The following is a 113661-nucleotide window of genomic DNA, read 5'->3' as shown; positions in this document are numbered from 1 at the left end:
GTTGGAAGTTCATGCTCGTGTCCTCTCGTATGGTTGTCGTCGGAGCGTCGTATTACGCGGTGGCTTGCACGACTGGACGTGCGTTGCCCTGTGCAAACACGCGAATGGCGCGCGGGCGCACCACCAGCGTTTCACCCTCACGGAAGCCCTCGGCGCGGAAGCGCTCGATGGGCAGGGAAACCTCGATGATGTCGTCGGTGTCTTCGCGCTCCAGCTCCAGCTGCGCGATGGCGCCCAGCGTGAGCGCACGGCGCAGCGTCACGGGAATACCCTCGGCGCCGGGCGCATAGCGCTCCAGGTCGATCTCATGCGGACGCACGAACGCGACAGCCTGATCAGCGCGCGACGAATCCACACCGCCCGACGGCACGGCAATCGACGAATCGCCCACGTGCAGCACGCTGCCGCCCTCGCCTTCTTCCAAGCGGCCATGGAACAGATTCACGTTGCCGAGGAAGCCGTAGACGAACGGCGTGGCCGGCGTGTTGTAGACCGCATCGGGGCTGCCGACCTGCTCTACTTGGCCGCGGTTCATCAGCACCACGTTGTCGGCCACCTCCAGCGCCTCTTCCTGATCGTGCGTGACGAACAGGCTGGTGACATGCAGATCGTCATGCAGGCGGCGCAGCCAGCGACGCAGCTCCTTGCGCACCTTGGCATCCAACGCGCCGAACGGCTCGTCGAGCAGCAGCACGCGCGGCTCCACGGCCAACGCACGCGCCAGGGCAATACGCTGGCGCTGACCACCCGACAGTTGCGGCGGGTAGCGATCGGCCAGCCAGTCGAGCTGCACGAGTTCCAGCAGCTCTTTCACCTTGGCGCGGATCTGCGCTTCGCTCGGCCGCTGCGCACGCGGTTTCACGCGCAGGCCGAACGCCACGTTCTCGAACACCGTCATGTGCTTGAACAGGGCGTAGTGCTGGAACACGAAGCCGACCTGGCGCTCGCGCACGTGCTGATCCGATGCATCTTCACCATTCAGATGAATGCTGCCCGAATCCGCATGCTCCAGTCCCGCGATGATGCGCAGCAGCGTGGTCTTGCCGCAGCCCGACGGACCCAGCAGCGCGGTCAGTTCTCCTTGCTTGAAATCGAGCGAGACATCGTTGAGGGCGATGAAATTGCCGAAGCGCTTGGTGATGTGTTGAACCTGGATGCTCATGCTGCGCTCCCTTCGAGCGGAGATTGCACGGAGACGTGCGAGTTCGAAATCGATGTGGGTTGCTGCGCAACGCGTGCGCCCGGGCCTTCACCCACGCCGGCATCCGCGTCAGCCAGCTCGCGGCGGCTGCGCCATTCAACCAGCGTCTTGAGCGCCAGCGTCACGAGCGCCAGCAGCGTCAGCAGCGAGGCCACGGCAAACGCGGCCGCGAAGTTGTATTCGTTGTAGAGAATTTCGACATGCAGCGGCATCGTGTTGGTCAGCCCGCGAATGTGGCCCGACACCACCGACACCGCGCCAAACTCACCCATCGCCCGCGCATTGCAGAGGATCACGCCGTACAGCAGGCCCCACTTGATGTTGGGCAGCGTCACGCGGAAGAACGTCTGCCAACCCGATGCGCCCAGCACGATGGCTGCCTCTTCCTCTTCGCTGCCCTGCGCTTGCATCAATGGAATCAGCTCACGTGCCACGAACGGGAATGTGACGAAGATGGTGGCCAGCACAATGCCCGGCACAGCAAAGATGACCTTGAAGTCGTGGTCCGACAAATACGGCCCGAACCAGCCCTGCGCACCGAACAGCAGCACGTAGATCAGACCCGCAATCACGGGCGACACCGAGAACGGCAAGTCGATCAGCGTGAGCAGCAGGTTCTTGCCACGAAACTCGAACTTGGCAATCGCCCATGCCGCCGCCACGCCAAACACCACGTTGAGCGGCACGGCAATCACCGCGACGGTCAGCGTCAGGTAGATCGCCGACAGTGCATCGGGTTCGATCAGCGCTTCGAGATAGACATCCACGCCCTTCTTGAACGCTTCGTAGAACACGCTGGCTAGCGGCACGAACAGGAACAGCGCGAGGAACACAAACGACACGAGGATCAGCGTCGCACGCACCCAGGCGGATTCGGCGGTGGCACCACGGCGGCCAGCCACTGGTGCCGGGCCTCGTTGACGGGAAACAGTACCGGCCATATCAGGCTCCTGCCGCGCTGGCGGTCAAGGTTTCGGGAGCACGCTCGATGGTGTCATTGCGATTGCCCCGGCGGCGCGTCCAGGCTTGCAGCAAGTTGATCACCAGCAGCAACGTGAACGAGATGCCGAGCATGACGACGGCGATGGCCGTGGCGCCCGCATAGTCAAACTGTTCGAGCTTGGAATAGATCATCAGCGGCGTGATCTCGGAGATCATCGGCATGTTGCCGGCGATGAAGATGACCGAGCCGTATTCCCCCGTGGCACGCGCAAAGGCCAGTGCAAAGCCGGTCAGCAGCGCAGGCAGCAAGGTCGGCAGAATCACGCGGGTAAAGGTCTGCCAGCGCGTGGCGCCCAGGCTGGCAGCGGCCTCTTCCAGCTCGGTCTCCAGGTCTTCGAGCACCGGCTGCACCGTGCGCACGACAAACGGCAGACCGATGAAGGTGAGCGCCACCACGATGCCCAGCGGCGTGAATGCCACCTTCAGCCCCAGCGGCTCCAGGCGCGAGCCGATCCAGCCATTCGGCGCATACAGCGCGGTGAGCGCAATGCCGGCCACGGCGGTTGGCAGCGCAAACGGCAGATCCACCAGCGCATCAATCAGCCGCTTGCCCGGAAAGCGATAGCGCACCAGCACCCACGCCAGGATCAACCCGAACACCAGGTTGACCACCGCTGCAATCAACGACGCGCCGAAGGTCAGCTTGTACGACGCCACCACGCGCGGCGCAGTGACCGTGGTCCAGAACGCGTCCCACGTCATGGTGAACGTCTTGAGAACGGTCGCCGACAGCGGGATCAGGACGATCAGCGCGAGGTACAGCAGCGAAAAGCCCAGCGCCAACCCGAAACCGGGGAGCACGTTGGCGGGCTTACGCCGCTTGGAGGGGGACAACGCAGAAGACAGGCTCATCAGCGCAACCGATAAAAATGGCCGCAGAGCGAAAAACACTGCGGCCGATATGCAGATGAACCAATTGTGGCGAACTGTTCTTATGACGAAAACGAATATTTACGCATGTGTATCATCGTTTTAGATATAAGGGGTGCTCGGTAAGACATCCCATTGCGCTTGCCAGTCTGCGCCGTCGCGGGTGGTGTCTTGCGCACTTGCACGACCGATCAGGCGATCGAGCAATGCGAGGCCGGTATCCCATTCGCCGAGGTTGGAGTCAGCATTGATGTGGCCTGCCTCCCCCGCGTCGACCAGTTCGACGCCCCAGCGCGAGCCCCAGTCGACGGCGTAGCAATGCGGCATCCAGGGGTCATTGCGGCTGGCAACGAGTACAGCAGGAAACGGCAAGGTGCGCTGCGGCAGCAGATCGCGCACGCCAAACTTGTCCGGATCGGCCGGCGCGACGAGCAGGATGCCCGCCACCGAATCGCGCGCCTCGGGTGCCTGGGTGGCCCAATGGAGCGACGCCAGGCAACCGAAACTGTGCGCGACAAGAATCACGCGACGCTTCTGCCGAGACGCTGCACGCTCGGCCAGCGCCATGCGCACCGTTTCACCCACGCGCGCAGACCAACGCGGCAGCTCGGGGGTCGACCAATCCGTCTGTTCGACACGGTGCCACGCTGGAAAGCGCGCCTCCCAACGGGTCTGCCAGTGCCCGGGGCCGCTGCCATGTAGACCTGGCACGGTGACGATCGTCACATCTGCCGGCCAGCGCCAATCGCGCGCCGCGCGTTTGTCCGGCGAGGTATCGGGCGAAGTTGCCAATGCACTGCGAGCCATGAAACCGTCCTTGGGGTCGCCTGCCGGGTGACCCGGCGAGGCAGCCACTCATTCAATGAGAGAGAAACCTGCGCATTGCTGCTGCACCAGCGGTGCCTGCGCCATCGGTGCACGCGTTGGCGCTGCCATCACCAGCGGTTCGGGGGCTGCCACGGGTTCAGGTTCGGGCTCGGCACCCGGCAGCACGCTCCCTTGCACGTGGGTAATGCCGGCAGCACGCGCCAGCTCCAGATCGCTCGGGCGCTCGCAGCGGCGCAGTGTCAACGTGACACCCAGTTCGCGTGCTGAATCGGCCAGCGACGCCACATGCCGCGTCACCCAATCGCGCCGCGCATCGAGCTTCAGATACGCCGGCTTGGCATGCACCAGCAACGCGCCGGCTTCTGCCGGATCCGATGCCTGCACCGCCACGGCAAAGCCGTTGCGCCGATAGTTGTTCACCACGAACAGCAGCAGGCCCAGATCGTCATTGGCCGTGGACGGCACCTGGATGACGAACTGCTCCGGTGACAGGCCCAGCGCCACCACCGCGCGGTGGAACGCCTTGCCGTGGTCGGCCGCCACTGCCGCCAACAGGCGGCCGTGCACGTTGACGACCAGCCGCCGCGCATCGGTGCGGGCAAAGTAGTTGAGCGTATGCACCAGCCGGCACAGGCGATCGAGTTCCACCAGCGTGCTGTCGTCCGACGCCAGCGAGAACAGCTTCCACGGGTTCAGGCCCAGATCGCCGCCGCGCGTCCACGTGCGCATGAGCGCTTCGTGGCCGGCGAGCGCCAGCGTGCCGTCGGCGGCAAGCTGCCAGACCGGTTCAAACAGGCTGGTGAGCGAGCTGTGGAAGAACTGGCCCTGCACGCGGCCGCTGGCGTCGCGCCACAGTTGGCGGTCCGGCGTCGGGGCATCGGCCAAGGTGCCGAGAAATTGTGCGAGTGCGGTGGTGTGCATGAGACTCATGGGATGGGGCTCCTTGTGTGGGTCGCCGTCTCCTCCCCCAAGAGCCTGTTCGGCCCTTAAACGGGAGTGCGAAGCTATCCAAAAAGTCGCAGGGCAAGGCGTGGCGAGCGCGGTGTGGCCTGCCACATAAGCGAGCCACAACGCGGCCATGCGGCTTTTTGGATAGCTTCCCGGAGGGTTCGTCTCAAAAAGGCCCGCGTGGGGTGTTGCGGCCCTTGCCCTTAGAGGACTAAGGACGGCGGCCCGCGCCTACCACGCAAACCTTTTTGAGACGAACGCATCTCCCGTTTAAGGGCCGAACAGGCTCTTACAGTTTGGCGATCGAGACTTCTGTCGCCTTCACCAGCGCAACCACTTCACTGCCGATCTTGAGGCCGAGGCTATCGACCGAGCGCGTGGTGATGACCGAAGTGACGATGCCGGCCGGGGTCTCCACGTCGATCTCCGAGAGCACGTCGCCCCGAATGATCTCTTTGATCTGCCCGCGAAATTGATTGCGTACGTTGATCGCTTGAATACTCATGATGATGATCCTTATTAGGTGACAACGGCACTGCGTGCCAATGAATGTTTTCAGGAGAACGGGTTTCGCTTGCTTACACGGCCCAGCGCACGGCGGTGGCCGACACATCCAGGGGTGATGCCCACACCGTGTGCGAACGCACATCGGTCACTTCATTCGGATCGATCTTGCGCTGCATCACGCGGTTAAGGATCGCCTCTTCCAGGCGTGCAAACGCAGGCGAACCCCGGTGGCGCGGACGCGGCAGATCGATGCGTTCATCCAGCGCGATGCGGCCGTCTTCGATCAGCACCACGCGGTCGGCCAGCGCCACAGCCTCGGCCACATCGTGCGTGACCAGCACGGCAGTAAAGCCCAGGCGCTGCCACAGGCCTTCGATCAGGTTCTGCATGTCGATGCGGGTGAGCGCATCGAGCGCGCCCAGCGGCTCGTCCAACAGCAGCAGGCGTGGGCGGTGCACCAATGCACGGGCCAGCGCCACACGCTGACGTTGGCCCCCAGACAGGCGCGCCGGCCACTCACCTGCCCGCTCGGCCAGGCCCACTTGCGCGAGCACTTCGGCGGCCTGTGCGCGCTGCGTTTTCGGCAGGCCCAGCGCCACGTTGTCGAGCACCTTCTTCCACGGCAACAGGCGGGCGTCCTGGAACATCACGCGCGCATCGTCGTGCAAACCGCCTTCGGTTTCACCATCGCGGCGCAGGTGGCCACCATCAACGTCTTCCAGTCCGGCAATCAGCCGCAGCAGCGTGCTCTTGCCGCAGCCGCTGCGTCCGACGATGACAACAAACTCGCCCGGCGTGATTTCCAGGTCGATGCCGTGCAGCACCTCACGATCGCCATAGCGTTTGACGACTTGCTCGATATGCAGCGCCGTGCCGTGGTGTTCCACACGCTCCAATTCCGCCTGTTCAGTCGCGTTGCTTTGCATGGGTTTCTCCAATTCAGCTCAGGCGACCACTTGATAGCCGGGGTGCCAGCGCAGCCAGAAGCGCTCCAGCGCACGCGACAACAGATCAGCCAGCTTGCCCAGCAGCGCGTAGAGCAGGATGCCGAGCAGCACCACATCGGTCTGCAGGAACTCGCGCGCATTCATCGTCATGTAGCCAATGCCGGCTTGTGCGGAGACCGTCTCAGCGACGATCAACGTCACCCACATCAGCCCCAGCGAGAACCGTACGCCCACCAGGATCTGCGGCAGCGCACCGGGCAGGATCACCTCGCGATACAGCTGCGCACGCGACAGGCCATAGCTGCGCGCCATCTCCACCAGCGCCGGGTCTACCGAGCGAATGCCGTGATACGTGTTCAGGTAGATCGGGAAGAACACGCCCAGCGACACCAGAAACAACTTCGCCGATTCATCAATACCGAACCACAGAATGACCAGCGGAATCAGCGCCAGCACGGGGATGTTGCGGATCATCTGCAAGGTCGTGTCGAGCAGCGTCTCAGCCGTGCGGAACGTGCCGGTCAGCAGCCCCAGCGCCAGCCCGAGCGAGCCGCCGATCGCAAAGCCCAGCAGCGCGCGCCACGTGCTCACGGCCACGTGCGTCCACAACTCGCCCGAGCGTGCGAGCGCAATGGCAGATTTGGCCACGTCCAGCGGCGCCGGCAGGATGCGGTTCGACAGCCAGCCCCATTGCGCCGACGCTTGCCACAGCACCAGCAGCACCAGCGGCACGATCCACGGCGTCAGACGCTGACGCGCCGCACGCAGGAAGGTGTTCTGTTTTGATGCCATGCTTCTGCCCCTTCAGCTTGCCGCCACGCGCGGCACGATGCCGGTGGCGATCACCTCGCCAAACGGCCCGTTGAGCACGTTGCCCGGCAGCTTGTCACGCACCGAGCGCGGCAGCAGCGGGAACACCAGCTCGGCAAAGCGGTACGCCTCTTCCAGATGCGGATAGCCGGAGAGCACGAACGTATCGATGCCCAGATCGGCGTATTCCTTTATGCGTGCGGCCACGGTTTGCGGATCGCCCACCAGCGCCGTGCCTGCGCCGCCACGCACCAGGCCAACGCCGGCCCACAGGTTCGGGCTGATTTCCAGATCGGCGCGGCTGCGCTTGGCACCGCCTGCGTGCAGGGCAGCCATGCGCTGCTGGCCGGCCGAGTCCATCTTGCGGAACGCCTCCTGCGCGCGAGCAACGGTGTCGTCATCCAGCTTGCTGATGAGCTTGTCGGCTGCTGCCCACGCTTCCTCTTCCGTCTCGCGCACGATCACGTGCAGGCGGATGCCGAAGCGCACCGTGCGGCCGTGCTTGGCGGCACGCTTGCGCACGTCGGCCAGCTTCTCGGCCACAGCCGCAGGCGGCTCGCCCCAGGTGAGATACGTGTCGACCTGCTCGGCCGCCAGCTCATGCGCGGCTTCCGACGAGCCGCCGAAGTACACCGGCGGATGCGGCTTCTGCACCGGCGGATACAGCACCTTTGCGCCCTTCACGCTGAGGTGCTTGCCGGTGTAGTCCAGCGCCGCGCCTTCGTGGCTGGCAGCCAGCGTCTCGCGCCAGATGCGGATGAATTCTTCCGAGGCTTCGTAGCGTTCCGCGTGATTGAGGAACAGACCATCGCCTTCCAACTCAGCCGGGTCGCCACCAGTCACAAGATTCACCAGCAGGCGACCTTGCGAGAGGCGGTCATACGTAGCGGCCATGCGCGCGGCCAATGTCGGCGCCATCAACCCGGGGCGCACGGCCACCAGAAAGCGCAGGCGTTTGGTGACCGGAATCAGGCTGGCGGCAACGATCCACGGGTCTTCGCACGAGCGGCCGGTGGGGATCAGTACGCCCTCGTAGCCGAGCGTGTCGGCGGCCACGGCCACCTGCTGCAGATAGGTGTGATCCACCTGGCGAGCGCCCTCGGCCGTGCCAAGGTAGCGGCTGTCGCCGTGGGTGGGGATGAACCAGAAGACTTGCATGACGGCTCCTTGGAATGTGTTCTGCTCAGTGCAGCTCAGTTATGCGCGAGCGATAGCGAGTTGTGCCGGCGTCGGATGCCAGACGATGTCCACCGGCTTGACCGCACGCGGAATCAGCCCGAGCCCGTGGAAGGCATCGGCCACGCGCTGCTGCTCGGCAATCGCCTCGGGCGTGACCGGGCGCACCGGCGATGGCGGTCGGCGCGAGAGGAACAGATGCACAGTCGCCAGCGACAGGCCAGAGAAATCGGCAATGCGTTGTGCCGCTTCCTTGCGGTTTTCCTGGACGAGACGGTCCGCACGCGAGAGCTCGGCAAAGATCGCAGCCAGCGTGTCGCCGTGTCGCTCGGTAAAGGCCGTCGGCGCAAAGTAGAACGAGTTGTTGGACGACAGCCCGCGCCCCGTGGCCAGCACGCGCGGCTTGATGGCGAGTTCGGTGGCCGCGTAGTACGGGTCCCAGATGCCCCAGGCGTCGACCGCGCCGCGCTCGAAGGCGGCGCGGGCGTCGGCAGGCGTCAGGTACACGGGTTGGATGTCGGCAAACGTCAGCCCGCCCTGCTGCAAGCCGCGCACGATCAGGAAATGCGCGCTGGAGCCCTTCTGCAGCGCCACACGCTTGCCCTTCAGATCTGCCAGCGTCTTGAGCGACGAGCCCTGCTGCACGAGGATGGCCGAGCTGTCCGGCTTGGGCGGCTCCACGCCTACGTAGCGCAAGTCCTTGCCAGCCGCCTGCGCAAACACGGGCGGCGTATCGCCGGTAATGGCCAGATCCAGGCTGCCGGCAGACAGCGCTTCCAGCTGTTGCGGCCCGGCCGGAAACTCCAGCCAGCTCACCTTGGTGTCGGGAAAGCGCTGCTCCAGCGCGCGGTTTTCCTTGACGATGACGAGGTTGACCGCGCTCTTCTGGAAGCCAATGCGCAACTGTGCGGGCGGCGTGATCTTCGGCAGGCCTGCGGGTGCGCTCGTGGCATTTGCAGCGTGGACCACCGGGCCGAGCGCAGCCAGCGATGCGCCCGCGGCAGAGGCTGTCAGCAAGCGGCGGCGTTGAATATCAATGGTCATGGCGATCAACGTGCAGCTTGTTGCGTGGCGGGCTGCGCGTTCGGATTCCAGGCGGAATCCGCCACCTTCACCGGACGTGGGATCAGCTTGAGCGTGTGGAAGGTGTCGGCAATGCGTTGCTGATCGGCCAGTGCTTCTGCACCGACCGGCTGGATTCCGTAAGCAATGCGCGAAACCGAACGGGCCACTACAGCGGGCTCCAGGCCCAGTTGCGGACCGAGAATGGTCGTCACATCCTTCGGGTTGGCAGCCGCCCACGTGTCGGTCTTCTTCAGCTCGTCGAGCACGATGTTCAGCACGTCGGGCCGCGCGGCCGCATAGCCCTTCGATGCCAGGAAGTACTGCGAGTTGTTGACTACGCCCGTGCCATCAGCCAGCACGCGTGCGCCGAGTTGATGCTCCGCCGCGGCAAAGAACGGGTCCCAGATCACCCACGCATCGATGGCGCCACGCTCGAAGGCGGCACGTGCGTCGGCGGGCGTCAGGTAGACGGGCTGGATGTCGCTGTAAGGCACGTTGGCCTTCTCCAGCAGCTTGACCAGCAGGTAGTGCACGTTCGAGCCCTTGTTGAAGGCAACGCGCTTGCCTTTCAGATCCGTCACGCTCTTGAGCGGCGAATTCTTCGGCACGATGATCGCCTCGCCTGCCGGTGCGGGCGGCTGGTTGCCAACGTAGACGAGATGCGCGCCGGCAGCCAGCGCGAAAATCGTCGGTGCTTCACCGGTGGTACCGAAGTCGATGGCCCCCACGTTCAGGCCTTCAAGCAACTGCGGGCCGGCGGGAAACTCGGTCCACTTCACCTCAATGCCTTGCGACGCGAGGCGCTTTTCCAGCGTGCCGCGTGCCTTGAGCACAGTCAGCGTGCCGTACTTCTGATAGCCGATGCGGAGCTGCTTTGCAGCGGTTGGGGGCGGCGTATCGCTATTGGCAAACGCGGCCGGTGCACCCAACGTGGCGAGCAGCGTGGCGGCAATGGTCAGGGTCCTGCGCAGGGGCGAGTGGGCTTTCATGATTCAGTCGATCCGGGATGTAAGGGCGGCACGATCCGCGCGCAGGCGCTGCGCGGCATGACAACAACGAGAAAGCGTCGGGGATGCGTCGGAGATGCAAGCGGTGCGCTCAGCGCACCCGCTGTGGCATCAAGCCAGACATCGCATTCGTTCTGCGCCAGCAGTCTGGAACGTGGCGCGCACCGCGCTGCGGCTGGAGACGATCACCTGCGCGACGGCGGGATGCCGTGCCAACGCAAGCGCCTGGTGTACGCGCTCCACACCGTCATCGAGACGCTGTTGCAGCGATGGGTCCACTGTCAGGCCATCGTCTTCCACGACGATCTGCGAATCGACGGCGAAGATGCCGGGCAGGATCGAGCGCGCGGCGAGTGCCGTCAGCACCGGGCGCAGCGCATAGTCGATCGCCAGCGTGTGGGCGAGGCTGCCACCGGTGGCGATCGGCAGCACGACCTTGTCGCGCAGCCCGCTCTGCGGCAGCAGATCGAGAAACGTTTTGAGCAGGCCGCTGTAGGCGGCCTTGTAGACCGGCGTGGCTAGAATCACCACCCCAGCCGCTTCCACCCGCGCCACCGCATTGGCGATGGCGGGGTTGGACACCTGCGCGCCCAGCAGCGCATCGGCTGGGAGGCTGCGCAGGTCCAGGTGGTCCGCCGTCTCCCCGGCGCGTTCGAGCTGCGCACGTACATGGCCCAGCAGGCGCGCGGACTTCGATTGCGCCGAAGGGCTGCCGGAGATGGTCAGGATGCTCATGATGCGGATCGCCTGGAGTCGTTACGCGTTGTCGTTGCGCGTTCTGTGGGCCTTACTTGCCCGGTTGATAGAGCTGGTCGAACTGGCCACCATCGGCAAAGTGCGTCTTCTGCGCCTTCTGCCAGCCGCCGAACGTGTCGTCGATGGTCACCAGCTTCACCTTCGGGAATTCGCTCTCGTGCTTCTTGGCCACGGCCGGGTCGGTCGGGCGATAGAAGTTCTTCGCGCCAATCTCCTGGCCCTGCGGCGTGTACAGGAACTTGAGGTACGCCTCCGCAGCCTTGCGCGTGCCCTTCTTGTCGGCCACCTTGTCGACCACCGCTACCGGCGGTTCGGCCAGGATGGAGATGGTCGGCACCACCACGTCAAACTTGTCCTTGCCTTCCACGCGCGAGGCCAGCAACGCTTCGTCTTCCCACGCGATCAGCACATCGCCAATCCCGCGTTCCGTGAAGGTGGTCGTGGCGCCGCGTGCGCCCGAATCCAGCACCGGCACGTTCTTGTAGAGCTTCTGCACGAAGTCCTTGGCCGTTGCGTCCGAGCCACCCGGTTGCTTGAGCGCATAGGCCCAGGCGGCCAGGTAGTTCCAGCGTGCGCCGCCCGAGGTCTTCGGGTTGGGCGTGATCACGGCAATGCCCGGCTTGACGAGGTCGTTCCAGTCCTTGATGCCCTTCGGGTTGCCCTTGCGCACCAGGAAGACGATGGTGGAGGTGTACGGCGAAGCGTTGTTCGGCAGGCGCTTCTGCCAGTCCTTGGCGGTCAGGCCCTTGTCGGCAATCGCGTCGATGTCGTAGCCGAGGGCCAGGGTCACCACGTCGGCATCCAGCCCGTCGATGACCGAGCGGGCCTGCTTGCCCGAACCGCCGTGCGAGGCACGCAGGGTGATGTCCTCACCCGTTTCGGCCTTCCACTTCTTGGCGAATTCGGTGTTGATCTCTTTGTACAGCTCGCGCGTCGGGTCGTACGACACATTCAGCAGCGTCGTTGCCGCGTGCGCACCTACGGTTCCCCCCGCCACGATGGCAGCCGCGATGGCATTGAACACAAACTTGCGAATCATCTTGCTGGCTCCAGTTCTTGCGTTTTATTGATTTCGGATAGCAGCAAGACTACCGAGCGCCCCTTCTACGGGGAACGAATGGTTTCAGTGAATGTTCATCGTTTTTTGCATAAGAAGACCGCCCAGGCGAAACACGACAGCCCGCGTCGGCACTCAGAGCGAGAACGTGCCCAGGGCATTGCGCACCTTATCCAGTGTTGCCTGGCTTACACTCCGGGCCCGCGCCGTGCCCTCGCGTAGCACGTCGAGCACGTAGCCTCGATCACGGGCAAGCGCCTCCCGCCGCGTACGGATGGGCGCAATCCGCGCCTGCAGGATGTCTTCCAGGCGCCGTTTCAGCACCATGTCCCCCAGCCCGCCCGCACGGTACGCTGCCTTCAGGCGCTCCACCTCGTCACGGTCAGCATCAAATGCGTCGAGATAAGTGAAGACGACATTGCCCTCGACCTTGCCCGGGTCGGCCACGCGCAGGTGGTCGGGATCGGTGTACATGCGTTTGACGGCATCCCGAATGGCATCCGGCGATGCAGACAGTGGAATCGCGTTGTTCTGCGACTTGCTCATCTTCGCCTTGCCGTCCACGCCAGGCAGGCGGCCGGTAGGCGGAATCAGGGCTTGCGCCTCCGGCAGCACCTCGGCAGAGGCCAGCCGGTTGATGCGCCGGGCGATTTCATTGGTCTGCTCGATCAGCGGTGCCTGGTCTTCCCCCACCGGCACGATCGTCGCCTCGAATGCGGTGATGTCCGCCGCCTGGGATACGGGATAGCAAAGGAAACCGGCGGGAATGTCTCGCCCGAAGCCGCGCGCCTGGATCTCTTCCTTGATGGTCGGATTGCGCTCCAGCCGGGCAACGGTCACGAGATTCAGGTACAGCAGGGTTAGCTCGGCCAGCGCCGGCAGGCCCGACTGCAGGGCGATCGTGCTCTTGGCCGGGTCAATGCCGACCGCCAGATAGTCGAGCACCACCTCCAGCACGTTGCGGCGTACCTTGTCGACGTCGTGCGCGTTGTCGGTCAGGGCTTGCGTGTCGGCCACCAGCACGAACTGGCGATGCGTTTCCTGAAGTTGAAGACGAGTCTGCAACGACCCGACGTAATGCCCGAGGTGCAGCGGCCCGGTCGGCCGGTCACCGGTCAGTACGTTTTGCGCGTGGGGTGAGGTTGTGTTGCTGTTGTGCATGATGGTTTTCCTTGGAAAAACCGCCACAGCACGGGCAAACGGTGTTCATGACGCCATGTCAGCCGAGCTGCGGCGGCCATGGTCATGAAAAAAGACGTGACGATGCCGCTCCTTCAGGAGCGCCACCAAATATTGGACGTGAACGGGATCGGCAGGATCAGAGGCATCCACAAATCATGCCATGGGCGCGCTGCAGGCAACAAGAATCGGCATCCGCAATGCCATCCTGCGTGATTCGGCAGAAAAAGCACCCTACGAGGTTGCCCGCTCGTAGGGTGAGGATCATCAATCGCTACCGCGTGGTTTAGCTGCTGGATGCAGACGGATCGTCACGGTTCCACCAGCCGCCGCCCAGCGCCTGCAGCAGTGCCACCGAATCAGTGAAGCGATCCGCGCGGGCCTGCGCAACCGTCACCAAAGCCTGCTGATACGCCTGCTGGGCCTGGAGTACAGCAGGTGAGCCGACCATGCCGGTGGCCCGTTGGCGTTGTGCCATGTCCAGGCTCTTGCGTGCGGCCAGCTCGGCCTTGTGCGCGCTCTGCAGGGAGCGCGCATCGGCTTGGATGGCGTGCAGCGTATCCGCCACGCTCTGGAACGCCGTCAGTACGGTGCTGCGGTATTGCGCGGCCGCCTGGTCGTAGAGGGCCTCTGCGGCACGTTGTTGGTGCATCAGGCGGCCACCATGAAACAGCGGCACAGCCAAGCCGGCTGAGAGATTCCACAAGCCCGTACCGCTGGAGAACAGCATGCGCAGCAACTCCTCCGAGCTGCCGACGTTGCCAGTCAAGGTGACGCTCGGCAGGCGTGCTGCAATCGCGACGCCAATGTCAGCGCTGGCCGCGTGCAGTTGCGCCTGCGCCGCCCGAATGTCGGGCCGCTGCTCAACCAGTTGTGACGGCAGGCTCAGCGGCAGTTCAGCCGGCAGATGCAATGCGTCCAACTCGAACCGCTGTGTGATCTCGTCGCTCGGGTAGCGGCCAGCCAGCACGGCGATGAGGTTGCGCTGCTGCGCTAGTTGCTTCTCAAGCGGGGGCAAGCTGGCCTCCATCTGCGCGAGCGCGGCTTCCTGCGCGGCCACATCGGCGCCGCCCAGCAGCCCTGCGCGCTGTTGCTTGCGGGTCGCATCCAGCAACTGCTCGGCCACTCTCACAGCCTCCTGTGTCGCCTTGACCTGCGCACGCAGCGCGGCTTCCTGGATGGCCGCGTTGACCACGCTGGAGGTGAGCGTCAGGTAGGCGGCTTCGTACTCGAAGCGCACCGACTCCGTCTGGGCTGCGGTCGACTCCACCTGCCGCCGGACCCCGCCGAACACATCGGGCATGTAAGACACCACCAGTTGCGACGTATGCAGCGAATAGAGATCGGCATTGGACTTGAGCGGGCTGGCGATCGCCTTGGCATTCCGTGTGCGTGACGAGTTGTGCGAACCATCCAGCGTCGGGAAGAAGTCGGCCCGCTGCGCCGCCAGGTTTTCCTGGGCAGCGCGCAGTGCGGCCTTGGCCGACTGCAGGTCGGGGTTGGCCTTGACGGCCTCTTCCACCAGCGCGTTCAGCGCGTCGGAGCCGAACAGCGTCCACCACTTGGCCGAGACGGCCTGCCCCTGGTTCAGGCGCTGGGACTGCCCGTCTTGCGTTGGTGTCGCTACAGTGGGGGTGGGCTGGTTGGCCGTGTATCCGGGCACATCCGGAGCCGCCGGGCGCTTGAAGTCCGGCCCCACGGCACAACCCGCGGCAGTCACCGACAGCAATACGCTAGCGGCAATACGTGTCATGCGACGCATTACGATTCCCCTTCCGTTGCAACATAGGCGACTGGACCTTCCGGACGCTGGCGTCGGGCCGCTCGTGCCTCAACCCGTTCTTCAACCAGGTAATACAGCGCGGGCAGCAGCACCAGCGTGAGCACCGTCGCGCTCACCAGGCCGCCCACTACCACGGTGGCCAGCGGCCGCTGCACGTCGCTGCCAAGGCCATGTGCCAGCGCCGCCGGAATCAAACCCAGCGCGGCCACGGTTGCCGTCATCAGCACCGGGCGCATGCGCTCGCGCGCACCACACACCACAGCATCCTTCAGGCCGATGCCTGGCTGCCGTCGCCAACGGTTCAGGTTGGAAATCATGATGATGGCGTTGAGCACTGCCACCCCGAACAGGGCGATAAAGCCCACGGCCGACGACACATTCAGCGTCATACCGCGCAGGTGCAGCGCAACCAGCCCGCCCAGCGTGGCCAACGGCACCGCGCACAGGATCAACGCCGGCTGGCGCAGGTTCTTGAACTCGGCAAACAGCAGCACGAACATCAGCGCCAGCACCATCGGCAGAATCAGCGCCAGGCGAGCTTGCGCACGCTGCTGGTTCTCAAACTGGCCGCCCCACGCAATCTGGTTGCGCGTGTGGTCGTACTGGATCTCCTGATCGATGCGCTGTTTGGCTTCATCCAGGAACGAGGCCAGATCACGCCCGCGCAGGTTCAGACGCACGGTCAGGTGGCGCTTGTTCATCTCCCGCGTGATGGTGGTTTCGCCCTCGGCAAAACCGACCTTGGCGATCTGCGCCAGGGCAATGTGTGCACCGTTGGCGGTGGTCAGCGTCAGGTTGCCGATGGCCTCGGGGTTATTGCGTGAGGTGCCGACAAAGCGCGCCGCCACGTCGTAGCTGCGGTCCTCCACAAACACCTTCGTGACCGGGCTGCCGCCGATGCCGGTCTGGATGAGGTCCATCACATCGGCAATGTTGATGCCCAGGCGGGCCGCCGCTGCGCGATCCACATCGATGCGCACCTGCGGCAACGGCGGTTCCTGGTCGATGATCACGTCCTGCGCACCGGGCACGGTCTTGAGCAGGCGCTCGATCGACGTGGTCAACTGCCGGGTCTGCGCAAAGTCGTTGCCATACACCTTGACCACCAGATCGCTGTGCGCACCGGCCAGCTTGTCGAGCACGCCATCAATCATCGGTTGCGAAAAGCCCACCTGAATGCCGGGCAACTGTTGGAAGCGCTCGGCCATCTTGGCGATCAACTCCTGCTTGTCGCGGCCGGTCTTCCATTCGCTGTACGGATGCAACGTCACCGCGCTTTCAATGTGCGATGGCGAGAACGGGTCCGTCCCTTCGTCATTTCGGCCAACCTGCGTGACGATGTGCTCAACCTCCGGAAATTCCAGCGCAGCCTCGCGCAGCTTGCCGGCCATCTCCGATGCCTTGTCCAGCGAGATTCCGGGCGGCAACGTCACCTGCAGCCAGATCGAGCCCTCATCCAGATACGGCAGGAAATCCCGCCCGATGGACGCGCCCAGGATCACCACCCCCGCCAGTGTGGCGACAGCCAGGCCAATCATGGCGCGCGACTTGCCGACCACCCGGTTGAGCAAACCCTCATAACGCGGCGTCAGCCATTGCAGCACCGGGTTGTGGAACACCTTGGCCGGTTTGCGGTAGGCCCAATACGCCAGGCCAGGCACCAGCAACAGCGCCACCAGCAACGCGCCAAACAACGCAAACCCCACCGCAAACGCCATCGGCGAGAACAGCTTGTACTCAATGCGCTGGAAGGCAAACAGCGGCAGGTAGGCCACGATGATGACCACCATGCCGAAGAAGATCGGGCGCGTGACCTGACGCGCGGCGGCCATGATGTCGGCGCCATCCAGCTCGCGCCCTTCCTCTTCTTCCCGCTTGCGCAGGATGTTTTCCATCATCACGATCGCACCGTCGACGATGATGCCGAAATCGATTGCGCCCAGCGACAGCAGGTTGGCCGGAATCTTGAAGTGGTGCATCAGGATGAAGGCCGCCAACAGCGAGAACGGAATCGTCACCGCCACAATGAGCGCCGCACGCGGGCTGCCCAGGAACAGCAGCAACACCAGCGACACCAGCACCATGCCCTCGATCAGCGTCTTGCCGACGGTGTGGACGGTGGCCTCCACCAGCTTGCTGCGGTCGATATACGCCACCACCTTCACGTCCTTCGGCAGGATGTGCTCGTTGAGGTCGCGCACGGCCTCGTGCACCCCCTGCATGACAACCGATGGGTTCTGGCCGCGCAGCAGCAGCGTGATGCCCTGGATGGTGTCGGGATTGCCATCCCGGCCGAGAATGCCGTTGCGCTCGTGGTTACCAAGGACGACCTGACCGATGTCATTGATCAACACCGGCACACCGCCCTTCTGGCTCACGACAACGTTGCCGAGATCCTCCAGGTTGCGGATCAACCCGACACCGCGCACCACCAGCCCCTGCTCGCCGCGCTGCATGATGCTGCCGCCCGCGTTGGCGTTGTTGGCCTGGATGGCCTGCGAGATCTGGCTCAATGACACGTTGTACTTGGTCATCTTGGCCGGATCGAACTCGAGCATGAACTGCGTGGTCAGGCCGCCAAAATTGGCGACATCCACCACGCCGGCCACCTGCTTCAGGCGCGGGATGACCTTCCAGAACTGCAGCTCCGACAGCTCACGCAAGTCACGCGTCTTGGATTCGAGCGTGTAGCGGTAGATCTCGCCAATAGGCGAGGTCAGCGGGTCCATGCCCGGCTTGGCGCCATAGGGCAGATCGACACCGTTGATGCTTTCCTGCAGACGCTGGCGCGACCAGTAATCTTCCGCGCCGTCCTGAAACACCACGGTGATCAGCGACAGCCCGAACGTGCTCTTGGAGCGCATCACGTGCATGCCAGGCGTACCCATGATGGCGCGCTCCAGCGGAATGGTGATCTGCTGCTCGACCTCTTCCGCTGCCAAGCCATTGACCTGTGTCACGACCTGCGAGCTGGTATCGGCAATATCGGGATAGGCTTCAAGCGGCAACTGCTTCCATGAGTGCCAGCCATACAGCGCAGCCATCAGGAAGACCAGCACGACAATGCCGCGCCGGTTGAAGCATAGGGTGACCAGACGTTCAATCATTGAGCAGCACTCCGTCCTTGGTCACCACGCGCTCACCGGCCTTCAGGCCCGAGAGGATCTCGATCTTGTCACCAACCTGCGCACCCGTCTTGACGACGCGTGCCTGGAACTGCCACGGTGCCACCTCGACAAAGGTGCGCGTATTGAAGCCCGACTGCACCAGCGCCGACATCGGCACGATCACGCCCATGTGCGGCTGACCCTGCAGCGTGGTCTGCGCGAACATGCCGGGCTTCAGGTGCCCGTCCTTGTTGTCGAACACCATGCGCACCTTGACCGTGCGCGTGTCGGGATCGAGCATTTCGCCCACGTAGCGCACCTTGGCGGCCAACGGCTCAACATAGGCATCGAGCTTCACGGCAGCCGATTGGCCGACGTAGACCTTGGACAGATCCTTCTCCTGCACGTTGGCCGTCACGAACACGCGGGACAGATCCGCCACCGTCATCACCGATGCGTTGCTGTCGTTCCAGTACCCGCCAGTGGCGCCATTGAGTTCGACAACACGGCCCGAGATGGGCGAGCGCACCGACAGGATGTGCCCGCCTGACACCTTGGCCCCGCCGCCCTTTGCTCCAAGCTGGGCCAGCTTGTTGTTGGCGCGCTCCGCCTCGCTCACTGCCTGCGCGTAGTCGTTCTGGGCCTGCTCAAAATCGCGCCGTGGCGTGATCTCGGACTTGTCCAGCTCGTGCAGGCGATCCAGGTTCTTCTTGGCCAGCACCAGCGCCGCTTGCGCCTTGGCCGCCGTGCTGGTCGCCTCGGCCAGATCTGCCGAGTCGAGCGTAAACAGCACGTCGCCAGCCTTGACCTCATCGCCCAGCTGCTTGTTCAGGCTCACGATGCGGCCGGATAGCGGCGGCAAGACTTTGACAAGCTTGCCCGGGTCGGCCTCCACCGAGGCCGGCAGCACAAACGCCGCAGAGACGGCATCTTCCGACGCCGCCGTCACCACCAGCGAGCGACGCAGCGGCGAGGATTCAGGAATAACGATGCGGTCGTCCTTGCGCTGAAGGGCTGCCGCTGCCGGAGCACTGGGTTCCTTGGCATGCAGGGACAGTGCGCCCCACGCGCACACGCCCGCCACGGCAAACGTGATGGCGCTATAGAGAAGTCGTTTGGAAGAAGTCGAGGAGAGCTGCATGGCGTGCTCCAATACATGCGTGTTGATGTTCTGCGCATCCGTTCTATGCGGATGCGGTCGCCATGCTACGCAAGCATGCTGCAGTGCAACCTGAATTCTTCTTCAGGAAAACGCATCGTTCACGTTGCTAGAATCCCGCCGTCCTGTGAGCCTCCATCCGATGAACATCCTGCTGATCGAAGACGACCGCAAAGCCGCCCGCCTGCTGGCCAGGGGCCTTGAAGAGGAAGGCTTTGAGGTGGCAGTGGCACACGCGGCGGAAGAGGCCGAACCGCTGGTCCGGTCCGCCGACCTGGTCATCCTCGACTGGATGCTGCCGGGCAAACAAGGTGTGACGTTATGTGCGGAGTTGCGCGAGCGTGACATCCAGACCCCGATCCTGATGCTGACCGCACGGGATGCGCATGCTGACCGGATCGCTGGCCTCAATACCGGCGCCGACGACTATCTGACCAAGCCCTTCGTGTTTGACGAACTGCTGGCCCGTGTGCGCGCCCTCTTGCGGCGGGCAAAGCTGGCGCCGTTGCCCGTGCTCGCCATTGGCGACCTGCGGCTCGAACCGGGCACGCGCTCCGTCACACGCGCAGACCGCGCCATCGATGTCACACCCAAGGAGTACGCCCTGCTGGAGCTGCTGATGCGCCATGCCGGTGAGGTGGTCAGCCGCGCCCAACTCGCTGAGCACATCTGGCACGCCGATCTCATTGCCATCGACAATCTGATCGACACGCATATGAAAAACCTGCGTCGCAAGATTGACCCGCCGGGCCTGCCAACGCTCATCCAGACGGTGCGTGGACAAGGTTTTCGCCTGAGCGCACAAACGCATTCCCATGTTTAGCTTTCAGCGCCGCCTGATCCTTGCGCACTGGGCTGTGATCGTCGTGATCGTGACCGGTGTGGCATCCGCTGCATGGTGGGAGCTCTCGCGTATCGCCCATCTGCAACTGGATGCCGCGCTGCTGGCGCTGGCAGAAACCGAAGCCGGCATGCTGCTGGGCAGCAACGGGCAACCTGTCCGCGTGCACGAAAAGCCCGCCGGCACGGCGCCGCCCTCGCTGGTGCGCCTGGACCGCCTGGTACAGATCGTCGATGCGCAGGGCGGCGTGCTCGCGCGCAGCGCCAATCTGGGCACGACCCGCCTGCCATCGTCTCCGGTATTGCTCGGCCGTCTCGCCCAAGGCGAAACGGTATTCGAGACCTTGCAGAACTTCAGCGAGGAGCCGCTGCGCATGGTGTCGCTGCCCGTGCATACCGAACCCGGTGCGCCGCCCTTGGTCATCCAGGTTGCCGGATCGCTCGATGACGTCAATCGAATCCTGGACTCGGCCGTCGTGCTGTTCGTCGGCCTGGCTGCTGCGCTGCTGCTGGCCGTTGGCACGGCGGGTGCCATGCTCACGCAACGGGTCTTTCGCGCCATCGACAACGTCGTGAAGCAGGCCCGCAGGATTGGCGACAACAACCTCGACGAGCGCCTGCCCCACCCCGGCACGTCCGACGATATCGGCAAGCTCGTGGATACGCTCAACGACATGCTCGACCGCCTCGAACACGCCTTCGACATGCAGCGCCGCTTCACGGCCGACGCCTCGCACGAGCTGCGCTCTCCGCTCTCGCGCTTGCGCACCGAGCTTGAGGTGACGTTGCGGCGCGAGCGCAGCCACGAAGAGTACGTCGAGACCCTGCACTCCTGCGTGGAAGAAGTCGGACGGCTCACGCAGATGGTGGAAGAACTGCTGATGCTCGCGCGTCTGGATGCCGGCCATGACCAGGGCATGCAGGAAGCCGTACCTGTCATTGAACTTGTACAGGCGTGCGTCAAGCGTGTCACCCCAGCTGCCCAGGATCGCGGCATCGTCCTGGCCACACAAGCGGGCGCGAATCAGCCCATCCGGATCGCGCGTGCCCCGGCAACCCTGGCCCTGAGCAATCTGCTGGACAACGCCGTCAAGTTTTCGCCGGCGGGCACCACGGTCGAGATCGCCTGGTCTGCCGAGCATGGCGATGCCGTCCTCCAGGTCAGCGACCATGGCCCCGGTATTCCCCCTGCCGAACTGCCGCACATCTTCGAGCGCTTCTACCGTGGCGCGCGTGTGCGGGCGAGTGAGACACCGGGTACAGGTCTTGGGTTGGCGCTTTCACAGGCCATCGTGCAGGCGCACGGCGGGCGCATCGACGCGGCAAATGCTCAGAAAGGCGGCATGATTTTCCGCATCAGCCTGCCTCGCATCACCTGATAACACGTTGAAGGCATAAAAAAAGCCCGTCTTCGCAAGACGGGCTTTCTCAAACACCACGTTGCACGGCTCAGTGCACCACGCGCTCGAAGGTGAAGTGGTCATCGCGATAATCCACCGGCACCACATCCTTGGGCGAGTACTTGCCCTCCAGGATCATCCGCGCGACCGGGTTCTCGATCTGCTGCTGAATCGCCCGCTTCAGCGGACGCGCCCCAAACACTGGGTCGTAGCCCGCCGAGGCCAGCTTGGCCACCGCAGGATCGGTGATCTCCAGCGTCAGGTCCATGTGCGCCAGACGTGCCGCCAACCGCTTGAGCTGGATGCGCGCGATCGACTCGATGTTGCTCTGGTCGAGCGAGTGGAACACCACCACCTCGTCGATCCGGTTCAGGAACTCGGGGCGGAAATGCGTCTTCACTTCCTGCCAAACCGCGCCCTTCACCACGTCAAACGGCTCACCCGTCATCGACTGGATCAACTGCGAGCCGAGGTTGGACGTCATCACGATCACCGTGTTCTTGAAGTCCACCGTGCGGCCCTGGCCATCCGTGAGTCGGCCATCGTCCAGCACCTGCAGCAGCACGTTGAAGACATCCGGGTGGGCCTTCTCGACTTCATCCAGCAACACCACGCTGTACGGCTTGCGGCGCACGGCTTCGGTCAGGTAACCGCCTTCCTCATAGCCGACGTAGCCCGGAGGCGCGCCGATCAAACGGCTCACGGAATGCTTCTCCATGAACTCGCTCATGTCGATGCGGATCAGATGCTCTTCCGAATCGAACAGGAAGCCGGCCAGCGCCTTGCACAGCTCGGTCTTGCCGACACCCGTCGGGCCCAGGAACAGGAACGAGCCGTACGGCTTGTTCTCGTCCGCAATGCCGGCGCGTGAACGGCGGATGGCATCCGACACCAAACGCACGGCCTCGTCCTGGCCGACCACGCGCTCGTGCAGGCGGTCTTCCATCTTGAGCAGCTTCTCGCGCTCGCCGGTCATCATCTTCGACACGGGAATGCCCGTGGCGCGGCTGACGACTTCGGCAATCTCTTCGGCACCCACCTGCGTACGCAGCAGCTTGTTCGGCTGCTTCTGGCCAGCGGTCTCGGCATCGGTCGCGGCCTTCAGCTTGCCCTCCAGTTCGGGCAGCTTGCCGTATTGCAGCTCGGCCACCTTGTCGAACTTGCCTTCGCGCTGCAGCTTGGTGATCTCGAGCTTGATCTTGTCGATCTCCTCCTTGAGCACTGCGGTGCCCTGGGCTGCGCCCTTCTCGGCTTTCCAGATTTCATCCAGATCGGCGTATTCCTTCTGCAGCCGTACGATTTCCTGCTCGATCAGCTCCAGACGCTTCTGCGAGGCATCGTCGGTTTCCTTCTTGACGGCTTCGCGCTCGATCTTGAGCTGGATCAGGCGACGATCGAGCTTGTCCATCACCTCGGGCTTCGAGTCGATTTCCATCTTGATGCGTGCGGCCGCTTCGTCGATCAGGTCGATGGCCTTGTCCGGCAGGAAGCGGTCGGTGATATAGCGGTGGCTGAGTTCAGCCGCGGCTACAATCGCCGGGTCGGTGATCTCCACGCCGTGGTGCAGTTCGTACTTCTCTTGCAGGCCACGCAAGATGGCGATGGTCGCCTCCACGCTCGGCTCATCCACGAGCACCTTCTGGAAGCGGCGCTCCAGCGCGGCATCCTTCTCGATGTACTTGCGGTACTCATCCAGCGTGGTCGCGCCGATGCAGTGCAGCTCGCCGCGCGCCAGTGCGGGCTTGAGCATGTTGCCGGCATCCATCGCGCCTTCAGCCTTGCCCGCGCCCACCATGGTGTGGATCTCGTCGATGAAGAGGATGGTCTGGCCCTCTTCCTTGGCGATGTCGTTGAGCACGGCCTTCAGGCGTTCTTCGAACTCGCCGCGGTACTTGGCGCCGGCCAGCAGGCCCGCCATGTCCAGCACCAGCACGCGCTTGCCCTTCAGGCTTTCCGGCACTTCTTCATTGACGATGCGCTGCGCCAGCCCTTCGACGATGGCCGTCTTGCCCACGCCCGGCTCGCCGATCAGCACCGGGTTGTTCTTGGTACGACGTTGCAGGATCTGGATGGCACGGCGGATTTCGTCGTCGCGGCCGATGACCGGGTCGAGCTTGCCGATCCGGGCCATCTCGGTCAGGTCGATGGTGTACTTCTTGAGCGCCTCGCGCTGGCTTTCAGCCTCGGCGCTGCCGACGGTCTGGCCGCCGCGTACAGCGTCGATGGCGGATTCCAGTGCCTTGCGTGCCAGGCCATGCTCGCGTGCAATGCGACCGGCCTCGCCCTTGTCATCAGCGGCGGCCAGCAGGAACAGCTCGCTGGCGATGAACTGGTCGCCACGCTTGATGCCTTCTTTCTCGGTTTGCTGCAGCAGGCTGCCCAGGTCACGGCCGACCTGTACCTGTTCGCCCCCCTGCACCTGCGGCAGGTGCTTGATGGCACGGTCCAGCGCCGTATCCAGCGCACCCGTGTTGACGCCCGCGCGGGCCAGCAGGTTCTTGGTGGCCCCATCCGGCTGGCGGAGCATCGCCAGCAGCAGGTGGATCGGTTCGATGTACGGATTGTCGTTGCCCAGCGCCAGGCTCTGCGCGTCGGCCAGCGCTTCCTGGAAGCGGGTGGTCAGTTTGTCCAAACGCATGTAAAACCCCTTGCGGAAATTATTCACTTGTTCCGAAAGATAGGGAGCTTCGGTGGCATTTCAAGCACCGAATCGCCGGTTTTCATGCAGATTTGCGCCAGCGCAAACGGCGGCGCACCAGCCGGTCGCGCTGCTGCCCCAAGTGCACGGGAATCGTCTTGCCGAGGGTGCCCACGGGGCTCAGGATCGCCGCACCGCGGCCTGTGCGCCGCATGTCATGTGAAGCGGGCTGCCCATGCGAACGACGCCGATTAACTGAACGTACGCACCGTCCAGAGACCTAGCATCGTGAGGAAGAGCGAGCCGCCCAGATGCGCCACGATGTGCAGTGCACCGATGACGTAGTCGCCGGCCAGGATATTGGCGACGACCTCGCTGGAAAACGTGGAGAACGTCGTCAGGCCGCCCAGGAAACCGGTAATGGCAAAGAGGCGCCATTCCGGTGGCAACCCGACATGCGTATCGAAAAAGCCGACCGCCACGCCAATCAGATACCCGCCCACCAGATTGGCGGCCAGCGTGCCGTATGGCAACGCCGGATTGATCGCGTTCCACAACACAGCAAACCCCCAGCGCAGCCAGGCCCCCAACGCAGCGCCCACCCCGACTGCCAGAAAGCCCATTCCGCCCATGCGGTCGCGTCCTTATTCGTAGTCGTTGGGTTGCGCCGATGCGCCGGACGGATTAGCCGTGCTTGCCGCGGCATTGGTGGTGGTGATGCCCCAGCGGGCGAGCGCCTTGTCGTCGGTCACGCGGGCGTCGACCCAGCGTGCGCCAGCGGGCGTCTGCTCCTTCTTCCAGAACGGCGCCTCGCTCTTGAGGTAATCCATGATGAATTCACACGCGGCGAAGGACTCGCCACGATGTTTAGAGGCCACCGCCACCAGCACAATCTGATCTTCCGGCTTGAGCTTGCCGACGCGGTGGATGACCAGCGCATCGATCAGCTCCCAGCGCTGCATGGCCGCGCTCACGATGTTGGCGAGCGCCTTCTCGGTCATGCCGGGATAGTGCTCCAGCTCCATCTCCGACACGCCTGAGCCGTCGTTGATGTCGCGCACGGTACCGATGAAACTGGCCACCGCGCCAATGTTCGGGCGACCTGCGCGGAGTGCGGCAATCTCGGCGCCGAGATCAAAGTCGGCCTCCTGCACGCGGACGGACATGGTCACTCTCCTGTGCTCAGCCGCCAGTCACGGGCGGGAAAATTGCGACTTCACAGCCCTCATGCAGCGCAGTCTCAGCCGGTAGGATCTGGTGGTCCAGCGCCATGCGCAACGCACGGCCTTGGGCCAGCGTTTCACTCCACACGGGGCCGCGCTGCGCCAACCACTGGCGCACGTCGCCCAAGGTGCGGACAGTGTCCGGCACGATCACCACCTCTTGCGAGGTCCCCAGTTGCTCGCGCACGCTGGCAAAGAAACGCAGCTCGATCTGCATGGCCATCGCTCCTTACACCAAGCTCGCAAACGGGAGGAAGCTGACGACATCGCCCTGCGCGATCGGCTGGTTGGGCGGGTTGTCGATCAGCCCATCGCCCCACACGGTGGAGGTCAGCACGCCGGAGCTTTGATTCGGGAACAGGTCCAGCCCGCCGTTGGCGTTGATGCGCGCGCGCAGGAACTCGTTGCGGCGATCGCCCTTGGCCAACGTAAAGTCGGCGCGCATCGGGATGCGCTTCGGGGCCACTTCGGTCACACCCTGCAGGCGCAGGATGAACGGCCGTACAAACAGCAGGAACGTCACGAAGCTCGACACAGAATTGCCCGGCAGACCGAGGAAGAACGCGGTCGGCCCGCCCACCATGCCTTCAGGCCGGCGCACCTCGCCAAAGGCCAGCGGCTTGCCCGGCTTGATGGCGATCTGCCACATGTTCAGGCGCCCTTCGGCTTCCACGGCGGGCTTGATGTGGTCTTCCTCGCCCACTGACACACCACCGGAGGTGATGATCAGGTCGTGCGCCTCGGCAGCTTCGCGCAGCGTGTCGCGCGTGGCCTGCAGCGTGTCGGGCACGATGCCGAAATCGGTGATCTCGCAGCCGAGGTTTTCGAGCAGCGCGCGCAGCGTGAAGCGATTGGAGTTGTAGATGGCGCCAGGCTTGAGCGGCTCGCCGGGCATGGCGAGTTCGTCGCCGGTAAAGAACACAGCCACGCGCGGGCGGCGCACCACCTGCAGGTTGGCGCAGCCGACGGAAGCTGCCAGGCCCAGTTGCTGTGCACCAAGGCGCGTGCCGCGCGACAGGATTTCAGCACCATCGGCGATGTCCTCGCCAGCGCTGCGGATCCATTCGCCGGATTCGGGCACGTGGTCGATGGTGACAGTGCCAGTGTCGGGATCGGCCTTGCATTGCTCCTGCATGACCACGGCATCCGCGCCCGGCGGGATCATCGCGCCAGTAAAGATGCGCGCCGCTTCGCCCGCATTCAGCGGCTGGCCGACGTGGCCGGCAGGAATACGCTGCGCTACCTTCAGGCGCGTGCCCGGGGCGGTGATGTCGGCTGCGCGCACAGCGTAGCCGTCCATCGACGTATTGTCGGCCGGCGGTACGTTGAGGCTGCTGTGCACGGCCTGCGCGAGGATGCGGCCATTGGCGTGCAGCGTCGGCACGGATTCGGTGTCATGCAGAACACGCGCGGCGGCAAGCAGTTGCGACAGCGCCGCATCGAGCGTCAGCAAGGACGGTTTGACGGCGGGAGCATCGTTGGCGGACATGCGGAATGGGAAAACGAAATCGAAAAGGAGATTTCGATTGTATCGGTTCCAGGCCGATGCCATGCATCAGCCCAGACGTATCAGGCGAATGCGTTCGCGAGTGCCGTCCGCATCGCCGGCACGATGCTCTCGTCGAACCACGGGTTGTGCTTGAACCAGGCCAGATTTCGCGGGCTCGGGTGCGGCAACGGGAACAGCACACGGCCCTCACCGTCCTGCACAGGCCCATTGCGGACCACATCGGTGAGCGACCAGTCGCGTGGCACGTCAAGGTAGTAACGCTGCGCGTAGGTGCCGACCAGTAGCGTGAGCTTCACTTCGGGCAGCGCCGTCAGCAAAGGGCGATGCCATTTCGGTGCGCATTCGGGGCGCGGCGGCAGATCGCCATTCGCACCGGTGCCAGGAAAGCAGAAACCCATCGGCACCACGGCGATGCGCTTGTCGGCGTAAAAATCGTCGTATTCAATTTGCAGCCACTGGCGCAGGCGATCGCCCGAGCGGTCATTCCAGGGGATGCCGGTTTCGTGGACGATGCGCCCCGGCGCCTGCCCGATGATCAGCACGCGGGCGCGACGGTCCGCCGCGACGACGGGGCGAGGCTCGTGCGCGAGCGCGCCCTTGCACTCGCGGCAGGCACGGATGTCGCGCAGGCAACGCGTGAACGCTGCCTCGGCTACGTCATCCGGCACTGCTGCCATGGGCTTACAGGCCCGTGTGCTGGGCGATGTAGCCCTTGATGCGGTCGGCATCCGCAGGCATGACTTCGAAACGCTGCGGCAGCGATTCGATGTCGGCGTAACCGGCCGGGCGCTCCGGCTCGCGGTCCAGCGCCTCACGAATGGTGTCGCCGAACTTGGCCGGCAACGCCGTTTCCAGCACCACCATCGGCACGCCGGGCGTCAGATTTTCGCGCGCCACCTTCACGCCGTCGGCGGTGTGGGTGTCGATCATCGTGCCGTAGGTGGCAAACACATCGCGGATCGTGTCGACGCGGTCTTCGTGCGAACTGCGGCCCGAGACGAAACCGAACTCGGCGATGCGGTCGAACTCCGGCTTGCCGGTCATCGAGAAACCGCCCTTCTCGTCCACGTCGCGGAAGAGTTGCGCAAGACGCGCCGGGTCACGGCCCAGCAGGTCGAACACGAAGCGCTCGAAGTTCGACGCCTTGCTGATGTCCATGCTCGGGCTGGACGTGTGGTACGTCTGCGCGGCAGAACGCACGCGGTAGGTGCCGGTGCGGAAGAACTCGTCGAGCACGTCGTTCTCGTTGGTGGCCACCACCAGCTTGTCGATCGGCAAACCCATCATGCGGGCGATGTGGCCCGCGCAGACGTTGCCGAAGTTGCCCGACGGCACGCAGAACGACACCTTGTCGCCAATCTTCGGGGCGGCCAGCAGGTAGCCCTTGAAGTAGTACACGACCTGGGCGACGACACGCGCCCAGTTGATCGAGTTGACCGTACCGATCTTCTGGCGGGCCTTGTACTCGTGATCGTTGGACACCGCCTTGACGATGTCCTGCGCATCATCGAACACGCCTTCGATGGCGATGTTGAAGATGTTCGCGTCTTGCAGACTGAACATCTGCGCGGTCTGGAACGCGCTCATCTTGCGGTGCGGGCTCAGCATGAACACGCGCACGCCGCGCTTGCCGCGCATGGCGTATTCGGCCGCGCTGCCGGTATCGCCGGAAGTGGCGCCCAGGATGTTCAGCTCAGCGTGCTCGCGGTCAAGTGCGTATTCGAACAGATTGCCCAGCAACTGCATCGCCATGTCCTTGAAGGCCAGCGTCGGGCCGTTGGACAGGCACAGCAGCGACAGTTGCGTGCCGCCTTCTTCGCCCAGCTTGTGCAGCGGCGTGATGTCGGCGGCGTTGTCGCCCTGGCGCGTGTTGCAGTAGACCTCGGGCGTGTAGGTGCGGCGGACCAGCGTGCGCAGGTCGCCTTCCGGGATGTCGGTCGCGAACTTGCGCAGAATTTCGAAAGCCATGTCCGCATACGGCAGGTCGCGCCAGCGGGTCAGCTCTTCGACGCTGACTTGCGGGTACTGCTCGGGCAGGTACAGGCCGCCGTCCGGCGCCAGGCCACCCAGCAGGATGCGGGAAAAGCTCTGCGGCTCTGCGTGGCCGCGGGTCGATCGGTATTGCATGCTCATGGCCTCAGTTCAGTTCTTCCATGCGGATGCGCTTGACCTTCGACAGCACGGTCGGCAGCGCTTCGATGGCGGCAATGGCACCGTTCACGTGTTTCTCAACGGCCGTGTGCGTCAGCATGATGATGTCGGTCTGCGGCTGCGGCTCGCCCTCGCGCGATTCCTTCTGCAGCATCGCGTCGATCGAGATACCGGTCTTGGCCAGGATCTGCGTGATGTCGGCCAGCACACCCGTCTGATCGGCCACGCGGATGCGCAGGTAATAGCTCGAACGCACTTCGTCGATCGGCAGCACCGGCGTGTCGGACAGCGCGTCCGGCTGGAAGGCCAGATGCGGCACGCGGTGTTCCGGGTCAGCGGTGTGCAGGCGCGTCACGTCCACCAGATCGGCAACGACGGCCGATGCGGTCGGCTCGGCGCCAGCACCCTTGCCGTAGTACAGCGTCGGGCCCACGGCGTCGCCGTTGACGACCACGGCGTTCATCGCGCCTTCCACATTGGCGATCAGACGCTTGGCCGGCACCAGTGTCGGGTGCACGCGCAGCTCGATGCCCGCTTCAGCGCGACGCGTGATACCCAGCAGCTTGATGCGGTAGCCGAGTTCTTCTGCGTAGCGGATGTCGACGGCTTCCAGCTTGGTGATGCCTTCCACATACGCGCGCTCGAACTGCACCGGCACGCCAAAGGCGATGGCGCTCATGAGCGTGAGCTTGTGCGCGGCGTCGAAGCCCTCGATGTCGAAGGTCGGATCGGCTTCGGCATAGCCCAGGCGCTGGGCTTCCTTCAACACGGTATCGAAGTCCAGACCCTTGTCGCGCATCTCCGACAGGATGAAGTTCGTGGTGCCGTTGATGATGCCGGCGATCCACTCGATGCGGTTGGCCGTCAGGCCCTCGCGCAGCGCCTTGATGATGGGGATGCCGCCGGCCACGGCTGCCTCGAACGCCACCATCACGCCCTTGTCCTGCGCGGCCTTGAAGATCTCGTTGCCATGCACGGCCAGCAGCGCCTTGTTGGCGGTGACGACATGCTTGCCGTTGGCGATGGCGCGCAGCACCAGCTCGCGCGTCAGGTCATAGCCGCCGATCAGCTCCACCACGATATCGATCTCGGGCGAATCCACCACGGCAAACGGGTCGTTGACCACGGGCACGGTCGCACCGGCTTCTTGCACAATGGCGCGTGCCTTTTCGACGTTACGCACGGCAATCATGGCGACTTCAATGCCGCGACCCGCGCGACGACGGATTTCTTCCTGGTTCCGTTGCAGAACCTTGAGCGTACCGCCACCGACGGTACCGAGCCCGAGCAGGCCGATCTTGATGGGATTCATGGGACGTATCGTTAAAACTGAAAGGCAAAAAACAGACAGGGCAGACACTTCGGTCTGCCCCGCAATAACTGATCTGGCGGATGACCGATGTTATGCGGCCCGGATGCCAGTACCGTGACGCTGACGGTACCGCTCCAGGAAGCGCGAAATTCGGCCAATCGCTTCACGCAGGTCGTCTTCGTGCGGCAGGAAGACGATGCGGAAGTGGTCCGGCGAGTGCCAGTTGAAGCCCGTGCCCTGCACCAGCAGCACACGCTCTTCTTCCAGCAACTGACGGATGAATTGCTGATCGTCTTCGATCGGGTACACAGCCGGATCGAGGCGCGGGAACATGTACAGCGCAGCCTTGGGCTTCACGCAGGTCACGCCCGGGATAGCAGTAATCAGCTCGTGTGCCAGATCGCGCTGGCGACGCATGCGGCCGCCCGGCGCCACCAAGTCTTTAATGCTCTGATAGCCACCCAGCGCGGTCTGGATCGCCCATTGGCCCGGCACGTTGGCGCACAGGCGCATCGACGACAGCATATTCAGGCCTTCGATGTAGTCCTTGGCCGGGCGCTTGTCGCCGGACACGACCATCCAGCCCGCACGGTAGCCGCACGAGCGGTAGCTCTTCGACAGGCTGTTGAACGTGATCGTCAGCACATCTTCCGACAGCGAACCGAGGGCCGTGTGCTTGTTGTCGTCAAACAGGACCTTGTCGTACACCTCGTCGGCGAAGATCACCAGGCCGTGCTCGCGCGCAATGGCAATGATGCCGCGCAGCAGCTCGTCGGAATACAGTGCACCGGTCGGGTTGTTCGGGTTGATGACGACGATGCCCTTGGTGTTGGGCGTGATCTTGGCGCGGATGTCGTCCAGATCCGGCATCCAGCCGTTGGACTCATCGCAGTAGTAATGCACTGGCGTGCCGCCCGAGAGGCTGGTCACCGCAGTCCACAGCGGGTAGTCGGGCGCCGGCAGGAGCAGCTCGTCGCCCTGATCGAGCAGCGCGTTGGTCGCCAGCGAAATCAGCTCCGATGCGCCATTGCCTAGGTAGATGTCATCCAGCGTGACGTTCTTGATGCCCTGCTCTTGCGTGTAGTGCATCACCGCCTTGCGCGCCGCGAAGATGCCCTTGGAATCCGAATAACCGGCCGAGTTCGGCAGGTTGCGGATCATATCCAGCTGAATCTCTTCTGGGGCATCGAAGCCGAACGGGGCCAGGTTGCCGATGTTCAGCTTGATGATCTTGTGGCCGTCTTCTTCCATCTGCTTGGCCTTCTCGAGCACGGGGCCGCGAATGTCATAGCAGACGTTATTGAGCTTGGCGGATTTCTGAATCGTTTTCACGGGCGATGTCGAGCGGGCTTGGATTGCGGATGATTTTGTAATGCAGCAAGGCGGCGAGGGTGGCGCCACTTGCGCGGCAAGCGCTGCGCTCTTCCTTACCAGACGTCGCTTGTGGCGCGGCGGGCAAAGGAGAGAAAAAGATATAATTTAGCCCATTATGACAGACTTCGGCGGGCATTTTTGCAACGCAGCGAGATCGCCCCGGCAGTCTGAAACCTAGCGCCCTGCTGCTGTGTGCGCCGCAGCCATTGCGCCTGATGGGATTCCGCCTTGAAGCTCCATTCCTCTGATCCGACCACCGTTCTCAATACCGTCACCGCTTATGGCGACGGCTATATCGAAATCAACAAGGTGCGCTACGAGCATTCGGTGCTCGTCATGCCCGAAGGGGCCGTCGTGCCGTGGGATGTCGCGCGCTTTGAAGACCTCACGCCCGAGCACTTCGCCCGCCTGCTGGAGCTGGGTGCGGAGGTGGTCGTATTCGGCACCGGCAACAAACTGCGCTTTCCGCACCCGCGCCTGACCGCGCCGCTCACCGAGAAGCGCATCGGCGTGGAGGCGATGGACCTGCAGGCCGCAGGCCGCACCTACAACATCCTGATGCTGGAAGGCCGCAAAGCGGCGGCCGCATTGCTGATTGAGCGCGCCTGACCGCATGCCGATCGACCGCTCTGCCAACGCGCCCGCCCTGCCCTGGCGCAATGCCTCCCTGTGGCTGCTGGCCGCTGCCTTTCTGGCCGTCTGGTTGGGCACGCTGGGCTACCGCCACCTGATCCCCACCGACGAAGGCCGCTACGCCGAAATCGCCCGCGAGATGTTCACCACGGGCGACTGGGTGACTATCCGCTACAACGCCCTGAAGTATTTCGAGAAGCCGCCGCTGCAGATGTGGGGCACTGCGCTCGCCTACACGCTGTTCGGCGTCGGCGACTGGCAGGCGCGGCTGTTCACTGCGTTGTCGGGCGTCGCCGGCCTCGTTTTCACGATGCTGGCGGCAGCGCGCTGGTGGGGCAAGCGAACCGCCGTCATCACCGGGCTGGTCCTGGTGAGTGCGCCGATGTGGAATGTGGGTGCGCATTTCAATTCGCTCGACATGGGTGTAGCCGGCTGCATGACGATGGCGCTGGCCGCCCTGCTGTTGGCGCAACACCCGCAGGCCACGCGCAGCCAGCAACGCAACTGGATGTGGGTCTGCTGGGCGTCGATGGCGCTGGCGGTGCTGAGCAAAGGCCTGATCGGGGTGGTGCTGCCGGGCTTCGTGTTGGTGGTCTACACGCTCGTCGCACGTGATTGGGCACTGTGGAAGCGGTTGCACCTGGTGACGGGGCTGATTGTCTTCTTTGCCGTGGGTGCACCGTGGTTCGTGCTGATTTCTGCACGCAACCCTGAATTTGCGTGGTTCTTCTTCGTGCACGAGCACTTCCAGCGCTTCACCTCCACCGTACACAATCGCAACGCGCCGCTCTGGTACTTCGTACCGCTGCTGCTGGCGGGCTTCCTGCCGTGGCTCGCACAACTACCGGGCGCCGCACGCCTGACCTTCGCCCGTGGTGAAGCGGCCGCCAATGGCTTCCGGCCCACTCTCATGCTTGGTTTGTGGGCCATCCTGATCTTCGCGTTTTTCAGCATTTCCGACTCGAAGCTGCCGGGCTATATCTTCCCGATCATCCCGGCGCTGGCGGTCCTGGCTGCGCTGGTATTGGAAAACACCAGCGAACGTGCCTGGCGCTGGCAACTCAAGGCCTTCCTGGCGCTGGCCGTGGTCGGCCTGGCGGCGAGCGGCTATGTCGCAACGATGTCGTCGGACATGTACCCGAATGCCGTATTTTTGCGTTTTGGGGCGTTCTTGGCGGTGGCCTTCGCTGCAGGAGCCGTTTTTACGTGGCTGGCACTGCGCTTTGCAGACAAGCGCTTCGAGAGTCTCATCGCGTTCGCCTGCGCGTGGTTCCTGACGTTTACGACCGCCCTGCTCGGCCATGAGGCATTCGGACGCTCGATGTCGGGGATCGATCTCGCCCCGGCCGTCAAGCCGTGGCTGAAGCCGGGCGTGCCGTTCTATGCGGTGGAGCGGCTGGACCATACAATGCCGTTTTACCTCGGCACGCCAACCACGATGGTGCAGCAACCCGATGAGCTGGCCTTCGGCATCGAGCAGGAACCGGCCAAGTGGATTCCAACCACTGAGGCCTTCGTGGCCCGCTGGAAGGAAGGCGGCCAGGCCGTCGCCATGATGGGGCCGGGTACGTACGACCGGCTGGCGACCCAGGGGGTGCCGATGACCGTGATCGCCCGCGATGCCCGCCGCGTGATCGTGCGGCGCAACTAGGTGCCACCGGCTTGCCACTATTCGGCCCCTCCGAAAGGGGCGTGCAAGCGGAATTGTCGTAACATGCGCCCCGGCGGCAAAGTCACGGGGAAACCGCCGCAGTCGGTCAAACATCAAAACAACACATGAATCTGGTCACTTTCGGGCTGATCCTGACGGGCGTCATGCTCAATGCCTGCGCCCAACTGCTGCTCAAGGCGGGCGTCAACAACATCGGCCGCTTTGCGTTTTCGGCCGAGAACATCCTGCCGGTCGGCATCAAGCTTGCAACACAACTGCCCATCATCGGCGGATTGTCGTGCTACGTGATTTCCGTGGTGGTGTGGATCCTCGGGCTGTCGCGCGTGGATGTGACCATTGCGTATCCGATGCTTTCGCTGGGCTACGTGGTCAATGCCTTCCTGGCGTGGTATCTGTTTGGCGAAGTGCTGTCGATCCAGCGCCTGGTCGGCATCGCCATCATCCTCGTCGGTGTGCTCGTGCTGGCCCGCTCGTAAGCGGCTTGGCCTCCTCATCCTATTTAAGTCCGCATTTGCCACAATGACGCAAACCAACGCCACAGCAGAACAACCGTTCCTGCCCTTCGTGCGCCCGGCCATTGACGAGGCGACCATCGCCGCGGTGGCCGATGTGCTGCGCTCGGGCTGGATCACCTCGGGCCCCAAGGTTGCGGCGTTCGAAGCCGCGCTGTCGGAATACTTCGGCGGCCGCATCGTGCGCACGTTCGCCAACGGCACGGCCACGATGGAAGTCGCGCTGCGCATCGCGGGCATCGGCCCCGGCGATGAGGTCATCACCACGCCGATCTCGTGGGTGGCCACCTCCAACGTGGTGCTGACGGTTGGCGCCAAGCCGGTCTTCGTCGACATCGACCCAGTCACGCGCAATATCGATCTGGACAAGGTCGAAGCCGCCATCACACCGCGCACGAAAGCGATCATCCCGGTCTACCTGTCCGGCCTGCCCGTCGACATGGACCGCCTGTACGACATCGCCCGCCGCCACAAGCTGCGCGTGGTGGAAGATGCCGCGCAGGCCATCGGCTCGCGCTGGGGCGACAAGCGCATCGGTGAGATTGGCGACTTGGTCAGCTTCAGCTTCCAGGCCAACAAGAACATCACCACCATCGAAGGTGGCGCGCTCGTGCTGAACACGCCTGAGGAAGCCGTGCTGGCCGAGAAGTACCGCCTGCAGGGCGTCGTGCGCACTGGCTTCGACGGCATGGAAGTCGATCTGGTCGGCGGCAAATTCAACCTGACGGATGTCAATGCGGCGATTGGCCTGGGCCAGTTCGCCCAGCTTGAAGCCGTGACTGCACGCCGCGCCGCACTCGCCCGACGCTACTTTGCCGCCATGCGCGCCGCCGACATCGAATCGTTCGGCGTCGAGCTGCCGGTGGAAGATTTCACGACCACCAACTGGCACATGTTCCAGATTGTGCTGCCGCTGGATCGCCTGAAGGTCGATCGCGCCGGCTTCATGGCCGGCCTGAAGGCGCTGGGCATCGGCGCGGGCGTGCACTATCCGCCTATCCATCTGTTCAAGCTTTATCGTGAACTAGGCTGGAAGCCGGGTATGTTCCCGGTGGCAGAACGCATTGGCCGCGCTATCGTCACGCTGCCGATGTTCGCCGGCATGGAAGATTCTGACGTGGATCGCGTGGTCAGCGCGGTCCGCCAACTTTGCACCCAATACCAATAATGAAGACACCCGCTCTCTCGGTCGTCATTCCTGTCTACAACGAAGAAGACGGACTCGCCGCGCTGTTTGCGCGCCTGTATCCCGCGCTCGATGCACTGGGCATTTCGTACGAAGTCGTGTTCGTCAATGACGGCAGCCGCGACCGTTCGGCTGCCATGTTGGCCGAGCAGTTCCGCGCCCGCCCGGACAGCACGCGCGTCGTGCTGTTCAACGGCAACTACGGCCAGCACATGGCCATCCTGGCAGGCTTTGAGCATGCGCGCGGCGAACGCGTGGTCACGCTCGACGCCGACCTGCAGAACCCGCCGGAAGAAATCGGCCGCCTGGTCGAAAAGCTCGATGAAGGCTACGACTACGTCGGCACCATCCGGCGCGTGCGCCAGGACAGTTGGTTCCGCCGCACCGCATCGCGCGCCATGAACTCGCTGCGCGAGCGCATCACACACATCAAGATGACCGACCAGGGCTGCATGCTGCGCGCCTACAACCGGACCATCGTCGACACCATCAACCGTTGCCGCGAAGTCAACACCTTCATCCCGGCGCTGGCCTACACGTTCAGCAAGAACCCGACCGAAATCGAAGTCGATCACGAAGAACGCTTTGCCGGCGAGTCGAAATACTCGCTGTACAAGCTCGTGCGCCTGAACTTCGACCTGGTGACGGGCTTCTCGGTCGTACCGCTGCAGTGGTTCTCGGCGATCGGCATGCTGCTGTCGCTGGCCTCGGCCATCCTGTTCATCCTGCTGGTAGTGCGCCGCTTCGTGCTGGGCGCGGAAGTCCAAGGCGTATTCACGCTGTTCGCCATCACGTTCTTCCTGATGGGCGTGCTTCTGTTTGGCATCGGCCTGCTGGGCGAGTACATCGGCCGCATCTATCAGCAGGTGCGGGAGCGCCCGCGCTATTTGGTGCAAGGCGTGCTGGAAGACACGCCCCACCTGCACGAAGCCGGCCCGGCAGACCTGAAGAACAGCTCGCAGCGAGGTGTGGCATGACACGCCGTGCTGTCGTCTTTGCGTATCACAACGTCGGCGTGCGCTGTCTGCGCGTGCTGGCTGCGCGTGGCATTCAGGTCGAACTCGTCGTCACGCATGAGGACAACGCCGCCGAGAACATCTGGTTTGGCAGCGTGCGCGCCACAGCACAGGAACTGGGCATCCCCTTCATCACGCCGGACAATGCAAACGGTGAAGACCTGCGCGCCCGGATCGCGGCCATCGCGCCGGATTTCATTTTTTCGTTCTACTACCGGCACATGATCCCGATGTCGCTGTTGGGCCTCGCCAAGTTCGGCGCGTTCAATATGCACGGTTCATTGCTGCCGAAATACCGCGGCCGCGTGCCCATCAACTGGGCCGTCCTGAACGGCGAAACCGAAACCGGCGCCACCCTGCACGAAATGGTCGAGAAGCCGGACGCCGGCTACATCGTCGACCAGACCATCGTGCCGATCCTGCCGGACGATACGTCACACGAAGTGTTCGAGAAGGCCACCGTAGCCGCCGAGCAAACCTTGTGGCGTGCACTGCCCGCGATGATTGCCGGACAGATTCCGCAGCACCCCAACGTGCTCGCCAACGGCAGCTATTTCGGCGGCCGCAAGCCCGAAGACGGCCGCGTCGACTGGACCAAACCGGCCCAGCAGGTCTACAACCTGATCCGTGCCGTCGCGCCGCCCTACCCCGGCGCTTTCACCGATGCCGGCAGCGAACGCTACATCGTTGCGCGTGCCCGTCTGGCGCATCAAACCTTCACGAATTTGCCCCCGGGCTTGCACGTCGTGGATAATGCGATGTTCGGCGTGTGCGGCGATGGGGGAGCCATCGCCATCCACGAGCTCTGGCGCGTCGATCCCAATGCTGCCGGCGGCACGTCCGTCGTGACCGCGCAGCAGCTCGCCAGCCAGCTTGCCATCTCCTGATCTTGAGTTTGCCTTCATGAAAAAAGTACTGATCCTCGGCGTCAACGGCTTCATCGGCCACCACCTGTCCAAGCGCATCCTGGAGACCACCGACTGGGAGGTCTACGGCATGGACATGCAGACCGAGCGTCTGGGCGACCTGGTCAACCACCCGCGCATGCACTTCTTCGAGGGTGACATCACCATCAACAAGGAGTGGGTCGAGTATCACGTGAAGAAGTGCGACGTGATCCTGCCGCTGGTGGCCATCGCCACGCCGTCGACGTACGTCAAGGACCCGCTGCGCGTGTTCGAGCTGGACTTCGAAGCCAATCTGCCGATCGTCCGTTCGGCCGCCAAGTACAAGAAGCACCTGGTCTTCCCGTCGACCTCCGAGGTCTACGGCATGTGCAGCGACTCGGAATTCGATCCGGAAGCCTCGTCGCTGGTCTACGGTCCGATCAACAAGCCGCGCTGGATCTATGCTTGCTCCAAGCAGCTGATGGACCGCGTGATCTGGGGCTACGGCATGGAAGGCCTGAACTTCACGCTGTTCCGCCCGTTCAACTGGATCGGCCCAGGCCTGGACTCGATCTACACCCCGAAGGAAGGTTCGTCGCGCGTTGTGACGCAGTTCCTCGGCCACATCGTGCGCGGCGAGAACATCAAGCTCGTCGACGGCGGCAGCCAGAAGCGCGCCTTCACGTACATCGATGACGGCATCGACGCGCTGGTGCGTATCATCGCCAACAAGGATGGCGTGGCTTCGGGCAAGATCTACAACATTGGCAACCCGTCGAACAACTACTCGGTGCGCGAGCTGGCCAACATGATGCTGGAACAGGCCGCCAAGATCGACGAGTACAAGGACAGCGCCAAGCAAGTCCAACTGGTGGAAACCACCTCCGGCGCTTACTACGGCAACGGCTACCAGGACGTGCAGAACCGCGTGCCGAAGATCGCCAACACCATGGACGAACTCGGCTGGAAGCCGACCACCACAATGCAGGACGCGTTGGCGAACATCTTCGAAGCGTATCGCATGCACGTGGCCGACGCCCGCAGCCTGGTCGAAGAAGGCAACGGCAACAAGTAAGAAGCAACACCCGCGCAGGTCCATGGCTCTCATCGTTCTCAAGATCGACGTCGACACCCTGCGCGGCACCCGCGAAGGCGTGCCCAATCTCTCGCGCATGCTGCGTGAGCACGAGGCAGGCGCGACCTTCCTCTTCAGCCTCGGGCCGGATCACACCGGCTGGGCGCTGCGCCGGGCGTTCCGCCCCGGTTTCCTGAAGAAAGTTTCGCGTACGTCCGTGGTCGAGCACTACGGCCTGCGCACGCTGATGTACGGCGTGCTGCTGCCCGGCCCCGACATCGGCCGCAAAGCTGCCGCAGAGATGCGCGCCATTGCCGAAGCAGGCTTCGAGACCGGCATCCACACGTGGGACCACGTTCTCTGGCAAGACAACGTCCGCGAGCGCGATGCTGCCTGGACGGCCCGCCAGATGGGCGCTTCGCACAAACGTTTTGCTGAGATCTTCGGTCACGCGCCTGTTACGCACGGCGCTGCCGGCTGGCAGATGAATGACCACGCCTTCCGCCAGATCGACGCCTGGGGCATGGCCTATGCCTCTGACGGCCGTGGCACGCATCCGTACGTCCCAAGCATCGATGGCCAGGCGCTGAATCATGTCCAGCTGCCGACCACGTTGCCCACGCTGGATGAACTCGTCGGCGTGGATGACCTGACGACAGAAACCGTCGCCCGGCACATCCTGAAGATGACCGAATCCGACCGCGACCAGGTATTCACCTTGCATGCGGAGCTTGAAGGGCAGAAACTCGCCCCGATCTTCCGCGAGCTGCTGCAAGGCTGGCGCGCGCAAGGCCATCGGCTGGCATCGATGGGCGACTACTACGCGACGCTCGATCGCAGCACCCTGCCCGTACAGCCGGTCACGTGGGGCGAAGTTGCCGGCCGCAGCGGCAGCCTGATCGTTCAGCCGGCCTGACCCACGGATCACCGACTCAGCGGCGGGCGCCATGTTTCAGCGTTGCCCGCCCCCGAGTTTCCCGTCTCTCTCCGCGGTTTTCCGGAACACCACCATGCCCGTCTCTCTCGACAAGCCTCTTCCCGATTTCTCCGCACCGGCCACCAGCGGCATCACGTTCTCGCCGGCGTCGCAGCATGGCAAGATCGTCGTGCTGTACTTCTACCCGAAGGACAACACGCCCGGCTGCACCACCGAAGCAATGAACTTCCGCGACCAGTACGACGCCTTTGAGGCCGCCGGCGCCGTGGTGTTTGGCATCTCGCGCGATAGCTTGAAGTCGCACGAGAACTTCAAGGCCAAGCTAGAGATGCCGTTCGAGCTGATCTCCGACACCGACGAAGCCGTCTGCAACCTCTTCGACACCATCAAGATGAAGAAGATGTACGGCAAGGACGTACGCGGCATCGAGCGCAGCACATTCCTGATCGACAGCAAGGGCGTGCTGCGCAAGGCGTGGCGCGGCGTGAAGGTGCCCAACCACGTGGACGAGGTTCTGACGGCGGTGCGAGCGCTGTAACCAGTCGCGCACGAAAGCGCCGCGTAGGGCACGCTGGCGCTTGCTTTTGTGCCAGTTTCGTGTCGCTCGTTGGACTAGTTAATGCGACACCACACGTCACATGTGACAGATTGCAAATCACAAAAGCTTCCGATACAGTCGGAACCAATGAGTACGAAATCCGGATGCCATTCCGATTGCCCACGACGGTACCGGCGGCCAAGTTGGCCTGATACCGCATCGGCGTTTTCCCCCGCAACCAGGCTGGGCAGAACGTCCGAATCGTGCAACTTGTTGTGGCGCTCATTGTGGTACTCGCCCAGGCCGCCCCACCTCCTGCAGGTCATGGCGGCTTTTTTGTGGCCGTCGTCCGTGCGACGTGCGCGCCCATCCCTCAGCGTTTTCCATCAGCATCGCCTCGCCATGAGCGAGCGCGGTGTTTCGTCGTTGTTCCCTCCAGAGAGGTAATCGAAGCATGCCGCTGCCGACCATGCCCACCCAGCCAGCCCAATTGCTAGACCCGGCTGAATTCAAGCCTTTCGGCAAAGCCGGAAAGCCGAAGGCGGGTCAGGAACCTCGAAAACCGGTGCCCGCGCTGGAGCGCGAGGCGCTGTCCGAAACCGGCCGTGCACAACCCAAGCGCAGCACGGCCCGCGCCCGCTCGGGCGAAGCTTCACCGATGGCGAAAGAAGACACCCGCCAGCGCCCGACCGTCGTCGCCAAGACTGTCGACAAGGTGCCCGCATCCGACAAATCGACCGAAACCGCCACCCGCCGCCGTGCCCGCCGCGACGACGGCCCGACCAAGCTGTTCGTGCTCGACACCAACGTGCTGATGCACGATCCGTCGTCCCTCTTCCGCTTTGAAGAACACGACGTCTATCTGCCGATGATGACGTTGGAAGAGTTGGACAACCACAAGAAGGGCATGAGCGAAGTCGCGCGCAACGCCCGTACGGTCAGCCGCACGCTCGACCAGTTGGTTGCCGGCACGGACGGCGTGATGGACGACGGCCTGCCGCTCGAGAAACTCGGCAACCGCGATGCGCAAGGCCGCCTGTTCTTCCAAACGCGTCTGAACGACATCAAGCTGCCCGACGGCCTGCCGCAAGGCAAGGCGGACAACCAGATCCTGGGCGTGGTAGCCGCGCTGCAGCAGCAGCGGCCGGATCGCCATGTCGTGCTGGTGTCGAAAGACATCAACATGCGGATCAAGGCGCGCGCCCTCGGCCTGCCGGCAGAGGATTATTTCAACGACCGCGTGCTGGAAGACACCGACCTGCTCTACAGCGGTGTGATGGCCCTGCCAACCGACTTCTGGCAGAAGCACGGCAAGAACATCGAGAGCTGGCAGGACCCGAAGACGGGCACGACGTTCTACCGCCTGTCGGGCCCGCTGGTGCCGTCGTTCCTGGTCAACCAGTTCGTCTTCCTTGAGCCGAATGACGGTAGCCTGCCGCTCTACGCGCAAGTCAGAGAGCTGAACGGCAAGACCGCCGTACTGCAGACGCTCAAGGACTACACACACCAGAAGAACAACGTCTGGGGCGTGACTGCGCGCAACCGCGAGCAGAACTTCGCGCTGAACCTGCTGATGCATCCAGAGGTGGACTTCGTCTCGCTGCTTGGCCAGGCCGGCACGGGCAAGACGCTGCTGGCGCTGGCCGCAGGCCTGGAGCAGGTGCTGGACCAGAAGCTTTACAACGAAATCATCATCACGCGCGCTACGGTGCCCGTGGGTGAAGACATCGGCTTCCTGCCCGGCACGGAAGAAGAAAAGATGCAGCCGTGGATGGGTGCCTTCGACGACAACCTCGAAGTTCTGCAGAAGTCCGACGACAACGCCGGTGAATGGGGCCGCGCCGCCACGCAGGAGCTGATCCGCTCGCGCATCAAGGTCAAGAGCATGAACTTCATGCGCGGCCGCACCTTCGTCAACAAGTTCCTCATCATCGACGAGGCACAGAACCTGACGCCCAAGCAGATGAAGACACTGGTCACGCGTGCGGGCCCAGGCACCAAGATCATCTGCCTGGGGAACATCGCGCAGATCGACACGCCGTACCTGACGGAAGGCTCGTCCGGCCTGACCTACGTGGTGGATCGCTTCAAGGGCTGGAGTCACAGCGGTCACATTACGCTGGCGCGCGGCGAGCGTTCGCGACTCGCGGATCACGCGTCCGACGTGCTGTAACCGTCTCCCTGCCACCGCCCTGCGGCAGTTCCACTCGCCGCAAACCGCTGTGCCACAAGGCCGCGCTATTGCGCGGCCTTTTTCTTGCTGCGTACTCGTTGCCGATCATTCACCCGCCGGAGGCTCGATGATGTTCATGCAACGAAATCCGCAGTTCCGTACGCGCTCGACACTCCCCTGGGTCGCGCTGGCGATGCTGTTGTCCGCCGGCGCGTCTACCGCGTTTGGCAACAACCTCACGCCGCAGACCGCCGGTCAGATCAGCTACGTCTGTGGTGGCGTTGCCCAGGATGAACAACAAGCCTTGAACGCCGAAGCGCACAACTACAACCTGTCCCTGTTGTTTACGCAGGGGCCGAGCGGCGAATACCTCGCCGACGTTGACGTTCAAATCACCCGACACGGCAAGGAAGTCGCAAGCTTCCGCGCCGATGGGCCGCGTTGTCTGATCAAGGCCCCACCGGCTAGCTACAACGTCATCGCCACCTACCAGGGCACCACCAAGCGTGCCACGGTGCAGACAGGCAGCACGCGCAGCGTGCAGTTGCGCTGGTAACACTGCCCGCAAACCGCGACGCCATCGGGGCAAATTCCGTAGACCCGCGCCCCGCTTGGCGTTGCGCCTCACCAACACGCCATCCGGCCTGGTTTGGCTTTATGGCGCCGAGCGCATAGCATGCGAGCTATCCGGACTTTCCTGATGGCGCATGCTGACGCGGCACAGCTTTCCTCATGGCGACACCCGACTGGCAGGCGCCGCCCTGCTGGCGCTGGTGTGCCTGCTGTCCGCCTGTTCATCGACGCCCACACGCTCCACCGCCTCGCGCGACACTACCGGGCTGCGCACGCGCGGCGCCACGATCAACGATCCGAGCGCAGGGCTGGAAGAAATCTCCATTGAAGCGATGGCGCTGGTCGGTACACCGTACCGTTACGGCGGCAATACGCCCGACACCGGCTTTGATTGCAGCGGACTTGTCCGCTACGTCGTACAGCGTGCTGCCTCCGTCAACCTGCCCCGTACTGCCTCGGAAATGGGCCGTCGCGGCACAGCGCTGGAGCGTCGCGACGTGGCCTCGGGCGACCTCGTCTTCTTCAACACCACCGGCCAACCGAACTCGCACGTCGGCATCTACGTCGGCCAGAACCGCTTTGTGCATGCGCCGGCGACTGGCGGCACAGTGCGCCTGGAAGACATGACCAAATCGTACTGGGCACGCCGTTACATGGGCGCGCGCCGCGTAGTGGCCGTCAGCAACCTGCCGGATGAGCCTGCCCCCGCAGCCTCGCCGATCCCCGTCACGCTGCCCGCACCGGCGCGGACGATTGATGACGACCCGCTTGGCGCCCTGGCCCGCGCGCGCAACACACCCACCGCCGCCATACCCGTAGACGACGACCCCATCGCCCGTTTCGCGACGCAATAACGCATTGGCAATCCAAAAGCAAAACGCCCACCGATTTGGTGGGCGTTCTGTTTTCCGCGATGGGGATCGGCTTACAGCACGTGTCGGCCGATCCACCAGGCAATCGCCGCCATGAATGCAGACGCCGGAATCGTCAGAATCCACGCCCACACGATGTTGCCTGCCACGCCCCAGCGCACGGCCGAGGCCTTCTGCGCCGAGCCCACACCGACGATAGCGCCGGTGATTGTATGCGTGGTCGACACAGGCACCCCCAGCGCCGACGCAAGGAACAGCGTCATCGCACCGCCGGTTTCAGCGCAGAAACCGCCCACCGGCTTGAGCTTGGTGATTTTCTGCCCCATCGTGCGCACGATGCGCCAGCCGCCCATCAACGTGCCTAGGCCGATCGCCACGTAGCAGCAGACGATGACCCACACCGGCGGCTCAGCTGCAGTCGCCGAGGCGTAGCCACCCGCGATCAACAGCATCCAGATGATGCCGATGGTCTTCTGCGCGTCGTTGCCACCATGCCCCAGGCTGTACAGCGATGCCGACAGCAACTGCAGCCGCCGGAACCACCGGTCCACCTTGGATGGCGGCGTTCGGAAGAATAACCACGACACCGCCACCATCAGGATCGACCCGAGAATGAAGCCCAGCAGCGGCGAAATCAGAATGAAGGCGACAGTCTTAAGCAAACCGCTCGCCACCAGCGAACCCGTGCCGGACTTGGCCACGGCCGCACCAATCAGGCCGCCAATCAGCGCGTGCGACGAGCTCGACGGGATGCCGTAGTACCACGTGATGATGTTCCACGCGATGGCGCCCACCAGCGCCCCAAAAATGACGTAGTGGTCAACAATCGACGGATCGATCGTATCCCGGCCCACCGTGGTGGCCACCTTGAGATGGAAGATAAAAATGGCGATCACGTTGCAGGCTGCGGCCATCGCCACGGCCTGCTGCGGCTTGAGCACGCCGGTCGACACCACCGTAGCGATGGAGTTGGCCGCGTCGTGGAAGCCATTCATGAAGTCGAACACGATGGCCAGCCCCACCAGCAGGACGACCACCCAGAGACTGATCTGAAGCGTATGCATGAGGCGTCGTCTCGTCAGGCGTTTTCGAGCACGATGCCTTCGATGATGTTGGCGACATCCTCGCAACGGTCCGTGACGCTCTCCAGTTGCTCGTAGATCGCCTTCAACTTGATCAGCAGTTTGATGTCGTTTTCGGTGCGGAACAGCTTGGCCATGGCGGCGCGCATCACGCGGTCGGCCTCCGATTCGAGGCGGTCGATTTCCTGTGCGATGGTCAGGATCTGGCGGCCGTTGTTCATGTCGCTGAGCAGCGCCACGGCCTTGCGGACTTCCTCGCAACAGGCCACGCAAATCGTTGCGAGCTGGCGCGACTCGTCGGTTACGTTGGTCACGTCATACAGCGAGATGGTGAGCGACACGTCCTCCATGAGGTCGAGGATGTCGTCCATCGTCGTGATCAGCTTGTGGATCTCGTCGCGATCGAGCGGCGTGATGAAGGTCTTGTGCAGCAGCTCGACCGTGTCATGCGTGATGCGGTCGGCCTTCTTCTCGAAGTTCTGCACGTTGCGCGCATGCATTTCTGCATTGGGCAGGTCGTTGACCAGCTCCTTGAGCGCATGTGCTGCCTTGACGGCGCACTCGGCATGCTGGTTGAAGTATTCGAAAAACTTGCCTTCGGTGGGCATGAAGCGACCGAACATGATGATCCTTGAAAACGGAGGAATGCAGACGTCGTAAAAACAGCGCCGGACGGGATCACCGCGGGCGCTGTCATCAAAACGCAATATTTTACCGGAACCGAGCGCCCATCATGCGTGGCACGTTGTGGCAGACCGACAAGAAAAACAGATTACGTATCGTTGTCGAAGAAGGCGTTGCCACCGGTGAAGTTGTCGAACTTCGTATATTCACCCAAGAACGTGAGCCGAACGGTGCCGATCGGACCATTACGCTGCTTACCGATGATGATTTCGGCCGTGCCCTTGTCGGGAGAATCGGGGTTGTAAACCTGATCGCGATAGATGAACAGAATCACGTCAGCATCCTGTTCGATAGCGCCGGATTCACGCAAGTCCGACATCACCGGGCGCTTGTTCGGGCGCTGTTCCAGGCTTCGGTTCAGCTGCGACAGCGCAATCACGGGGCAATTCAGTTCTTTCGCCAAGCCCTTGAGCGAGCGCGAAATTTCTGAGATTTCGGTCGCGCGGTTTTCACCACCGCCCGAACCCGACATCAGCTGCAGGTAATCGATGACGATCAGGCCCAGCTGCCCGCATTGACGTGCCAGCCGGCGCGAGCGTGCACGCAACTCCATGGGGTTCAACGCGGGCGTCTCGTCGATGAAGAGCTGCGCGTCGTTCATCTTCTGAATGGCGTGCGTCAGGCGCGGCCAGTCTTCGTCGAGCAGACGGCCCGTACGCAAACGGTGCTGGTCCAGCCGACCGACTGAACCCAGCATACGCATGGCAAGCTGCGTGCCCGCCATTTCCATCGAGAACACCGCCACTGGCAGGCCCTGCTCCACTGCAACGTGCTCACCAATGTTCAGCGAGAACGCGGTCTTACCCATCGACGGGCGGCCAGCCACGATGATCAGGTCCCCGCCCTGCATGCCGCTGGTCATGCGGTCGAGGTCGACGAAGCCCGTCGGCACGCCGGTGATGTCGCTCTGGTTATCGCGGTGGTACAGCTCGTCGATACGCTCGACCACCTGCGTCAGCAGCGGCTGGATTTCCAGGAAGCCCTTCTGCCCGCGCGAGCCCTCTTCGGCAATCGCGAACACCTTGGATTCAGCCTCATCCAGCAGTTGGCGCACGTCGCGGCCCTGCGGGTTGAAGGCGCCGGCAGAAATCTCATCGGCAATCGTTACCAGTTGGCGCAGCACGCCACGGTCACGGACGATTTCGGCATAGCGGCGGATGTTGGCCGCGCTCGGCGTGTTCTGCGCCAGTGCGTTCAGGTAGGCCAGGCCACCCACCTCTTCCGCCTTGCCCGCCGCCTGCAGCTGCTCATACACCGTGATCACGTCGGCCGGCTTGGCCTGTGAGATCAGTTTGCCGATGTTGTGGAAGATCAGCCGGTGATCGTAGCGGTAGAAATCGTGCTCGTTGATGAAGTCGGCGATGCGATCCCACGCGGCGTTATCCAGCAGCAAGCCCCCGAGCACCGATTGTTCGGCCTCGATGGAATGCGGGGGCACCTTGAGGGAATCGAGCTGGGGATCGGAGGGCGCGTTCATGGCGGGATTATAGCGGCGCTGCTCGGTCTTCAATCTGAACCCCTGACACAAATGACAACAAAAAAGGCAGAGACTTTCGTCCCTGCCTTCTTGACTCGCTCCAGCCGGTTACCCGGGCGTCGCGAGATGCAGCGTACGTGCTTAGACAGTCTCGCCTTGCACCGACACGTTCACGTCGACGGCCACATCGGTGTGCAGCGACACGACGACCGCGTGGTCGCCCGTGGTCTTCAGCGGGCCGTTCGGCAGACGCACTTGCGCCTTCTCGACCTTGAAGCCTTGCGCAACCAGTGCGTCAGCGATGTCGTGGTTGGTGACGGAGCCGAACAGGCGACCATCCACACCAGCCTTTTGCGACAGTTGCAGCGTCAGGCCGTTCAGCTTTTCGCCTTCGGCTTGTGCAGCGGCCAGCTTTTCAGCGGCCAGCTTTTCCAGCTCAGCGCGGCGAGCTTCGAATTCCTTGATCGCCGAAGCCGTAGCACGGCGTGCTTGCTTTTGCGGGATCAGGAAGTTACGGGCGTAGCCGTCCTTCACACGCACCACGTCGCCCAGGTTACCCAGGTTGATGACTTTTTCCAGCAGAATGACTTGCATCGTTTTTCTCCTTATCCGCGCCGATTACTTCTTGTGCTGATCGGTGTACGGCATCAGCGCGAGGAAACGCGCGCGCTTGATGGCCGTATCGAGCTGGCGCTGATAAATCGCGCGCGTGCCGGTCAGGCGGGCCGGAGTGATCTTGCCGTTCTCGCCGATGAAGTCCTTGAGCGTTTCGACGTCCTTGTAGTCGATTTGCTCAACGCCTGCCACGGTGAAGCGGCAGAACTTCTTACGCTTGAACAGCGGGTTTTGCTGCGTGAAGCGCTTCTTGTTCTTCGCGTCGCGCTGCTTCTTGTTCATGAATGCCATGATTCAATCCTTTACGAATACGTTACATCCGGAGATGTGAAAGACCAGTGCCTTGCTGCTGCGGTGCTTGCGAGCCAGGAATCCGACGCAATCCAGGACGGTGCCCGGTGCGATGCGGTCCAGAACGGAGGCCATCTTGCCGGCACCCAGCGCTTCGATCGAAAACTCGACCTGTCGCGCCGTATGCGCTTCCATCGCCTGCCCGCTGTAGGTCAGCAAGCAATTGACGATGGGCACACCGGCTGGGGTGTATCGCATCACCTCGCGCTCGACCAGTGTGGCGACGAGCTGCAGGCGGTTGATGGCGTTGTCCCCGGGGTTTCCGTTCATGCTCGCGGCGCGTGATCAAACAGTCGCCGCACCGCGCGGCATCAGGCGGCCTGTTCGGTCTGAGCGGCGGCCTTCTTGGCCTCTTCGCGTGCCACTTCCTTCATCATCGGCGACGGAGCCGTTTCAGCCTTCTTGGTCTGAACGATGAGGTGACGCAGCACAGCGTCGTTGAACTTGAACGCGTGTTCGAGCTCAGCCAGGGTTTCCTTGCCGCACTCGATGTTCATGCACACGTAGTGAGCCTTGGCCAGCTTCTGGATCATGTAGGCCAGTTGACGACGGCCCCAATCCTCGACGCGATGCACTTGGCCGCCTTGCGTGGTGACCGTGCTCTTGTAGCGCTCGATCATCGCGGGCACTTGCTCGCTCTGGTCCGGATGGACGATGAATACGATTTCGTAATGACGCATTGACGTTCCTTATGGATAAAGCTGCCCGGGCGTCACACCCCGGTGCAGCAAGGTTGAATAGCCTGCCATTATACGCAGACTCAGCCGAAATTTTCAATATTGATCAATGACTTGCTGCAGGGAGGCAGTTTCTGCCTGAGCACGCCCGGCCGCGATGAGCAGCATCAGGAGCACGCGCGCCTTATACGGATTGAGCGTGCCCGTTGAGGCCCAGCCCTGCCCACCAGGTTGCGCCGGCACGACGCCCGCGCCCGTACGTGTGGAACGCAGCACAAAAACACCTTGCTGGCTGGCGCGCTCAAGCGCCACCTCCAGATTCGTGTGGATAGAGCCTGCGCCGGTGGCCGCAATCACCAACCCCTTCACACCGGCCGCGACCAGCGTATCGACCAGCCGAGCATCCGGTTGCGCATAGCTCGCCAGCACTTCCACCCACGGCCATTGACCCGCCGACGGCATCGGCAGCGCATCGGCCGAAGCCGGGCGCTGCGTCGCACGCGAGAACTGCACCTGCGTGTCCAACACGAAACCTACTGGCCCCCCCTCTGGCGAGACAAACGCCTCCACCGCGTAGGTATGCCCCTTCTGCACATCACGCGCTGCGTGCACGCGCTGGTTGAGCGCTACCAGCACACTCCGCCCACGCGAGGCCGGATGGGCCGCCAGACGCACAGCGTTCAGCAGGTTCAGCGGGCCATCCGCAGACAGCGATGTCGACGGCCGCATCGCCGCAGTCACAACAATGGGCGTGTCGCCCTGCTGCGTCAGGTGCAGCAGCATGGCAGTCTCTTCGAGCGTATCGGTGCCGTGCGTGATGACCACGCCATCCACGCGCTCAACGTCGATCCAGTGGCGGATCCGCGCGACCAGCTTTTCCCACACGTCGAAGGTCACGTCCTTGCTGTCGATCTGCGCGACCTGTTCAGCACGCACGTTGGCGATGCGCTCCAAGCCAAGCTTGCTGGCAGCGAGCAGTTGGTCGATGGGCACGGCGCCCGCACGGTAGCGGGCAGCGGAGCCGGCATCATCGGCAGACCCGGCGATCGTGCCGCCGGTGGCGAGGATGGCAATGGTAGGCAAGGACATCGTTGCAGACATGCGTGGTGGGCAAGGCGCGCATTGTATCCGCGCGCCCCGCCTTTGCCGACGCGGGATTGCCCTTGGGCGAGCGCCAAAGCAAAACACCGGCACACAGGCCGGCGTTTGCAGCAAAAGCAGCGTCGCTTACTTCTCGACGAAGGCGCGCTCGATCACGTAGTCACCGGCTTCGCCCATGCGCGGGGAAATCTTGAAGCCGCGCGCGTCGAGCAGCTTGCAGGTGTCTTCCAGCATGGCCGGGCTGCCGCAGATCATGGCGCGATCCACGGCCGGGTCCATCGGTGGCAGACCGATGTCGGCGGACAGCTTGCCGTTGTCCACCAGATCGGTCAGGCGACCCATGTTGCGGAACGGCTCACGCGTGACAGTCGGGTAATAGATCAGCTTCTCACGCACCTGGTCGCCGAAGAATTCGTTGTTCGGCAGTTCGCTGGTGATGAAGTCGGCATAAGCCAGCTCGCTCACCTGGCGCACGCCGTGCAGCAGTACGACCTTTTCGAAGCGCTCATAGGTGTCCGGGTCCTGGATGATGCTCATGAACGGCGCCAGACCGGTGCCGGTGCCGAACAGGTAGAGGTTCTTGCCGGGCAGCAGATCGTCCAGCACAAGCGTACCGACCGGCTTCTTGCTCACCAGCAGTTTGTCGCCCACCTTCAGGTGCTGAAGGCGCGAGGTGAGCGGGCCGTTCTGCACCTTGATGCTGAAGAACTCCAGATGCTCTTCATAGTTGGGGCTGGCGATACTGTAGGCGCGCATCAGCGGCTTGCCCTCGACTTCCAGACCGATCATGACGAAATGGCCGTTGTGGAAGCGCAGCGCCTGGTCGCGCGTGGTCTTGAAGCTGAACAGCGAGTCGTTCCAGTGATGGACGCTCAGAACGGTCTCTTGATTGAAAGCGGACATGGTGACGTTCGGGCCAGCCCAGGGAGGCTTTATGGCAGTGCAAAATCGGTCAAGGCCTTGATTTTATGCGATTCCCCTTAGCCGCGCCTGTATGGATTGCGCATAAGCTTCTAACCAGCCGCATAGGTTTTGACGTGGATCAGAGGTAACGGCGCGCTCATGCAACACGTCACAACAAAATCACTTGCGCTTCCCGCGTCACTGTATAAAATCACAGCACCTGTTCAGATATACAGTACTCCATGGCCACCCTCACCCCCCGCCAGCAGCAGATCTACGACCTGATCCGCCAGACGATCCAGCGCACCGGCTTTCCGCCCACCCGCGCCGAGATCGCCGCGGAGTTCGGTTTCTCGTCGGCCAATGCCGCCGAAGAACACCTGCGGGCACTGGCGCGCAAGGGGGTGATCGAACTGACGCCCGGTGCTTCGCGTGGCATCCGGCTGCGGGCGACGGGCGCAGATGCGAGCCACCACCAGTTCTCGCTACCGTCGATGGGGTTGATGCAGTTGACGCTGCCGCTGGTTGGCCGCGTGGCCGCGGGCAGCCCGATCCTGGCCGCCGAACATATTGATCGGCAATACCAGGTCGATCCGTCGCTGTTCTCTGCCCAGCCCGACTTTCTGCTGAAGGTGCGCGGCATGAGCATGCGCGACGCCGGCATCCTGGATGGCGACTTGCTGGCCGTGCAACGCGCCACCGAAGCCGCCAACGGCAAGATCGTCGTCGCACGCCTGGGCGACGACGTCACGGTCAAGCGCTTCCAGCGTAAGGGCCGCCATGTTGAGCTGATTGCTGAGAACCCGGATTTCGAGCCAATCCACGTCGATCTGGATCGCGATGAGTTCCACCTGGAAGGATTGGCTGTCGGCCTGATCCGGCCAGCTGCCCCGTAAGTCTAAGGCGCACGCGCGCCACTTCCTTTGCCGTTTTGTCCTACCCGGAGGTGAGCCGCTGGCTCGCCGGGGCGGCGTCTTGCCGTCCGTTTTTTCACCCGAACCCACGAGGTCTGCCATGCGACTCGGATCGATGTCTTCCCGCCGCCCGGTGCATCCGGTGCCCTTCCGCCAAACCCAGGGCGTGCGCATCTATCAGGGGGAGCAACGCCGCACGATGGTCGGCAGCATGGCCGCGATCTGCCGCATGCTGGACGCCATTCCGGCAGCAGCGCGCCCGGCGGGCGCCGAACGTTGTTGACGCCAATGCATCACGTTGCAGCACCGATCAGGGCAATCCCCAATGCTGCCGCCGCAACTGATTTCATACACTGGCCGGGCCCTGAGGACAGGGCTTTCTTCAACTGATTTTCGGCCCGCCATTTGTGCGGGCTGTTTTTTCAGTCCGCATGTTGATGCAGCGCCACATTCGCGAATGTTTCGCTGGCAAAACGGACGTTTACCCGGATTTTGTTTGGCGTGCGTGACAGTAGTATTGCTAGTGCCCTCAGGGGCAATTGAGATCGCTGAATTCGAAGCCCGCTGACTGCGGGCTTTTTTTTTTGCGCTACACCGCCGGCCAACGCTAAACGCTGCCCGCCTTCTCCACTACGAGAATCCGCGCCGCACCACGCGGATGTGCCACATGCTCGCAGCCGATACCTGCAAAGAAGATGTCGCCCGGCTCCAGCACTGCAACCTTCTCCTCGTCGGCTTCTCGATAGTGCATATCGACGGCACCGTCGAGCACCACGAAGACCTCCTCGCCATCGTTCACATGCCAGCGGTAAGGCTGATCAGCCCAATGCAGGCGCGTCGTGATGCCACCCATGTTGGCAATGTCGAGCGCGCCCCAAGCACGCTCTGCTGTGAACGACTTGGCGCGGATGATCTTCATGGCGATCGTGCGACAGTTACTGCATCGACGGTAGGTTGCCGATGCGCACCAGCATCTCGGTGAACATCTGCATGTCCAAGTCGAGATCCGGCACTTCCTTGTACTCGTTGGCGTTGTGCGCGGTGTACTTCTTGCCGGGCATGGCCGGGCCGAAATTGATGGCATTCGGCATCAGCTTGGCGGTCGTGCTGCCAGCAGTCGGCACGGGCTTGGCGTCCAGGCCCGTCGTGTCGCCGTAGATGTTAAGCAGCGTCGACAGCCAGGCGCCCTTCGGATCGCGCGCCATCCAGTTGCCCTGGTCGTAGTTGATTTCCAGCGCGACGTGGTTGGCGTTGGCCCACGCGTTGATCTTGCCAGCGATCTCGCCGCGCAGCGCGTCGGGTGTCTTGCCACGCGGCATGCGCACGTTGGCAGTCACCTCCACGCGGCCGTTCTTGTCACCGATCACGGTAGGCGAGATGGTGAGCGGGCCCATGAAATCGTCCTTGTAGGCGACGCCGATAGTGTTGCCCAGGTAGTCGGTGCCGTAGAGGTCGGTCAGGTAGCGCACGGCATGGGCGTAGGCATTGTCGGCCAGGCCCAGATCCGCCGCGCGCAGGAACAGCGCCAGGCGCGGTAGCGGATTCACGCCCTCTTCCGGGCGCGAGCCGTGCGCCGAGGTACCAGTAACCTTCACGACGATGCTGTCTGCGTTGCGCGTGATGTCGATCGAGAACTTGCCCTGCGCTGCCAGGCTACTCACAAAGGCATCGCGCTTGGCTTCAAGCGCGGCGGCAGCCACGCCCAGATCACCACCCTTGAGCGTGGCGGTCGCCGTCTGCGGGACAGAACTGGCCGACGCCGCACCCGTCATCGAAGCAATGGCCGTGCGGGATGCATCGCCAGCCTGCGCGGGGAAGAACACCTTCAATGCGCCCGTGCCCTTCTCGGCCACCACGGCCGGGTACTTGCTGTCGAGCACGATGTTGTACGCGGGCAATTGCGTACGCTCGCGGTAGTACTTCATGCCATCGCCGCCGGTTTCTTCGGTGGTCTCGATCATCAGGCGGATCGTGCGTGCGAGCGGCACGCCGCTGTCCTTGACCGTCTTCATGGCGTACAGCGCGGCGGCGATCGAACCCTTATCGTCAATGGTGCCGCGGCCGTACAGCAGGTTGCCGACGCGCGTGACCTTGAACGGATCGAGCTTGGTGCCGTCGCCGAGCACCCATTCCTCAGCCTTGGCGGGCACGACGTCGGCATGCGTCAGGATGCCGAATTCGTCCGAGCCGGTACCAGGCAGCGTGACTTCAAACACGCGGTTGTCGACGTTGCGGTACGTCAGGCCAAAGTCATGCGCCATGCCCTCGACCAGCTTGCCGAACGCCACGATGGCGGGGTTTTCGTATTGCGGAATCTTGTCGTCGCGCACCGTGGGCAGCGCGACCATCTTTTCGATCGAGCCGATCACGGCCTGCTGGTTGTGCAGACGGTTGTACACGCCGAGCAGGCGGCCGATGTTGACGAGATCGTCGCCCGTCAGCGCAGCCCTCTTCTGATACGCGGCAATGCTGCCTGCAACCTGCGGATCCGCCTTGGCAGCGGCAGCCAGGAAGCTGTTCAGATCAGCCGAAGCCTTGGATTGCTCGGCCGCAACCAGCGCGTCGAGTTGAGGTTTCTGGAGCGTGGCAGCGAAGGCGCCGGCGCCAAACGCGAGCGACAAAGCGACCGTCAGCGAGGACAGACCCATATGGACAGTGCGGGCAGTGCGTTGCATTGAAACGTTTCCGAGAAAGGCGAAGGCGCCATCATAGGGGCGATGCCTGACGCGCGCATTGTGCAGCGCCGCAACCCTGACTGCTCGGGCCATGCAGCGATGCGCGTTATGCTTGAATCTTTCCCAGGAGGCTCGCCACATGGAACCGTGTCTGGACACCGCCCCCACGCTGCTCGACGTACTGGAGGAGCTGCGTAAGCGCGAACCCATCTTCCATCGCCCCGAATTCGGCACGCGCCGCGAAGATTTCGAGCGCATGACTACGGAGGATTTCTGGGAAGTCGGCGCCTCAGGCCAGCGCTACAGCCGCAGCTACGTGCTCGGCGTGCTGGATGCCCGCCATGGACACATCGGGGAGGAGTTCTGGCAAACGCGGGACTTCCGCTGCCAGGAGATCGCGCCGAACAACTACCTGCTGACGTACACGCTGGTGCAATCGAACCGCACGACGCGCCGGTCAACACTTTGGCGACGCACGGTGGATGGCTGGAAGGTCGTGTACCACCAGGGCACGGTAGTCGCAGACGCCTGAACGCAAAAAAGCCCGCAAAAAGCGGGCTTTTCTACAAATCTTTGGGGTGACCGATGGGATTCGAACCCACGACAACCAGAATCACAATCTGGGACTCTACCAACTGAGCTACGGCCACCATTGCACAACCAGTCAGAGCTGACTGATTCGCGAAAAACGAGATTATACGGGTATTCTTTCGGTGTGACTAGGGGGTGGTGCAATTTATGCTGCGACCGCCTCCTCGCCCGACTCTTCACCCCGCCGCAAGTGCGTGCGCGCCTCATCAAACAACGCATGTGCACCTGCCAGCGTCTTGACGCGACCAAGCGCCTTGGAGTCCGACAGCACACGCCGCCAGCCGCGCGCACCCGCCACACCGCGATATAGCCCCAGCATGTGCCGCACCGCCGCGCCGGCATAACCACCCCGCTCCACCCAGCGGCCGACGTAGGCAATCATGGCGTCCTCGATCTCGGCGCGCGTGAGGGCTTGCGTGCCCGCGTCGTAATAACGCGCGTCAAACGCGGCCATCAGATGCGGATGGTGATACGCCTCGCGGCCGATCATCACGCCGTCGATGTGCGCGAGATGCGAGTCGATCTGCTCCAGCGTCTGTACGCCGCCATTGAGCAGGATCTCCAGATGCGGGAAATCGCGCTTGAGTTGATAGACGACCTCATAGCGCAGCGGCGGAATCTCGCGGTTTTCCTTCGGGCTCAAGCCTTTGAGGATGGCATTGCGCGCGTGGACGATGAACGTCTCGCAACCGGCCTCGGCGATGGTGCCGACGAAATCGCGCACGAAATCGTAGGTTTCAATCGTATCGATGCCAATGCGGTGCTTGACCGTGACGGGAATCGACACGGCGTCACGCATCGCCTTGACCCCTTCGGCCACCAGCTTGGGCTCGGCCATCAGGCACGCGCCGAACGCACCACGCTGCACGCGCTCGGATGGGCAACCGCAATTGAGGTTGATTTCCTTGTAACCCCATTGCTGGCCGAGGCGTGCGGCCTGGGCCAAGTCGCCAGGTTCGCTGCCGCCCAACTGCAGCGCGACCGGGTGCTCGACCTCGTCGAAATCGAGGTGGCGCGGCACGTCGCCGTGCAGCAGCGCGCCGGTGGTCACCATTTCCGTATAGAGCCAGGTGTGGCGCGAGATCTGGCGATGAAAAAAACGACAATGGCGATCCGTCCAGTCCATCATGGGTGCGACGGACAGGCGGCGCGGGTTCGGTGTGGGGCGTTCAGCAGTCACAGCACAATCAACAGTTCAATTCAGGCGCGCAGTTTACCGGCTTCTAGTCCGACAACCCCAGCAGCGGATGCTGCTCGCGGCGCCACGGCGAGACAAAGAACGCGGCCACTTCGTCATCGCGCACAGTGTCGATGCTCGCATGCTTCCACTTGGGCGAATGATCCTTGTCGACGGCGAGTGCGCGAATGCCTTCGATACCGTCACCCTCGGCAAATACGTGCGTCATCATGTCCAATTCGCGACGCAGTTCGTCGGCCAGCGTGGCGTGGCGGCCACGGCGGATCAGCTCCAGCGTCACAGCCATCATCAGCGGCGAGCGTTTGGCCATGTGTGCGGCGGTCTGCGCGGCCCACTCGGCGTCGGTGCTTGCGGCCAGATCGGCCAGGATTGCGGGAACGGTAGCCCGGCCAAAACAGGCATCGATCGCGGCGCGATGCAGGCCAACGACAGCCTTGGCGGCGTCCGGCTCAGTCGCAGCTTCGGTAAAACACGTAGCGATCTGCGCTGCGCTGCTCCAATTGCCATCACGCAAGCGCTGCACGATGGCAGCCAACGCCTCGGTCGTGACGTGGCAATCCGCCAAGCCAACCGACAGCGCATCCGCCGCTTCGATCATCTGCCCGGTCACGCCCAGGTATTCGCCCACGTGGCCCGGCACGCGTGCCAGGAACCAGCCGCCGCCCACATCCGGGAACAGGCCGATGTTCGTTTCGGGCATGGCCATCTTTGTGCGCTCGGTCACCACACGCAGCGATGCGCCCTGCGAGATGCCCATGCCGCCGCCCATGACGACGCCATCCATCAACGCGATGTAGGGCTTGGCGTAGCTGAAGATCAGGTGGTTGAGGCGGTACTCCTCGGTGAAGAAGGTGACGAGCTGCGGGTCACCCGCCGTGGCGGCGCGATGGAAGAAGCGGATGTCGCCGCCCGCGCACAGGGCCTTGCCGCCCTCGCCGCGCAGGATGACCGCGTGGACTTCTGGATCATGCTGCCAGGCCATCAGCGCATGCGACATCGCGCGGATCATCTCCAGCGACAGCGCGTTGAGCGCCTGCGGCCGGTTCAGCGTCAGCCAGCCGATGCCGCCGCGTACTTCAGCGATCACGTTGGGTTGGGCGTCAGTCTGGGGCGCGGCGGAAGCAGTGGATTGCATGTCTCTCGTGTTGTGTTTTGGGAATGACGGGTCGCACTGTACACGACGCGCTCCTTAAGCGAGGAAGGGCTCTAGCCCGCCCCCTTTCGCGGCGCAAGTGTTGGGCGTATATCTGCCGGTTGGAGACAACACACATCACAACAATCCGATGACCCCTGCCAACGGCGCCCCGGGCGCGTCCAGTTTTGACCCGGGCCTGATCCTGCTGGCCTTTGCGCCGGTCTTCCTGCTGACCATCGGCGCGGAAGCGTGGTACTGGCGCAAGCGCGATCCCTCCATCTACAGCTTCAAGGACACCGTTTCAAACGCATGCCTCGCGCTCATGCACCAGGCATCTGACGCGTTCTTCCTGTGGCTGATGATCAAGACGGTGTATTCGTGGACGTACAGCCACGGCCTGCGTGCGGTGCCTGAGACGTGGTGGTCGTTCGCGCTGCTCCTGCTGCTGCAGGATTTTCTGTACTACTTCTTCCACCGCGCCAGCCACCGCGTGCGCTGGATGTGGGCGTCGCACGTGACGCACCATTCGTCGGAAGGGATGAATTTTTCGACCGCGTTCCGCCAGAGCCTGACCTATCCGATTTCCGGGATGTGGTTGTTCTGGATTCCGCTTGCGTGGATTGGCTTTACGCCTGACTGGGTGATCCTGGCCGTCGGCTTGAACCTGGCGTTCCAGTTCTTCGTGCATACGCGGCTGGGTGCGCTGGATTCGCGCTATGCGGGCTTTTGGCGCTGGCTGGGGCAATACGTGAACACGCCGTCGGTGCATCGCGTGCACCACGCCAAGAACCCGCAGTACATCGACCGCAACTACGCCGGCGTACTGACCATCTGGGATCGCATGTTCGGCAGCTTCGTCCCCGAGGAAGACGCGCCCATCTTCGGCATCACGCGACAAGTGCACACGCATAACCCACTCACCCTCACCTTCCACGAATGGCGCGACATGTGGGGCGATGTGTTCCGCGATCGGGACTTGCGCTACCTGTGGAAGCCGCCCGAGTGGCGCAGCCCTCGTTCGGCAGTGACCGCCGAGGCAATGCCACTCACATGAGCGCTCACATGAACGGCGGACCGAAGCGCGTCGCGACGCTGTCGGTGGAATCGAACAGATCCCGCAACACCGCACTGGTGCACGTCGGCTGCACATACAGGTAGAACGCCACTTCCGGCAGACGCGGCAAGCCATCTGCCTCGGTCAGTACGCGCATGTTTGCATCGAGCAATTCGGTCGTGCGCGCCGTCACGCCCAGCCCCGCGCTGATCGCAGCCTTGATGCCCGTAAGCGTGGGCGACAGATAGCTCGTGCGCCATGGAATGTGGTGCGCATCCAGGCACTCGATCGAGAGCTGGCGGAACAGGCTCAGCTCATCAGCCATCACCAGCGGCACCGGTGCGGCGGGGTTGAAGATGAAGTCTTCCGCGCAGATCCACACCATGGGCGACGTGCGCAGCTTGATGCCGGGAAACGCATCGTCATAGCGCGTAGAGATCGCCAGATCGAGCGTCTTGTCGCGCAGCGCGTCCATCAGGAACGGGCTGCGGCCGACGTTGATTTCCATCTGCAGTTCCGGCGACAGCTTCGACAGCCGCCGCAGCAGATTCGGCAGGATCGAATCCGCCACATCGTGTGGCGAGCCGATGCGGATTTTTTCGATCGGGCCGCCCGTCTGGATCACCTGCACGGCCTGGTCATTGAGCGCCAGGATCTTGTGCGCGTAGGCGACGAGCCGCACGCCGTCCGGCGTCATCATCTTGTGGCGACCGCGTTTTTCGAACAGCGCGCAGCCCATTTCCTCTTCCAGCCGCTGCATTTGCTGTGTCACGGCGGACTGCGTGCGCCCCACCCGTGCCGCTGCCGCGGCAAACGTCTCGTGCTGCGCAATCGCCACGAAGGTGCGCAGCAAATCGATGTCCAGATTCCGCATCTCGATCCCGATACTTCAGAAGGCCTAATGAATCCGGGCCAAAAATTAAATTGTTCTGTTCAATTTTGGCCGATAACCTGCCTGAAACACAAATAACACTGAACGAATAAACGTTCGGGCAGACACCCAAGCCGCTGGGCATGCGGTCCGGCCTCGCGAATCGGCGGGTCAGGCAATCGGTTTCATACAAAGGAGGAAACCATGTGGGTATGGAAATGGGCGCAGGCCGCTGCGGCTCTGGCGCTGGGCACCGTGGGCGTAGCAAGCGTGGCGCATGCCGACGCGCTGACCGACATCAAATCGCGCGGCACGCTGGTCTGCGGCACGCAGAACGCCAGTGAGCCGTATGCCTTTCCTGATGCCACCACGCGGCAGATCGTCGGCTTTGATGTGGATGTGTGCAGTGCACTGGCCAAGGGCCTGGGCGTCAAGCTGGAGCACCGCGCGCTCTCGACCGATGCCCGCATTCCCGAGCTGAAAACCCATCGCGTGGATGTGCTGGCCGCCGCCGTGGCATGGATGCCGGCACGCGCCGCGCAGGTCGATTTCAGCAACCAGTATTTCGTCGCGCCAATCCGGGTGCTGGTACGTGCGGATTCGCCCATCCAGACGCTGGATCAACTTGCCAACAAGAAGATCGCCGCGTCGGAAGGTTCCAGTTCGGCGGCGGTGTCGGTAACGCGCCTGCCGGACTCGCACCTGCTGACCTTCCACGATATTTCGTCGGCATATCTAGCCCTGCAGCAAGGCAAGGTCGACGGCCTGGTGGCAGGGCAACTGGTGCTGGCGCGCTTTGCCAACGAGGCGGCGCAGAAAGGCGGCCAGCAATATCGCCTGCTGACGGCGCCCGTCTATGAAGAGCGCTGGGGCGTGGTGATGAACAAGAACGAGCCCGCGCTGATGGCGGCCGTCAACAAGGTGCTGGCGGACTACGACCAGTCCAGCGGCCTGCAGACGAGCTTCGACAAGTGGCTCGGCGCCAAGTCGGTCTACAAATTCTCGCGCGACTACAAGGTCGAACCGATCAAGCCGCAGTAAGCCAGGGCGGCCGACATGTTCGATCTCTCGTTCCTGTTAGAAGACGGCTACCTGCGCCTCTTCCGGGACGGCATCCTGACCACGTTGCGTCTGTTTGTCGTCTCGGGCCTGCTGGCCATCGTCGTTGGTGTCACGCTGGCCACGCTGCGCGCGCTGCCGGTGCGTGCGTTCAAGGCGTTCGTCATCGTGTTTGTCGAATACCACCGCAACGTGCCGATGCTGGTGCAGATTCTGGTGTGGTACTTCGGCGTGCCGCAGTTGCTGCCGGAGTCACTCCGGGAGTGGATCAACGCCGGCAACACGGAGTTCTTCTTCGCGGCGATTGCCCTGGCGCTGAACTCCGGCGCGTTCATCTCCGAAGATCTGCGCTCCGGCCTGCGTGCGATTCCGCATACGCAGCAGGAAGCGGCGTGGTCGATCGGGCTGACGCATCTGCAGGCGCTGCGCTACGTGATCCTGCCGCAGGGGATTCGCGTGGCGCTGCCGGCGCTGCTCAACCAGGCGCTGCTGTTGTTCAAGAACAGCTCGCTGGCGATGGCTATTGGGGTGCACGAATTGCTCTACCGCACGCGGCAGATCGACAACCTCACCTTCCGCACCTTCGACGTGTTCCTCATCGCGACGCTGCTGTATCTGCTCGGCACGCTGGCGTTGATGTCGCTGTCGGAGCGCGTTGCCAAGCGTCGTACGACGCCGCTGGGGGTCTGACACCATGCTTGAAATCCTGCATGACTATCTGGCGTTGTTCCTGGTCGGTGCATGGCCGAATGGTCCGCTCGGCGGCGTGGCCATCACGCTGGTGCTCTCGGTGCTGGGGCTGGCGATGTCGTTTCCAATTGCGGTGTTGATCGGTCTGGCGCATGTGAGCCCTTGGCGTTGGCTGCGTCGCATTGCCGGTGTGTGGTCACGCCTGGTGCGCGGCATTCCGCTGCTGATGATCATCTTCTGGGCGTACTTTGCGGTGCCGCTGCTGGTGGGCAAAGAAGTGTCGGCGTTCACCACGGCCGTCTGCGCCATCATCGTCTACGAGAGCGCATTTCTCTCGCAGATCGTGCGCGCCGGGCTCGAAGGTCTGCCGCGCGGACAGATGGAAGCGGCCCGCTCGAACGGCCTGTCGTGGCTGCAGAGCATGCGCTACGTGCAACTGCCGCAGGCGCTGACCAACATGCTGCCGTCGATCGTCAACCAGTTCGTGTCGATCATCAAGGCGACGTCGCTTGCCTATGTGATTGGCGTGCCGGAGCTGACGTACTCGGCCGCGCAGGTCAACACCATCACGCTGACCAAGCCGCTGGAAACCTTCCTCGTGCTGGCCGCCTTCTACTTTGTGCTGTGCTTCGCCATCTCCCGCTTTGCCGGGCAGCTGGAGCGCCGCATTGCCCGCCATCGCGCCGGGCTTGCCTGAATCGCCGGAGAACTCATCCCATGCTGGCATTTGAAAAAGTCGACAAGTTCTACGACGACTACCACGCGCTCAAAGGCATCGACGCCACCATCGAACGCGGTGAAGTCGTGGTCGTGTGCGGGCCGTCGGGCTCGGGCAAATCCACGTTGATCCGCACGGTTACGCGGCTGGAAGCCATTCAAGGCGGATGCATCCGCTTTGACGGGCGCGATGTGCATGCACGCGACATGCGCGTCAATCAACTGCGCGCGCGCATCGGCTTCGTGTTCCAGAACTTCAACCTGTTCCAGAACCTATCGGTACGGCAGAACCTGATTCTCGGGCCGACCAAGGTGCTCGGCATGTCGCGCGACGAGGCCAACGCGCAAGCCGAAACACTGCTCGCCAAGGTCGGTCTCGTGCACAAGATCGATGCGATGCCCGCCAACCTCTCGGGCGGTCAGCAACAACGCGTGGCCATCGCGCGTGCGCTGGCGATGAAGCCGCCCCTCATGCTGTTCGACGAGCCAACGAGCGCACTCGATCCCGAGATGGTGCAGGAGGTGCTGCACGTGATGCGCGAGCTGGCCGACGACGGGCTCACGATGATGATCGTCACGCACGAGATGGGTTTCGCGCGCGATGTATCAAGCCGCGTCTGGTTCATGGATCAGGGCGAGTTGCTGGAGGACTCACCACCGGATCAATTCTTCAGCCGCCCGAAACACGCTCGCGCGCAGCGCTTTCTGCAAGACGTACTGCGCCCAACGTTCTCGGCCCCGCCGGCCGCGCTCGTCGCCTGAAACACACAACCACAACAACCAACCAACGCGCCCCAATTCGTCAGGAGAATCCAGCCATGTCTACGTCTCTTCCACAACAACGCCAATCGGCTGTGAACGATGCCATCTCGGCCATGAAAGCCGCGCTCGCGCCCGAAGGCGAAACGCGCCCCGCGTTGGCGGACGTACTCGAACAAGTCAAAGGCCTCGCCGCGCGCACGGAGCTTTGGCAGGAAGCCGACTTCCCGCCGCCGACCGACGGCGAGCTGCAAGCCCGTTACCTGATCCACGAAGATGCGGATCAAACCTACGCGCTGTACCTGAACGTCATGCGCCCCGGCAAAAAGATCACGCCGCACAACCACACCACGTGGGCCTGCATCGCCGCGGTGGACGGCACGGAATACAACTACATCTACCGCCGCACCGACGACCGCGCCACGCCCGGCGTCGGCACGCTGGAGATGACGGACACCGTCGTCGTCGAACCCGGCAGCGGCATCGCGTTGGCGGCCGAAGATATCCACGCCGTCGAGATCAAGGGCGACGCGCCGATCCGCCATCTGCACATGTACGGGCGCGCGCTCGAAACGCTGAGCGAGCGCATCACGTTTGACCTGGCGACGGGCAGCTACCAGACCATGGGCATCGGCGTGAAGACGCGCCGCTAACCCGCCCGACTCAACCCAGAACGCGTTGCTTGAAATCCGCGCTGCGTGCGCGGAGGGCTTCGCTCACCCTTTTGATTCGATTCCGTATCGATATGACCTCGTTCGTTACCGCCCAGACCCTGAAAGCGTGGCTGCACGACGGCGCCGAGATCGCGCTGTTCGACGTGCGCGAGCACGGCCAGTATGGCGAAGCCCACCTCTTCTACGCCATCCCGCTGCCCTACAGCCGCCTTGAGATCGATGCCCCGCGCCTTGCGCCGCGCCGCGCCGTGCGCCTGGTTGTCTATGACGACAACGACGGCGTTGCCGCACGTGCCGCCGAACGCCTGGCCGCCATCGGCTACACCAACGTGCACGTGCTGCAAGACGGCGCGCAAGGTTGGACGCACGCTGGTTTCACGCTGTTTGCCGGCGTCAACGTGCCGTCCAAAACGTTCGGTGAACTTGTCGAGATGGCGTATCACACACCGCGCGTCACCGCGCGCGAACTCGCCGCCATGCGCGAGCGCGGCGACGATGTCGTCATCCTCGACGGCCGCCCGGTGAGCGAATACCTGAAGATGACGATTCCGTCGTCGATCTGCTGCCCGAACGGCGAACTGGGGCTGCGCATTCGCGAACTGGTGCCGGACACGTCCACGCCCATCGTCGTCAATTGCGCGGGCCGTACGCGCAGCATCATCGGCGCGCAGACGCTCATCAACCTGGGCATTCCCAACCCGGTGATGGCGCTGGAGAACGGCACGCAAGGTTGGTATCTGGAAGACCTGCCGCTGGAACATGGCAGCACGCGCCGTTACCCCGACATCGTCGCGCCGGCCACCATCAAGAACATGCGCGAAGCCAGCCAGCAACTGGCTGCCCGCTTTGCCGTGCCCGAAGTGGATGCGGCAACGCTCGCGCGCTGGGCCGCGCAAGGCGAGCACAGCGTGTTCCTGTGCGATGTCCGCACGCCCGAAGAATTCGCTACCGGCAGCCTGCCGGGCGCACAGCATGCGCCGGGCGGCCAACTGATCCAGGCGACCGATCAGTACGTGGGCGTGCGCCATGCCCGCTTGGTGCTGTTCGATGCCGACGGCGTGCGTGCGCCGATCGTCGCGAGCTGGCTGCGGCAACTCGGCCACGATGCTTATGTGCTGCAGGACGGATTGACCAGCGATGCCGCGCTGCCCAGTCCAGCGCCCGCGTTGCTGCAACCGTTGCCGGAGATCAGCGTGGATGCACTCGCCAGCGCGCTCGCAGCCGGCACCGCACAGGTGATCGACCTGCGCCCGAGCATGGCCTTCCGCCGCGCGCATGTGCCGGGCGCCACGTGGGCGATTCGACCGCGCCTGCCGGCACCGGCCGCTGACCGCGAGACCGTACTGATTGCCGATGAGCCACGCATCGCAGAACTCGCTGCCGCCGAGTGGCAAAACGCGTCGCGCGTCAGCGTACTCACCGGCGGCTTTGCCGCATGGACGGCCGCCGGCCACGCCACCGAAAGCGCCGACAACGTCCCACCCGACGCCGATTGCATCGACTATCTCTTCTTCGTGCATGATCGGCATGACGGCAACAAGGCTGCGGCCCGGCAATACCTCGCCTGGGAAACTGGCCTGCTCGCCCAGCTCGATGCGCAGGAACTCGGCGCCTTCCGCGTGGGCGCCAGTGCCGCGCAGTCATGACACGCAATCAACGGGATCTACGCACCATGTCATCGCAGAAAACGGAGCCCCGGCTCGCCACGCGCTTGGTCAAGGGTGGCACCTCGCCTGCCTTTGAAGGCGGCCGGGCCGTCAACCCACCGGTCGTGCGCGCCTCCACGGTGTTGTTCGATTCGATGGACGCCATGAACGACGCGCGCCGCCGTCGCGGCACCGAGCGCATGTTCACCTACGGCGCACGCGGCAACCCGACGGGCTTCGCGCTGGAAGACGTCGTCGCGCAGCTCGAAGGCGGCTATCGCGCGCGGCTGTTCCCCACGGGCCTCGCCGCCATCTCGATGGTCTTCCTGGCCTTCGCCCGCCCCGGTGATCACGTGCTGATTGCCGATTGCGTCTATCAGCCGCTGCGCCACTTCGTCGATACGTTCCTGCGGCCCTGGGGCGTGGACGTGACCTACTTCCGTGCAGACGGCACTGACGCCGCACAACAGATCCGACCGACAACCAAGATCGTCTACGTGGAATGCCCCGGCTCGCTCGTCTACGAGATGTGCGATCTACCCGCGCTGGCCGAGATCGCGCATCGCCATGGTGCGCTGGTCGTCGCGGACAACACCTGGGGCTCGGGCGTGCAATACCGCCCGCTCACACTCGGCGCCGACGTGTCGGTCATGGCCGCCACCAAATACCTGAGTGGCCATTCCGACGTGATGATGGGCACCGTCACCACCACGCAGGCTTGCTGGCAACCGCTCGCCATGATGTCCGACGCGCAGGGTGTTGCCGTCAGCCCCGACGATGCCTACCTCGTGCTGCGCGGCACGCGCACGTTGGGCGCGCGCCTTGCCATGCATGAGCGCCATGCGCTGGAAGTCGCGCATTGGCTCGTATCCCGTCCGGAGGTCGCACGCGTCTTCTGCCCCGCCCTTCCCGAAGACCCGGGCCACGTACTGTGGCAACGCGATTGCACCGGCACCAACGGACTGCTCTCGTTCGAATTTGCCCAGGGTGACGCGCAAGCCGCCGGGTGCTTCGTCGATGCGCTCACGCTGTTCGGCATCGGCGCTTCGTGGGGCGGCTTCGAGAGTCTGGCGACGGTCAGCAACGTGGTCGGCACACGCACCTGCACGGACTGGTCTCTGGCTGGCCCGATCGTCCGCCTGCACATCGGCCTGGAAGACCCGCAAGACCTGATCGACGATCTGACACAGGCGTTCGCACGCTTGCGGTCATAACGCGCCGCGCTGTTTCCGGACAAAAAAAACGCCCCGAAACCTCGGGGCGTTTTTGTTGGCAGATCGACTGGCGATCAGACCGCTTCTTCACGCGATGCGCGCTTGCGCTCGTGTTCCTTCAGGTGGCGTTTGCGCAGGCGGATGCTCTTCGGCGTGACTTCCACCAGCTCGTCATCAGCGATGAATTCCACCGCGTATTCCAGCGACATCTGGATCGGCGGCACCAGGCGCACGGCTTCGTCGGTACCCGAAGCACGCACGTTGGTCAGCTGCTTGCCCTTGATCGGGTTGACGACCAGGTCGTTGTCGCGGCTGTGGATGCCGATGATCATGCCTTCGTACAGTGCATCGCCCGGCGACACGAACATGCGGCCGCGATCCTGCAGCTTCCACAGTGCGTAGGCCACGGCAGCGCCGTCGTCCTGCGAGATCAGCACGCCGTTGTGGCGCTCGCCGAGGTCGCCTTCCTTGACCGGGGAGTAGTCGTCGAAGATGTGGCTGATCAGGCCGGTGCCGCGCGTCAGCGTCAGGAATTCGCCCTGGAAGCCGATCAGGCCACGGGCCGGGATGCGGTATTCCAGACGCGTACGGCCCTTGCCGTCCGATGCCATGTCGAGCAGCTCGCCCTTGCGGCGGCCGAGTTCTTCCATCACGCCGCCCTGGTGGCCGTCTTCCACGTCCACGGTCAGGCGCTCGAACGGCTCGTGCTTCACGCCATCGATTTCCTTGAACACCACGCGCGGGCGCGACACGGCCAGCTCGTAGCCTTCGCGGCGCATGTTTTCCACCAGAATCGTCAGGTGCAGTTCGCCACGGCCCGACACTTCGAAGATCGTGTCGTCGCCGGTGTCCTTCACGCGCAGTGCCACGTTGGACTTCAGCTCGCGGTCCAGACGGTCGCGCAGTTGGCGGCTCGTCACGAACTTGCCTTCGCGGCCAGCCAGCGGCGAGGTGTTGACGCAGAAGTTCATCGTCAGCGTCGGCTCGTCCACCTTCAGCATCGGCAGCGCGTCCTGGGCGTCCGGCGCACACACGGTGCAGCCGATACCCAGCTCTTCAATACCGTTGATCAGCACGATGTCGCCGGCTTCTGCTTCCGGCACGATCTCGCGCTCCAGGCCGCGGAACTTCAGCACCTGGTTGACGCGACCCTTGATCGGCGCGCCTTCCGGGCCGAACTTGACCACCACATCTTGCAGCGGACGCACGCGGCCACGCGTGATACGGCCCACGCCGATCTTGCCGACGTAGCTCGAGTAGTCCAGCGAGATGATCTGCAGCTGGAGCGGGCCGTTCGGGTCATCGTCACGCTGCGGCACCTTCTCGAGAATGGTCTCGAACAGCGGCTTCATGTCGCCGCTGCGCACGTCGTCGGTCAGGCCGGCGTAACCGTTCAGGCCCGAGGCGTACACGATGGGGAAGTCGAGCTGCTCGTCAGTGGCGCCCAGCTTGTCGAACAGCTCGAAGGTCTCGTTGATCACCCAGTCCGGACGTGCGCCCGGGCGGTCCACCTTGTTGACCACGACGATTGGCTTCAGGCCGAGGGCCAGCGCCTTGCGCGTCACAAAGCGCGTCTGCGGCATCGGGCCTTCTTGAGCATCCACCAGCAGCAGCACGCCGTCGACCATCGACAGCACACGCTCCACTTCACCGCCGAAGTCGGCGTGCCCCGGCGTATCGACGATGTTGATGTGCGTGCCGTTGTATTCGACCGCGCAGTTCTTGGCCAGGATCGTGATGCCGCGCTCTTTTTCGATGTCGTTCGAATCCATCACGCGCTCGGTGAGCTGCTCGTTCTCGCGGAACGTACCGGCTTGGCGGAGGAGCTGGTCGACCAGGGTGGTTTTGCCGTGGTCAACGTGGGCAATGATGGCGATGTTGCGAAGCGCGCGCATGGGATGTGAACTCGAAAAGACGTGACACGAGCTCAAAAACAGCTCGCGGAATAACCCGACATTCTAGCATGCTGCGATGCGCAAGACATGACACACCCTGACGAATCTATGAAGGGATGTTGCTAAAGAGGCCCTTACATCACACATTATTTCCGAAACTGGAATCGCACATTCAGTACCTTGCTGTTTGCTGCGCAGATTCGTATATTTGTCCGGACAATGATTGTGCATACATAAGATGTCCGAACAAACAAGACCCGCCACCGAAGTTGCAGCTTCCGGAACCCTGTTCCGGGTGGAGGACTACCGCATGTGTGAAAGCGTGGGCTACCTCGTCGGGCGCGCCAAGACGGCGCTGTCCATGGCGATCGAGCAGGAAGTCGCGCAGATGGACGTGACGCACTCCCAGGCCAGTTGCCTGGTGCTGCTCGCCAACGGCCGCTGCCAGACGGCAACCGACCTCGGCCGCGAACTGAACACCGACATCGGCTCGCTCACCCGCATGCTCAGCCGCATGGAGAAGCGCGGCCTGATCGAGCGCGTGCGCAGTGAATCCGACCGCCGCGTCGTACACCTGGAATTGACCGTTGCCGGCCGCGAACTGGCCGACCGCATGCCCGCCATCTATACCCATGTGCTGAACCGCTTCTTTGCCGACTTCACGCACGCCGACGTCGATACGCTGCGCGGGCTTCTCAAGCGCATCCTCGACAACGGCGCCGCAACCGAAGGCAACCGCCAGCGCCCCGCTGATCACTGACGCCGCACGGCCTGAATCGCACCAAACGTTTTTCGCTCTCCTGATCGCCTGACACCTCAAACAACATGAACGCCTTGAACTCCGCCCCCCAGGCACTTGGCTCCCGCGGCCGCACGGGCTATACCCGGGCGCAATGGCCGGCACGCCTGGGTGTGGCGCTTTCCGCCATTGCGCTGGCCGCACTGGCAGGCTGCGCCAACCTCGGCAACTCGCACAGCACGCAGACGCTGACCCAACCGGGGCAGTTGGCCAGCACGCAAACGTTGCCCTCGCAGGGTGGCCAGTGGCCGACGATGAACTGGGTCGACCAGTTCAACGACCCGCAACTGCACGCGCTTGTCGACGAGGCGATCAAGGACAACCCCAACCTGCAGGTCGCCTTTGCCCGCGTGCGCGCGTCGCGCGCGATGGCTGACGTGGTGCGCGGCAACCTGTACCCGAGCGTCGGTCTGGATGCGGAGATGACGCGCCAGCGCCTGTCCTCGTATGACCTGTTTGAAGGCACGCCGCTGGGCGGCAACTGGTTCACGGAGTCGAAGATCCAGTTGGGCGTGAGCTATGACCTGGACTTCTGGGGCAAGAACCGCTCCGCGCTGGAAGCCGCACTGTCTGACGATAAGGCCATGGAAGCCGAAAGCCAGGCGGCCCGGCTAATGCTCTCGACCTCGGTGGCACGCACCTACGCCAAGCTGGCTGCGTTGTATGCGCAGCGTGACGTAGCCCAGCGCACCATCGACCAGCGCAAGGACCTGACCAACCTCGCCGGCCAGCGCCTGCGTGCCGGCCTGGATACGCAGGTCGAAACCACGCAAGCGCGCGCCAATGTGGCGGCAGCGCAAACTGAGCTGGAACAAGTCGACGAGCAAATTGCCCTGGCACGCAACCAATTGGCTGCGCTGCTCGGCAAGGGCCCGGATCGCGGCCTGTCGATTACTCGCCCGACGCTGCTGGCACAGACCACGCCCAAGCTGCCGAACAACCTGACCATCGACCTGATCGGCCGTCGCCCGGACCTCGTGGCCGCACGCTGGCGTGTCGAAGCAGCATCGAAGGACATCGACGTCGCCAAGGCGGAGTTCCTGCCGGACATCAGCCTGACGGCGTTCCTGGGCGTGGCGTCGATCCTTCCGGAGAACCTGCTGCTGGGCAATTCGCGCCAGCTTGGCATCGGCCCGGCGCTGAAGCTGCCGATCTTCCAGGGCGGCAAGCTGCGCGCCAACCTGCGCGGCAAGTACGCCAGCTATGACGCGGCCGTCGCCAGCTACAACCAGACGCTGACCGAAGCCCTGCACGACACAGCTGACCAGATCACCGCGCTGCACAGCATCGATACGCAGATCACCATCCAGCGTACCGCCCTCTCGGAAGCTGAGCGCTCGTATAGCCTGGCCCGCACGCGTTATGGCGCGGGCCTCGGCACGCAACTCACCGTGCTGAATGCAGAGACCACGGTGCTGCAGCAACGCAAGCTCGCGACCGACCTGCAGGCACGTCGCCTGGATGTGCAGATGGCGCTGATCAAGGCGCTCGGCGGCGGCTACACGGCAGAAGAGCTGCCGGGCGCCAAACCCGAACACACAACGACCGGCGAGGCTGCCCAACAAGCCCCGTCGCATAGCTGATTTGAATTGAACCGACCGTTCCAACGCATTCTTTCGAGCCAACATCATGAGTGACAACAAGCCCCAAGCCGCCCCGTCCGCTGCCCCCGCTCCCGCAGCCCCGACCGCGGCGCCCAACGGCAATGGCAACGGAAAACGCAAGCGCATGCTGACCACGCTGGCCGCCGCATTGGTGGTCGCCGGCGTCGGTTATGGCCTCTACTGGGGCCTGTATGGCCGCTGGTTCGAATCCACCGACGATGCGTACGTGCAAGGCAACGTGGTTCAGGTGACGCCGCAGGTGGCGGGCACCGTGGTGGCCATCCGCGCTGACGACACGCAGCTCGTGACCTCGGGCCAACCGCTGATCGAACTGGATCGTGCCGACGCACGCGTCGCGCTGGAACAATCCGAGGCCGCGCTCGCGCAGACTGTGCGCCAGGTGCGCACGCTGTACTCGAATACCAGTGCGTATTCGTCTGCACTGGCGCAGCGCCAGTCGGATCTCGCCAAGGCGAAGGACGACCTGGCGCGCCGCAAGCAGATCGCCGGTACGGGTGCGGTGTCGCAGGAAGAAATTTCGCACGCGCAAACCGCCATGCAAGCCGCCGAGGCCGCCGTTGAAACCGCCAAGGAACAACTGCAAGGCAACCGCGTGCTGACCGAACAAACCACGCTGGAGCGTCACCCGAACGTGCTGCAGGCCGCGGCCAAGGTGCGTGAAGCCTACTTGGCCTACGCACGTACAAGCCTACCGGCGTCGGTGACGGGCTACGTGGCCAAGCGCTCGGTGCAAGTTGGTCAACGCGTTGCTCCGGGCACGCCGCTGATGGCCATCGTGCCGCTGGACCAGCTCTGGGTCGACGCCAACTTCAAGGAAGTGCAGGTCCGTCACATGCGTGTGGGCCAGCCGGTTGAGCTGGAAGCCGACGTGTACGGCAGCAGCGTGACGTACCACGGCAAGGTGGTCGGCTTCTCGGCGGGTACGGGCTCAGCGTTCTCGCTGCTGCCGGCACAGAACGCCACGGGCAATTGGATCAAGGTGGTGCAACGCCTGCCGGTGCGCGTGTCGCTCGACCCGAAGGAGCTGAAGGAGCACCCGCTGCGCGTGGGCCTGTCGATGATCGCCAAGGTCGATATCCACGACGAAGGCGGTCAGAGCCTGGCTTCCACGCCGGCCAACTCGCCGCTGCAAACGACGGTGTACGACCAAGCCGGCAAGGACGCTGACCAGGTCATCGCCAGCATCATCGCCACCAACGGCGGCCGTGGTGCGACCACTGCGCCTGCCCCTGTCACCGCACCGGCAGCGGCTTCCGCGCCGAGCGCATCGCAACCGGCACCCAAGGTCTAAAGAGGGCATCAAGCATGGCAACTGCCGCGCCCAAGCCGCTACCGCCACTGACCGGCGCCAAATTGGCGATCGGTACGGTGGCGCTGTCGCTGGCTACCTTCATGAACGTGCTGGATTCGTCCATCGCCAACGTGTCGATCCCGGCCATTTCGGGTGACCTGGGCGTAGCGCCGAACCAGGGCACGTGGGTCATCACCTCGTTTGCGGTAGCCAACGCCATCTCGGTGCCACTCACGGGTTGGCTGACGCAGCGTTTCGGGCAGGTGCGCCTGTTCATCACGTCGATCATCCTGTTCGTACTGTCGTCGTGGGCGTGCGGGCTGGCGCCCAACATGGGCATGCTGATCACCGCGCGGATCATCCAGGGCGCAGTAGCCGGCCCGATGATTCCGCTGTCTCAGGCACTGCTGCTGTCCACCTATCCACCCGCCAAGAGTTCCATGGCGCTGGCGCTATGGGGCATGACCACACTGGTGGCGCCGGTCATGGGCCCGATCCTGGGTGGTTGGATCTCGGACAACATGAGCTGGCCGTGGATCTTCTACATCAACATCCCGGTGGGCATCGGGGCTGCGTATGCAACCTGGGCCATCTACAAGGATCGTGAATCGCCCACGCGTGCGCTGCCCATCGACAAGATCGGTCTGGCATTGCTCGTGCTCTGGGTCGGCTCACTGCAGTTGATGCTGGACCGCGGCAAGGAACTGGACTGGTTCAACTCGACCGAGATCGTTGTGCTAACGGTTGTCGCCATCGTGGGCTTCGCCTTCTTCCTGATCTGGGAATTGACTGAAGACCACCCGGTGGTGGATCTGACGCTGTTCAAGGGGCGCAACTTCAGTGCCGGGGTGGTGGCCATCTCGGTGGCGTACGGGCTGTTCTTCGGCAACCTTGTGATCCTGCCGCTGTGGCTGCAAACCATCGTGGGCTATACCGCGACCGATGCGGGCCTGATCATGGCGCCGGTGGGCATCTTCGCCATCATCCTCTCGCCCGTCATCGGCAAGAACCTGCCGAAGATGGATGCGCGCTGGGTGGCAACATCAGCGTTCCTGACGTTCGCGCTGGTGTTCTGGATGCGCTCGCACTTCACCACGCAGGTCGATACCTGGACGCTGCTGATCCCGACGCTCATCCAGGGCGCGGCCATGGCGATGTTCTTCATTCCGCTCACGTCGATCATTCTGTCGGGCTTGTCGCCTGAGCGGATTCCGGCGGCATCAGGCCTGTCGAATTTCGTACGGATCATGTTTGGCGGTATCGGTGCGTCGATCTCAACCACGATCTGGGACAACCGCTCTGCCCTGCACCATGCGCAACTGGTCGAACATGCAAACGCGTACAACCCCGCCTATGCGTCGTCGATCAACCAGTACTCGCAGATGGGCATGCCCAACCTGCAGGCCAATGGCGTCATCGAGCGTACGATCTCGCAGCAGGCCGCAATGCTCGGCGCCAACGATATCTTCTGGATCTCGGCGGTACTGTTTATCGGGCTGATCGGCTTTATCTGGCTGACCAAGCCGGCCAAATCGGCCGGTGGCGCGGAGGCAGCGGCCGGCGCGCACTGACGGAAACGTCGCCCAAACAAAAAGATAATTCCTACCCAAACCGGACCAAAATGGGTTGAATTTCGAAGGTGGGAGTTGCCTGCAGAAGCTTGCGCAGCAAGGGTTTCAGGTCCTCATCGCGGTGGTTGAAGCGGTAGCAGGTTTCAGCCAAATAAAGATGGAAGAATTTGCTGAGCACGCCACGGTACGGATAGAGCCAGTTCTTGGCGTAGCTCCAGAAGCCCTCGATGCCGTTGATATGGTCCCGACCAACCGGTTTGCCCTTCTCCTTGCGTACCACCACATGGTTACCTCGTAGCCGCAAGGTGGCATAGGCCTGCCAGGCATCGGTGTAGTACAGCGAGCCCTCGCGGGTATGGGCTTGAATCTGATCCATGATGGCCGCCTGGTCATGCTGAGCAATCGGTGCGGCCTTCACTTCGCCGTTGCGTTTGACGATGCCGAAGACCACCACCTTGCCAGTTGCTCCCCAGCCACGTTTGCCGTGCCGAGCCCCGCCAAACGTGGTTTCGTCGCATTCCAGCGCGCCGGTGAACGGCTCGCGCAACTGCTCTTGCTGCGCCATGCAGGCGCGAATCAGCCGATAGAAGCGCTCGCGCGATTTGGCGCTGACCGACCGATCGAAACGCTGTCGATAGACCGGCACACCCAGCACAAACAACTCCAACAAACGGGTCTTCTCTCGGCTGCTCAGGCGCGCCGAATCCCACACAGACGTCCAACTGAACCGCTTGCCGCAGGCGCGACACTTGAGCCGTCCATCGGACAGTTTGTAGGGCCTGCTTGCCGAACACTCAGGACATCGTTTCATCGTCGGACCAGGGTAACTCTGGTCCGGTTTGGGTAGGAATTACCAACAAAAAAGCCACGCAGCAACGCGTGGCTTTTTCTTGTCCGTCGAACAGAACAGCTCAGAGGTGAACAAGACGCTCAGGCCTCAGGGCCCCTTCGCGCCAAACTGCCACGCCGAGCAGCGAGGTGACGGCATCTCCGCGTACGCCATAGACACGAACTTGCTCAGCGTTCGGCAACGCCAATCGGAGCGCCAGGCGCTGGCCGTGCAGGAAACGGCGGCTGTCTTCGGCATCCAACTCCACACGAGGCAGCGTTTGCAGCAACGCGTCCACAGGTGCCAGCATTGCTGCGCGCTGCTCTTCCGGCACGGCTTCCAACGCTTCAAGCGTCACCGCCCCCTCCAGCGTCAGATTGCCAACCTGAGTGCGCCGCAGCGCGGTCAGATGCCCGCCACAACCCAGCGCCTCACCAATATCCTCGCCCAACGTGCGGATGTACGTGCCCTTGCTGCATGCCACGCGCAACGTAATGGTTGGCGTGGCAGATTCCAGATCCGTCGCCAGCACGTCGATGGCATGAATCGTCACCCGGCGCGCGGCACGCTCCACCGTTTGCCCCGCACGGGCATATTCGTACAACGGCTTGCCGTCCTTCTTCAGCGCGGAGTGCATCGGCGGCACCTGGTCGATCTCGCCGACAAAGCGATCGACCGCAGCTTGCACCTGCGCGAGCGTGACCAACACGGGTCGCTCACTCAGCACCTCGCCTTCGGCGTCTGCGGTACTCGTCTTGATACCCAGACGCACAACCGTTTCGTATGTCTTGTCCGCGTCGAGCAAATCCTGCGAGAACTTGGTCGCCTCGCCAAAACACAGCGGCAGCAGCCCCGTTGCCAACGGATCGAGCGTGCCGGTGTGTCCAGCCTTCTTGGCCCACAGCAGGCGCTTGGTGCGCATCAGCGCGTCGTTGCTCGACCAGCCGATCGGCTTGTCCAGCAGCAGCACGCCGTGCACGTCACGGCGCGGCGGCTTCTGCAGCTTGGGCGCGTGTTGCTCTGCCATCGTCAGTCGTCTTTGGCGCGCGTGGCGTTGGCTTCGTCGATCAGGCGCGACATCTCGATGCCGCGCTCAAGCGAACCGTCAAAGTGGAAGTGCAGCGTCGGCACGGTGTGGATGTGCAAGCGCTTGAACAACAGCGAGTGCAGATAGCCGGCCTTCTCGTTCAGGATGGCGGCGGCGACTTCCGCTTCGGCACCCAGCACCGTGAAGTAGATCTTGGCGTGCGCGTAGTCCGGTGTGAGCGTCACGGATTGCAGCGTCACAAGGCCCATCGCCGGGTTCTTGATTTCGCGCTGGATCAGCTCGGCCAGATCGCGCTGGATCTGGTCGGCGATGCGCAGGTTGCGGCCGGCGGCCGATCCCGATTTTTTCGGCATAGCGTGTTCCCCATACGGCGCCACCGGAACACGCCGGCAGCCCCAAAAGACAAAACGGTGGCGCGGGACGCGCCCGGGCCACCGTCGCAAAGTCGAGCCGGACACCGCAGCGTCCGGCCAACGTATTACAGCGTACGTGCCACCTCGGTGATCTCGTAGATCTCGAGGTGATCGCCTTCCTTGACGTCGTTGAAGTTCTTGATCGACAGGCCGCATTCGAAGCCTTGCTTCACTTCCTTCACATCGTCCTTGAAGCGCTTGAGCGAATCCAGCTCGCCCGAGAAGATGACCACGTTGTCGCGCAGCACACGCACCAGCGAGTTCCGCTTGACGAAGCCATCCAGCACCATACAACCAGCCACCGCGCCAACCTTCGGCACGTGGAAGACCTGGCGCACCTCGACGGTACCCGTGGTCTCTTCGCGCTTTTCCGGCGACAGCATGCCCGACATCGCCGCCTTCACCTCATCCACAGCGTCATAGATGATGTTGTAGTAGCGGATGTCGATACCGTGATGCTCGGCCAGCTTGCGCGCGCCCGCATCAGCCCGCGTGTTGAAGCCGATGATGACGGCCTTCGACGCGGTTGCCAGGTTGACGTCCGACTCGGTGATGCCACCCACGGCGGCGTGCACAACCTGCACACGCACTTCGTCGGTCGACAGCTTCTTCAGCGAGTGCACCAGTGCTTCCTGCGAGCCCTGCACGTCGGCCTTGACGATCAGCGGCAGCGACTTCACGTCGCCTTCGCTCATCTGTTCCAGCATGTTTTCCAGCTTGGCAGCCTGCTGGCGAGCCAGCTTCACATCGCGGAACTTACCTTGGCGGAACAGCGCGATTTCGCGCGCCTTGCGCTCGTCCGGCAGCACCAGCACTTCTTCGCCTGCACCCGGCACTTCCGACAGACCCTGGATTTCCACCGGGATCGACGGACCGGCTTCCTTCGCCGGCTTGCCATCTTCGTCCAGCATGGCGCGCACACGACCGTAGGCCGTGCCTGCGAGCACCACGTCACCGCGCTTGAGCGTGCCGCTCTGCACCAGCACCGTAGCGATCGGGCCCTTGCCCTTGTCGAGCTGAGCTTCCACCACCAGACCCTTGGCCGGCGCGTTGATCGGCGCCTTCAACTCCAGCACTTCAGCCTGCAGCAGCACGTTTTCCAGCAGGCTGTCGATGCCTGCGCCCGTCTTGGCGGATACCGGCACGAACGGCACATCACCGCCGTACTCTTCCGGGATCACACTTTCGGCCACCAGTTCCTGCTTGACGCGGTCCGGATTGGCTTCAGGCTTGTCAACCTTGGTGATCGCCACCACGATGGGCACGCCAGCCGCCTTCGCATGGGCGATGGCTTCCTTCGTCTGCGGCATGACACCATCGTCGGCAGCCACCACCAGAATCACGATATCGGTCGCCTTGGCACCGCGTGCACGCATGGCCGTAAAGGCCTCGTGACCCGGGGTGTCCAGGAAGGTGATGACGCCGCGATCGGTTTCGACGTGGTATGCGCCGATGTGCTGCGTGATGCCGCCGGCTTCGCCCGCAGCGACCTTGGCGCGACGGATGTAGTCCAGCAGCGAGGTCTTGCCGTGGTCGACGTGGCCCATCACGGTCACGACCGGAGGACGGGTTTCGGCCTCGACGTTCGTCGGCTCTTCCACGCCCTCGATCAGCAGCGCTTCCGGGTCGTCCAGCTTGGCAGCGACCGCCTGGTGGCCCATTTCTTCGACCACGATCATCGCGGTTTCTTGGTCCAGCACCTGGTTGATCGTGACCATCTGGCCGAGCTTCATCATCTGCTTGATGACTTCTGCAGCCTTGACCGACATCTTGTGCGCCAGATCGGCCACAGAGATGGTTTCCGGCACGTGCACTTCGCGCACGACCGGTTCGGTCGGTGCCTGGAAGGCGTTGCGGTTATCGTCACCGTGGCGGTTGCGGCCACCCCGGCCCGAACGCCAGCCATCGCTGCCGCCCGTGTCACCGCGGGTTTTCAAGCCACCGCGCTTGCTGCCACGGTTATCGTCCTGCCAGCCCGACTTGCCGCGACCACCCTTCTTATCGCCAGACGGCGAGGTCGGTGCCGCTGCAGCGGGTGCCGGTGCGGCCGGCTTCTTGGCCGCCGCTGCCGGGCGCGCTTCCCCAGCCGGCTTGACCGGCTTGTGCAGCGTGCCCGATTGCTCAGCCTTCTTCGTCTCTTCAGCCTTGCGCTCGGCCGGCGTCTTCAACACGCGGGCCGGGGCGCTCATCATTTCGCGGATGGCGCGGGCCTCAGCTTCGGCGGCTTCACGGCGCTTGCGCGCTGCGTCTTCCTCAGCCTTGATCTTGTCAGCAGCCACGCGCGCCTCGTCGGCAGCCTTCTGCGCGGCTTCGCGCTCAGTAGCCAAGCGTGCAGCGTCTTCCTCGGCCTTGCGGCGCGGGGCTTCGTCTGCAGCTTCTGCGGCAGTACGAGCGGCCACGGCTTCCTCTTCCGCCTTCTTGGCGGCGAGTTCTGCCTGGCGCTTCTGCTCAGCTTCAGCGGCTTCCTGACGGGCGCGGCGCTCGGCTTCCTCACGCTCCATCGCTTCCTGGCGCGCCTTCAGCTCTGCTTCCTGGCGGGCCAGCTGTTCCGCCTGCTGGCGTTGCTCTTCCTCGCGGCGCGCAACTTCCTCGGCGTCGACCACCGGCGCTGCAGGCGTAGCTTCGCCTTCCGGTTTGGCCGAATGCGCCTCGTCACGCTGGACCAGCACGCGCTTCTTCTTGACTTCCACTTGCACGGTGCGCGTCTTGCCGGTGGCATCCGCCTGGCGAATCTCACTGGTTTCACGCTTGGTGATCGTGATCTTCTTTCGCGCGCCATCCTCGGCATTGCCGTGTGCTCGCTTGAGATAGTCAAGCAGACGGGTCTTGTCCGATTCGGTGATGACGTCTTCCGGCGTCGCCTTCTGCACGCCCGCAGCTTGCAATTGTTCCAGCAGCGCCGATGCGCTACGGTTCAATTCGCCTGCGAGTTGGGCAACTGTTGTGCTTGCCATTCAAACCCTTTCGATGCTTGGTTTTAGTGAGGATTGCGAGAAACGATCAATGGATCGATGTGGGTCTCGCAACGTCACGAAAACCAGTGTTCACGCGCCTTCATGATCAGCGCCTTGGCCTGTTCTTCGTTAACGCCGGTCATCTCGACCAGTTCGTCCACGGCCAGCTCAGCCAAGTCGTCACGCGTCTGGATGTTCCCCTCGGCCAGCTTGCCGATCAGCTCCGGGGTCAGCCCCTCGAGGTCGCGCAGGTCTTGCGACACCTTCTCGACCTTCTCTTCCTTTGCCAGCTCCATCGTCAACAGCACGTCACGGGCGCGGTTGCGCAGCTCGTTGACGGTGTCTTCGTCGAACGCTTCGATCTCCAGCATTTCCTGCAGCGGCACATAAGCCACTTCCTCGAGCGAGCTGAAGCCCTCTTCGATCAGGATGTCGGCAACCTCTTCGTCCACGTCCAGCTTCGCCATGAACAGCTGGCGAACGACGGAGCTTTCTTCCGCCTGCTTCTGTGCAGACTCAGCCGGCGTCATGATGTTGATCTGCCAGCCGGTCAGCTCCGAGGCCAGACGCACGTTCTGGCCGCTACGGCCAATGGCGACGGCGAGGTTTTCGTCGTCAACCACCACGTCCATGCTGTGCTTCTCTTCGTCAACGACGATGGATTGCACTTGCGCCGGCGCCAATGCACCAATCACGAATTGCGCCGGGTCTTCCGACCACAGCACAATGTCCACGGCCTCGCCGCCGACCTCGTTACGCACTGCCGTCACACGCGTACCACGCACGCCAACGCAGGTGCCAATCGGATCGATACGCTTATCGTGCGCCACGACCGCAATTTTCGCACGCACGCCCGGATCGCGCGCTGCCGCCTTGATCTCCAGCAGGCCCTGCTCCATTTCCGGCACTTCGTTCTCGAAGAGCTTAATGAGGAACTCGGGGCACGTGCGCGAGAGCTCGATCTGCGGACCGCGTGCGGTGCGGTCGACGTTCAGGATGTACGCGCGAACACGGTCGCCCGTGCGCAGGTTTTCCTTCGGGATCATCTGATCGCGCGCCAGCAGTGCTTCCACGCGGCCGGATTCGACGATCAGACCCTTCTTATCGGCACGCTTGATCGTGCCGGTCATGATCTTTTCGCCGCGATCGAGGTAGTCGTTCAGGATCTGCTCGCGCTCGGCATCGCGGATGCGCTGCAGGATCACCTGCTTGGCAGCCTGTGCGCCAATGCGGCCGAACTCGACCGACTCGATCTGCTCTTCGATGAATTGGTCGACGTCGATGTCGGCGTCCTGCTCCTTGGCTTCGAACAGCAGAATCTGCTTGTCCGGCTCTTGCAGCCCGGCATCATCGGGAACGACCAACCAGCGACGGAAGGTTTCGTGCTCGCCCGACTCACGGTCGATCGCCACGCGCACATCCACGTCTTCTTCAAAGCGCTTCTTGGTCGCGGAAGCCAATGCGGCTTCCAGCGCCCCGAACACCACATCCTTGTCGACGTTTTTTTCGCGCGCAAGCGCATCGACGAGCAACAGAACTTCGCGGCTCATTGCTTGTTCCCTTTGTTTCGATTTCCTTTGAAGTCCAGCACAGGCACCAGCCGGGCGCGGTCGAGTTCCGACAGCGTGAATTCCAGCAGTGCCGGGCCTTCCTTGCCCTCAAACTCGAGGCCGACCCGTTCTTGGCCGGGCTCCCCCGTTGGAGCCTGAATGATCCCCGTGAAATTCTTCTGGCCACCCACCGGCAGGCGCAGCGTCACCTTGGCCTCGAGGCCTGCGAAACGCGTGAAATCGGACAGCGTGCGCAGCGGGCGGTCCAACCCAGGCGACGACACTTCCAGCCGTTCGTAATTCACGTTTTCGACTTCGAAGACACGCGTGAGCTGATGACTCACCTTCTCGCAATCTTCAATGACGATGCCGTTCTCCGCCTGATCGATATACACGCGCAGCAATCCAGCTGGCGCGCGTTCCACTTCCACCAGTTCGTAGCCCATGGCGGCGAGGGTTTTCTCAATCAGATCAGTCAGATGCACGTTTTTCCTGAAGAATTTCCCGGTACTGCCAACCTGCTGAAGCAAAAAAAAATGGGCGCAACGCCCATATCATTCGCCCATCTTCTGCAGGATGACTTTTGATTAGACTCATATTGTAATCCGTCTCTGGGCAAAACGCAAAAATTGCCCAGGACGCACCACAAAATCGGGCGCCGCGACGGATACCGCACACAGCGCCACCAGACTCAACGCTTGCCGCCGCGGTTGCCACCACCACTGCGCGCTTTGTTTCCAGCCTTGTTGCCATTCGGCACGCCACCGCCCTTGCCCGGGCGCTTGGTGCCCGGTGCGCGGTTACCGTCACGCATGCCACCACCCGCACCTGCACCACCACGGCCGTCCGGTCGACTGCCCGTACGGGTGCGTGCCGTCAACGTGGTCGGGCCACCCACATTGATGTAGCCCATGGAGGTCTGCATCGGGTCCGGCTGGCGCGGATTGGACTGGCGGCGTGGCGCCGGCGCCACGCGATTGCCATTCTCGACACCCATACCGCGCGACTGGAAGTTCGCCTCGCCGGTAAAGCCCGACGACATCGGCCCCATCAGCACCGGCGCCTCACGACGGCGGTTGCCTTGACGATTGTTCTGCTGGCCACCCGAACTCGCTGCCGGCACCTTCATGCCCAGCGTACCCATCAGCGTGCGCACATCTTCAGCCGACACTTCCTGCCAGCGCCCGCGCTTGAGGCCGCGCGGCAGCACAAAGCTGCCGTAGCGCGTACGGATCAGACGCGACACGGTCAGATTGACCGCCTCGAACATCCGGCGCACTTCGCGGTTGCGGCCTTCGGTCAGGGCGACGTGGTACCAGTGGTTGACGCCCTCGCCGCCGCCGTCAGCGCAGCGCAGGAAATTGGCCTCGCCATCTTGCAACTGGATGCCGTGGAGCAGCTTCTGGCGATCGGTTTCAGCCAGTTCGCCGAGCGTACGCACCGCATATTCACGCTCAACGCCATAGCGCGGGTGCATGAAGCGGTTAGCGATATCGCCAGACGTCGTGAAAATCAACAGACCTTCGGTATTGAAGTCTAGGCGGCCGACAGCAACCCACTTGCCGGTCTTCATGCGCGGCAGTGCGTCAAACACCGTCGGACGGCCGTCCGGATCGGATTGGCTGACGATTTCGCCGGCCGGCTTGTGGTACAGCAGCACGCGCGGCGGCTTGTTGGGCAGCTTGCGCTGAATCAGCTTGCCGTTCACGCGCACCTGATCGGTGGCAAGAATGCGCTGACCGATGTGCGCCGGCAGACCGTTCACCGAGACACGGCCTTGCAGGATCAGATCTTCCATGTCACGGCGCGAGCCCAGGCCCGCGTCGGCCAGGATCTTGTGCAGCTTGGGCGCATCGTCCTCGGCGGTCAGCTCACGCGCCTTGCTCGACTGCGATGCTCCACCAGTGTCGGCTTCGGAGTCGTATGCACCGGAAATCACGTACTGGAAAACGTCGTCAGAACCCTTGCCACCCTTGCCGCCTTGGCTACCGCGCCCCTGGCTGCCTGCCTTGCCCTGCTGTGGCTTACCGTTACGGCCTTGACCTTTGCCGCGACCAGCATTGGCGCTCTTGCCCCCCGCATTTTCAGTGCGCTCGCCTGCTGGCTGACCCTCGCCCTCACGACGACGGCTCTTGCCGAACCGGCCACGCGGGCCGCGTCGCTCGCCGCGTTCGCCCCGGCCTTCCGCGGGAGCGCCTTCAACCGGTGCGGCAGATTCTGTTACCACCGGCACATCGCTAGCGGGGGCCTCTTTCGGCTTGCGGGCTCGCGGAGCGCGGCTCTTGCGCGGCTGCGCAGGCTGGCCGGCATCGGCTGCAACTTCGCCTGCAGACGCCTCGCCTTCCGGGCGGTCGTCCTGCTGCTGGCGGCGCGACGCCACGAGGTTGCGCAGGCCCCGGCGCAACCCTTTGCGGCGGGGCGCGGACGACTCAGCGCCATCCCCTGCGCCCTCTTGCCGGGGTGCGGAAGCGTCGGCGTCAGCCGGCATACGTGTATCCATGGAATCTGGCAGGGTGCTCACAACGTCTTTCAATTCAAGTGGTTCAGGCCATGCGCCGACTGGGCGGCCGGCATGGCATTACGAGTGTTCATTCGTGGAAGCCGCTGACGGCTCAGCCACGGTCTTGTTCGGATCTTCCGATTCCGCCTCAACGGTTTCGGTTTCAGCTTCGGGGGCGTTCGACCCGCTCGCCTCGACCTCGGCGGCGGCCTCGGCTTCTGCGTGCACAACAGGTGTATCTGCTTTCGCCGCCTCGGCCAGCAGCGGTTCGGTTACGTCGTCAGAAGGCGCCGGAGCGCCCTCGCCCTCCGGCGCATCGTTGACCAGCGCAGTCAATTCCTGCACCGCGATCGCCGCGCCCTCGAATTCGATGGCGCCTTGCTCCAGCAAACTTGCCTGCGCCTGGGCACGGGCATCTTCGAGCGGCGGCAGCTCATCCAGCGAGCGCAGGCCGAGGTCGTCCAGAAACTGCTTGGTGGTGGCATACAACGCCGGACGGCCCGGCACATCGCGGTGGCCAATCACCTCGATCCAGCCGCGGTCCTCGATCTGCTTGATGACCTGCGTGTTGACCGTGACGCCGCGAATATCTTCGATATCACCGCGCGTGACCGGCTGGCGATACGAGATGATCGCCAGCGTTTCCATCACCGCGCGCGAGTACTTGGGCGGCTTTTCCGGATGCAGGCGATCGAGATACACGCGCATCTCAGGGCGACTCTGCAAGCGCCAGCCCGAGGCCAGCGCGACCAGTTCGACACCACGGTTGAGCCAGTCCTGGCGCAGCTCTTCAAGCAGCACGCGAATGGTGTCCGCGGAAACATCTTCATCGAACAGCTTGCGCAAGTCATTGACTCGCAAGGGGTCCTGCGCGCAGATCAGCGCGGTCTCGAGGACGATCTTCGCCTCTTGGGTATTCATTCGGTTGAGCGGCTCGTCATTGCTCGCGGTCGGCAGGTCGCCGTCACGCTTGAGGTTTGTCGTCCCGCCGCGACGCACGCGGCATGTCTGAATGCTGTTGCCCGCCCGGGCCCGGCGCGCGAGGGCCAATTAGACCAATTGGGCCTTACACCGAAACGCAGTGGCTGTGCCCGCAAAAAGGGCCGGAGGAGCGAGTTGATCCGGTGCCGGTCAGGCACCACAAGGGCAATTTCTTCCGCCGCCATGGGGACGGATACTGCACCGGGCGGTTGCCAACGAAGACTGGCACCCTGCCCGAATCGACTGTCCAGGGCGGCCTTTTTTGTGGCTTTCGCGCTGGATGGCGTCGCTTGGCGCCGCGCTTAGGATTGTTGATCTGCGCGGTGGGCGAGTCGAATTGTATTTGATTGTAGGGCAATTTCCTGCGGTGCCGCAACCGGGAAGATGTCCTAGTGCCCCGCCCCAGGCCAGACGCTGGTCTGCAGGTGCTTCAAACAGCTACAGCACTAGGCAGAAACCGTGTGCGTTGAGCATCTCTGGCAGCCACGCAGCACACACCAGCCCCCAAATGCCAAAGGCGGCGATGGCGGCACCCGCCGCGCCACGCGCCCATTTTCGGCGAGACAGCCCCCTCAACCAGCCAGCCAACCCGGACATCATGAGCAGATTCGGCAGCGTGCCCGCACCAAACGCCAGCATCACAACCGCCCCCGATGACGCGTTGCCCGCCAACAACGCCACTGCCAGGGCCCCGTAAACCATACCGCACGGTACGAGCCCCCATGCCAAGCCCGTGACATAGCGCCGCACTAACGGCGGGCTGCGATGCAGATTTCCACCCAATCGCCCCCCCGTTTTCGACAGCGCACCAGCCACCCGACCAAGCACGCGCTCCAACCAAGGATTGCGCCAGGTATCACCCGTGGTACGTACGAGTAGCAGCACGCCATAAACCAGCAGCAGCGCACTGGCAAATGCGAACAATCCGCGTTGAATCGGCAGCCACTGCTGGCGCCAAACCGTGGCACCGAGCGCGCCCATGATGGCCCCCAACACCGCGTACATACTGATGCGCCCGGCATGCATGACCGCTTGCTCGAACGCCAGCCTGCGACGCGAAACGATGCGCACCGGCACCTGCCCGCGCTCAGCGGCCAACGCGATACCGCTGCACATTGCCAGGCAGTGGACCCCCCCAAGCAGCGCGATCAGAAAAACGCTCACGAGCGCAGCAACATTCATCTTTTTGACGCTCTTTTGATATGGGCCAAAGTTAGTGTTTTGCTGACGGGAATTCCGTGCATTTCGCGCAATTCACGTTATCGGAACAATCCGATATCAGCATGGTCGCCGTTATAATAGGCCGCGGTTGCATCACAAGAATTTCTCATTTCACTTACTCGAAATTCACTCGCCCCCTGTGCTCACACGAATCGCACTCACCGACCAAGCTTCCCGTTGTTCCACCTGCGTACTCGGCCAGATCTGTCTGCCGGTGGGCATGAATTCGGAAGACGTGCGCAAGATGGATGAGTTGGTTGCCGAGCGCATCCGCATCAAGAAAGGCCAGACGCTCTACGCCCTCGGTGAACCGCTAGAAGCCGTGTACGGCATCCGCTTCGGCACGCTCAAGACGCACCTGACGCTGGAAGACGGCCGCCATCAGATCACCGGCTTTCACCTGCCCGGCGAGATTGTCGGGCTCGACGGCATTGGCGACATGTGCCACGTATCGGACGCCACCGCGCTGGAAGACACCGAAGTCTGCGTGGTGCGCTACGACCAACTGCAACAGCTTTCGCGCCGGCTGCCCTCTTTGCAGCACCAGTTCCTTCGCCTCATGAGCAAGGAGATCTCGCAGGATCACCAGATGCTGCTGACGCTCGGCTCGATGCGCGCTGAAGAACGCCTTGCCGCGTTCCTGCTCAACCTGTCCAAGCGTTCAGCCCAGCGCGGGTATTCGTCGACCGAGTTCGTGCTGCGCATGAGCCGCGAAGAACTCGGCAGCTATCTGGGCCTGAAGCTCGAAACCGTAAGCCGCCTGTTCTCGCGCTTTGCTGAAGCCGGCCTGATCCAGATCCGCCAGCGCCACGTCAAGCTGATCGACATGGCAGGCCTGCGCCAGGTAATGAGTGGACAGGCCAACTGAGCCGCTCATCACTTCCACTGCCTCCAAGGCATCTGCTCATACGAGCGGATGCTCATGCGCCTCCAGCTTGCCGATACCCGGCGACACGTACAGCGTGAGTGCGCTCGACAATCCGCACAGCAACCAGAACACGAAGAACGACACCGTGTAGACCGCCTCGGCCGACACGGCAATCTGCTCGCCGAAGAAGCGCAGATCGGCCGGGTCCACCACCGCAAACACAACCAGCTCGGCCAGCGCTGCGCACAGAAATGCTGGCCAGAGAATCCACATCAGCAGGCGGCGTTTCATCGGACCTCCCCGTGGGCGGCTTGGGCCGGCACGGAGACGGGCTTCTCGACGACCAAGCCGCGCCGCACGACGTTGTCATGAATGACGGGGTCCGGATGCGACACGGCCAGCCAGATGGTGACGCCACACCCGACCATGGCGACAAAGGGGCCGGCCATCAGCAGCCAAGGCCAGGGCTCGCGCCACCATGGCCGGGCCGGAGCGGAAGATTGCATTGTCTGCATCTGTGTCTCCTGTTTTAAAACCGCATCAGCGCGGCACGATGAAACTCGACGGCTCGCGCAGCACGAGGCTTTCGCTGCCGATGTCTGCCTGGATCACGAAGCGGATCTTGTGCGAGCCGGCTCCCACGTCGTCTGCCGGGCGACGCACGCGGATCGGCAGCAGACGATTGGCCGCCGGCGCCAGTTCAAGCGTGGTCGATTCGCCACGACCGCCCTGCACGTCCAGTTGCGGCAGCCCCTCAGCAGTGATAGTCACGCGCATAGGTTGCTCGGAAGCATTCATCAGTTGCAGGCGATAGACGTTCTCGATCTTGCCGCCGTCCACCTCGCGGGCCAGTGCACCACGATCGCGAATCACGTCCACCTTGAGTGGCTGGCGCATCGTCAGCGCAACGATGAAGCCCGTAATGAGCACCAGCATGATCCCGGTATAGATCAGCACGCGCGGGCGCAGCAGATGGCGCCGCGCCTCCTTCGGGGTAAGCCGGTCGTGCATCGCGCGCTCGGATGTGTAGCGGATCAAGCCGCGCGGGTAGCGCATCTTGTCCATCACCTGATCGCACGCATCGATGCAGGCGCCGCAGCCGATGCACTCGTACTGGAGGCCCTGACGAATGTCGATGCCGGTCGGACACACCTGCACGCAGATGCTGCAGTCCACGCATGAACCGAGCCCTTGCGCTGCAAAGTCTGCACTGCGCGAGCGGCTGCCGCGCGGCTCGCCGCGTTGCGTGTCATAGGTGACGACGTAGGTATCAGGGTCGACCATCACGCTCTGGAAGCGGGCGTACGGACACATGTAGAGGCACACCTGCTCGCGCAGGAAGCCTGCATTGCCCCAGGTGGCGAATGCGTAGAACAGCATCCAGAAGGTCTGCCACGGCCCGAGCGACAGCGTCCACGTCTCCATGCCGAGCTCACGGATCGGCGTGAAGAAGCCGACGAAGGTGAAGCCCGTCCACAGCGCAATCACCACCCAGGCTGAATGCTTGGCCGCCTTGAGGCGTAGCTTGCGCAGGCTCCAGCGCTCACCGTCGAGACGGATGCGGGCGAAGCGGTCGCCTTCGATATGTCGCTCGATCCACATGAAGATTTCGGTGTAGACCGTTTGTGGGCAGGCGTAGCCGCAGAAGAGCCGCCCTGCCACTGCCGTGAACAGGAACAGCCCCAGCGCCGACAGCACCAGCAGCACCGTCAGGTAGATCACGTCCTGCGGCCACAACACCAGCCCGAACAGGTAGAACTTGCGTGCCCCCAGGTCGAACAACACCGCCTGGCGCCCATTCCATTCAAACCACGGCAAGCCGTAGAAGATGGCTTGCGTGGCCAGCACCATCCACACCCGCCAGCTTGCGAACGCTCCCGTCACGGAGCGCGGATAGATCTTGCGCCGGACTTCGTAGAGCGCCTGCTCGGTGGGCGTGTCGTCCGAGCCTGCCGTTGCAACGGCAGGTGTCATGGGGCGCCAGCCGGGTTCGTGTTCGCTCATTGCTGGGCGCTCGTGTTGTTGTTCGACAGCCCCCACACGTAGGCCGCGAGCATGCGGATCTTCTCCGGCGACAGCAGGTTCTCGTGCGCCGGCATCGTGTTGTCGCGGCCCTTGAGAATGGTCTCAACGATGGTTCCCTCGGAACTGCCATACAGCCAGACGCGGTCGGTCAGGTTGGGCGCGCCAAGCGCCTGATTGCCCTTGCCGGTGGCCATGTGGCACGCGGCGCAGACCGACTTGAAGGTCGACTCGCCACGTGAGGCCTTGATCGGGTCATAGGCCAGGCCCGACAGCGAGCGCACGTAGTTGGCAACGTTGGCGGCCTGGTTGGCATCCACCACCGCCGCCAACGACGGCATGACGCCATGGCGGCCCTTGGTGATGGTGGTGAGGATCGTTTCCGGATCACCGCCATACAGCCAGTCGTTGTCGGTCAGGTTCGGGAAGCCCTTGGAGCCACCCGCATCCGAGCCGTGGCATTGCGCGCAGTTGTTCAGGAACAGGCGCTGGCCGATCTCGTGTGCCTGTGGGTCGGCGGCGATCTGCTTGATGTCCATACCGGCGTAGCGCTCGTAGAGCGGGCGCACCTTGGCATCAGCCGCTGCGCGCTGCGAGGCCAGCTCGCTGCGCGTGGAGAAACCCAGCACACCACCATACGCACCCAGCCCCGGATACAGGACCAAGTACGACAAGGCGAAGATGCACGACAGCAGGAACATCCACATCCACCAGCGCGGCAACGGATTGTTCAGCTCGCGCAGGTCACCGTCCCACACGTGACCCGTGTCGTCGCCGGCTTGCTGTCCGGGCGCGATCGTGATCTTGCGTTGCGAGAACAACAGCCAAATGCACCAGGCGATACCCACCAGGGCAATCGCCGAGATGTAGTACCCCCAGAACTCAGAAATGAAGTCGCTCATGATCTTGTGTCCTTATTGATGTGGGCGCGACGCGTCTGCGCGTGCGCCGGCGACCTCGGCTTCATCGGGCAGCAGGAACGGCAGCATGGCCGATTCCGCATTGGCGGCAGCGCGATGCGCCGAGAACGCCCACCAACTGATCCCCACGAACAGCACCAGGAAAACCGCGGTGGCAATTGCACTCAGCATGGCCATGGCTCACTCCTTGGTAGCGACGGTGGCGGGCGATGCCGGCGTTGCAGCCACATCGCGCACATTGCGCAGCTCTACGCCCAGGCCTTGCAGAAAGGCCACCACGGCGTCTTCTTCGGTCTTGCCGGCAAGCTGCTCGCGTGCACCGGCAATCTGTGCGTCCGTATAGGGCACACCAAGTTGACGCAGCACGTGCATCTTCTTCTCGATGTCACTGCTGTCGAGCGGCGTCTTCGCGAGCCATGCATAGGCCGGCATGTTCGATTCCGGCACCACCTCACGCGGATCGCGCAGGTGGATGCGGTGCCAGTCGTCCGAATAGCGTTGCCCCACACGCGCGAGGTCCGGACCGGTACGCTTCGAGCCCCACAGGAACGGGTGATCGAATACCGATTCGCCAGCCAGCGAGTAGTGGCCGTAGCGCTCGGTCTCGGCACGCAGCGTACGCACTTGCTGCGAGTGGCAGCCGACGCAGCCTTCGCGGATGTAGATGTCGCGCCCGGCCAGCCGCAGCGGCGAATACGGTGCGATGCCCTTGACCGGCTCGGTGGTGGAGTGTTGGAAGAACAGCGGCACGATCTGCACCAGCCCGGCGATGCTGACGACGACCAGCGTCATCACGATCAGCAAGCCGATGTTTTTTTCCAGCGTCTCGTGCGAGAAGAAGCTCTTTTGTTGGTTGCTCATGTTCATCTCCTCACTGTGCCGCGACCAGCGGGGCCTGGGCCGGTTGAGGGATCGGCGCGTCCACCGCCTTGCTGCCCTGAATGGTCTTGAACACGTTGAATGCCATCAGCAGCATCCCGCTCAGGAAGCACAGGCCACCCAGCAAGCGGATGATGTAGAACGGGTACGTCGCCTTCACTGCTTCGACAAAGCTGTAGGTGAGCGTGCCGTCAGCCTCGGTGGCGCGCCACATCAGGCCTTGCATCACGCCGGCGACCCACATGGCAGCGATATAGAGCACCACGCCAACGGTGGCGATCCAGAAGTGCACCTCGATCAGCCGCGTGCTGTACATCTTCTGCTGCCCGAACAGGCGCGGGATCATGTAGTACATCGAGCCGATCGTGATCATCGCCACCCAGCCCAGCGCACCGGAGTGCACGTGGCCGATGGTCCAGTCGGTGTAGTGCGACAGCGCGTTGACGGTCTTGATGGACATCATCGAGCCCTCGAACGTCGCCATGCCGTAGAACGACAGCGCCACCACCAGGAACTTCAGGATCGGATCGGTGCGCAGCTTATGCCAGGCACCCGAGAGGGTCATGATCCCGTTGATCATGCCGCCCCACGACGGCGCCAGCAGGATGAGCGAGAACACCATGCCCAGCGACTGTGCCCAATCCGGCAGCGCGGTGTATTGCAGGTGGTGCGGGCCCGCCCACATGTAGGTGAAGTTCAGCGCCCAGAAGTGAACGATCGACAGACGGTACGAATAGATCGGACGCTCGGCCTGCTTGGGCACGAAGTAATACATCATCCCCAGGAAGCTGGTGGTCAGGAAAAAGCCCACCGCGTTATGGCCGTACCACCACTGCACCATCGCATCCTGCACGCCAGCGTAGGCCGAGTACGACTTCCACATCGTCACCGGCAACTCAGCGTTGTTGACGATGTGCAGCAGCGCGATGGTGACGATGTAAGCGCCGAAGAACCAGTTGGCCACGTAGATATGGCGGGTCTTGCGCTTGATGATGGTGCCGAAGAACACCACCGCGTACACCACCCACACCAGCGTGATGAGGATGTCGATCGGCCATTCCAGCTCGGCGTATTCCTTCGAGCTGGTGTAGCCCAGCGGCAGCGTGATGACGGCAGCCAGGATCACGGCCTGCCAGCCCCAGAAGGTGAACGCTGCCAGCGTGTCGGAGAACAGGCGCACCTGACACGTGCGCTGCACGATGTAATACGACGTGGCAAACAGCGCGCTGCCGCCAAACGCAAAGATGACCGCGTTGGTATGCAGCGGACGCAGCCGGCCGTACGACAGCCAGGGCACCCCAAAATTCAGTTGCGGCCAGATCAACTGGGCCGCGATCAGCGCACCGACCGCCATACCGACAATGCCCCAGACGATCGTCATGATCGAGAACTGGCGTACCACGCGGTAGTTGAAGGTCTGGGTGTGCTGCAACGCGCTGGACGATTCCATGCTTGCTCCCCGAGTGTGTTGGTTTGATGCGGTCATGTTAAGAATCGGGCGACCTTTGGGTCTTGATGTGCATCAAGGCACCCCGGCCAATGTGGTTAAGCGGCGCCGTCTCGTGGCCTTGTGTTGCGCGCAGGCGTATCCGGGTCCAGCAGAATCGACTCGGCCGGCGTCTTCAGATCGTCGTACTGGCCCGAGCCGACGGCCCACCACAGCACACCGACGATCGCCATCACCAGCATCAGCGACAGCGGAACCAGCAGGAACAGCGTTTCCATGCAGCCTCCTAGATCACGTGCCGTGGGGCGCGCGATAGCCGCCACGCATTGAGCGCCACCAGCAGCGACGACACGGACATGCCGATGCCCGCCGCCAATGGCGACAGCCACCCCAGCGTGGCGAGCGGGATGCTGATCGCGTTGTAAGCAAAGGCCCAACCGAGGTTCTGGCGCACCACGCGCAACGTGCGGCGACCGATGGATACGGCCTCGCTGATGGCGGACAGGCGAGGCTCGGTGAGAATCGCGTCGGCGCCTGCCTGTGCAAGCGGCGCACCGGTGCCGATGGCGATGGAGACCTGCGCCTGCGCTAGCAAGGGCGCATCGTTGATGCCGTCGCCGACGGCCAGTACACGTGCCCTGCGCGCCTGCAGCATCTGCACGTAGGCGCGCTTGTCTTCGGGGCTGGCGCCGCCGACGGCGTGATCGATACCCAATCGGTTCGCCCACCAGTGCACGGTCTCCGGCGTGTCACCGGACACCAGGTGCAAACACAAGCCTTGCCTGCGCAATGCTTCCAGGCAGGCGGGTGCATCGGCACGCGGCGTATCGGCCAGGGTGAAACGCGCGAGGGGTTGTCCGTCACATCCAAGCCAGACCACAGTGCATGCCGCGGCGGGCGGCACCTCTTCCATCGGCGCTTCGTAGCCGTAGCGAATGGCCTGGACTGGTTGATCCGCGTACTGCGTTGCGGCGAACAACTGCGTGCCCAAGCGCAGCGAGCGGCCACCAACCACCGCATGCACCCCCTGCCCCGGCACATTGATGGCGCGCTCCACGGCGGGCAACGTCAGTGCATCGGGCGTAGCAGCACGTAGCGACTGCGCAATCGGATGGTTCTCCGATTGCTCCATCGCACAGGCCATCGCCAGGCAGGCTTCGGCGTCCGCATCGGCAAAGGTTTCGATGCTCAACAGGCGCAGACGACCTTCTGTGAGCGTGCCGGTCTTGTCGAGCAGCACGTCTGTGACAGCGGCCAGGCTTTCGATGGCGTGACCGCGCGTGACCAGCACGCCGCGCCGTGCCAACGCGCCGCTGGCCGCCGCCAACGCAGACGGTGTGGCCAGGGACAACGCACACGGGCAGCTCACCACCAGCACCGCGACCGTGACGGCAAACATGCGGCTCGGATCGATCCACCACCACGCAATCGCCGTCAGCACCGCCCAACCAAGCAGCACCGCCACAAAGCGGCCGGCAACGTGATCGGCAAGCTCAGCCATGCGAGGCTTGTCGGTCAGCGCACGATCGAGCAGTTCGACGATGGCCGCCAGACGTGTCTGCGTGCCCACACGGCTCACGCGCACGCGGATAGCGCTGACCACGTTATAACTGCCGGCAAGCACGGCGGCGCCTACGTTGCGCCGGCGCGGCACGCTCTCACCGGAGAGCAGCGATTCATCGATCTCGGTGGTGCCGCGCTCGATCATGCCGTCAGCGGGGAGCACCTCGCCCGCGCGCACCTCCACGCAATCCCCCGCACACAGCGTGGCAACGGGAATGGTTTCCACCGCGCCGGATGTCGCATCGATGCGGCGGCAGGTGGCTGGCAACTGGCGCACCAGGGCTTCCGCACCTGATGCGGCGCTCTGCCGCGCACGCAACTCCAGATACCGTGCTGCCAGCAGGAATGCGACGAACATCGTCACAGAATCGAAGTACGTCTCGCCATGGCCGCGCACCGTGGCGAACACACTCGCGACGAACGCTGCGCCAATGCCCAGCGCCACCGGCACATCCATGCCGACATGCGCGTGCCGTACCTGACGCCACGCGTTGCGGAAGATCGGGGCAGCAGAGATCAGCACCACAGGCACGGTCAACAACAGGCTCGCCCACTGCATCAGGCGGGTCTGGTCGACGGGGATGTCGCTGCCGTGCAAGTACACCGGCCACGCGTACATCATCACCTGCATCATCCCGAGCATGGCAATACCGAGCCGGATCAGCAGGCTGCGGCGCTCGCGCGCCTCGGCTGTACGGCGGGCCGAAGGTTGGTCGGGCCACGCCTCGTAGCCCACGTCCGCAATGGCTGCGAACACGGCAGACAGGCGAACGGCACCCGGCTCACAAACAAGACGAGCGCGCTCGGTGGCGTAGTTGACGGTGGCTTCGCGGATGCCGGCAACGCGCGAGAGCGCGCGCTCGATCAGCCAGACGCATGCGGCACAGCGCATGCCGGTGATCGCCAGCGAGACATCCTCCGCGCCGTCCGCACGGGCGCGCACAAAGCGCTCGCGCATGACGGGCAGATCGTATGTCGCCCACACGGCTTCGGCTTCAGCGCGCTTGTCGCCGTCAAGGGGGCGGGCAAAGGCGATCGGGCCGTCATAGATGTGGCCCATGCCGGAGGCATGCAGCGTCTGCGCGATTGCCTGGCAACCGGCGCAGCAGAAGGTGTGGGGTTGATCGGCGATGTTGCCGCGCAGCGCCGTCGCCGCATCGAGCACCGAGCCACAGTGGTAGCAGGCCGTTTGTGACGACTCCGCCTCGCTCACCACACGTGGCAGGGCCGCGCCGCGGTCTGCGGCGGAAAGCGCGGGGGCGTAGGTCGTCGTCATTATGTGGCCATGCTAGCCACACGCTGCCGACTCCCCCTTGATGTGCGTCAAGGGCCGTCACGGTTGGTAGAGACGCCGTTAAGCGCCGTGCAAGCCACTCGCTATCAGGCTGCCCTGTCGCAAAAAATTCCGCGTCCTATAGTGTTAGCTGGACCAGGCAACTAGGAGGGCGTCCTATGGCAACCGAATTCGGCCTGTACAACATCCACTGCGAATGGGGTGAGCACGGCGCATCCGCGCTGGCACCGCATTGCGACGTGGTCATCGTGGTCGACGTGCTGTCGTTCTGCACCTGCGTGGACATTGCGGTGGGGCGCGGCGCGCGCATCTACCCGTATCCATGGCGCGACAGCAGTGCGGAGGTCTTCGCCCGCCGCGCTGGCGCCATGCTGGCGTGCACCAATCGCAGCCAGCCCGGCTACTCGCTGTCGCCTGCCTCGTTGAAGGAGCTGCCGGTCGGCAGCAGCCTGGTCCTGCCTTCACCCAACGGCGCAACGCTAGCCTTGGCGACTGGCTCAACCCCCACGTTTGCCGGTTGCCTGCGCAATGCACGTGCTGTGGCGGAAGCCGCTACGCGATTGGGCCGCCGTGTGGCCGTGGTGGCATCGGGCGAGCGCTGGGCTGACGGCAGCCTGCGCCCAGCCCTGGAAGATTGGCTGGCGGCCGGCGCCATCGTGCATCACCTGTCAGAAACGGTCGCGGGCTTCCTGCCGCAAGCGCTGTCGCCCGAAGCACTCGCCGCACGGGCGATTTATCGGGAAGCATCACAGACCGGGATGATGAAGGCGTGGTTGCTGGATTGCGTGTCGGGTCGCGAACTGTGCGAACGTGGCTTTGCCGAGGACGTGGCCATCGCCTCGCAGACGGACGTGAGCAACATCGCCCCGATGCTGGTGGAAGGCGCGTTCCGCAACGTCAACCGCAAGAACGAGAGCCTGGCGCAGGACTTCCTGGGGGCAGCGAGCCTGCGTCCGTCGCACACGCCATCCTCGCATCGCAATCCGCCGCCTTCGCACTAAGCGGAACGGCGGCGGACGCGATCAGGTCAACGACGTATCCACCTCGCGGCGAGGCGCCTCGAGGTATTCGCGCGACTGCATTTCGACGATGCGCGACACCGTGCGCTGGAACTCGTTGGCCATCTGGCCTTCGGTGTACAGCTCGTCGGCCTGCACTTCGGCCGACATCAGCAGCTTGACCTTGTGGTCGTAGAACACGTCGATCAGCCACGTGAAGCGACGCGCTTCGGAGGCCATGCGCGGCGTCATCTTCGGCACGTCGGCCAGGATGACGGTATGGAAACGCGAGGCGATTTCCAGGTAGTCGTTCTGTGAGCGCGGGCCGCCGCACAGCGTGGCGAAATCGAACCACACCACGCCACCAGCCTTGCGCGCCGCGTGAATTTCGCGGTGCTCGATTCGCAGCATCGGCGATTCGTCCGGCACTTCCGCCACCGCCGCAAATGCATCACGCAACGCCGAGTTCGCCTTGGCGCCCAGCGGCGTGTAATACGCCTGCACCTGCTCCATCGCGCGCTTGCGGTAGTCGACGCCGGCATCCACGTTGAGGATGTCGAGTTTCTCTTGCAACAGCGCAATGGCGGGCAGCACGCGGTCGCGGTGCAGGCCATCCGGGTACAGCAGGTCCGGCCGGTAGTTGGACGTCATCACGAACTGCACGCCATTGGCAAAGAGTTGATCGAGCAGGCGGTGCAGGATCATCGCGTCGGCAACATCGCTGACGTGAAATTCGTCAAAGCAGATCAGGCGGTAACGCTTGGCGATGCGGCGTGCCAATTCGTCAAGCGGATCGGCGCGACCGCGCAGCTCTTCCAACTGGCGATGCACCTCGCGCATGAACTCGTGAAAATGCAGACGCGTCTTGCGCACCAGCGGCACGCAGCTGTAGAACGCGTCCATCAGGAACGACTTGCCGCGCCCTACCCCGCCCCACATGTAGACGCCGCGTGGCAGATCCGGATGCACCAGCATCTTGCGCAGCGCACTCGAGCGCCGGGCCTTGTAGGCGACCCATTCGTCGTAGCACTGCTGCAGGCGATCGACGGCGCGCTGTTGCGCCTCGTCGGGCTGATAGCCGCGCGCCTTCAGTTCCTTGAGGTAGGTTTCCTGGACGTTCATCTGCTACTTGGATGATGGTGAGCCAGCCGTTTGGCGGCCCAAATGGACCGATGCCCGGCATCTTGTGGATAGCCGGGCATCGTGCCTGTCTTAGGACAAGCGATTACATATTGAGCTGACGCTTGTCGACAGCCAGCGCAGCTTCGCGCATCACTTCCGACATCGACGGGTGCGGGTGGCAGATACGGCCAATGTCTTCCGCCGCAGCCTTGAACTCCATCGCCACCACAGCTTCGGCCACCAGATCCGACGCGTTGGCAGCAACGATGTGCACGCCCAGGATTTCGTCGGTCTTCGCATCGGCGATCACCTTGACGAAGCCTTCCGGCGTACCCATGCCCAGCGCACGGCCGTTGGCCAAGAACGGGAACTGGCCAGCCTTGATCTCGCGGCCTTCGGCCTTGAGCTGCTGCTCGGTCTTACCAACCCATGCGATTTCCGGGAAGGTGTAGATCACCCACGGAATGCAGTTGTAGTCGATGTGCGGCTTCTGGCCGACGATGCGCTCGGCCACGGCCACGCCTTCGTCTTCTGCCTTGTGCGCCAGCATCGGGCCACGCACCACGTCGCCGATCGCCCACAGGTTCGGCAGCTTGGTTGCACAGTGGTCATCCACCTCGATGAAACCGCGTTGGTCCGTCGCCAGACCGATGGCTTCCAGACCCAGACCGTCTGTGTTCGGCACGCGGCCGATCGACACGATCAGCTTGTCGCACTCGAGCACTTGCGCAGCGCCGGCAGCGTCGGTGTAGTTCACCTTCACGCCCTTGGCCGACGATTCGATCTCGCCGACCTTCACGCCGACGTTGATCTTCAGGCCCTGCTTGGTCAGCAGCTTGTTGGCTTCCTTCGCAACCGATTCGTCCGCCGCGCCGAGGAAGCTCGGCAGCGCCTCGAGAATCGTCACTTCCGAACCCAGACGGCGCCACACCGAGCCCAGCTCCAGGCCGATCACGCCAGCGCCGATCACGCCCAGCTTCTTCGGCACTTCGGCAAACTTCAGTGCGCCTTCGTTGTCGGCAACGATCACGTTGTCGACCGGCACGTTCGGCAGATGGCGAGCCTTCGAGCCCGTGGCGATGATCACGTGCTTGGCGGTCACGACTTCCGTGCCGGCCTTGCCTGCGACTTCCACTTGGTAGCCAGCGTCGGTCTTGCCGACGAACTTGCCGCGGCCCTTGAGCAGCGTCACCTTGTTCTTGCGGAACAGGAACTCGATGCCCTTGGTCATCTTGCTGACGATGTCGTCCTTGCGCTTGAGCATCTTGGCCACGTCGACCTTCGCGCCTTCCACCGTGATGCCGTGGTCGGCCAGGTGGTGGTTCACGTTCTCGAACTCTTCCGACGAGGCCAGCAGCGCCTTCGAGGGAATGCAGCCGACGTTCAGGCAGGTGCCGCCCAGGCGCGGTTCACCCTTCGGATCGTCGTAGGCGTTGTCTTCGCAGCAGGCCACGTTCAGGCCCAGCTGGCCAGCGCGGATGGCGGCGATATAGCCACCGGGGCCGGCGCCGATCACCAGCACGTCAAATTCTTTGCTCATGGAGAAATCCTCGATTCGGACGCCGCCGCACAGCGTGGGCGGCGTCTCGTGTCATCAACGCGGTCGATTACAGGTCCAGCAGCAGGCGTGCGGGATCTTCCAGCGCTTCCTTCATGGCGACCAGGCCCAGCACGGCTTCGCGGCCGTCGATGATGCGGTGGTCGTAGGACATGGCCAGGTAGTTCATCGGGCGAACCACGACTTGACCGTTCTCCACCACAGCGCGGTCCTTCGTGGCGTGCACGCCCAGGATGGCCGATTGCGGCGGGTTGATGATCGGGGTCGACAGCATCGAGCCGAACGTACCGCCGTTCGAGATCGAGAACGTGCCGCCGGTCAGGTCGTCCAGCGTCAGCTTGCCGTCCTTGGCCTTCTGGCCGAATTCAGCAATCTTCTTCTCGATGTCGGCCAGGCTCATCTGGTCGGCGTTGCGCAGGATGGGCACCACCAGGCCGCGCGGCGAACCGACAGCGATACCGATGTCGAAGTAGCCGTGGTAGACGATGTCGTTGCCGTCCACCGACGCGTTGATGACCGGGTACTTCTTCAGCGCGTGCACAGCCGCCTTCACGAAGAACGACATGAAGCCCAGCTTCACGCCGTGGGTCTTCTCGAACTGGTCCTTGAACTTGGCGCGCAAGTCCATCACCGGCTTCATGTTGACTTCGTTGAAGGTGGTGAGGATGGCGTTGGTCGATTGCGATTGCACCAGGCGCTCGGCAATACGGGCGCGCAGGCGGCTCATCGGCACGCGCTCTTCCGGACGGTCGCCCAGGGCGGCGAAGTCCACCGGAGCAGCCACTTGCTGCAGCGCCGGACGCGCGGCTTGCGGAGCGGCAGCCGCGGTCGTGGCCGTGGGCTTGGCACCACCAGCCACGGCACCCAGCACGTCGCCCTTGGTGATGCGGCCATCGCGGCCCGTGCCGGCCACTTGGCCAGCCGAAAGGTTGTTCTCGGCCATCAGCTTGGCAGCCGACGGCATCGCCACGCCGCCGGTGGCAGCAGCGGCCGGAGCGGCGGCAACCGGTGCCGGAGCGGCAGCAGCAGGAGCCGGTGCAGCAGCGGCCGGGGCAGCAGCGCCAGCCTTGCCTTCGGTGTCGATCTTCGCCAGCAGTTGTTCCGACGTGACGGTCGCACCGTCAGCCACCAGCACTTCAGCCAGCACGCCAGCGGACGGCGCCGGCACTTCCAGCACGACCTTGTCGGTCTCGATTTCGACCAGGACTTCGTCCACGGCCACGGCTTCACCCGGCTTCTTCTTCCAGGAGATCAGCGTGCCCTCTTCGACGGACTCGGAAAACTGCGGGACCTTGACATCAACAATAGCCATTTCGATGGTTCCTTGGATTCATGTGCGCGCTGCCCCTGCAACCCTGTTTGGCGGGGCGGGCCAGCGCTTCAATTCATTTGCGTTATTCGGGAGTGAAGATGCACCAAGGCGGTAGCCATTGCCACCGCCCTGAAGCTGATCTCGCTTACTTGGTCAGCACGAAGCCCTTGAGCTTGGAGAACGACGCATCGATCAGCGCCTTCTGCTGCTCGTTGTGCTTGGCGTAGTAACCCACCGCCGGCGACGCCGAGGCCGGACGACCTGCGTAACCCAGCTTCTGGCCTTCAGCCATGTTCTCCATGATGTAGTGCTGCACGAAGAACCAGGCGCCCTGGTTCTGCGGTTCGTCCTGGCACCACACCACTTCGGCGAGGTTCGGATACTTCTTCAGCTCGGCCGCGAACGCCTTGTGCGGGAACGGATACAGCTGTTCCACACGGATGATGGCGGTGTCGGTCTGGCCGCGCTCCTTGCGAGCGTTGACCAGGTCGTAGTAGACCTTGCCCGAGCACGCCACGACGCGCTTGACCTTGGCGGCGTTCAGATCTTCTGCCGTATCGGCGATCACCGTCTCGAAGTGGCCCTTGGCCAGATCGGTCAGCGGCGACACTGCGTCCTTGCTGCGCAGCAGCGACTTCGGTGTCAGGATGATCAGCGGCTTGCGGAACATCCGGATCATCTGGCGACGCAGCAGGTGGAAGATCTGTGCCGGTGTGGTCGGCTGCACCACTTGCATGTTGTGGTCTGCGCAGAGCTGCAGGTAGCGCTCCAGGCGTGCCGAGCTGTGCTCCGGGCCTTGGCCTTCGTAGCCATGCGGCAGCATCAGCGTCAGGCCCGAGGCGCGGCCCCACTTCACTTCACCCGACGAGATGAACTGGTCGATCACGACCTGCGCGCCGTTGGCGAAGTCGCCGAACTGGGCTTCCCAGATCACCAGCGTGTTCGGCTCGGCCGACGAGTAGCCGTACTCGAAGCCCATCACGGCTTCTTCCGACAGCACCGAGTCGATCACGGTGAACGGCGCCTGGCTTTCCGACACGTTTTGCAGCGGGATGTAGCTGCCGGCGTCCCAACGCTCACGGTTCTGATCGTGCAGCACGGCGTGGCGGTGCGTGAACGTACCGCGGCCAGCATCCTGACCCGTGATACGCACCGGGTAGCCCGAGGCCACCAGCGAGGCGAATGCGAGGTGCTCGCCCATGCCCCAGTCCAGCGACGCCTCGCCCTTGCCCATCTTGGCGCGGTTGTTGACGACGTTCTCAACCAGCGGGTGCAGCTTGAAGTGATCAGGGATGGCGGTAATGCGCTCAGCCAGACGCTTGAGTTCAGCCATCGGCACAGCCGTATCGGCCGAGTCCGTCCACTTGCGGTTCAGGAACGGCAGCCAATCCACCGCGAACTTGTTCTTGAAGTTCGACAGCACCGGGTCAACGGTGTGCTTGCCGGCGTCCATGGCAGCGCGGAACTCCTGCACCAGAGCGTCCGGCTCTTCGGCCTTCAGCGTGTTCTGCGTGACAAGCTTGTCTGCGTACAGCTTGCGAGTACCGGGGTGCGTGCCGATCTTCTTGTACATCAGCGGCTGCGTCATCGCCGGCGTGTCTTGCTCGTTGTGGCCGAGCTTGCGGAAGCAGATGATGTCGACCGCGATGTCCTTCTGGAACTCGGTACGGAAGTCGATGGCCAGTTGCATGGCCAGCACGACAGCTTCCGGATCGTCGCCGTTCACGTGCAGCACCGGCGCTTCGATCATCTTGATGACGTCGGTACAGTACAGCGTCGAGCGCGAGTCGCGCGGGTCCGACGTCGTGAAGCCGATCTGGTTGTTGATGACGATGTGGATCGTGCCGCCCGTGCCGTAACCACGCGTTTGCGCGAGGTTCAGCGTTTCCATGACGACGCCCTGGCCTGCGAAGGCCGCGTCGCCGTGCACCTGCACAGCCAGCACTTGCGCGCCGTGCTTGTCGTCACGACGCTCTTGGCGCGCCTTGACCGAGCCTTCCACGACCGGGTTGACGATTTCCAGGTGCGACGGGTTGAACGCCAGCGACAGGTGGACGGGGCCGCCCGGGGTGGTCACGTCGCTCGAGAAGCCCTTGTGGTACTTCACGTCGCCGGCCGGCAGGTCGTCCACGTGCTTGCCTTCGAATTCGGCAAACAGGTCAGCCGGCATCTTGCCCAGCGTGTTGACCAGCACGTTCAGACGGCCGCGGTGGGCCATGCCGATCACGATTTCCTGCACGCCCTTCTCGCCGGCGCGCTGGATCATTTCGTCCATGGCCGCGATGAAGCTCTCACCGCCTTCCAGCGAGAAGCGCTTCTGACCGACATACTTGGTATGGAGGAAGCGCTCAAGGCCTTCAGCGGCCGTCAGGCGTTCCAGGATGTGCTTTTTCTTTTCAGCCGAGAACGTCGGCTTGGAGCGGATGGTTTCCAGACGCTCTTGCCACCAGCGCTTCTGCGCTTGGTCGCTGATGTACATGAACTCAGCACCGATCGAGCCGCAGTACGTTTCGCGCAGGTTGTTGAGCAGCTCGCGCAGGCTCATCGATTCCTTGCCGAAATACGTGTTGCTGGCGTTGAAAACGATGTCCTGGTCGGCTTCGGTGAAACCGTAGAAAGCCGGGTCCAGATCCGGAACCGGGGGGCGCTCCTGACGCTTGAGCGGGTCAAGATCGGCCCAACGCAGGCCCACATTGCGGTAGGCAGCCACCAGTTGCGTCGCTGCCACGCGCTTGCGACCCATGTCGGAATCGGCAGACGCGACGATCGTCTTGATCGGGCCAGACTTGGCGCGCTCAGCGAACGAGGTGACGATGGGGGCGTGAGGGATATCCCGGGCGTTGGAACCGTCGACGGCGGGGACGTTCTGCAGCGCATCGAAGTACGCGCGCAGTGCCTCGCTAACGGACGTGGGATCTTGAAGGTACGCTTCGTACTGATCTTCAACGTAGGCGGCATTGCCGCCGGACAGGTACGAAGTGTCCAGGTACTGCTTATACAGCTCAGTCATGGGGCGCTCACTTTTCTCCGGGTCTGCCGGAGTTCAGCGGGTTCATCAACCTTCCGCGACACGGCTTGACCGGTTAGCGGATCGCAAACTAAATCGCCTGAAATCACCTGATCGGGCCGGATTGCGCATGGCAAAAAGGAGGCACCGAGACAGCTTTTACAGACAAGTTGTGCGGGAAGGACCTAAGTCTTCACGGGCGGGAAGCATAGCACGTTTATAAGCAATATTCTGATTCTTTGACGTGACAACGGCACGTTGTTTTGCCACGTCAAAGAACCGTTTTGATCACATTCCGGCAGGCGAAATTCGATCGACCCAGTCGGTGATCAAACCGTCCAGGCCCGCGCCCCACAGCAGTTGTGCACGGTCAACATCGTTGACGGTATAGCAGCAAACGCGGAAGCCGGCGGCATGTGCCTCGGCAATGATTTCAGGCGTGAGTTCGCGGTGGTTGGCATCGAGCACCACGCAGTCGAGCGCGCGCAGGCGGTCAAGCCAATCGCCGGGCAACTTGTCGAGCAGCAATGCGCGCGGCAATTCCGGAGCGGCATCGCGTGCGGCGGCCAGTGCTTCTTCCGAGAACGACGACAACAGCGGCGGCACATCGGCATCGGCCCACAGCGTGCGCGCATCCAGCGCCACCGCTGCGCCCGTGCGCCACTCCGCGCCCGGCACCGGCTTGATCTCGATGTTGGCGAAGAAGTCATTTGCGCGCAGGTACCGAGCGATGCCGGCCAGCGTGGGCACCGGTTCGCCGGCGTAGGCCGGGCTGTGCCAGCTGCCGGCATCCAGTTGCGCGATCTGGCTCAGCGTGAGCGCATCGAGGCGGCCGCGACCGTTCGTGGTGCGATTGAGCGTGGCGTCGTGCAGCAGCACGGCCACACCATCGCCCGAGAGCTTCACGTCAAACTCGAACATGCGATAGCCGAACGAGGCGCCGTGGCGGAATGCAGCCAGCGTGTTCTCCGGCGCCAGCTTGCCCGCACCCCGGTGTGCGATGGCGCGCGGATACGGCCAGGCCGGCAAGGACCGAGCGTCGCTCATGCCAGTGCCTCGATACGGCGAGTGGTTTGCGGATCGAACCAGTGCAGATGCTCGGCCGAGGTGGTGATGGGCAGCTTGTCACCCGCCTTGACGCCAGCGTGCGGCTCCAGGCGAACCACAATCGGATGACCCGCCAGCGAGCCATACGCAAACGCGTCGGCGCCCAGGGCTTCGACCACGCGAACATCCACGAAGGCAATGGCTTGGTCAGCCGAGCACGGCTCGATATGCTCTGGGCGCAAACCCATCAAAGCGCGCTCCGGCAAGTGCAGGCCCATCGGCAGGTGGCCAAGCGTCGCGGCAGCGTCGCCCTCCTTCGCGCCATCCACCCGGATCTGTGCGCCCTCGCCCGCCTGGCGGGACACGGGCACGAGGTTCATCGGCGGCGAGCCAATGAAGCCGGCCACGAACGTGCTGGCCGGGCGCGAGTACACCTCGAGCGGCGTACCGATCTGCTCGACCCGGCCGCCGTTGAGCACCATCATGCGATCGGCCAGCGTCATGGCTTCGACCTGATCGTGCGTCACATACAGGCTGGTGGTGCGCAGGCGGCGATGCAGGTCCTTCAGCTCCAGGCGCATCTGCACGCGCAGCTTGGCATCGAGGTTGGAGAGCGGCTCGTCGAACAGGAACACGGCCGGCTCACGCACGATCGCGCGGCCCATGGCCACGCGCTGGCGTTGGCCGCCCGAGAGCTGACGCGGCTTGCGATCGAGCAGCTTGCCGAGTTCGAGAATGCCCGCAGCCTGCTGCACACGCGCCTGGATCTCAGTCTTGGGCAGACCACGAATCTTCAGGCCGTAGGCCATGTTGTCGAACACGCTCATGTGCGGATACAGCGCGTAGTTCTGGAACACCATCGCGATGTCACGCTCGGCAGGCTCCAGTTCGTTGACGACGCGCTCACCGATCCACACCTCACCACCGGTGATGGGCTCCAGGCCCGCCACCATGCGCAGCAGCGTGGATTTGCCGCAACCCGAAGGCCCGACGATGACGATAAATTCCCCATCGCCGATTTCCATGTCGATACCGTGCACGACCTGGAGGTTGGCGTAGTGCTTCTGAACGTTACGTAGAGACAGTTTTGCCATCTTGAGTCTTCTATTCTTTTACTTCTCGGTTTCCACCAGGCCCTTCACGAACCACCGCTGCATGCCGATCACGATTGCCGCAGGCGGCAGCATGGCCAGCATCACGACAGCCATCAGCAGGTTCCAGTCGGTGGCGGAATCGCCGGAGCGGGAGATCATCTGGGTCACGCCTAGCACGATGGGGGTCATGTTCCGTTCAGTCGTGATCAGCAGCGGCCAGAGGTACTGATTCCAGCCGTAGATGAACTGGATCACGAACAGCGCCGCAATGCTGGTGCGCGAGAGCGGCAGCACCACGTCCCAGAAGAACTTGAGCGGGCCCGCGCCATCGATGCGCGCGGCTTCGGCCAGTTCATCGGGGATCGTCAGGAAGAACTGCCGGAACAGGAACGTGGCCGTGGCCGACGCGATGATCGGAATCGTCATCCCGGCGTAGGTGTTCAGCATGCCGAGGTCCGACACCACCTTGTACGTCGGCAGAATGCGCACCTCCACCGGCAGCATCAGCGTGACAAAGATCAGCCAGAAGAACGTCTTGCGCAGCGGAAATTTGAAATAGACGATCGCGAAGGCCGAGATGATGGAGATGGCGATCTTCCCGAACGAGATACCCAGCGCCATGATCAGGCTGTTCATCAACATGGTGCCGACCGGCGTGGCAGAGTTGCCCATGCCGTGCGTAAGCACCGTGCGATAGTTCTCGATCAGGTGCGGACCGGGGATCAGCGTCATCGGTGCCTGCAGCACATCTTCGGCCGTCAACGACGACGCGACGAAGACCACATACACCGGAAACGCCACGATCATCACGCCCAGGACCAGCACAACGTGGGTGAGGAAGTCCAGGAATGGACGGCGTTCAATCATGGTTCTTTGCCCTCCTTTTAGTATTGGACTTTGCGTTCAACGTAGCGGAACTGGACGATCGTCAGCACGATCACCAGGCCCATGAGGATGACCGACTGCGCAGCCGATCCACCGATATCGAGCCCGCGCACGCCGTCCTGGTACACCTTGAAGACCAGCGTCTCGGTCGCCTTGAACGGGCCACCCTGCGTAACCGAATCGATGATGGCAAAGGTGTCGAAGAACGCGTACACCACGTTCACCACCATCAGGAAGAACGTGGTAGGCGACAGCAGCGGGAAGACGATCGACCAGAAGCGCTTCCACGGCCCGGCGCCATCAATGGCCGCCGCTTCGATCAGCGATTTGGGAATGCTCTGCAAACCCGCCAGGAAGAACAGGAAGTTGTAGCTGATCTGCTTCCATGCCGCGATGACGACAACCAGGAACAGCGCCTGCTCGCCGTTGAGCACGTAGTTCCAATCCACGCCTATCTTGCGGATCAGGAAGGAGACGATGCCCAGCGTCGGGTTGAACAGGAAGCTCCACAGCACGCCGGCCACGGCCGGCGCAATCGCATACGGCCAGATCAGCAGCGTCTTGTAGAACGTGGCGCCTCGCAAGGCGCGGTCGGCAAAGTACGCCAGCGCCAGCGAGGTGCCCAGGCCCACGAACGTCACGCCAATGGCGAACAGCGCGGTGGTCTTGAACGACCCGAGATAGGTCGGATCCGTCAGGAGATCGTGAAAGTTCTCCAGCCCGACGAATTCGAGGTTGATACCGAAGGCGTCCTGGCGCAGCAGCGACTGATACAGCGCCTGGCCCGCGGGCCAGAAAAAGAACACCAGAGTGATGACGATCTGCGGGGCCACCAGCACATACGGCAGCCAGCGCGATCGAAAAACGACGCGTTTTTCCATGCGACTTTCCAAAAACGCACCGCCGGCCGGTGCAGGAGCACGAGGCCGGCGGTTGACGACAAGCGCTAACGAGGCGCTTATTCCTTGACGGTTTTCTCGAAGCGGACGAGCAACTCGTTGCCGCGCGACACAGCCGTATCCAGTGCTTCCTTCGGTTGCTTCTTGCCGGCCCAGACGGCTTCCAGCTCTTCGTCGATCACCTGACGGATCTGCGGGAAGTTGCCCAGACGGATGCCGCGCGACTTGTCGGTCGTCTTGACGATCATCTGCTTGACGGCCACGTCGGCGCCCGGGTTCTTGTCATAGAAACCCGACTTCTTCGTCAGCTCATACGCTTCCAGCGTGACAGGCAGATAGCCAGTCGACTGGTGCCAGTCAGCCTGCACGTCCGGACGCGACAGGAACGTGAAGAACTTCGCCACGCCCTTGTACTCCTCAGCCTTGTGTCCGCCCATCACCCACAGCGAAGCGCCGCCGATGATGGTGTTCTGCGGCGCGCCTGCCACGCCAGCTTCGTACGGCAGCGGTGCCGGGCTGAAGTTGAACTTGGCGTTCTTGCGGATGTTCGCCAGCGCCGCCGACGAACCGGTGTGCATGGCGCACTCACCCGCGATGAACTTCGCCTTCGGTTCATCCTTGCGGCCGGCGTAGGTGAAGTAGCCCTTCTTCTGCATGTCGAGCAGGTTCTCGATGTGCTTGATCTGCACCGGGCCGTTGAAATTCAGGCGAGCCTTGGCGCCGCCAAAGCCATTGTTCTCGGTGGCGAACGACACGTTGTGCCAGGCCGAGAAGCTTTCCAGATGCACCCACGACTGCCAGTCGGTCGTGTAGCCGCACGGCACGCCGGCCGCCTTCAGCTTGGCCGCGTCGATGGCCACTTCCTGCCACGTTGCAGGCGGCTTGTTCGGGTCAAGGCCGGCCTTCTTGAAGGCGTCCTTGTTGTAATACATGATCGTCGTCGAGCTGTTGAACGGGAACGACAGCATCTCGCCCTTGTTCGACGTGTAGTAGCCCGCTACGGCCGGCACGTAGGCCTTCGGGTCGAACTTCTCGCCGGCATCCTTCATGATCTTGGCCACCGGAACGATGGCGCCCTTGGCGTTCATCATGGTGGCGGTGCCCACTTCGAACACTTGCAGGATGGCCGGGGCGTTACCGGCGCGGAAGGCCGCGATGCCCGCCGCCAGCGATTCGTCGTACTGGCCCTTGTAGACCGGCACGATCTTGTAGTCGGACTGGCTGGCGTTGAACTTGGTGGCGATCTCGTTCACCTTGTCGTTCAAGGCGCCTTCCATCGAATGCCACCATTGGATTTCCGTCACTGCGTACGCGCCCTGCGCAAACGTACACGCGGCCAGCACTGCCGCCGCCCCCGCAATCTTCTTGATCGACATCATTTCTCCTGGTTTCGACCCGGCGGGCTCCCTCGCTCCGCCCACGGCGCGCCGACTGTATAGGCACGGTCGGTCATTTTTATGACAGCGGGATGTTACGTGTCTTTCTGTCATAAAGAAATTGGGAATTCCCTCCAAGGTTTGGCTTGCAACGGCCGTTAGAATGGATTGAAGCCATCCCTTTTTGCACACGCAGCATGCTCGCTCCGCCGACCTCCTCCACCCCGTCCGCCTCTGCCGGCTCGCCCGATTCCGCGCCTGAAGCCACCCCGGTGATCGCTGCCCGGCGCGTCCCGCTGGCCTTGCACCAGCTCCCGGATGATGCGCTGCGCAATATCACTGGCGTATTCACCGATGTGGACGGCACGCTCACCACGCGCGGCAAGCTGCCGGCCCAGGCGTACTCCGCGCTGGAGCGACTGCACCGCGCGGGCATCAAGGTCGTGCCGGTCACCGGCCGCTCGATTGCCTGGTGCGAAGTCATCACGCGGCTGTGGCCGGTCGATGCCGTGATCGGTGAGAACGGCGCGTTTGCCATGCGCATCGATTCACGCGGGCACCTGACCACCGATTTCGTTGACGACGCCCAGACGCGCGCACGTAACCTCGAACGCATTCGCGAAATCGGTGCGGAGGTCATGCGGGCGGTGCCGGGCTCTGCGCTGGCAACCGACCAAGCCTGGCACGCCGCCGACCTGGCCGTCGACCATGCGGAGCAAGTCCCGCCGCTGCCGCAGAACGCGGTGCAGCACATCGTCGACATCATGCGCACGCATGGCATGCATGCCACGGTCAGCTCCATCCACGTCAACGGCTGGTTTGGCCGGCACGACAAGCTGAGCGCCAGCGTGGCGCTCGCCCGCCGCGCCTTCGGCATCGACCTGCATGACGAGCGCGAGCGCTGGGTGTTCGTGGGCGACTCCGCCAATGATGCGGCCATGTTCGAGTTCTTCCCGCTCTCAGTCGGTGTGGCCAATGTGGCGGACGTGATCGACACGCTGCCCATGCCGCCGGCCTACCTGACTATGGCCGAAGGCGGCGGCGGTTTTGCAGAAGTGGCCGAGCGCATTCTTGGGGCACGCGCACCCGCGCTTCCCGCCCCACGCGGCTGACGACACGGCCGCCGGCTCGAACAGCGGCGGGCGGCCGTCAGCCGTTTCTCAGATTCACCCCGACGCCTCTCACGTATCGGTGCGCGCACGCGGCACGCTATTTGCGCCACGTTAGTGCGCCGCACCGATTTGCGTCACGCACACGCCTCATCGTGGTGCGTGTGACGACTACATGGCATGCGGCGCCCCCTTTCCGATCCGATTTCCATCCGATAGGAGCCTCTCATGCAAACCCAGAAAATTCGACAGCGACTCGAGCACGCCGAGCACACCATCGCCCAACTGTCTGAGCTGTGCATGTCACAGCAGGGCGTGCCCGACTCGCTCAAGCAATCGGTCGAGCAGTTGGATGAACAAGCACGCCAATGCCACGCCCGGCTGGAGAACACCCAGGACACGCAGGCACTCGTGCAGGCCGTTGACCAGCTGGAAGCCGCCTCCGACCGCGCCAAGATGGCATGCCAGAGCGCAGGCAAGATCGACCACAGCGTGCACTCCGCCGTCATGCGCACGCACGATGAGCTATCGCGCCTGAAGCACCATCTGCACTAAGCGCCCCCGCTCCCCCCAAAAAAAGAGGGCGGACTCCCTCTCGGAAATCCGCCCAATCCCAATCGCCAAGCTCGACGATATTCGGTGGGGGCCGGCTTGCTGACAACGCGTCAGTCGAAGCCGAGCTCCTGCAATTTGCGTGTGATCGTATTGCGACCGATGCCCAGGCGCGTTGCGGCTTCCACGCGGCGCCCGCGCGTGACCCCAAGCGCGGCTTCGAGGATGGCCTTTTCGAAACGGCGTGTGAGGACATCCATGACCTCGGGCTGACCGGCTTCGAGCATGGCTTTGGCCTCGCCCGCAAGCGCGCGCTCCCAACCCGCCGAGACCGACGCCCCTGCAGCGGTGGTGGCCGTCAGCGCGTCGCTGGGCAGCCCCGTGCCATACGGCTCACCGCCATACGAAGGCTCGCCGACGAACACCGGCCGCACGCCTCCCACGTCGCCTGCCGCCGGCAGCGCCTGTGCGTTGCCGCTGACGAGGTCGTACGGCAAATCCTTGATCTCGATCGTCTGCGCCGGCGCCATCACGGTCAGCCAGTTGCAGAGGTTCTCAAGCTGACGCACGTTGCCCGGGAACGGCAGCGTCGCGACATGTGCGAGCGCGTCGTCCGACATGCGCTTGGGCTCGACACCCAGTTCCTTGGCGCTCTTCTGCAGGAAGTGGCGCGCCAGCAGCGTGATGTCTTCCGGGCGCTCACGCAACGCCGGCAGGCGCAGGCGGATCACGTTCAGGCGGTGGAACAAGTCCTCGCGGAACAGGCCGTCCTTGACCCGCGTTTCAAGATTCTGGTGCGTGGCTGCAATGACGCGCACGTTGGCCTTGAGCGGGTTGTGTCCGCCCACACGGTAGAAGTGCCCGTCCGACAGCACACGCAGCAAGCGCGTCTGCAGGTCGAACGGCATGTCACCGATTTCATCGAGGAACAGCGTGCCGCCTTCAGCTTGCTCGAAGCGGCCGCGGCGCATGGTCTGCGCGCCCGTGAAGGCGCCGCGCTCGTGGCCGAACAGTTCGGATTCGAGCAGGTCTTTCGGGATCGCCGCCGTATTCAGGGCGATGAACGGACCGCTCGCGCGCGGGCTGTGCTTGTGCAGCGCACGGGCCACCAGTTCCTTACCGGTACCGGATTCCCCGGTAATCAACACCGTCACGTTCGACTGCGACAGGCGGCCGATGGCGCGGAACACGTCCTGCATGGCCGGCGCCTGGCCGAGAATCTCGGGCGCATCGCCCAGACGATCGTCGATCTCTTCCTCGCGCAGGCTTTCTTCCAGCGCGCGGCGGATCAGTTCGACCGCGCGATCCACGTCGAATGGCTTGGCGAGGTATTCGAAGGCGCCGCCTTGGAACGCCGCCACGGCGCTGTCCAGGTCGGAATACGCGGTCATGATGATGACCGGCAGCCCTGGATGCTTGGCCTTGATGGCCTGCAGCAGGTCCAGCCCCGAGCCGCCCGGCATGCGCACGTCTGAAATCAGCACCTGCGGCGTTTCTTCATCCAGCGCATTGAGTGCATCGCGCGCGTTGGTGAAGCTGCGCGACAGCAGGCTCTCACGCGCCAGTGCTTTTTCAAGGACCCAGCGGATGGATTGATCGTCGTCGACTATCCAGATTGGCTTCATGTGTTGGTTCGTCTGCTTGACTTCGTCTTTGCCTGGGTCCTCGTGCGCTGTGTGCGCCGATAAAGCGTCAGTGCAGCGGCACAAGAATGCGGAAATCGGTCTGCCCCGGCCTGCTCTCACACTCGATCAGGCCATCGTGCTGTTGCACGAAGGTCTGCGCGAGCGTCAGGCCCAGCCCGCTCCCCCCTTCCCGTCCGGACACCAGCGGGAAGAAGATGCGCTCGCGGATGTCGTCCGGAATCCCAGGACCGTTGTCCACCACATGCAAGTCCAATGCCAGCTTGTAAAGACGTTTTGCAATCGTGACTTGCCGCGCAACACGCGTGCGCAACACGATCTCGCCGTCGCCTTGTGCAATGCGATGCGCCAACGCATGTGCCGCGTTGTGGACGATGTTGAGCACAGCCTGGATGAGCTGCTCCTTGTCGCCGCGGAACTCGGGCAGGCTGGCATCGTAGTCGCGCACGATGCGCAACCCCTGCGGAAACTCCGCCAGCACCACCGAACGCACCCGCTCAAGCACCTCGTGGATGTTCACGTCGCCCACAATGTGCGGATGCCGGTGCGGCTCCAGCAGACGGTCCACCAGGGTCTGCAGCCGGTCGGACTCCTTGATGATGACCTGCGTGTACTCGCGCAGCGAACGCTCGGGCAGCTCGAACTCCAGCAACTGCGCGGCGCCACGAATTCCTCCAAGCGGGTTCTTGATCTCGTGCGCAAGGTTGCGGATCAGCTCCTTGTTGGCGGAGGTCAGGTCCAGCAGGCGCTCTTCGCGCTCGCTGCGGATCTTCTGCTCGTTGGGCAGCAGTTCCAGAAGCACGGCGCCGGGCGCAAAGTCGACGGCACCCACCACCGCATGCGCATGCAGCGGCTCATGGCCAGGGCGGTCGAGCGAGACATCGCGCCGCTTGGCGTCGAACTGTCGGCCCGCCACGGTGGCGATCATCTCCGCCAGCTCGGACGGATCGGCAAACAGCTCGTGCAGCGACATCCCCACCAGTTGTCGGCGGGACACGGCCAGCACGGCTTCAGCGGCGGGGTTGGCGTAGAAGATCGTCAGCGCCGGATGGCGGACGAAGAGGATGGGATTGGGCACCGCATCGAGCCCGGGGTACGACGGCGGTGCACCATGAGAAAACGGAATGGGCGCTGGCCCATCGATGCTGTCGCCAGCGGAAATGCCCTGGCGGGCGTTGACTGACGGCGCGGGGGGCGTCGTCTGTTCCTGGTCATCGCGGCGTGCCGCTTTGCGGATCAGTCGACGCATCACTCGGCTACTCCTTGAGGTTGCTCAACTCCCGGCGGATGGAATCGACATTGGCCTGGCTGCGCTCGATGTCGCTCTTCAACTGCGCGGTGCGGTCGAGATACTTCTGATAGTTACGTTCATTACCCTGGCGCTCGGGCTGGCCGTTGTTGTATTCGGCCTTCAACGCCTGGAGCTTGCGCTCCTCGTCTGCCAACTCGGTTTCCAACACCTGGCGGCGCTCGCCGTCACGTGCCTTCTGCGTTGCGCTGTCCACACGCGGGAAGGCGCCACCCGCATTGCTCTGTGCCGGTGCCGGTGCGGCCCCTGCACTGCGCGGACTGCGCGTGCCAGGCACGGTCACCACGTCGGGCAGCGTCAGCTTCTTGCAGCCCTTCGTGTTGCCGCTGTTGCGGTACTCCGGCACACCGTTCGGGCCCGTGCACAGATAGACATCATCGGCGTACGCGGGTGCCTGCACGGACAACGCGGCAAACGCTGCCACGGCGGAAAGCAGTCCGGATGCGATGCGTGGAGAAGGACGGAACATGAGATGGGACCTGGCAAAACGTCGATCGGGCGCCGGAATCCGGCGGACGCTCATTTAGCCACAAAACCCCTCGCACCAACAAGAAAGGGCGACCTGCGCCGCCCTTCCCCGTCACAACCGTCTCTTCGCCCCGACACATCGACCGGGGCGCTCGCCAATTACAGCGAGTAGTACATGTCGAACTCAATCGGGTGCGTGGTCATGCGGAAGCGCGTGACTTCTTCCATCTTCAGCTCGATGTAGGCGTCGATCATCGAGTTGGAGAACACGCCACCGCGGGTCAGGAACTCGCGATCCTTGTCCAGGTACTCGAGGGCCTGATCCAGGCTCGAGCACACGGTCGGGATCTTTGCATCCTCTTCCGGCGGCAGGTCGTACAGGTTCTTGTCAGCAGCTTCGCCCGGGTGGATCTTGTTCTGCACGCCGTCCAGACCAGCCATCAGCAGTGCCGAGAAGCCCAGGTACGGGTTCATCAGCGGATCCGGGAAGCGCGTTTCGATGCGACGGCCCTTCGGGTTCGCAACGTACGGAATACGGATCGAAGCCGAACGGTTACGTGCCGAGTAAGCCAGCTTGACCGGTGCCTCGAAGCCCGGCACCAGACGCTTGTACGAGTTCGTACCCGGGTTGGTGATGGCGTTCAGCGCACGAGCGTGCTTGATGATGCCGCCGATGTAGTACAGCGCGAATTCCGACAGACCGGCGTAGCCGTTGCCTGCGAACAGGTTCTGGCCGTCCTTCCACACCGACTGGTGAACGTGCATGCCCGAACCGTTGTCGCCCACGACCGGCTTCGGCATGAACGTAGCGGTCTTGCCGTAGGTGTGCGCGACGTTCTGGATCACGTACTTCTGCAGTTGGGTCCAGTCCGCGCGCTGCACCAGCGTGCTGAACTTCGTGCCGATTTCGTTCTGGCCCTGGCCAGCCACTTCGTGGTGGTGCACTTCAACCGGAATGCCCAGCGATTCCAGGATCAGGCACATTTCCGAACGGATGTCCTGGAACGTGTCGATCGGGGCGACCGGGAAATAGCCGCCCTTCTTGCCCGGACGATGGCCCGAGTTGCCGTGTTCGAAATCCTTGCCCGACGACCACGGTGCTTCTTCGGATTGGATCTTCACGAAGCAACCCTGCATGTCGATGTTCCAGGTCACGCCGTCAAAGATGAAGAATTCGGGTTCCGGACCGAAGAAGGCGGTGTCGCCCAGGCCGGTACTCTTCAGGTAGGCTTCAGCGCGCTTGGCGATCGAGCGGGGGTCGCGGTCGTAGCCCTTGCCGTCCGACGGCTCAACCACGTCGCAGGTCAGCACCAGCGTCGGTTCTTCATAGAACGGGTCGACGTGGGCGGTGTTTGCATCCGGAACCAGCAGCATGTCCGACGCTTCGATGCCCTTCCAGCCGGCGATCGACGAACCGTCGAATGCGTGGCCGCTTTCGAACTTGTCTTCGTCGAAATGCGACACGGGAACCGAGACGTGCTGCTCTTTACCCTTGGTATCGGTGAAGCGGAAATCGACGAACTTGACGTCGTTTTCCTTCACGAGCTTCATCACGTCTGCAATGCTTTGGGACATGCCATTCTCCTGGTAGCGCAATAACG

General features: G+C 63.5%; 108 protein-coding genes and 1 tRNA gene (1 of these 109 running past the window's edge). 33 read left to right on the top strand and 76 right to left on the bottom strand.

All coding sequences use genetic code 11. The annotated features are described in order from the left end of the window. The 18 genes from ACS13N_RS14790 to ACS13N_RS14705 all read right to left on the bottom strand — a co-directional run. Positions 1–13 carry the 5' portion of a CysB family HTH-type transcriptional regulator gene (locus ACS13N_RS14790; protein ID WP_438932326.1) on the bottom strand. It extends 947 nt beyond the left edge of the window, so the window shows 13 of its 960 coding nt (coding positions 1–13); it begins with the start codon at positions 11–13; the stop codon falls past the left edge of the window. 39 nt (positions 14–52) lie between these two features. After that, positions 53–1162 (bottom strand): sulfate/molybdate ABC transporter ATP-binding protein, encoded by a 1110-nt coding sequence (locus ACS13N_RS14785; protein ID WP_438932325.1) that lies wholly within the window; start codon positions 1160–1162, stop codon positions 53–55. Continuing rightward, complete coding sequence (cysW, locus tag ACS13N_RS14780) at positions 1159–2142, bottom strand: sulfate ABC transporter permease subunit CysW (RefSeq protein ID WP_438932324.1); 984 nt, start codon at positions 2140–2142, stop codon at positions 1159–1161. Before cysW ends, ACS13N_RS14785 begins: the two co-directional genes overlap by 4 nt. Position 2143: 1 nt before the next feature. Further along, positions 2144–3055, bottom strand: a complete 912-nt coding sequence (cysT, locus tag ACS13N_RS14775; RefSeq protein ID WP_438932323.1) for a sulfate ABC transporter permease subunit CysT — start codon at positions 3053–3055, stop codon at positions 2144–2146. Between the two features lie 120 nt (positions 3056–3175). After that, on the bottom strand, positions 3176–3880 hold the full coding sequence (locus ACS13N_RS14770) for an RBBP9/YdeN family alpha/beta hydrolase (RefSeq protein WP_438932322.1): 705 nt from the start codon (positions 3878–3880) through the stop codon (positions 3176–3178). Positions 3881–3928: 48 nt separating this feature from the next. Then, a complete protein-coding gene (locus tag ACS13N_RS14765) occupies positions 3929–4831 on the bottom strand; it encodes an EAL domain-containing protein (protein ID WP_438932321.1) in 903 nt (300 codons plus the stop codon). A 307-nt stretch (positions 4832–5138) separates the two neighbouring features. Next, entirely contained in the window at positions 5139–5354 is a 216-nt protein-coding gene (locus ACS13N_RS14760) for a TOBE domain-containing protein (RefSeq protein ID WP_004626558.1), read from the bottom strand. Between the two features lie 73 nt (positions 5355–5427). Then, the gene (locus tag ACS13N_RS14755) at positions 5428–6282 is read right to left on the bottom strand and encodes an ATP-binding cassette domain-containing protein (protein WP_438932320.1); all 855 of its coding nucleotides are present in this window, start codon (positions 6280–6282) and stop codon (positions 5428–5430) included. Positions 6283–6300: 18 nt separating this feature from the next. After that, positions 6301–7095 carry an aliphatic sulfonate ABC transporter permease SsuC gene (gene ssuC / locus ACS13N_RS14750; RefSeq protein ID WP_438932319.1) on the bottom strand — a complete coding sequence of 265 codons (795 nt, stop codon included), beginning with the start codon at positions 7093–7095 and terminating at the stop codon, positions 6301–6303. A 12-nt stretch (positions 7096–7107) separates the two neighbouring features. After that, the gene (gene ssuD, locus ACS13N_RS14745; protein WP_438932318.1) at positions 7108–8271 is read right to left on the bottom strand and encodes an FMNH2-dependent alkanesulfonate monooxygenase; all 1164 of its coding nucleotides are present in this window, start codon (positions 8269–8271) and stop codon (positions 7108–7110) included. A 39-nt stretch (positions 8272–8310) separates the two neighbouring features. Beyond that, positions 8311–9333 (bottom strand): aliphatic sulfonate ABC transporter substrate-binding protein, encoded by a 1023-nt coding sequence (locus tag ACS13N_RS14740; protein ID WP_438932317.1) that lies wholly within the window; start codon positions 9331–9333, stop codon positions 8311–8313. A 5-nt stretch (positions 9334–9338) separates the two neighbouring features. Next, positions 9339–10343, bottom strand: coding sequence for a sulfonate ABC transporter substrate-binding protein (locus tag ACS13N_RS14735; RefSeq protein WP_438932316.1), 1005 nt, complete (start codon positions 10341–10343; stop codon positions 9339–9341). A gap of 129 nt (positions 10344–10472) precedes the next feature. After that, positions 10473–11096, bottom strand: coding sequence for an NADPH-dependent FMN reductase (gene ssuE / locus ACS13N_RS14730; protein WP_438932315.1), 624 nt, complete (start codon positions 11094–11096; stop codon positions 10473–10475). 52 nt (positions 11097–11148) lie between these two features. Beyond that, a complete protein-coding gene (locus ACS13N_RS14725) occupies positions 11149–12156 on the bottom strand; it encodes a sulfate ABC transporter substrate-binding protein (protein ID WP_438932314.1) in 1008 nt (335 codons plus the stop codon). Between the two features lie 153 nt (positions 12157–12309). After that, positions 12310–13335: a tryptophan--tRNA ligase gene (gene trpS, locus ACS13N_RS14720; protein ID WP_438932313.1), complete on the bottom strand. Its 1026-nt coding sequence runs from the start codon at positions 13333–13335 to the stop codon at positions 12310–12312. A 304-nt stretch (positions 13336–13639) separates the two neighbouring features. Then, positions 13640–15115, bottom strand: coding sequence for an efflux transporter outer membrane subunit (locus ACS13N_RS14715; RefSeq protein WP_438932312.1), 1476 nt, complete (start codon positions 15113–15115; stop codon positions 13640–13642). Further along, complete coding sequence (locus ACS13N_RS14710) at positions 15115–18243, bottom strand: efflux RND transporter permease subunit (RefSeq protein ID WP_438932311.1); 3129 nt, start codon at positions 18241–18243, stop codon at positions 15115–15117. The genes ACS13N_RS14715 and ACS13N_RS14710 overlap by 1 nt, the downstream gene beginning before the upstream one ends. Further along, a complete protein-coding gene (locus ACS13N_RS14705) occupies positions 18236–19384 on the bottom strand; it encodes an efflux RND transporter periplasmic adaptor subunit (RefSeq protein ID WP_438932310.1) in 1149 nt (382 codons plus the stop codon). Before ACS13N_RS14705 ends, ACS13N_RS14710 begins: the two co-directional genes overlap by 8 nt. Positions 19385–19544: 160 nt before the next feature. Between ACS13N_RS14705 and ACS13N_RS14700 the strand changes: the two genes are divergently transcribed. Then, the gene (locus tag ACS13N_RS14700; protein WP_438932309.1) at positions 19545–20225 is read left to right on the top strand and encodes a response regulator; all 681 of its coding nucleotides are present in this window, start codon (positions 19545–19547) and stop codon (positions 20223–20225) included. Next, complete coding sequence (locus ACS13N_RS14695) at positions 20218–21621, top strand: sensor histidine kinase (RefSeq protein WP_438932308.1); 1404 nt, start codon at positions 20218–20220, stop codon at positions 21619–21621. The genes ACS13N_RS14700 and ACS13N_RS14695 overlap by 8 nt, the downstream gene beginning before the upstream one ends. Before the next feature lie 70 nt (positions 21622–21691). On the opposite strand, the gene clpB is transcribed toward ACS13N_RS14695, so the two are convergent. The 11 genes from clpB to ACS13N_RS14640 all read right to left on the bottom strand — a co-directional run bounded on the left by clpB (position 21692) and on the right by ACS13N_RS14640 (position 31986). Next, entirely contained in the window at positions 21692–24280 is a 2589-nt protein-coding gene (gene clpB, locus ACS13N_RS14690) for an ATP-dependent chaperone ClpB (protein WP_438932307.1), read from the bottom strand. Positions 24281–24362: 82 nt separating this feature from the next. Further along, positions 24363–24494 (bottom strand): hypothetical protein, encoded by a 132-nt coding sequence (locus ACS13N_RS14685; protein WP_438932306.1) that lies wholly within the window; start codon positions 24492–24494, stop codon positions 24363–24365. A 37-nt stretch (positions 24495–24531) separates the two neighbouring features. Further along, on the bottom strand, positions 24532–24912 hold the full coding sequence (gene crcB / locus ACS13N_RS14680; RefSeq protein WP_438932305.1) for a fluoride efflux transporter CrcB: 381 nt from the start codon (positions 24910–24912) through the stop codon (positions 24532–24534). A 12-nt stretch (positions 24913–24924) separates the two neighbouring features. Further along, entirely contained in the window at positions 24925–25446 is a 522-nt protein-coding gene (locus ACS13N_RS14675; RefSeq protein WP_438932304.1) for a molybdenum cofactor biosynthesis protein MoaE, read from the bottom strand. Positions 25447–25462: 16 nt separating this feature from the next. Beyond that, positions 25463–25720, bottom strand: a complete 258-nt coding sequence (gene moaD, locus ACS13N_RS14670) for a molybdopterin converting factor subunit 1 (protein WP_438932303.1) — start codon at positions 25718–25720, stop codon at positions 25463–25465. A 12-nt stretch (positions 25721–25732) separates the two neighbouring features. Continuing rightward, positions 25733–26992, bottom strand: a complete 1260-nt coding sequence (locus ACS13N_RS14665) for a molybdopterin molybdotransferase MoeA (RefSeq protein WP_438932302.1) — start codon at positions 26990–26992, stop codon at positions 25733–25735. An 80-nt stretch (positions 26993–27072) separates the two neighbouring features. Then, positions 27073–27690 (bottom strand): uracil-DNA glycosylase family protein, encoded by a 618-nt coding sequence (locus tag ACS13N_RS14660; RefSeq protein ID WP_438932301.1) that lies wholly within the window; start codon positions 27688–27690, stop codon positions 27073–27075. Between the two features lie 4 nt (positions 27691–27694). Continuing rightward, entirely contained in the window at positions 27695–29140 is a 1446-nt protein-coding gene (gene thrC / locus ACS13N_RS14655; RefSeq protein ID WP_438932300.1) for a threonine synthase, read from the bottom strand. Positions 29141–29150: 10 nt separating this feature from the next. Further along, on the bottom strand, positions 29151–30476 hold the full coding sequence (locus tag ACS13N_RS14650; protein ID WP_438932299.1) for a homoserine dehydrogenase: 1326 nt from the start codon (positions 30474–30476) through the stop codon (positions 29151–29153). Between the two features lie 90 nt (positions 30477–30566). Continuing rightward, a complete protein-coding gene (locus ACS13N_RS14645; protein WP_438932298.1) occupies positions 30567–31808 on the bottom strand; it encodes a pyridoxal phosphate-dependent aminotransferase in 1242 nt (413 codons plus the stop codon). Beyond that, positions 31774–31986, bottom strand: coding sequence for a hypothetical protein (locus ACS13N_RS14640; protein ID WP_438932297.1), 213 nt, complete (start codon positions 31984–31986; stop codon positions 31774–31776). Before ACS13N_RS14640 ends, ACS13N_RS14645 begins: the two co-directional genes overlap by 35 nt. Before the next feature lie 92 nt (positions 31987–32078). Between ACS13N_RS14640 and ACS13N_RS14635 the strand changes: the two genes are divergently transcribed. The 12 genes from ACS13N_RS14635 (at position 32079) to ACS13N_RS14580 (ending at position 43906) form a co-directional block, all read left to right on the top strand. Beyond that, positions 32079–32459, top strand: a complete 381-nt coding sequence (locus ACS13N_RS14635; RefSeq protein ID WP_438932296.1) for an Mth938-like domain-containing protein — start codon at positions 32079–32081, stop codon at positions 32457–32459. Between the two features lie 4 nt (positions 32460–32463). Beyond that, positions 32464–34134 (top strand): glycosyltransferase family 39 protein, encoded by a 1671-nt coding sequence (locus tag ACS13N_RS14630; protein WP_438932862.1) that lies wholly within the window; start codon positions 32464–32466, stop codon positions 34132–34134. Between the two features lie 125 nt (positions 34135–34259). After that, positions 34260–34631 carry an EamA family transporter gene (locus tag ACS13N_RS14625; protein WP_438932295.1) on the top strand — a complete coding sequence of 124 codons (372 nt, stop codon included), beginning with the start codon at positions 34260–34262 and terminating at the stop codon, positions 34629–34631. A 43-nt stretch (positions 34632–34674) separates the two neighbouring features. After that, positions 34675–35835: a DegT/DnrJ/EryC1/StrS family aminotransferase gene (locus ACS13N_RS14620; protein ID WP_438932294.1), complete on the top strand. Its 1161-nt coding sequence runs from the start codon at positions 34675–34677 to the stop codon at positions 35833–35835. Beyond that, positions 35835–36830 carry a glycosyltransferase gene (locus tag ACS13N_RS14615; protein ID WP_438932293.1) on the top strand — a complete coding sequence of 332 codons (996 nt, stop codon included), beginning with the start codon at positions 35835–35837 and terminating at the stop codon, positions 36828–36830. Before ACS13N_RS14620 ends, ACS13N_RS14615 begins: the two co-directional genes overlap by 1 nt. After that, positions 36827–37756 carry a formyltransferase gene (locus ACS13N_RS14610; RefSeq protein ID WP_438932292.1) on the top strand — a complete coding sequence of 310 codons (930 nt, stop codon included), beginning with the start codon at positions 36827–36829 and terminating at the stop codon, positions 37754–37756. The genes ACS13N_RS14615 and ACS13N_RS14610 overlap by 4 nt, the downstream gene beginning before the upstream one ends. 16 nt (positions 37757–37772) lie before the next feature. Beyond that, positions 37773–38831, top strand: coding sequence for a bifunctional UDP-4-keto-pentose/UDP-xylose synthase (locus ACS13N_RS14605; protein ID WP_438932291.1), 1059 nt, complete (start codon positions 37773–37775; stop codon positions 38829–38831). Positions 38832–38853: 22 nt separating this feature from the next. Continuing rightward, complete coding sequence (locus tag ACS13N_RS14600; protein WP_438932290.1) at positions 38854–39747, top strand: 4-deoxy-4-formamido-L-arabinose-phosphoundecaprenol deformylase; 894 nt, start codon at positions 38854–38856, stop codon at positions 39745–39747. A gap of 94 nt (positions 39748–39841) precedes the next feature. Continuing rightward, the gene (locus tag ACS13N_RS14595; RefSeq protein ID WP_438932289.1) at positions 39842–40306 is read left to right on the top strand and encodes a peroxiredoxin; all 465 of its coding nucleotides are present in this window, start codon (positions 39842–39844) and stop codon (positions 40304–40306) included. 454 nt (positions 40307–40760) lie between these two features. Then, on the top strand, positions 40761–42479 hold the full coding sequence (locus tag ACS13N_RS14590; protein ID WP_438932288.1) for a PhoH family protein: 1719 nt from the start codon (positions 40761–40763) through the stop codon (positions 42477–42479). A gap of 130 nt (positions 42480–42609) precedes the next feature. Beyond that, a complete protein-coding gene (locus ACS13N_RS14585; RefSeq protein ID WP_438932861.1) occupies positions 42610–43035 on the top strand; it encodes a hypothetical protein in 426 nt (141 codons plus the stop codon). A gap of 151 nt (positions 43036–43186) precedes the next feature. Continuing rightward, a complete protein-coding gene (locus tag ACS13N_RS14580; protein WP_438932287.1) occupies positions 43187–43906 on the top strand; it encodes a C40 family peptidase in 720 nt (239 codons plus the stop codon). A 71-nt stretch (positions 43907–43977) separates the two neighbouring features. Here ACS13N_RS14580 and ACS13N_RS14575 read toward each other — a convergent pair whose 3' ends face one another. The 9 genes from ACS13N_RS14575 to ACS13N_RS14535 all read right to left on the bottom strand — a co-directional run bounded on the left by ACS13N_RS14575 (position 43978) and on the right by ACS13N_RS14535 (position 50814). Then, positions 43978–44988, bottom strand: a complete 1011-nt coding sequence (locus ACS13N_RS14575) for an inorganic phosphate transporter (protein WP_438932286.1) — start codon at positions 44986–44988, stop codon at positions 43978–43980. Positions 44989–45002: 14 nt separating this feature from the next. Further along, positions 45003–45629: a DUF47 domain-containing protein gene (locus tag ACS13N_RS14570; RefSeq protein WP_438932285.1), complete on the bottom strand. Its 627-nt coding sequence runs from the start codon at positions 45627–45629 to the stop codon at positions 45003–45005. A 149-nt stretch (positions 45630–45778) separates the two neighbouring features. Next, entirely contained in the window at positions 45779–47167 is a 1389-nt protein-coding gene (locus ACS13N_RS14565; RefSeq protein ID WP_027677550.1) for a replicative DNA helicase, read from the bottom strand. Between the two features lie 141 nt (positions 47168–47308). Next, positions 47309–47761 carry a 50S ribosomal protein L9 gene (gene rplI / locus ACS13N_RS14560; RefSeq protein WP_048932203.1) on the bottom strand — a complete coding sequence of 151 codons (453 nt, stop codon included), beginning with the start codon at positions 47759–47761 and terminating at the stop codon, positions 47309–47311. 24 nt (positions 47762–47785) lie between these two features. Continuing rightward, positions 47786–48073 (bottom strand): 30S ribosomal protein S18, encoded by a 288-nt coding sequence (gene rpsR / locus ACS13N_RS14555; protein WP_048932202.1) that lies wholly within the window; start codon positions 48071–48073, stop codon positions 47786–47788. 3 nt (positions 48074–48076) lie between these two features. After that, positions 48077–48403 carry a primosomal replication protein N gene (gene priB, locus ACS13N_RS14550; RefSeq protein ID WP_438932284.1) on the bottom strand — a complete coding sequence of 109 codons (327 nt, stop codon included), beginning with the start codon at positions 48401–48403 and terminating at the stop codon, positions 48077–48079. 41 nt (positions 48404–48444) lie between these two features. Next, positions 48445–48813: a 30S ribosomal protein S6 gene (gene rpsF / locus ACS13N_RS14545; protein ID WP_039595966.1), complete on the bottom strand. Its 369-nt coding sequence runs from the start codon at positions 48811–48813 to the stop codon at positions 48445–48447. 93 nt (positions 48814–48906) lie between these two features. Continuing rightward, complete coding sequence (locus tag ACS13N_RS14540; protein WP_438932283.1) at positions 48907–49899, bottom strand: asparaginase; 993 nt, start codon at positions 49897–49899, stop codon at positions 48907–48909. A gap of 138 nt (positions 49900–50037) precedes the next feature. Next, on the bottom strand, positions 50038–50814 hold the full coding sequence (locus ACS13N_RS14535; protein ID WP_048932200.1) for a ferredoxin--NADP reductase: 777 nt from the start codon (positions 50812–50814) through the stop codon (positions 50038–50040). Positions 50815–51056: 242 nt separating this feature from the next. Between ACS13N_RS14535 and lexA the strand changes: the two genes are divergently transcribed. Both lexA and ACS13N_RS14525 read left to right on the top strand, forming a co-directional pair. Next, positions 51057–51710, top strand: a complete 654-nt coding sequence (lexA, locus tag ACS13N_RS14530; protein WP_438932282.1) for a transcriptional repressor LexA — start codon at positions 51057–51059, stop codon at positions 51708–51710. Positions 51711–51828: 118 nt separating this feature from the next. Continuing rightward, complete coding sequence (locus ACS13N_RS14525) at positions 51829–52011, top strand: hypothetical protein (RefSeq protein WP_438932281.1); 183 nt, start codon at positions 51829–51831, stop codon at positions 52009–52011. Between the two features lie 324 nt (positions 52012–52335). Here the strand turns inward: ACS13N_RS14525 and ACS13N_RS14520 are convergent, their stop codons facing one another. Beyond that, entirely contained in the window at positions 52336–52647 is a 312-nt protein-coding gene (locus ACS13N_RS14520; protein ID WP_438932280.1) for a cupin, read from the bottom strand. A gap of 16 nt (positions 52648–52663) precedes the next feature. Next, a complete protein-coding gene (locus ACS13N_RS14515) occupies positions 52664–54403 on the bottom strand; it encodes a dipeptidase (protein WP_438932279.1) in 1740 nt (579 codons plus the stop codon). A 139-nt stretch (positions 54404–54542) separates the two neighbouring features. Here ACS13N_RS14515 and ACS13N_RS14510 point away from each other — a divergent pair, with 139 nt between their 5' ends. Then, positions 54543–54935 carry a DUF4440 domain-containing protein gene (locus ACS13N_RS14510; RefSeq protein WP_438932278.1) on the top strand — a complete coding sequence of 131 codons (393 nt, stop codon included), beginning with the start codon at positions 54543–54545 and terminating at the stop codon, positions 54933–54935. Positions 54936–54977: 42 nt separating this feature from the next. Here the strand turns inward: ACS13N_RS14510 and ACS13N_RS14505 are convergent. From ACS13N_RS14505 to ACS13N_RS14495, 3 genes are all read right to left on the bottom strand, one after another. After that, a tRNA-His gene (locus tag ACS13N_RS14505) sits at positions 54978–55053 on the bottom strand. Between the two features lie 86 nt (positions 55054–55139). Further along, entirely contained in the window at positions 55140–56174 is a 1035-nt protein-coding gene (dusA, locus tag ACS13N_RS14500; RefSeq protein WP_438932277.1) for a tRNA dihydrouridine(20/20a) synthase DusA, read from the bottom strand. A 43-nt stretch (positions 56175–56217) separates the two neighbouring features. After that, the gene (locus tag ACS13N_RS14495) at positions 56218–57327 is read right to left on the bottom strand and encodes an enoyl-CoA hydratase/isomerase family protein (protein ID WP_438932276.1); all 1110 of its coding nucleotides are present in this window, start codon (positions 57325–57327) and stop codon (positions 56218–56220) included. A gap of 148 nt (positions 57328–57475) precedes the next feature. Here ACS13N_RS14495 and ACS13N_RS14490 point away from each other — a divergent pair, with 148 nt between their 5' ends. Then, positions 57476–58381, top strand: coding sequence for a sterol desaturase family protein (locus ACS13N_RS14490; RefSeq protein WP_438932275.1), 906 nt, complete (start codon positions 57476–57478; stop codon positions 58379–58381). A 4-nt stretch (positions 58382–58385) separates the two neighbouring features. On the opposite strand, the gene ACS13N_RS14485 is transcribed toward ACS13N_RS14490, so the two are convergent. After that, positions 58386–59255 (bottom strand): LysR substrate-binding domain-containing protein, encoded by an 870-nt coding sequence (locus ACS13N_RS14485; protein WP_438932274.1) that lies wholly within the window; start codon positions 59253–59255, stop codon positions 58386–58388. Between the two features lie 201 nt (positions 59256–59456). Between ACS13N_RS14485 and ACS13N_RS14480 the strand changes: the two genes are divergently transcribed. The 7 genes from ACS13N_RS14480 (at position 59457) to metC (ending at position 66011) form a co-directional block, all read left to right on the top strand. Continuing rightward, positions 59457–60293 (top strand): transporter substrate-binding domain-containing protein, encoded by an 837-nt coding sequence (locus ACS13N_RS14480; protein WP_438932273.1) that lies wholly within the window; start codon positions 59457–59459, stop codon positions 60291–60293. 15 nt (positions 60294–60308) lie between these two features. Beyond that, a complete protein-coding gene (locus ACS13N_RS14475; RefSeq protein WP_438932272.1) occupies positions 60309–61001 on the top strand; it encodes an amino acid ABC transporter permease in 693 nt (230 codons plus the stop codon). Positions 61002–61005: 4 nt separating this feature from the next. Beyond that, on the top strand, positions 61006–61698 hold the full coding sequence (locus ACS13N_RS14470; protein WP_438932271.1) for an amino acid ABC transporter permease: 693 nt from the start codon (positions 61006–61008) through the stop codon (positions 61696–61698). Positions 61699–61718: 20 nt separating this feature from the next. Next, positions 61719–62480, top strand: coding sequence for an amino acid ABC transporter ATP-binding protein (locus ACS13N_RS14465; protein ID WP_438932270.1), 762 nt, complete (start codon positions 61719–61721; stop codon positions 62478–62480). 56 nt (positions 62481–62536) lie between these two features. Further along, positions 62537–63130 (top strand): hypothetical protein, encoded by a 594-nt coding sequence (locus tag ACS13N_RS14460; protein ID WP_438932269.1) that lies wholly within the window; start codon positions 62537–62539, stop codon positions 63128–63130. A 92-nt stretch (positions 63131–63222) separates the two neighbouring features. After that, a complete protein-coding gene (locus ACS13N_RS14455; protein ID WP_438932268.1) occupies positions 63223–64797 on the top strand; it encodes a rhodanese-like domain-containing protein in 1575 nt (524 codons plus the stop codon). Between the two features lie 26 nt (positions 64798–64823). After that, on the top strand, positions 64824–66011 hold the full coding sequence (metC, locus tag ACS13N_RS14450; RefSeq protein ID WP_438932267.1) for a cystathionine beta-lyase: 1188 nt from the start codon (positions 64824–64826) through the stop codon (positions 66009–66011). Positions 66012–66085: 74 nt separating this feature from the next. Here metC and typA read toward each other — a convergent pair whose 3' ends face one another. Next, the gene (gene typA / locus ACS13N_RS14445; RefSeq protein WP_438932266.1) at positions 66086–67906 is read right to left on the bottom strand and encodes a translational GTPase TypA; all 1821 of its coding nucleotides are present in this window, start codon (positions 67904–67906) and stop codon (positions 66086–66088) included. A 238-nt stretch (positions 67907–68144) separates the two neighbouring features. Here typA and ACS13N_RS14440 point away from each other — a divergent pair, with 238 nt between their 5' ends. From ACS13N_RS14440 to ACS13N_RS14425, 4 genes are all read left to right on the top strand, one after another. Continuing rightward, positions 68145–68666, top strand: coding sequence for a MarR family winged helix-turn-helix transcriptional regulator (locus ACS13N_RS14440; protein WP_438932265.1), 522 nt, complete (start codon positions 68145–68147; stop codon positions 68664–68666). A gap of 65 nt (positions 68667–68731) precedes the next feature. After that, a complete protein-coding gene (locus ACS13N_RS14435; protein WP_438932264.1) occupies positions 68732–70288 on the top strand; it encodes an AdeC/AdeK/OprM family multidrug efflux complex outer membrane factor in 1557 nt (518 codons plus the stop codon). A gap of 46 nt (positions 70289–70334) precedes the next feature. After that, positions 70335–71621 (top strand): HlyD family secretion protein, encoded by a 1287-nt coding sequence (locus ACS13N_RS14430; protein WP_438932263.1) that lies wholly within the window; start codon positions 70335–70337, stop codon positions 71619–71621. A gap of 14 nt (positions 71622–71635) precedes the next feature. After that, positions 71636–73192, top strand: coding sequence for a DHA2 family efflux MFS transporter permease subunit (locus tag ACS13N_RS14425; RefSeq protein WP_438932262.1), 1557 nt, complete (start codon positions 71636–71638; stop codon positions 73190–73192). A 31-nt stretch (positions 73193–73223) separates the two neighbouring features. Here ACS13N_RS14425 and ACS13N_RS14420 read toward each other — a convergent pair whose 3' ends face one another. The 9 genes from ACS13N_RS14420 to ACS13N_RS14380 all read right to left on the bottom strand — a co-directional run bounded on the left by ACS13N_RS14420 (position 73224) and on the right by ACS13N_RS14380 (position 84649). Next, complete coding sequence (locus ACS13N_RS14420) at positions 73224–73862, bottom strand: IS1595 family transposase (protein WP_438932261.1); 639 nt, start codon at positions 73860–73862, stop codon at positions 73224–73226. A 241-nt stretch (positions 73863–74103) separates the two neighbouring features. Beyond that, positions 74104–75048, bottom strand: a complete 945-nt coding sequence (truB, locus tag ACS13N_RS14415) for a tRNA pseudouridine(55) synthase TruB (protein WP_438932260.1) — start codon at positions 75046–75048, stop codon at positions 74104–74106. Between the two features lie 2 nt (positions 75049–75050). Continuing rightward, positions 75051–75422, bottom strand: a complete 372-nt coding sequence (rbfA, locus tag ACS13N_RS14410) for a 30S ribosome-binding factor RbfA (protein WP_031329194.1) — start codon at positions 75420–75422, stop codon at positions 75051–75053. A 125-nt stretch (positions 75423–75547) separates the two neighbouring features. Next, a complete protein-coding gene (gene infB, locus ACS13N_RS14405) occupies positions 75548–78436 on the bottom strand; it encodes a translation initiation factor IF-2 (protein WP_438932259.1) in 2889 nt (962 codons plus the stop codon). A 74-nt stretch (positions 78437–78510) separates the two neighbouring features. Then, the gene (gene nusA / locus ACS13N_RS14400; protein ID WP_438932258.1) at positions 78511–79986 is read right to left on the bottom strand and encodes a transcription termination factor NusA; all 1476 of its coding nucleotides are present in this window, start codon (positions 79984–79986) and stop codon (positions 78511–78513) included. Continuing rightward, positions 79983–80471, bottom strand: a complete 489-nt coding sequence (rimP, locus tag ACS13N_RS14395) for a ribosome maturation factor RimP (RefSeq protein WP_438932257.1) — start codon at positions 80469–80471, stop codon at positions 79983–79985. The genes nusA and rimP overlap by 4 nt, the downstream gene beginning before the upstream one ends. A gap of 206 nt (positions 80472–80677) precedes the next feature. Next, on the bottom strand, positions 80678–82474 hold the full coding sequence (locus ACS13N_RS14390; RefSeq protein WP_438932860.1) for a pseudouridine synthase: 1797 nt from the start codon (positions 82472–82474) through the stop codon (positions 80678–80680). A gap of 90 nt (positions 82475–82564) precedes the next feature. After that, positions 82565–83407 carry an SMC-Scp complex subunit ScpB gene (gene scpB / locus ACS13N_RS14385; RefSeq protein WP_438932859.1) on the bottom strand — a complete coding sequence of 281 codons (843 nt, stop codon included), beginning with the start codon at positions 83405–83407 and terminating at the stop codon, positions 82565–82567. Between the two features lie 498 nt (positions 83408–83905). Continuing rightward, the gene (locus ACS13N_RS14380; protein WP_438932256.1) at positions 83906–84649 is read right to left on the bottom strand and encodes a sulfite exporter TauE/SafE family protein; all 744 of its coding nucleotides are present in this window, start codon (positions 84647–84649) and stop codon (positions 83906–83908) included. A gap of 178 nt (positions 84650–84827) precedes the next feature. Here ACS13N_RS14380 and fnr point away from each other — a divergent pair, with 178 nt between their 5' ends. After that, entirely contained in the window at positions 84828–85556 is a 729-nt protein-coding gene (gene fnr, locus ACS13N_RS14375; protein ID WP_438932255.1) for a fumarate/nitrate reduction transcriptional regulator Fnr, read from the top strand. 36 nt (positions 85557–85592) lie between these two features. Here fnr and ACS13N_RS14370 read toward each other — a convergent pair whose 3' ends face one another. From ACS13N_RS14370 to ACS13N_RS14330, 9 genes are all read right to left on the bottom strand, one after another. Continuing rightward, a complete protein-coding gene (locus tag ACS13N_RS14370) occupies positions 85593–85847 on the bottom strand; it encodes a hypothetical protein (protein WP_021194248.1) in 255 nt (84 codons plus the stop codon). Further along, on the bottom strand, positions 85844–86071 hold the full coding sequence (locus ACS13N_RS14365) for a FixH family protein (protein WP_438932254.1): 228 nt from the start codon (positions 86069–86071) through the stop codon (positions 85844–85846). The genes ACS13N_RS14370 and ACS13N_RS14365 overlap by 4 nt, the downstream gene beginning before the upstream one ends. A gap of 25 nt (positions 86072–86096) precedes the next feature. Beyond that, positions 86097–87560: a cytochrome c oxidase accessory protein CcoG gene (gene ccoG / locus ACS13N_RS14360; RefSeq protein ID WP_438932253.1), complete on the bottom strand. Its 1464-nt coding sequence runs from the start codon at positions 87558–87560 to the stop codon at positions 86097–86099. After that, positions 87557–88480: a cytochrome-c oxidase, cbb3-type subunit III gene (ccoP, locus tag ACS13N_RS14355; protein WP_438932252.1), complete on the bottom strand. Its 924-nt coding sequence runs from the start codon at positions 88478–88480 to the stop codon at positions 87557–87559. Before ccoP ends, ccoG begins: the two co-directional genes overlap by 4 nt. A gap of 12 nt (positions 88481–88492) precedes the next feature. Then, on the bottom strand, positions 88493–88675 hold the full coding sequence (locus tag ACS13N_RS14350) for a cbb3-type cytochrome oxidase subunit 3 (protein WP_199030940.1): 183 nt from the start codon (positions 88673–88675) through the stop codon (positions 88493–88495). 3 nt (positions 88676–88678) lie between these two features. Beyond that, on the bottom strand, positions 88679–89359 hold the full coding sequence (gene ccoO, locus ACS13N_RS14345; protein ID WP_438932251.1) for a cytochrome-c oxidase, cbb3-type subunit II: 681 nt from the start codon (positions 89357–89359) through the stop codon (positions 88679–88681). Positions 89360–89369: 10 nt separating this feature from the next. Next, the gene (gene ccoN, locus ACS13N_RS14340; RefSeq protein ID WP_438932250.1) at positions 89370–90827 is read right to left on the bottom strand and encodes a cytochrome-c oxidase, cbb3-type subunit I; all 1458 of its coding nucleotides are present in this window, start codon (positions 90825–90827) and stop codon (positions 89370–89372) included. A gap of 95 nt (positions 90828–90922) precedes the next feature. Continuing rightward, positions 90923–91102, bottom strand: coding sequence for a cbb3-type cytochrome oxidase assembly protein CcoS (gene ccoS, locus ACS13N_RS14335; protein ID WP_169340258.1), 180 nt, complete (start codon positions 91100–91102; stop codon positions 90923–90925). Between the two features lie 8 nt (positions 91103–91110). Beyond that, positions 91111–93663 carry a heavy metal translocating P-type ATPase gene (locus tag ACS13N_RS14330; protein ID WP_438932249.1) on the bottom strand — a complete coding sequence of 851 codons (2553 nt, stop codon included), beginning with the start codon at positions 93661–93663 and terminating at the stop codon, positions 91111–91113. A 176-nt stretch (positions 93664–93839) separates the two neighbouring features. Here ACS13N_RS14330 and ACS13N_RS14325 point away from each other — a divergent pair, with 176 nt between their 5' ends. Next, positions 93840–94682: a 2-phosphosulfolactate phosphatase gene (locus ACS13N_RS14325; RefSeq protein ID WP_438932248.1), complete on the top strand. Its 843-nt coding sequence runs from the start codon at positions 93840–93842 to the stop codon at positions 94680–94682. A 21-nt stretch (positions 94683–94703) separates the two neighbouring features. Here the strand turns inward: ACS13N_RS14325 and zapE are convergent, their stop codons facing one another. From zapE to ugpB, 9 genes are all read right to left on the bottom strand, one after another. Further along, positions 94704–95801 (bottom strand): cell division protein ZapE, encoded by a 1098-nt coding sequence (gene zapE / locus ACS13N_RS14320; protein ID WP_438932247.1) that lies wholly within the window; start codon positions 95799–95801, stop codon positions 94704–94706. Positions 95802–95904: 103 nt separating this feature from the next. Continuing rightward, entirely contained in the window at positions 95905–97341 is a 1437-nt protein-coding gene (lpdA, locus tag ACS13N_RS14315) for a dihydrolipoyl dehydrogenase (RefSeq protein WP_438932246.1), read from the bottom strand. A gap of 67 nt (positions 97342–97408) precedes the next feature. Then, positions 97409–98671 carry a 2-oxoglutarate dehydrogenase complex dihydrolipoyllysine-residue succinyltransferase gene (gene odhB / locus ACS13N_RS14310; RefSeq protein WP_438932245.1) on the bottom strand — a complete coding sequence of 421 codons (1263 nt, stop codon included), beginning with the start codon at positions 98669–98671 and terminating at the stop codon, positions 97409–97411. A gap of 145 nt (positions 98672–98816) precedes the next feature. Then, positions 98817–101681, bottom strand: coding sequence for a 2-oxoglutarate dehydrogenase E1 component (locus ACS13N_RS14305; protein WP_438932244.1), 2865 nt, complete (start codon positions 101679–101681; stop codon positions 98817–98819). 285 nt (positions 101682–101966) lie between these two features. Continuing rightward, a complete protein-coding gene (ugpQ, locus tag ACS13N_RS14300) occupies positions 101967–102725 on the bottom strand; it encodes a glycerophosphodiester phosphodiesterase (protein ID WP_438932243.1) in 759 nt (252 codons plus the stop codon). Next, entirely contained in the window at positions 102722–103819 is a 1098-nt protein-coding gene (locus tag ACS13N_RS14295) for a sn-glycerol-3-phosphate import ATP-binding protein UgpC (protein ID WP_438932242.1), read from the bottom strand. The genes ugpQ and ACS13N_RS14295 overlap by 4 nt, the downstream gene beginning before the upstream one ends. An 18-nt stretch (positions 103820–103837) precedes the next feature. Beyond that, positions 103838–104686, bottom strand: coding sequence for a sn-glycerol-3-phosphate ABC transporter permease UgpE (gene ugpE / locus ACS13N_RS14290; protein ID WP_438932241.1), 849 nt, complete (start codon positions 104684–104686; stop codon positions 103838–103840). A gap of 17 nt (positions 104687–104703) precedes the next feature. Continuing rightward, complete coding sequence (gene ugpA, locus ACS13N_RS14285; RefSeq protein ID WP_438932240.1) at positions 104704–105585, bottom strand: sn-glycerol-3-phosphate ABC transporter permease UgpA; 882 nt, start codon at positions 105583–105585, stop codon at positions 104704–104706. Between the two features lie 77 nt (positions 105586–105662). Beyond that, entirely contained in the window at positions 105663–106979 is a 1317-nt protein-coding gene (ugpB, locus tag ACS13N_RS14280) for a sn-glycerol-3-phosphate ABC transporter substrate-binding protein UgpB (protein ID WP_438932239.1), read from the bottom strand. Positions 106980–107176: 197 nt separating this feature from the next. On the opposite strand from ugpB, the gene ACS13N_RS14275 reads away from it, so the two are divergent. Further along, on the top strand, positions 107177–108091 hold the full coding sequence (locus tag ACS13N_RS14275; RefSeq protein WP_438932238.1) for an HAD-IIB family hydrolase: 915 nt from the start codon (positions 107177–107179) through the stop codon (positions 108089–108091). 225 nt (positions 108092–108316) lie between these two features. After that, positions 108317–108643 carry a hypothetical protein gene (locus tag ACS13N_RS14270; protein WP_438932237.1) on the top strand — a complete coding sequence of 109 codons (327 nt, stop codon included), beginning with the start codon at positions 108317–108319 and terminating at the stop codon, positions 108641–108643. A gap of 110 nt (positions 108644–108753) precedes the next feature. Here the strand turns inward: ACS13N_RS14270 and ntrC are convergent, their stop codons facing one another. From ntrC to ACS13N_RS14250, 4 genes are all read right to left on the bottom strand, one after another. Then, on the bottom strand, positions 108754–110265 hold the full coding sequence (gene ntrC, locus ACS13N_RS14265) for a nitrogen regulation protein NR(I) (RefSeq protein ID WP_438932236.1): 1512 nt from the start codon (positions 110263–110265) through the stop codon (positions 108754–108756). A 67-nt stretch (positions 110266–110332) separates the two neighbouring features. Next, positions 110333–111532, bottom strand: a complete 1200-nt coding sequence (glnL, locus tag ACS13N_RS14260) for a nitrogen regulation protein NR(II) (RefSeq protein ID WP_438932235.1) — start codon at positions 111530–111532, stop codon at positions 110333–110335. A gap of 7 nt (positions 111533–111539) precedes the next feature. Continuing rightward, positions 111540–112061, bottom strand: a complete 522-nt coding sequence (locus ACS13N_RS14255) for a DUF4124 domain-containing protein (protein WP_438932234.1) — start codon at positions 112059–112061, stop codon at positions 111540–111542. Between the two features lie 158 nt (positions 112062–112219). Beyond that, the gene (locus tag ACS13N_RS14250; protein WP_438932233.1) at positions 112220–113635 is read right to left on the bottom strand and encodes a 3-hydroxylaminophenol mutase; all 1416 of its coding nucleotides are present in this window, start codon (positions 113633–113635) and stop codon (positions 112220–112222) included. Positions 113636–113661 lie beyond the last annotated feature (26 nt).

This window comes from Ralstonia sp. 24A2, assembly GCF_051783885.1.
GTDB lineage: Bacteria > Pseudomonadota > Gammaproteobacteria > Burkholderiales > Burkholderiaceae > Ralstonia.
Note: the sequence above shows the minus strand (reverse complement) of the source record. Positions and strands in the feature narration are given on the sequence as shown.

Excerpts from the sequence above, each read along its gene's own strand:
- ACS13N_RS14600 (WP_438932290.1), top strand. The coding sequence starts at position 38,854 with ATGGCTCTCATCGTTCTCAAGATCGACGTCGACACCCTGCGCGGCACC.
- ACS13N_RS14630 (WP_438932862.1), top strand. The coding sequence starts at position 32,464 with ATGCCGATCGACCGCTCTGCCAACGCGCCCGCCCTGCCCTGGCGCAAT.
- ACS13N_RS14515 (WP_438932279.1), bottom strand. The coding sequence starts at position 54,403 with ATGCAACGCACTGCCCGCACTGTCCATATGGGTCTGTCCTCGCTGACG.
- ACS13N_RS14325 (WP_438932248.1), top strand. The coding sequence starts at position 93,840 with ATGGCAACCGAATTCGGCCTGTACAACATCCACTGCGAATGGGGTGAG.
- ACS13N_RS14480 (WP_438932273.1), top strand. The coding sequence starts at position 59,457 with ATGTGGGTATGGAAATGGGCGCAGGCCGCTGCGGCTCTGGCGCTGGGC.
- ACS13N_RS14475 (WP_438932272.1), top strand. The coding sequence starts at position 60,309 with ATGTTCGATCTCTCGTTCCTGTTAGAAGACGGCTACCTGCGCCTCTTC.
- ntrC (WP_438932236.1), bottom strand. The coding sequence starts at position 110,265 with ATGAAGCCAATCTGGATAGTCGACGACGATCAATCCATCCGCTGGGTC.
- trpS (WP_438932313.1), bottom strand. The coding sequence starts at position 13,335 with ATGCACAACAGCAACACAACCTCACCCCACGCGCAAAACGTACTGACC.
- ugpQ (WP_438932243.1), bottom strand. The coding sequence starts at position 102,725 with ATGAGCGACGCTCGGTCCTTGCCGGCCTGGCCGTATCCGCGCGCCATC.
- infB (WP_438932259.1), bottom strand. The coding sequence starts at position 78,436 with ATGGCAAGCACAACAGTTGCCCAACTCGCAGGCGAATTGAACCGTAGC.
- ssuE (WP_438932315.1), bottom strand. The coding sequence starts at position 11,096 with ATGAGCATCCTGACCATCTCCGGCAGCCCTTCGGCGCAATCGAAGTCC.
- ACS13N_RS14740 (WP_438932317.1), bottom strand. The coding sequence starts at position 9,333 with ATGACCATTGATATTCAACGCCGCCGCTTGCTGACAGCCTCTGCCGCG.
- ACS13N_RS14365 (WP_438932254.1), bottom strand. The coding sequence starts at position 86,071 with ATGCAGACAATGCAATCTTCCGCTCCGGCCCGGCCATGGTGGCGCGAG.
- ACS13N_RS14465 (WP_438932270.1), top strand. The coding sequence starts at position 61,719 with ATGCTGGCATTTGAAAAAGTCGACAAGTTCTACGACGACTACCACGCG.
- nusA (WP_438932258.1), bottom strand. The coding sequence starts at position 79,986 with ATGAGCCGCGAAGTTCTGTTGCTCGTCGATGCGCTTGCGCGCGAAAAA.
- ccoG (WP_438932253.1), bottom strand. The coding sequence starts at position 87,560 with ATGAGCGAACACGAACCCGGCTGGCGCCCCATGACACCTGCCGTTGCA.
- ACS13N_RS14695 (WP_438932308.1), top strand. The coding sequence starts at position 20,218 with ATGTTTAGCTTTCAGCGCCGCCTGATCCTTGCGCACTGGGCTGTGATC.
- ACS13N_RS14440 (WP_438932265.1), top strand. The coding sequence starts at position 68,145 with ATGTCCGAACAAACAAGACCCGCCACCGAAGTTGCAGCTTCCGGAACC.
- ACS13N_RS14625 (WP_438932295.1), top strand. The coding sequence starts at position 34,260 with ATGAATCTGGTCACTTTCGGGCTGATCCTGACGGGCGTCATGCTCAAT.
- ssuC (WP_438932319.1), bottom strand. The coding sequence starts at position 7,095 with ATGGCATCAAAACAGAACACCTTCCTGCGTGCGGCGCGTCAGCGTCTG.
- ugpB (WP_438932239.1), bottom strand. The coding sequence starts at position 106,979 with ATGTCGATCAAGAAGATTGCGGGGGCGGCGGCAGTGCTGGCCGCGTGT.
- ACS13N_RS14270 (WP_438932237.1), top strand. The coding sequence starts at position 108,317 with ATGCAAACCCAGAAAATTCGACAGCGACTCGAGCACGCCGAGCACACC.
- ACS13N_RS14725 (WP_438932314.1), bottom strand. The coding sequence starts at position 12,156 with ATGATTCGCAAGTTTGTGTTCAATGCCATCGCGGCTGCCATCGTGGCG.
- priB (WP_438932284.1), bottom strand. The coding sequence starts at position 48,403 with ATGAACGGAAACCCCGGGGACAACGCCATCAACCGCCTGCAGCTCGTC.
- ACS13N_RS14590 (WP_438932288.1), top strand. The coding sequence starts at position 40,761 with ATGCCGCTGCCGACCATGCCCACCCAGCCAGCCCAATTGCTAGACCCG.
- ACS13N_RS14755 (WP_438932320.1), bottom strand. The coding sequence starts at position 6,282 with ATGCAAAGCAACGCGACTGAACAGGCGGAATTGGAGCGTGTGGAACAC.
- crcB (WP_438932305.1), bottom strand. The coding sequence starts at position 24,912 with ATGGGCGGAATGGGCTTTCTGGCAGTCGGGGTGGGCGCTGCGTTGGGG.
- ACS13N_RS14485 (WP_438932274.1), bottom strand. The coding sequence starts at position 59,255 with ATGCGGAATCTGGACATCGATTTGCTGCGCACCTTCGTGGCGATTGCG.
- ACS13N_RS14380 (WP_438932256.1), bottom strand. The coding sequence starts at position 84,649 with ATGAATGTTGCTGCGCTCGTGAGCGTTTTTCTGATCGCGCTGCTTGGG.
- lpdA (WP_438932246.1), bottom strand. The coding sequence starts at position 97,341 with ATGAGCAAAGAATTTGACGTGCTGGTGATCGGCGCCGGCCCCGGTGGC.
- ACS13N_RS14390 (WP_438932860.1), bottom strand. The coding sequence starts at position 82,474 with ATGCCGGCTGACGCCGACGCTTCCGCACCCCGGCAAGAGGGCGCAGGG.
- ACS13N_RS14535 (WP_048932200.1), bottom strand. The coding sequence starts at position 50,814 with ATGTCCGCTTTCAATCAAGAGACCGTTCTGAGCGTCCATCACTGGAAC.
- ACS13N_RS14510 (WP_438932278.1), top strand. The coding sequence starts at position 54,543 with ATGGAACCGTGTCTGGACACCGCCCCCACGCTGCTCGACGTACTGGAG.
- ACS13N_RS14255 (WP_438932234.1), bottom strand. The coding sequence starts at position 112,061 with ATGTTCCGTCCTTCTCCACGCATCGCATCCGGACTGCTTTCCGCCGTG.
- ACS13N_RS14710 (WP_438932311.1), bottom strand. The coding sequence starts at position 18,243 with ATGATTGAACGTCTGGTCACCCTATGCTTCAACCGGCGCGGCATTGTC.
- ACS13N_RS14665 (WP_438932302.1), bottom strand. The coding sequence starts at position 26,992 with ATGTCCGCCAACGATGCTCCCGCCGTCAAACCGTCCTTGCTGACGCTC.
- ACS13N_RS14650 (WP_438932299.1), bottom strand. The coding sequence starts at position 30,476 with ATGAATCCCATCAAGATCGGCCTGCTCGGGCTCGGTACCGTCGGTGGC.
- rpsF (WP_039595966.1), bottom strand. The coding sequence starts at position 48,813 with ATGCGTCATTACGAAATCGTATTCATCGTCCATCCGGACCAGAGCGAG.
- metC (WP_438932267.1), top strand. The coding sequence starts at position 64,824 with ATGTCATCGCAGAAAACGGAGCCCCGGCTCGCCACGCGCTTGGTCAAG.
- ACS13N_RS14660 (WP_438932301.1), bottom strand. The coding sequence starts at position 27,690 with ATGGCAGCAGTGCCGGATGACGTAGCCGAGGCAGCGTTCACGCGTTGC.
- ACS13N_RS14715 (WP_438932312.1), bottom strand. The coding sequence starts at position 15,115 with ATGCGTCGCATGACACGTATTGCCGCTAGCGTATTGCTGTCGGTGACT.
- ccoP (WP_438932252.1), bottom strand. The coding sequence starts at position 88,480 with ATGAGCGACTTCATTTCTGAGTTCTGGGGGTACTACATCTCGGCGATT.
- ACS13N_RS14615 (WP_438932293.1), top strand. The coding sequence starts at position 35,835 with ATGAAGACACCCGCTCTCTCGGTCGTCATTCCTGTCTACAACGAAGAA.
- ACS13N_RS14275 (WP_438932238.1), top strand. The coding sequence starts at position 107,177 with ATGCTCGCTCCGCCGACCTCCTCCACCCCGTCCGCCTCTGCCGGCTCG.
- ugpE (WP_438932241.1), bottom strand. The coding sequence starts at position 104,686 with ATGATTGAACGCCGTCCATTCCTGGACTTCCTCACCCACGTTGTGCTG.
- rpsR (WP_048932202.1), bottom strand. The coding sequence starts at position 48,073 with ATGGCATTCATGAACAAGAAGCAGCGCGACGCGAAGAACAAGAAGCGC.
- scpB (WP_438932859.1), bottom strand. The coding sequence starts at position 83,407 with ATGAATACCCAAGAGGCGAAGATCGTCCTCGAGACCGCGCTGATCTGC.
- ccoS (WP_169340258.1), bottom strand. The coding sequence starts at position 91,102 with ATGGAAACGCTGTTCCTGCTGGTTCCGCTGTCGCTGATGCTGGTGATG.
- clpB (WP_438932307.1), bottom strand. The coding sequence starts at position 24,280 with ATGCGTTTGGACAAACTGACCACCCGCTTCCAGGAAGCGCTGGCCGAC.
- truB (WP_438932260.1), bottom strand. The coding sequence starts at position 75,048 with ATGGCAGAGCAACACGCGCCCAAGCTGCAGAAGCCGCCGCGCCGTGAC.
- ACS13N_RS14430 (WP_438932263.1), top strand. The coding sequence starts at position 70,335 with ATGAGTGACAACAAGCCCCAAGCCGCCCCGTCCGCTGCCCCCGCTCCC.
- rbfA (WP_031329194.1), bottom strand. The coding sequence starts at position 75,422 with ATGCCGAAAAAATCGGGATCGGCCGCCGGCCGCAACCTGCGCATCGCC.
- ACS13N_RS14770 (WP_438932322.1), bottom strand. The coding sequence starts at position 3,880 with ATGGCTCGCAGTGCATTGGCAACTTCGCCCGATACCTCGCCGGACAAA.
- ACS13N_RS14735 (WP_438932316.1), bottom strand. The coding sequence starts at position 10,343 with ATGAAAGCCCACTCGCCCCTGCGCAGGACCCTGACCATTGCCGCCACG.
- moaD (WP_438932303.1), bottom strand. The coding sequence starts at position 25,720 with ATGCAGATCGAGCTGCGTTTCTTTGCCAGCGTGCGCGAGCAACTGGGG.
- ugpA (WP_438932240.1), bottom strand. The coding sequence starts at position 105,585 with ATGGAAAAACGCGTCGTTTTTCGATCGCGCTGGCTGCCGTATGTGCTG.
- ACS13N_RS14350 (WP_199030940.1), bottom strand. The coding sequence starts at position 88,675 with ATGGCCATGCTGAGTGCAATTGCCACCGCGGTTTTCCTGGTGCTGTTC.
- ACS13N_RS14570 (WP_438932285.1), bottom strand. The coding sequence starts at position 45,629 with ATGTTCGGTCGCTTCATGCCCACCGAAGGCAAGTTTTTCGAATACTTC.
- ccoN (WP_438932250.1), bottom strand. The coding sequence starts at position 90,827 with ATGGAATCGTCCAGCGCGTTGCAGCACACCCAGACCTTCAACTACCGC.
- ACS13N_RS14460 (WP_438932269.1), top strand. The coding sequence starts at position 62,537 with ATGTCTACGTCTCTTCCACAACAACGCCAATCGGCTGTGAACGATGCC.
- ACS13N_RS14455 (WP_438932268.1), top strand. The coding sequence starts at position 63,223 with ATGACCTCGTTCGTTACCGCCCAGACCCTGAAAGCGTGGCTGCACGAC.
- ssuD (WP_438932318.1), bottom strand. The coding sequence starts at position 8,271 with ATGCAAGTCTTCTGGTTCATCCCCACCCACGGCGACAGCCGCTACCTT.
- ACS13N_RS14595 (WP_438932289.1), top strand. The coding sequence starts at position 39,842 with ATGCCCGTCTCTCTCGACAAGCCTCTTCCCGATTTCTCCGCACCGGCC.
- ACS13N_RS14580 (WP_438932287.1), top strand. The coding sequence starts at position 43,187 with ATGCTGACGCGGCACAGCTTTCCTCATGGCGACACCCGACTGGCAGGC.
- cysW (WP_438932324.1), bottom strand. The coding sequence starts at position 2,142 with ATGGCCGGTACTGTTTCCCGTCAACGAGGCCCGGCACCAGTGGCTGGC.
- ACS13N_RS14525 (WP_438932281.1), top strand. The coding sequence starts at position 51,829 with ATGCGACTCGGATCGATGTCTTCCCGCCGCCCGGTGCATCCGGTGCCC.
- ACS13N_RS14565 (WP_027677550.1), bottom strand. The coding sequence starts at position 47,167 with ATGAACGCGCCCTCCGATCCCCAGCTCGATTCCCTCAAGGTGCCCCCG.
- ACS13N_RS14585 (WP_438932861.1), top strand. The coding sequence starts at position 42,610 with ATGTTCATGCAACGAAATCCGCAGTTCCGTACGCGCTCGACACTCCCC.
- ACS13N_RS14435 (WP_438932264.1), top strand. The coding sequence starts at position 68,732 with ATGAACGCCTTGAACTCCGCCCCCCAGGCACTTGGCTCCCGCGGCCGC.
- ACS13N_RS14620 (WP_438932294.1), top strand. The coding sequence starts at position 34,675 with ATGACGCAAACCAACGCCACAGCAGAACAACCGTTCCTGCCCTTCGTG.
- odhB (WP_438932245.1), bottom strand. The coding sequence starts at position 98,671 with ATGGCTATTGTTGATGTCAAGGTCCCGCAGTTTTCCGAGTCCGTCGAA.
- ACS13N_RS14330 (WP_438932249.1), bottom strand. The coding sequence starts at position 93,663 with ATGACGACGACCTACGCCCCCGCGCTTTCCGCCGCAGACCGCGGCGCG.
- ACS13N_RS14685 (WP_438932306.1), bottom strand. The coding sequence starts at position 24,494 with ATGCGGCGCACAGGCCGCGGTGCGGCGATCCTGAGCCCCGTGGGCACC.
- ACS13N_RS14705 (WP_438932310.1), bottom strand. The coding sequence starts at position 19,384 with ATGCAGCTCTCCTCGACTTCTTCCAAACGACTTCTCTATAGCGCCATC.
- ACS13N_RS14295 (WP_438932242.1), bottom strand. The coding sequence starts at position 103,819 with ATGGCAAAACTGTCTCTACGTAACGTTCAGAAGCACTACGCCAACCTC.
- ACS13N_RS14520 (WP_438932280.1), bottom strand. The coding sequence starts at position 52,647 with ATGAAGATCATCCGCGCCAAGTCGTTCACAGCAGAGCGTGCTTGGGGC.
- cysT (WP_438932323.1), bottom strand. The coding sequence starts at position 3,055 with ATGAGCCTGTCTTCTGCGTTGTCCCCCTCCAAGCGGCGTAAGCCCGCC.
- rplI (WP_048932203.1), bottom strand. The coding sequence starts at position 47,761 with ATGCAAGTCATTCTGCTGGAAAAAGTCATCAACCTGGGTAACCTGGGC.
- ACS13N_RS14610 (WP_438932292.1), top strand. The coding sequence starts at position 36,827 with ATGACACGCCGTGCTGTCGTCTTTGCGTATCACAACGTCGGCGTGCGC.
- ACS13N_RS14470 (WP_438932271.1), top strand. The coding sequence starts at position 61,006 with ATGCTTGAAATCCTGCATGACTATCTGGCGTTGTTCCTGGTCGGTGCA.
- glnL (WP_438932235.1), bottom strand. The coding sequence starts at position 111,532 with ATGCGTCGACTGATCCGCAAAGCGGCACGCCGCGATGACCAGGAACAG.
- ACS13N_RS14490 (WP_438932275.1), top strand. The coding sequence starts at position 57,476 with ATGACCCCTGCCAACGGCGCCCCGGGCGCGTCCAGTTTTGACCCGGGC.
- zapE (WP_438932247.1), bottom strand. The coding sequence starts at position 95,801 with ATGAACGTCCAGGAAACCTACCTCAAGGAACTGAAGGCGCGCGGCTAT.
- ACS13N_RS14605 (WP_438932291.1), top strand. The coding sequence starts at position 37,773 with ATGAAAAAAGTACTGATCCTCGGCGTCAACGGCTTCATCGGCCACCAC.
- ccoO (WP_438932251.1), bottom strand. The coding sequence starts at position 89,359 with ATGAGCAACCAACAAAAGAGCTTCTTCTCGCACGAGACGCTGGAAAAA.
- ACS13N_RS14675 (WP_438932304.1), bottom strand. The coding sequence starts at position 25,446 with ATGTCCGTCCGCGTGCAGGAGGCCGACTTTGATCTCGGCGCCGAGATT.
- lexA (WP_438932282.1), top strand. The coding sequence starts at position 51,057 with ATGGCCACCCTCACCCCCCGCCAGCAGCAGATCTACGACCTGATCCGC.
- typA (WP_438932266.1), bottom strand. The coding sequence starts at position 67,906 with ATGCGCGCGCTTCGCAACATCGCCATCATTGCCCACGTTGACCACGGC.
- ACS13N_RS14700 (WP_438932309.1), top strand. The coding sequence starts at position 19,545 with ATGAACATCCTGCTGATCGAAGACGACCGCAAAGCCGCCCGCCTGCTG.
- ACS13N_RS14575 (WP_438932286.1), bottom strand. The coding sequence starts at position 44,988 with ATGCATACGCTTCAGATCAGTCTCTGGGTGGTCGTCCTGCTGGTGGGG.
- ACS13N_RS14370 (WP_021194248.1), bottom strand. The coding sequence starts at position 85,847 with ATGAAACGCCGCCTGCTGATGTGGATTCTCTGGCCAGCATTTCTGTGC.
- ACS13N_RS14425 (WP_438932262.1), top strand. The coding sequence starts at position 71,636 with ATGGCAACTGCCGCGCCCAAGCCGCTACCGCCACTGACCGGCGCCAAA.
- ACS13N_RS14305 (WP_438932244.1), bottom strand. The coding sequence starts at position 101,681 with ATGACTGAGCTGTATAAGCAGTACCTGGACACTTCGTACCTGTCCGGC.
- ACS13N_RS14540 (WP_438932283.1), bottom strand. The coding sequence starts at position 49,899 with ATGTCCTTGCCTACCATTGCCATCCTCGCCACCGGCGGCACGATCGCC.
- ACS13N_RS14495 (WP_438932276.1), bottom strand. The coding sequence starts at position 57,327 with ATGCAATCCACTGCTTCCGCCGCGCCCCAGACTGACGCCCAACCCAAC.
- ACS13N_RS14640 (WP_438932297.1), bottom strand. The coding sequence starts at position 31,986 with ATGCCCGCCGAAGTCTGTCATAATGGGCTAAATTATATCTTTTTCTCT.
- ACS13N_RS14765 (WP_438932321.1), bottom strand. The coding sequence starts at position 4,831 with ATGAGTCTCATGCACACCACCGCACTCGCACAATTTCTCGGCACCTTG.
- ACS13N_RS14760 (WP_004626558.1), bottom strand. The coding sequence starts at position 5,354 with ATGAGTATTCAAGCGATCAACGTACGCAATCAATTTCGCGGGCAGATC.
- thrC (WP_438932300.1), bottom strand. The coding sequence starts at position 29,140 with ATGCAATACCGATCGACCCGCGGCCACGCAGAGCCGCAGAGCTTTTCC.
- ACS13N_RS14785 (WP_438932325.1), bottom strand. The coding sequence starts at position 1,162 with ATGAGCATCCAGGTTCAACACATCACCAAGCGCTTCGGCAATTTCATC.
- ACS13N_RS14250 (WP_438932233.1), bottom strand. The coding sequence starts at position 113,635 with ATGTCCCAAAGCATTGCAGACGTGATGAAGCTCGTGAAGGAAAACGAC.